General features: G+C 57.1%; 115 protein-coding genes and 1 tRNA gene (1 of these 116 running past the window's edge). 34 read left to right on the top strand and 82 right to left on the bottom strand.

The features are described 5' to 3' along the window. The 3 genes in view from ACL7TT_RS10995 to ACL7TT_RS10985 are tightly spaced (each overlapping or abutting the next) and all read right to left on the bottom strand, a layout consistent with a single transcriptional unit that may run on beyond the window. On the bottom strand, positions 1–450 hold the 5' end (the start) of the coding sequence (locus ACL7TT_RS10995; protein WP_413395401.1) for a PqiB family protein. Its footprint begins 1,935 nt before the window's first position; 450 of the gene's 2,385 nt are visible here — the first part of the coding sequence; the start codon lies at positions 448–450; the stop codon falls past the left edge of the window. Beyond that, complete coding sequence (locus tag ACL7TT_RS10990; RefSeq protein WP_413395399.1) at positions 443–1,120, bottom strand: paraquat-inducible protein A; 678 nt, start codon at positions 1,118–1,120, stop codon at positions 443–445. Before ACL7TT_RS10990 ends, ACL7TT_RS10995 begins: the two co-directional genes overlap by 8 nt. After that, positions 1,117–1,767 (bottom strand): paraquat-inducible protein A, encoded by a 651-nt coding sequence (locus tag ACL7TT_RS10985; protein ID WP_413395398.1) that lies wholly within the window; start codon positions 1,765–1,767, stop codon positions 1,117–1,119. The genes ACL7TT_RS10990 and ACL7TT_RS10985 overlap by 4 nt, the downstream gene beginning before the upstream one ends. Positions 1,768–2,119: 352 nt before the next feature. Between ACL7TT_RS10985 and ACL7TT_RS10980 the strand changes: the two genes are divergently transcribed. Next, entirely contained in the window at positions 2,120–3,634 is a 1,515-nt protein-coding gene (locus ACL7TT_RS10980; RefSeq protein WP_413395396.1) for a TolC family outer membrane protein, read from the top strand. A 30-nt stretch (positions 3,635–3,664) separates the two neighbouring features. On the opposite strand, the gene waaA is transcribed toward ACL7TT_RS10980, so the two are convergent. Continuing rightward, positions 3,665–4,963 carry a lipid IV(A) 3-deoxy-D-manno-octulosonic acid transferase gene (gene waaA / locus ACL7TT_RS10975; protein WP_413395394.1) on the bottom strand — a complete coding sequence of 433 codons (1,299 nt, stop codon included), beginning with the start codon at positions 4,961–4,963 and terminating at the stop codon, positions 3,665–3,667. A 101-nt stretch (positions 4,964–5,064) separates the two neighbouring features. Next, positions 5,065–5,985, bottom strand: a complete 921-nt coding sequence (locus ACL7TT_RS10970; RefSeq protein ID WP_413395393.1) for a glycosyltransferase family 2 protein — start codon at positions 5,983–5,985, stop codon at positions 5,065–5,067. Between the two features lie 183 nt (positions 5,986–6,168). Here ACL7TT_RS10970 and ACL7TT_RS10965 point away from each other — a divergent pair, with 183 nt between their 5' ends. Together ACL7TT_RS10965 and ACL7TT_RS10960 are read left to right on the top strand one after the other, a co-directional pair. Next, entirely contained in the window at positions 6,169–7,299 is a 1,131-nt protein-coding gene (locus ACL7TT_RS10965) for a glycosyltransferase family 4 protein (RefSeq protein WP_413395391.1), read from the top strand. Beyond that, positions 7,292–7,957: a YrbL family protein gene (locus ACL7TT_RS10960; RefSeq protein ID WP_413395389.1), complete on the top strand. Its 666-nt coding sequence runs from the start codon at positions 7,292–7,294 to the stop codon at positions 7,955–7,957. The genes ACL7TT_RS10965 and ACL7TT_RS10960 overlap by 8 nt, the downstream gene beginning before the upstream one ends. On the opposite strand, the gene ACL7TT_RS10955 is transcribed toward ACL7TT_RS10960, so the two are convergent. Continuing rightward, complete coding sequence (locus ACL7TT_RS10955) at positions 7,954–8,844, bottom strand: ELM1/GtrOC1 family putative glycosyltransferase (protein WP_413395387.1); 891 nt, start codon at positions 8,842–8,844, stop codon at positions 7,954–7,956. The genes ACL7TT_RS10960 and ACL7TT_RS10955 overlap by 4 nt on opposite strands. Before the next feature lie 329 nt (positions 8,845–9,173). Here ACL7TT_RS10955 and ACL7TT_RS10950 point away from each other — a divergent pair, with 329 nt between their 5' ends. Next, complete coding sequence (locus ACL7TT_RS10950) at positions 9,174–10,466, top strand: O-antigen ligase family protein (RefSeq protein ID WP_413395386.1); 1,293 nt, start codon at positions 9,174–9,176, stop codon at positions 10,464–10,466. 9 nt (positions 10,467–10,475) lie between these two features. Continuing rightward, the gene (locus ACL7TT_RS10945) at positions 10,476–11,819 is read left to right on the top strand and encodes a UDP-glucose dehydrogenase family protein (protein ID WP_413395384.1); all 1,344 of its coding nucleotides are present in this window, start codon (positions 10,476–10,478) and stop codon (positions 11,817–11,819) included. Between the two features lie 78 nt (positions 11,820–11,897). Here the strand turns inward: ACL7TT_RS10945 and ACL7TT_RS10940 are convergent, their stop codons facing one another. The 3 genes from ACL7TT_RS10940 to ACL7TT_RS10930 all read right to left on the bottom strand — a co-directional run bounded on the left by ACL7TT_RS10940 (position 11,898) and on the right by ACL7TT_RS10930 (position 17,680). Beyond that, positions 11,898–12,851, bottom strand: coding sequence for a branched-chain amino acid transaminase (locus ACL7TT_RS10940; RefSeq protein ID WP_413395382.1), 954 nt, complete (start codon positions 12,849–12,851; stop codon positions 11,898–11,900). 63 nt (positions 12,852–12,914) lie between these two features. Then, a complete protein-coding gene (gene glnE / locus ACL7TT_RS10935) occupies positions 12,915–15,758 on the bottom strand; it encodes a bifunctional [glutamate--ammonia ligase]-adenylyl-L-tyrosine phosphorylase/[glutamate--ammonia-ligase] adenylyltransferase (RefSeq protein ID WP_413395381.1) in 2,844 nt (947 codons plus the stop codon). Positions 15,759–15,904: 146 nt separating this feature from the next. Beyond that, positions 15,905–17,680, bottom strand: a complete 1,776-nt coding sequence (locus ACL7TT_RS10930; RefSeq protein ID WP_413395379.1) for a GspE/PulE family protein — start codon at positions 17,678–17,680, stop codon at positions 15,905–15,907. Positions 17,681–17,824: 144 nt separating this feature from the next. Between ACL7TT_RS10930 and ACL7TT_RS10925 the strand changes: the two genes are divergently transcribed. The 5 genes from ACL7TT_RS10925 (at position 17,825) to ilvD (ending at position 24,522) form a co-directional block, all read left to right on the top strand. Next, on the top strand, positions 17,825–18,502 hold the full coding sequence (locus ACL7TT_RS10925; protein WP_413395377.1) for a TIGR00153 family protein: 678 nt from the start codon (positions 17,825–17,827) through the stop codon (positions 18,500–18,502). Between the two features lie 10 nt (positions 18,503–18,512). Then, positions 18,513–19,787: an inorganic phosphate transporter gene (locus ACL7TT_RS10920; RefSeq protein ID WP_413395376.1), complete on the top strand. Its 1,275-nt coding sequence runs from the start codon at positions 18,513–18,515 to the stop codon at positions 19,785–19,787. A gap of 201 nt (positions 19,788–19,988) precedes the next feature. Then, on the top strand, positions 19,989–21,152 hold the full coding sequence (argE, locus tag ACL7TT_RS10915; RefSeq protein WP_413395374.1) for an acetylornithine deacetylase: 1,164 nt from the start codon (positions 19,989–19,991) through the stop codon (positions 21,150–21,152). Positions 21,153–21,239: 87 nt separating this feature from the next. Continuing rightward, positions 21,240–22,562 (top strand): amino-acid N-acetyltransferase, encoded by a 1,323-nt coding sequence (argA, locus tag ACL7TT_RS10910; protein ID WP_413395372.1) that lies wholly within the window; start codon positions 21,240–21,242, stop codon positions 22,560–22,562. Between the two features lie 124 nt (positions 22,563–22,686). Next, positions 22,687–24,522 (top strand): dihydroxy-acid dehydratase, encoded by a 1,836-nt coding sequence (ilvD, locus tag ACL7TT_RS10905; RefSeq protein WP_413395370.1) that lies wholly within the window; start codon positions 22,687–22,689, stop codon positions 24,520–24,522. A 51-nt stretch (positions 24,523–24,573) separates the two neighbouring features. Here ilvD and ACL7TT_RS10900 read toward each other — a convergent pair whose 3' ends face one another. Continuing rightward, entirely contained in the window at positions 24,574–25,218 is a 645-nt protein-coding gene (locus ACL7TT_RS10900; protein WP_413395368.1) for an energy transducer TonB, read from the bottom strand. A gap of 487 nt (positions 25,219–25,705) precedes the next feature. Here ACL7TT_RS10900 and ACL7TT_RS10895 point away from each other — a divergent pair, with 487 nt between their 5' ends. Continuing rightward, complete coding sequence (locus tag ACL7TT_RS10895) at positions 25,706–26,359, top strand: ABC transporter ATP-binding protein (protein ID WP_413395366.1); 654 nt, start codon at positions 25,706–25,708, stop codon at positions 26,357–26,359. After that, positions 26,359–28,839 (top strand): ABC transporter permease, encoded by a 2,481-nt coding sequence (locus tag ACL7TT_RS10890; RefSeq protein WP_413395364.1) that lies wholly within the window; start codon positions 26,359–26,361, stop codon positions 28,837–28,839. The genes ACL7TT_RS10895 and ACL7TT_RS10890 overlap by 1 nt, the downstream gene beginning before the upstream one ends. Before the next feature lie 530 nt (positions 28,840–29,369). Here ACL7TT_RS10890 and pepB read toward each other — a convergent pair. Continuing rightward, positions 29,370–30,659 carry an aminopeptidase PepB gene (pepB, locus tag ACL7TT_RS10885; RefSeq protein ID WP_413395362.1) on the bottom strand — a complete coding sequence of 430 codons (1,290 nt, stop codon included), beginning with the start codon at positions 30,657–30,659 and terminating at the stop codon, positions 29,370–29,372. A gap of 167 nt (positions 30,660–30,826) precedes the next feature. Between pepB and ACL7TT_RS10880 the strand changes: the two genes are divergently transcribed. After that, the gene (locus tag ACL7TT_RS10880) at positions 30,827–32,239 is read left to right on the top strand and encodes a hypothetical protein (protein ID WP_413395360.1); all 1,413 of its coding nucleotides are present in this window, start codon (positions 30,827–30,829) and stop codon (positions 32,237–32,239) included. Positions 32,240–32,279: 40 nt separating this feature from the next. On the opposite strand, the gene ACL7TT_RS10875 is transcribed toward ACL7TT_RS10880, so the two are convergent. The 3 genes from ACL7TT_RS10875 to ACL7TT_RS10865 form a co-directional block, all read right to left on the bottom strand. Next, positions 32,280–32,645, bottom strand: a complete 366-nt coding sequence (locus ACL7TT_RS10875; protein ID WP_413395358.1) for a thiol-disulfide oxidoreductase DCC family protein — start codon at positions 32,643–32,645, stop codon at positions 32,280–32,282. Positions 32,646–32,692: 47 nt separating this feature from the next. Further along, complete coding sequence (locus ACL7TT_RS10870; protein ID WP_413395356.1) at positions 32,693–33,160, bottom strand: cupin domain-containing protein; 468 nt, start codon at positions 33,158–33,160, stop codon at positions 32,693–32,695. Between the two features lie 96 nt (positions 33,161–33,256). Further along, positions 33,257–34,672, bottom strand: a complete 1,416-nt coding sequence (locus tag ACL7TT_RS10865) for a rhomboid family intramembrane serine protease (protein WP_413395354.1) — start codon at positions 34,670–34,672, stop codon at positions 33,257–33,259. On the opposite strand from ACL7TT_RS10865, the gene ACL7TT_RS10860 reads away from it, so the two are divergent. Continuing rightward, positions 34,656–35,102 carry a hypothetical protein gene (locus tag ACL7TT_RS10860; protein ID WP_413395352.1) on the top strand — a complete coding sequence of 149 codons (447 nt, stop codon included), beginning with the start codon at positions 34,656–34,658 and terminating at the stop codon, positions 35,100–35,102. The two genes, ACL7TT_RS10865 and ACL7TT_RS10860, sit on opposite strands and share 17 nt — an antisense overlap. Before the next feature lie 763 nt (positions 35,103–35,865). Here the strand turns inward: ACL7TT_RS10860 and ACL7TT_RS10855 are convergent. Genes ACL7TT_RS10855 through ACL7TT_RS10830 form a run of 6 tightly spaced genes read right to left on the bottom strand, consistent with a single transcriptional unit; the run spans position 35,866 to position 42,360 of the window. Beyond that, on the bottom strand, positions 35,866–36,306 hold the full coding sequence (locus ACL7TT_RS10855; protein ID WP_413395350.1) for a type IV pilin protein: 441 nt from the start codon (positions 36,304–36,306) through the stop codon (positions 35,866–35,868). Positions 36,307–36,318: 12 nt separating this feature from the next. Next, positions 36,319–39,672, bottom strand: a complete 3,354-nt coding sequence (locus ACL7TT_RS10850; RefSeq protein ID WP_413395348.1) for a pilus assembly protein — start codon at positions 39,670–39,672, stop codon at positions 36,319–36,321. A gap of 21 nt (positions 39,673–39,693) precedes the next feature. Continuing rightward, positions 39,694–40,236, bottom strand: a complete 543-nt coding sequence (locus ACL7TT_RS10845; protein WP_413395346.1) for a pilus assembly PilX family protein — start codon at positions 40,234–40,236, stop codon at positions 39,694–39,696. 16 nt (positions 40,237–40,252) lie between these two features. Continuing rightward, complete coding sequence (locus tag ACL7TT_RS10840) at positions 40,253–41,335, bottom strand: PilW family protein (RefSeq protein ID WP_413395344.1); 1,083 nt, start codon at positions 41,333–41,335, stop codon at positions 40,253–40,255. Between the two features lie 10 nt (positions 41,336–41,345). Further along, on the bottom strand, positions 41,346–41,783 hold the full coding sequence (gene pilV / locus ACL7TT_RS10835) for a type IV pilus modification protein PilV (protein ID WP_413395342.1): 438 nt from the start codon (positions 41,781–41,783) through the stop codon (positions 41,346–41,348). 10 nt (positions 41,784–41,793) lie between these two features. Beyond that, positions 41,794–42,360: a GspH/FimT family pseudopilin gene (locus ACL7TT_RS10830; RefSeq protein ID WP_413395340.1), complete on the bottom strand. Its 567-nt coding sequence runs from the start codon at positions 42,358–42,360 to the stop codon at positions 41,794–41,796. A gap of 196 nt (positions 42,361–42,556) precedes the next feature. Here ACL7TT_RS10830 and ACL7TT_RS10825 point away from each other — a divergent pair, with 196 nt between their 5' ends. Then, positions 42,557–43,069 (top strand): GspH/FimT family pseudopilin, encoded by a 513-nt coding sequence (locus ACL7TT_RS10825; RefSeq protein ID WP_413395338.1) that lies wholly within the window; start codon positions 42,557–42,559, stop codon positions 43,067–43,069. Between the two features lie 40 nt (positions 43,070–43,109). Here the strand turns inward: ACL7TT_RS10825 and ispH are convergent, their stop codons facing one another. From ispH to murJ, 6 genes are all read right to left on the bottom strand, one after another. After that, the gene (ispH, locus tag ACL7TT_RS10820) at positions 43,110–44,042 is read right to left on the bottom strand and encodes a 4-hydroxy-3-methylbut-2-enyl diphosphate reductase (protein WP_413395336.1); all 933 of its coding nucleotides are present in this window, start codon (positions 44,040–44,042) and stop codon (positions 43,110–43,112) included. Between the two features lie 44 nt (positions 44,043–44,086). Continuing rightward, positions 44,087–44,527, bottom strand: coding sequence for an FKBP-type peptidyl-prolyl cis-trans isomerase (locus ACL7TT_RS10815; RefSeq protein ID WP_299944329.1), 441 nt, complete (start codon positions 44,525–44,527; stop codon positions 44,087–44,089). Positions 44,528–44,533: 6 nt separating this feature from the next. Then, the gene (gene lspA / locus ACL7TT_RS10810; RefSeq protein ID WP_299944331.1) at positions 44,534–45,061 is read right to left on the bottom strand and encodes a signal peptidase II; all 528 of its coding nucleotides are present in this window, start codon (positions 45,059–45,061) and stop codon (positions 44,534–44,536) included. Beyond that, complete coding sequence (gene ileS / locus ACL7TT_RS10805; RefSeq protein WP_413395333.1) at positions 45,054–47,858, bottom strand: isoleucine--tRNA ligase; 2,805 nt, start codon at positions 47,856–47,858, stop codon at positions 45,054–45,056. The genes lspA and ileS overlap by 8 nt, the downstream gene beginning before the upstream one ends. Before the next feature lie 49 nt (positions 47,859–47,907). Further along, the gene (ribF, locus tag ACL7TT_RS10800) at positions 47,908–48,891 is read right to left on the bottom strand and encodes a bifunctional riboflavin kinase/FAD synthetase (protein ID WP_413395331.1); all 984 of its coding nucleotides are present in this window, start codon (positions 48,889–48,891) and stop codon (positions 47,908–47,910) included. Between the two features lie 111 nt (positions 48,892–49,002). Continuing rightward, positions 49,003–50,613, bottom strand: coding sequence for a murein biosynthesis integral membrane protein MurJ (gene murJ, locus ACL7TT_RS10795; protein WP_413395329.1), 1,611 nt, complete (start codon positions 50,611–50,613; stop codon positions 49,003–49,005). Between the two features lie 165 nt (positions 50,614–50,778). Here murJ and ACL7TT_RS10790 point away from each other — a divergent pair, with 165 nt between their 5' ends. The 5 genes from ACL7TT_RS10790 (at position 50,779) to rpsT (ending at position 55,140) form a co-directional block, all read left to right on the top strand. Then, positions 50,779–50,916 (top strand): hypothetical protein, encoded by a 138-nt coding sequence (locus ACL7TT_RS10790; RefSeq protein WP_299944339.1) that lies wholly within the window; start codon positions 50,779–50,781, stop codon positions 50,914–50,916. A 120-nt stretch (positions 50,917–51,036) separates the two neighbouring features. Further along, positions 51,037–51,759, top strand: a complete 723-nt coding sequence (locus tag ACL7TT_RS10785; protein WP_413395417.1) for an OmpA family protein — start codon at positions 51,037–51,039, stop codon at positions 51,757–51,759. A 194-nt stretch (positions 51,760–51,953) separates the two neighbouring features. Further along, the gene (gene pdsR / locus ACL7TT_RS10780; RefSeq protein ID WP_413395327.1) at positions 51,954–52,643 is read left to right on the top strand and encodes a proteobacterial dedicated sortase system response regulator; all 690 of its coding nucleotides are present in this window, start codon (positions 51,954–51,956) and stop codon (positions 52,641–52,643) included. Between the two features lie 59 nt (positions 52,644–52,702). After that, on the top strand, positions 52,703–54,733 hold the full coding sequence (locus tag ACL7TT_RS10775; protein WP_413395325.1) for an ATP-binding protein: 2,031 nt from the start codon (positions 52,703–52,705) through the stop codon (positions 54,731–54,733). Positions 54,734–54,873: 140 nt separating this feature from the next. Beyond that, positions 54,874–55,140 (top strand): 30S ribosomal protein S20, encoded by a 267-nt coding sequence (rpsT, locus tag ACL7TT_RS10770; RefSeq protein ID WP_020411431.1) that lies wholly within the window; start codon positions 54,874–54,876, stop codon positions 55,138–55,140. A 77-nt stretch (positions 55,141–55,217) separates the two neighbouring features. Here the strand turns inward: rpsT and proB are convergent, their stop codons facing one another. From proB to rplU, 5 genes are all read right to left on the bottom strand, one after another. Beyond that, positions 55,218–56,354, bottom strand: coding sequence for a glutamate 5-kinase (gene proB, locus ACL7TT_RS10765; RefSeq protein WP_413395323.1), 1,137 nt, complete (start codon positions 56,352–56,354; stop codon positions 55,218–55,220). A gap of 156 nt (positions 56,355–56,510) precedes the next feature. Beyond that, positions 56,511–56,675: a hypothetical protein gene (locus ACL7TT_RS10760; protein WP_413395321.1), complete on the bottom strand. Its 165-nt coding sequence runs from the start codon at positions 56,673–56,675 to the stop codon at positions 56,511–56,513. A 115-nt stretch (positions 56,676–56,790) separates the two neighbouring features. Further along, on the bottom strand, positions 56,791–57,996 hold the full coding sequence (cgtA, locus tag ACL7TT_RS10755) for an Obg family GTPase CgtA (protein WP_413395319.1): 1,206 nt from the start codon (positions 57,994–57,996) through the stop codon (positions 56,791–56,793). Between the two features lie 199 nt (positions 57,997–58,195). Then, the gene (rpmA, locus tag ACL7TT_RS10750; RefSeq protein ID WP_299946578.1) at positions 58,196–58,453 is read right to left on the bottom strand and encodes a 50S ribosomal protein L27; all 258 of its coding nucleotides are present in this window, start codon (positions 58,451–58,453) and stop codon (positions 58,196–58,198) included. A gap of 16 nt (positions 58,454–58,469) precedes the next feature. After that, positions 58,470–58,781, bottom strand: a complete 312-nt coding sequence (gene rplU, locus ACL7TT_RS10745; protein ID WP_299946576.1) for a 50S ribosomal protein L21 — start codon at positions 58,779–58,781, stop codon at positions 58,470–58,472. 247 nt (positions 58,782–59,028) lie between these two features. Between rplU and ispB the strand changes: the two genes are divergently transcribed. After that, positions 59,029–59,991, top strand: coding sequence for an octaprenyl diphosphate synthase (ispB, locus tag ACL7TT_RS10740; RefSeq protein ID WP_413395317.1), 963 nt, complete (start codon positions 59,029–59,031; stop codon positions 59,989–59,991). Between the two features lie 159 nt (positions 59,992–60,150). Here ispB and ACL7TT_RS10735 read toward each other — a convergent pair whose 3' ends face one another. Then, the gene (locus tag ACL7TT_RS10735) at positions 60,151–61,500 is read right to left on the bottom strand and encodes a phosphohexomutase domain-containing protein (protein WP_413395315.1); all 1,350 of its coding nucleotides are present in this window, start codon (positions 61,498–61,500) and stop codon (positions 60,151–60,153) included. Beyond that, the gene (gene galU, locus ACL7TT_RS10730) at positions 61,501–62,349 is read right to left on the bottom strand and encodes a UTP--glucose-1-phosphate uridylyltransferase GalU (RefSeq protein WP_299946569.1); all 849 of its coding nucleotides are present in this window, start codon (positions 62,347–62,349) and stop codon (positions 61,501–61,503) included. A gap of 268 nt (positions 62,350–62,617) precedes the next feature. On the opposite strand from galU, the gene fabA reads away from it, so the two are divergent. After that, the gene (gene fabA / locus ACL7TT_RS10725) at positions 62,618–63,142 is read left to right on the top strand and encodes a 3-hydroxyacyl-[acyl-carrier-protein] dehydratase FabA (RefSeq protein WP_413395313.1); all 525 of its coding nucleotides are present in this window, start codon (positions 62,618–62,620) and stop codon (positions 63,140–63,142) included. Between the two features lie 68 nt (positions 63,143–63,210). Continuing rightward, positions 63,211–64,434 carry a beta-ketoacyl-ACP synthase I gene (fabB, locus tag ACL7TT_RS10720; protein ID WP_413395311.1) on the top strand — a complete coding sequence of 408 codons (1,224 nt, stop codon included), beginning with the start codon at positions 63,211–63,213 and terminating at the stop codon, positions 64,432–64,434. Positions 64,435–64,505: 71 nt separating this feature from the next. Here the strand turns inward: fabB and ACL7TT_RS10715 are convergent, their stop codons facing one another. The 4 genes from ACL7TT_RS10715 to ACL7TT_RS10700 all read right to left on the bottom strand — a co-directional run bounded on the left by ACL7TT_RS10715 (position 64,506) and on the right by ACL7TT_RS10700 (position 68,728). Further along, entirely contained in the window at positions 64,506–65,360 is an 855-nt protein-coding gene (locus ACL7TT_RS10715) for a sugar nucleotide-binding protein (protein ID WP_413395309.1), read from the bottom strand. Positions 65,361–65,374: 14 nt separating this feature from the next. Continuing rightward, positions 65,375–65,917 (bottom strand): single-stranded DNA-binding protein, encoded by a 543-nt coding sequence (ssb, locus tag ACL7TT_RS10710; RefSeq protein ID WP_413395308.1) that lies wholly within the window; start codon positions 65,915–65,917, stop codon positions 65,375–65,377. A gap of 151 nt (positions 65,918–66,068) precedes the next feature. After that, the gene (locus ACL7TT_RS10705; RefSeq protein WP_413395306.1) at positions 66,069–67,232 is read right to left on the bottom strand and encodes an MFS transporter; all 1,164 of its coding nucleotides are present in this window, start codon (positions 67,230–67,232) and stop codon (positions 66,069–66,071) included. 89 nt (positions 67,233–67,321) lie between these two features. Then, a complete protein-coding gene (locus ACL7TT_RS10700; protein ID WP_413395304.1) occupies positions 67,322–68,728 on the bottom strand; it encodes a mannose-1-phosphate guanylyltransferase/mannose-6-phosphate isomerase in 1,407 nt (468 codons plus the stop codon). A gap of 158 nt (positions 68,729–68,886) precedes the next feature. Between ACL7TT_RS10700 and uvrA the strand changes: the two genes are divergently transcribed. The 6 genes from uvrA (at position 68,887) to ACL7TT_RS10670 (ending at position 76,826) form a co-directional block, all read left to right on the top strand. Further along, a complete protein-coding gene (gene uvrA, locus ACL7TT_RS10695) occupies positions 68,887–71,712 on the top strand; it encodes an excinuclease ABC subunit UvrA (protein WP_413395302.1) in 2,826 nt (941 codons plus the stop codon). A gap of 83 nt (positions 71,713–71,795) precedes the next feature. After that, positions 71,796–72,398, top strand: a complete 603-nt coding sequence (locus ACL7TT_RS10690; protein ID WP_413395300.1) for a hypothetical protein — start codon at positions 71,796–71,798, stop codon at positions 72,396–72,398. A gap of 46 nt (positions 72,399–72,444) precedes the next feature. Next, on the top strand, positions 72,445–73,194 hold the full coding sequence (gene pxpA, locus ACL7TT_RS10685) for a 5-oxoprolinase subunit PxpA (protein ID WP_413395298.1): 750 nt from the start codon (positions 72,445–72,447) through the stop codon (positions 73,192–73,194). A 47-nt stretch (positions 73,195–73,241) separates the two neighbouring features. Next, entirely contained in the window at positions 73,242–73,946 is a 705-nt protein-coding gene (gene pxpB, locus ACL7TT_RS10680) for a 5-oxoprolinase subunit PxpB (RefSeq protein ID WP_413395296.1), read from the top strand. Further along, on the top strand, positions 73,946–74,926 hold the full coding sequence (locus tag ACL7TT_RS10675) for a 5-oxoprolinase subunit C family protein (RefSeq protein ID WP_413395294.1): 981 nt from the start codon (positions 73,946–73,948) through the stop codon (positions 74,924–74,926). The genes pxpB and ACL7TT_RS10675 overlap by 1 nt, the downstream gene beginning before the upstream one ends. Positions 74,927–75,371: 445 nt before the next feature. Then, positions 75,372–76,826, top strand: a complete 1,455-nt coding sequence (locus tag ACL7TT_RS10670; RefSeq protein WP_413395292.1) for a pectin acetylesterase-family hydrolase — start codon at positions 75,372–75,374, stop codon at positions 76,824–76,826. A 95-nt stretch (positions 76,827–76,921) separates the two neighbouring features. Here the strand turns inward: ACL7TT_RS10670 and ACL7TT_RS10665 are convergent, their stop codons facing one another. The 30 genes from ACL7TT_RS10665 to rpsJ form a co-directional block, all read right to left on the bottom strand. After that, positions 76,922–77,572: a hypothetical protein gene (locus ACL7TT_RS10665; RefSeq protein ID WP_413395290.1), complete on the bottom strand. Its 651-nt coding sequence runs from the start codon at positions 77,570–77,572 to the stop codon at positions 76,922–76,924. A gap of 195 nt (positions 77,573–77,767) precedes the next feature. After that, on the bottom strand, positions 77,768–78,016 hold the full coding sequence (locus tag ACL7TT_RS10660; RefSeq protein WP_413395288.1) for a YeaC family protein: 249 nt from the start codon (positions 78,014–78,016) through the stop codon (positions 77,768–77,770). Between the two features lie 79 nt (positions 78,017–78,095). Then, positions 78,096–78,488 (bottom strand): 50S ribosomal protein L17, encoded by a 393-nt coding sequence (gene rplQ / locus ACL7TT_RS10655; protein ID WP_413395286.1) that lies wholly within the window; start codon positions 78,486–78,488, stop codon positions 78,096–78,098. 125 nt (positions 78,489–78,613) lie between these two features. Then, positions 78,614–79,618, bottom strand: a complete 1,005-nt coding sequence (locus ACL7TT_RS10650) for a DNA-directed RNA polymerase subunit alpha (protein WP_413395284.1) — start codon at positions 79,616–79,618, stop codon at positions 78,614–78,616. A 44-nt stretch (positions 79,619–79,662) separates the two neighbouring features. Beyond that, the gene (gene rpsD, locus ACL7TT_RS10645) at positions 79,663–80,283 is read right to left on the bottom strand and encodes a 30S ribosomal protein S4 (protein WP_413395283.1); all 621 of its coding nucleotides are present in this window, start codon (positions 80,281–80,283) and stop codon (positions 79,663–79,665) included. 15 nt (positions 80,284–80,298) lie between these two features. After that, positions 80,299–80,688, bottom strand: coding sequence for a 30S ribosomal protein S11 (gene rpsK, locus ACL7TT_RS10640; protein WP_020411406.1), 390 nt, complete (start codon positions 80,686–80,688; stop codon positions 80,299–80,301). 87 nt (positions 80,689–80,775) lie between these two features. Then, positions 80,776–81,132 (bottom strand): 30S ribosomal protein S13, encoded by a 357-nt coding sequence (rpsM, locus tag ACL7TT_RS10635; RefSeq protein ID WP_413395280.1) that lies wholly within the window; start codon positions 81,130–81,132, stop codon positions 80,776–80,778. 349 nt (positions 81,133–81,481) lie between these two features. Continuing rightward, a complete protein-coding gene (gene rpmJ / locus ACL7TT_RS10630) occupies positions 81,482–81,598 on the bottom strand; it encodes a 50S ribosomal protein L36 (protein WP_010133825.1) in 117 nt (38 codons plus the stop codon). Positions 81,599–81,639: 41 nt separating this feature from the next. Beyond that, a complete protein-coding gene (gene secY / locus ACL7TT_RS10625) occupies positions 81,640–82,986 on the bottom strand; it encodes a preprotein translocase subunit SecY (protein WP_413395278.1) in 1,347 nt (448 codons plus the stop codon). A gap of 11 nt (positions 82,987–82,997) precedes the next feature. After that, on the bottom strand, positions 82,998–83,432 hold the full coding sequence (gene rplO, locus ACL7TT_RS10620) for a 50S ribosomal protein L15 (protein ID WP_413395276.1): 435 nt from the start codon (positions 83,430–83,432) through the stop codon (positions 82,998–83,000). Between the two features lies 1 nt (position 83,433). Beyond that, positions 83,434–83,619: a 50S ribosomal protein L30 gene (gene rpmD / locus ACL7TT_RS10615; RefSeq protein ID WP_299946515.1), complete on the bottom strand. Its 186-nt coding sequence runs from the start codon at positions 83,617–83,619 to the stop codon at positions 83,434–83,436. Between the two features lie 38 nt (positions 83,620–83,657). Continuing rightward, positions 83,658–84,164 (bottom strand): 30S ribosomal protein S5, encoded by a 507-nt coding sequence (gene rpsE, locus ACL7TT_RS10610; protein ID WP_413395274.1) that lies wholly within the window; start codon positions 84,162–84,164, stop codon positions 83,658–83,660. Between the two features lie 10 nt (positions 84,165–84,174). Continuing rightward, complete coding sequence (gene rplR / locus ACL7TT_RS10605; protein ID WP_299946511.1) at positions 84,175–84,525, bottom strand: 50S ribosomal protein L18; 351 nt, start codon at positions 84,523–84,525, stop codon at positions 84,175–84,177. Positions 84,526–84,538: 13 nt separating this feature from the next. Next, complete coding sequence (gene rplF / locus ACL7TT_RS10600) at positions 84,539–85,072, bottom strand: 50S ribosomal protein L6 (RefSeq protein ID WP_306039503.1); 534 nt, start codon at positions 85,070–85,072, stop codon at positions 84,539–84,541. Positions 85,073–85,084: 12 nt separating this feature from the next. Beyond that, positions 85,085–85,477, bottom strand: coding sequence for a 30S ribosomal protein S8 (rpsH, locus tag ACL7TT_RS10595; RefSeq protein WP_413395272.1), 393 nt, complete (start codon positions 85,475–85,477; stop codon positions 85,085–85,087). A gap of 40 nt (positions 85,478–85,517) precedes the next feature. Then, complete coding sequence (gene rpsN, locus ACL7TT_RS10590; RefSeq protein ID WP_306039500.1) at positions 85,518–85,823, bottom strand: 30S ribosomal protein S14; 306 nt, start codon at positions 85,821–85,823, stop codon at positions 85,518–85,520. A gap of 9 nt (positions 85,824–85,832) precedes the next feature. Then, complete coding sequence (gene rplE / locus ACL7TT_RS10585) at positions 85,833–86,372, bottom strand: 50S ribosomal protein L5 (protein WP_299946499.1); 540 nt, start codon at positions 86,370–86,372, stop codon at positions 85,833–85,835. A 31-nt stretch (positions 86,373–86,403) separates the two neighbouring features. Next, the gene (gene rplX / locus ACL7TT_RS10580) at positions 86,404–86,715 is read right to left on the bottom strand and encodes a 50S ribosomal protein L24 (RefSeq protein WP_299946496.1); all 312 of its coding nucleotides are present in this window, start codon (positions 86,713–86,715) and stop codon (positions 86,404–86,406) included. Positions 86,716–86,735: 20 nt separating this feature from the next. Continuing rightward, a complete protein-coding gene (gene rplN, locus ACL7TT_RS10575) occupies positions 86,736–87,104 on the bottom strand; it encodes a 50S ribosomal protein L14 (protein ID WP_143729420.1) in 369 nt (122 codons plus the stop codon). Positions 87,105–87,150: 46 nt separating this feature from the next. Beyond that, positions 87,151–87,414: a 30S ribosomal protein S17 gene (rpsQ, locus tag ACL7TT_RS10570; protein WP_299946492.1), complete on the bottom strand. Its 264-nt coding sequence runs from the start codon at positions 87,412–87,414 to the stop codon at positions 87,151–87,153. Between the two features lie 2 nt (positions 87,415–87,416). Then, a complete protein-coding gene (gene rpmC / locus ACL7TT_RS10565; RefSeq protein WP_299946490.1) occupies positions 87,417–87,608 on the bottom strand; it encodes a 50S ribosomal protein L29 in 192 nt (63 codons plus the stop codon). Next, on the bottom strand, positions 87,608–88,021 hold the full coding sequence (gene rplP, locus ACL7TT_RS10560) for a 50S ribosomal protein L16 (protein WP_299946488.1): 414 nt from the start codon (positions 88,019–88,021) through the stop codon (positions 87,608–87,610). The genes rpmC and rplP overlap by 1 nt, the downstream gene beginning before the upstream one ends. Positions 88,022–88,032: 11 nt before the next feature. Further along, the gene (gene rpsC, locus ACL7TT_RS10555) at positions 88,033–88,713 is read right to left on the bottom strand and encodes a 30S ribosomal protein S3 (protein WP_413395268.1); all 681 of its coding nucleotides are present in this window, start codon (positions 88,711–88,713) and stop codon (positions 88,033–88,035) included. 19 nt (positions 88,714–88,732) lie between these two features. Continuing rightward, on the bottom strand, positions 88,733–89,065 hold the full coding sequence (gene rplV, locus ACL7TT_RS10550; protein ID WP_299946484.1) for a 50S ribosomal protein L22: 333 nt from the start codon (positions 89,063–89,065) through the stop codon (positions 88,733–88,735). Positions 89,066–89,080: 15 nt separating this feature from the next. Continuing rightward, entirely contained in the window at positions 89,081–89,359 is a 279-nt protein-coding gene (gene rpsS / locus ACL7TT_RS10545; protein WP_299946482.1) for a 30S ribosomal protein S19, read from the bottom strand. A 37-nt stretch (positions 89,360–89,396) separates the two neighbouring features. Next, entirely contained in the window at positions 89,397–90,221 is an 825-nt protein-coding gene (rplB, locus tag ACL7TT_RS10540) for a 50S ribosomal protein L2 (protein WP_299946480.1), read from the bottom strand. Positions 90,222–90,235: 14 nt separating this feature from the next. After that, the gene (gene rplW, locus ACL7TT_RS10535) at positions 90,236–90,532 is read right to left on the bottom strand and encodes a 50S ribosomal protein L23 (RefSeq protein ID WP_413395265.1); all 297 of its coding nucleotides are present in this window, start codon (positions 90,530–90,532) and stop codon (positions 90,236–90,238) included. Beyond that, complete coding sequence (gene rplD / locus ACL7TT_RS10530) at positions 90,529–91,143, bottom strand: 50S ribosomal protein L4 (RefSeq protein WP_299946478.1); 615 nt, start codon at positions 91,141–91,143, stop codon at positions 90,529–90,531. Before rplD ends, rplW begins: the two co-directional genes overlap by 4 nt. 17 nt (positions 91,144–91,160) lie before the next feature. After that, positions 91,161–91,796 (bottom strand): 50S ribosomal protein L3, encoded by a 636-nt coding sequence (gene rplC, locus ACL7TT_RS10525; RefSeq protein WP_299946476.1) that lies wholly within the window; start codon positions 91,794–91,796, stop codon positions 91,161–91,163. 114 nt (positions 91,797–91,910) lie between these two features. Then, complete coding sequence (rpsJ, locus tag ACL7TT_RS10520; protein WP_010133849.1) at positions 91,911–92,222, bottom strand: 30S ribosomal protein S10; 312 nt, start codon at positions 92,220–92,222, stop codon at positions 91,911–91,913. A gap of 175 nt (positions 92,223–92,397) precedes the next feature. Between rpsJ and ACL7TT_RS10515 the strand changes: the two genes are divergently transcribed. After that, on the top strand, positions 92,398–92,874 hold the full coding sequence (locus tag ACL7TT_RS10515; protein ID WP_299946470.1) for an aminoacyl-tRNA deacylase: 477 nt from the start codon (positions 92,398–92,400) through the stop codon (positions 92,872–92,874). Here ACL7TT_RS10515 and ACL7TT_RS10510 read toward each other — a convergent pair. After that, on the bottom strand, positions 92,871–93,233 hold the full coding sequence (locus tag ACL7TT_RS10510) for a hypothetical protein (RefSeq protein WP_413395262.1): 363 nt from the start codon (positions 93,231–93,233) through the stop codon (positions 92,871–92,873). The genes ACL7TT_RS10515 and ACL7TT_RS10510 overlap by 4 nt on opposite strands. A 108-nt stretch (positions 93,234–93,341) precedes the next feature. Between ACL7TT_RS10510 and ACL7TT_RS10505 the strand changes: the two genes are divergently transcribed. From ACL7TT_RS10505 to rrtA, 4 genes are all read left to right on the top strand, one after another. Continuing rightward, entirely contained in the window at positions 93,342–93,965 is a 624-nt protein-coding gene (locus ACL7TT_RS10505; RefSeq protein WP_413395261.1) for an RNA polymerase sigma factor, read from the top strand. A 181-nt stretch (positions 93,966–94,146) separates the two neighbouring features. Next, positions 94,147–94,542: a VOC family protein gene (locus ACL7TT_RS10500; RefSeq protein ID WP_413395259.1), complete on the top strand. Its 396-nt coding sequence runs from the start codon at positions 94,147–94,149 to the stop codon at positions 94,540–94,542. 647 nt (positions 94,543–95,189) lie between these two features. Further along, positions 95,190–95,957 (top strand): rhombotarget lipoprotein, encoded by a 768-nt coding sequence (rhlP, locus tag ACL7TT_RS10495; protein WP_413395257.1) that lies wholly within the window; start codon positions 95,190–95,192, stop codon positions 95,955–95,957. A 2-nt stretch (positions 95,958–95,959) separates the two neighbouring features. Beyond that, positions 95,960–96,589: a rhombosortase gene (rrtA, locus tag ACL7TT_RS10490; RefSeq protein WP_413395255.1), complete on the top strand. Its 630-nt coding sequence runs from the start codon at positions 95,960–95,962 to the stop codon at positions 96,587–96,589. 86 nt (positions 96,590–96,675) lie between these two features. Here rrtA and tuf read toward each other — a convergent pair whose 3' ends face one another. From tuf to ACL7TT_RS10420, 14 genes are all read right to left on the bottom strand, one after another. Then, positions 96,676–97,869, bottom strand: coding sequence for an elongation factor Tu (tuf, locus tag ACL7TT_RS10485; RefSeq protein WP_413395253.1), 1,194 nt, complete (start codon positions 97,867–97,869; stop codon positions 96,676–96,678). Positions 97,870–97,945: 76 nt separating this feature from the next. Next, positions 97,946–100,051, bottom strand: a complete 2,106-nt coding sequence (gene fusA, locus ACL7TT_RS10480; RefSeq protein WP_413395251.1) for an elongation factor G — start codon at positions 100,049–100,051, stop codon at positions 97,946–97,948. A 90-nt stretch (positions 100,052–100,141) separates the two neighbouring features. Continuing rightward, entirely contained in the window at positions 100,142–100,612 is a 471-nt protein-coding gene (gene rpsG, locus ACL7TT_RS10475) for a 30S ribosomal protein S7 (protein WP_299947937.1), read from the bottom strand. 110 nt (positions 100,613–100,722) lie between these two features. After that, on the bottom strand, positions 100,723–101,097 hold the full coding sequence (gene rpsL / locus ACL7TT_RS10470) for a 30S ribosomal protein S12 (RefSeq protein WP_067150990.1): 375 nt from the start codon (positions 101,095–101,097) through the stop codon (positions 100,723–100,725). Between the two features lie 193 nt (positions 101,098–101,290). Next, positions 101,291–105,520, bottom strand: coding sequence for a DNA-directed RNA polymerase subunit beta' (gene rpoC / locus ACL7TT_RS10465; RefSeq protein ID WP_299947932.1), 4,230 nt, complete (start codon positions 105,518–105,520; stop codon positions 101,291–101,293). A 124-nt stretch (positions 105,521–105,644) separates the two neighbouring features. Continuing rightward, complete coding sequence (gene rpoB / locus ACL7TT_RS10460; RefSeq protein ID WP_413395249.1) at positions 105,645–109,718, bottom strand: DNA-directed RNA polymerase subunit beta; 4,074 nt, start codon at positions 109,716–109,718, stop codon at positions 105,645–105,647. 298 nt (positions 109,719–110,016) lie between these two features. Next, a complete protein-coding gene (gene rplL / locus ACL7TT_RS10455) occupies positions 110,017–110,382 on the bottom strand; it encodes a 50S ribosomal protein L7/L12 (protein WP_299947928.1) in 366 nt (121 codons plus the stop codon). A gap of 77 nt (positions 110,383–110,459) precedes the next feature. Continuing rightward, positions 110,460–110,954, bottom strand: a complete 495-nt coding sequence (gene rplJ, locus ACL7TT_RS10450) for a 50S ribosomal protein L10 (RefSeq protein WP_299947926.1) — start codon at positions 110,952–110,954, stop codon at positions 110,460–110,462. Between the two features lie 281 nt (positions 110,955–111,235). Further along, positions 111,236–111,931: a 50S ribosomal protein L1 gene (gene rplA, locus ACL7TT_RS10445; protein ID WP_299947924.1), complete on the bottom strand. Its 696-nt coding sequence runs from the start codon at positions 111,929–111,931 to the stop codon at positions 111,236–111,238. Continuing rightward, complete coding sequence (gene rplK, locus ACL7TT_RS10440) at positions 111,932–112,363, bottom strand: 50S ribosomal protein L11 (RefSeq protein ID WP_299947922.1); 432 nt, start codon at positions 112,361–112,363, stop codon at positions 111,932–111,934. It abuts the gene before it with no gap. Between the two features lie 159 nt (positions 112,364–112,522). Then, positions 112,523–113,056, bottom strand: coding sequence for a transcription termination/antitermination protein NusG (nusG, locus tag ACL7TT_RS10435; RefSeq protein WP_299947920.1), 534 nt, complete (start codon positions 113,054–113,056; stop codon positions 112,523–112,525). A 10-nt stretch (positions 113,057–113,066) separates the two neighbouring features. Continuing rightward, the gene (secE, locus tag ACL7TT_RS10430; protein WP_413395245.1) at positions 113,067–113,435 is read right to left on the bottom strand and encodes a preprotein translocase subunit SecE; all 369 of its coding nucleotides are present in this window, start codon (positions 113,433–113,435) and stop codon (positions 113,067–113,069) included. Positions 113,436–113,550: 115 nt separating this feature from the next. After that, positions 113,551–113,626: transfer RNA gene (locus ACL7TT_RS10425), tRNA-Trp, on the bottom strand. Positions 113,627–113,720: 94 nt separating this feature from the next. Continuing rightward, on the bottom strand, positions 113,721–113,873 hold a 153-nt coding region (locus ACL7TT_RS10420), incomplete at its 5' end, for an EF-Tu C-terminal domain-related protein (RefSeq protein ID WP_459564492.1).

Below are 113,873 nucleotides of genomic sequence, written 5' to 3'. Positions count from 1 at the left end.
CGCAATGTAGTTACCCGAGAGCAGGGTCTCCAGGCCGCTGATGCCGGTAATAGACAGCTCCGGCTTGACCACCCAGAATTCCGTCCCTTCCACGAGCAGATATTCCGCACTGCGGTTGAGACTGACCTCCGCCATAACACCGTCGGCACCATTGAGCGCCTCGGCATTCGGCACCAGGCGTACCTCCTGCACAATACCAATATCCACGCCGGAGTATTTCACCACCGTTTTACCTTTCACCAGGCCATCGCCGGAGAGAAAAAGAATAGTGGCCCGCACATCCCCCTCGGCCACATCCTGGTAGAGCAGCCAGACCGCAATCAGCCCGGCTATCAGCGGTAAGATCCAGACCAGAGGCAACCCCCTGTCGCTGCGCACAAGCCCCTGCTGGGCGCCGCCATTTTGGCGTGCGTCTGCAGCATTATTGGGCGGGGGCAGCTTATCAGCCATTTTCAGCGCCGCTCCTGTGCGCCGTTTCGGGCACTACCGTCGTGTGACCCCGGTCCCCATCGCAGGCATCCCAGATCAGACGGGGGTCAAAAGTCCGCGCCGCGGTCATGGTGATAACCACCACTGCGGCAAACGCGGTGCTGCCAGGGCCGGCGTCTACCTGGGCAACAAACCCCATATCCACCAGGGCCACCAATATCGAGAGGATAAACAGGTCCAGCAGAGACCAGCGCCCTATGCCCGATACCACCCGGTAGATTTTCATGGCCTGCAGCGGGTCAAAGGGGATACGCAACTGTATTTGCACCAGGAGCAGGGTCAGACCCAGTAATTTCATCACCGGCACCGCGATACTGGCGGCAAATACAATCAGCGCAATACCCCACATGCCCGTGTTATACAGCTGCGTGACGCCGCTGATAATGGTGTTGGGCTCGCCGGCACCGAGATAGGTCACAGTCATAACCGGCAGTATATTTGCCGGCAGCAACAGCAGTGCCCCGGTGATCGTCAATGCCCAGGTGAGCATCAGGCTGCCGTCGATGCGCGCATAGACCCGCGCGCCGCAGCGGGGGCAGCGACAGCGGCCGGTGGTCGGTACAATAATCAGCTGGTGACAGCACAGGCAACTGGTCAGCCCCTGCTTGAACGCCTTGTACGGCACACTCATCTTCTTGCACTCCGGGCCGCGCGGCGCTGTGCCAGGCGCTGCCAGATGGCGTTCTGGTCAAAACTGAGGGAGGCCAGATTGGCCACCAGCATCATGGCACCAAAGCAATAGAGTCCCGGCTCCACCTCCAGTTTGCCCAGATCCTGCAGTTTCACCAGCGCCACCAACAGGCCCAGCATATAGACGTCGAGCATGCCCCAGTCTTTGATCAGCTGATACCAGCGCACCGTATGGGCAACCGGGCGGTCCAAAAGCTCCCAGGCACTGCCGCAACAAAGAAACAACAGCAGCAAAAACTTTCCCACTGGCGCCAGCACACTGCAAAACAGCACCAGTGCCGCGAGCCATATAAACCCGCCCTGGTACAGGGCCTGGACCCCGTTCAGCAATGTGTTTTCGGCCCCAAGGGAAAATAAAGAGAATGTCAGCAGCGGCAGACTGGCAGAGGGTACAAACAATAGCAGCCCGGTCAGGCTGAGCGCGATGGTGGGGTAAATCCCCCGAATGGTACCCCGTTGCAAGGTGCAGTGGCAGCGCGGGCAAATCAGCGCCCGGCCGGGCGGTGCCAGATGCCCGCTCAACAACAGATCACATTCGTGACAGGCACGCTGCCAGAATATCGGCTCTACGCTGCGCACCGGTTCCATGTGCGAGGACCTCTGCCTAATTCAGTACATCTTCGCCGCATCCAAAAACTTGGATGGCACGTCTATTGAAATATAGGCCCTCGGACCCGTTCCATACTGCCGCGCTATTGCCACGCCCTGACCGGTAAACGCACAGTCTTGTCGGTTTAACGAGGATATTGACAAAAGCCGAAAGCACCGCCTCGACGGTCGGGCTGGCCGCGGGTAAACTCTCGCGACAGTAGATCGGGGACTGGCAGCACCGCCGAGCCAAAGGGACCTACCGGGTACCCAAAACTCGGCTGCCGCCCAGAAGACCTGGAAGACCCTGTAGACGCTTGAAGACTGCACCCGCCACAGGAAGTTGAAACACATGAAAAGAAGTCACCGCCCAACGCCACAGGGGCGCCCATTGCGACCACTGAAGACACTGCTCGCCGCCGCCCTGCTGGGCCTCGGCACCCTCCAGGCCCAGGCCGACACCCTGTGGGATATCTATACCCAGGCCCTGGACAATGACCAGCAGCTCGCCGCGGACCGCGCCGGCTACCATGCGGGGATTGAGGCCAAGAATCAATTTCGTGCAGCATTGTTGCCGCAGCTCAATGCCTCTGTTCAGGCTGCAAGGGTTCACTCGGACAACACCACGAATAGCGCCACGCCTGAAGTAACAAATAATCAACAGGTTGGAATATTGAATTTCTTTCGGAGAACTACCGGAACCACTCAAAACAGAACCTACAATGCGACTTTGTCCCAAGCAATCTTTAACGCTCCCGCCTGGTTCGATTACCAGCAGGGCAAAAAGCAGACCGAGCAAGCCACCGCGGAGTTCAGCGCCAACCAGCAGGGCATGATGATCCGTGTGGCCACGGCCTATTTCGATGTGCTGCGCGCCTACGATGTGCTGGAAGCGGCCATCGCCGAGGAACAGGCCCTGGCCAAGCAGCTGGAGCAGACCCAGCAGCGCTTTGAGGTGGGCCTGACCGCGATTACGGATGTCTACGACTCCCAGGCCGCCTATGACAGCTCGGTCGCACGCCGCCTCACCGCCCAGGACGACCTGCTCAGTGATTTTGATGCCCTGTCGGTACTGACCGGCGGCTACCACGACGCGGTGGCGCCATTGAATGCCGGATTCCAGGTGGCGGCGCCGGTACCGGCAGCGCGCGCCGACTGGGTGGACTTTGCCCTGGCCAACAACTTCGATCTCAAGGCGGCACGGCTCAATGCGGAGGCGGCCCGTTACAGTGCCCGTTCCGCAGCCAGTGAACACCTGCCTACACTCACCGGATCGCTGTCCTATAACAAATTCACCTCAGATGGTGAGATACTCCAAAGATTCAGTGAGGAAGGTGGTCAAACTCAAGTCACAAGATTCCCTCAAGGGGTAGATAATCGAGACTCCACTGCAGCGATCACCCTGGATATCCCGATCTATACCGGCGGTCGTCTCAGCGCCAATCGCCGCCAGGCCCGCAACCTGTCCTTCCAGGCCCAGGACCTGCGCAACCTGACTGAGCGCAATACCATCCAGACCACCCGCACCCTGCACCGCGCGGTAGTCACCGACGTTTCCCGGGTCTCGGCCCGCGAGCAGGCGGTGGTGTCCGCCAAGAGCGCCCTGGACGCCACCCAGGCCGGCTACGAGGTGGGCACCCGCAATATTGTCGATGTCCTGCTGGCCCAACGCACCCTGTTCCAGTCCCAGACCGACTATGCCAATGCGCTTTACGACTATATTCTCAACACCCTGAACCTCAAGCAGGTTGCCGGGCTGCTGTCTCCCAAGGACCTGCAGGATCTGGACGCCATGCTGAACCCCGCGCGCACTGTGCCCCGGGTTGCCGAACCCAACCCCACCCGACCGCCGGCCTCCACCAGATAATCTCTCACCGGTGAGCGGACCCAAACCCGCTCACCGGCCTTCCAGACCGGCGGCCAAGCCCTCGATCTCATCCAACAGGCGCTGTAAAGCACCTTTGTTGGCCTCCGCCACCCCCCTGGCCCGTTGACCGGCCCCTTTGCGGCGGGTATCGCTTTCCAGCCAGGCGCGCAACTGTCGCGCCAGGGATTCGGCATTCCCGGCGATCGCCATGCCACCGGCATCCACCAGCAGTTGGGCGACCGTGGTAAAATTGTGCAAAAACGGGCCACAGACCACAGGCACACCCCAGGCCGCGGGTTCGATCATATTGTGCCCACCCACAGGCACCAGGCTGCCGCCGACAAAGGCCACATCACAGGCGCCATAAAAACGCAGCAACTCCCCCATCGTATCGCCCAGCAAAACCTGATCCCGCGCCACCGGTGCACTGCCTTCACTGCGCCTGACAACCCGCAAACCGCGCGCCCGGCACAGCTGTGCGACGCTACTAAAACGCTGGGGGTGGCGGGGCACCAGAACCAGCAGCAAATCCGCAAATGCCCGTTTCAGTATTGAAAAAGCATCCAGGATAATGCCATCTTCGCCGTCGTGGGTGCTGGCCGCGAGCCACACCTTGCGATTGGAAAAGCCGCGCCACTGGTGCGATAGCACCTGGGCCTCACTCATCAGGCCCAGGTCAATATCCAGGTCAAACTTAATATTTCCGCCGGCTACAATCCGCTCTGCAGGCAAACCCAATGAGAGAAAGCGCTCCGCATCCGCAGGGTACTGAGCCACTACCCGTTCAATATCACAAAGCATGGCGCGGGCAAATCCGGGAAGCCTCCCATAACCGCGTGCAGATTTTTCACTCAAGCGAGCATTGGCGAGCAGGGTGGGAATCTTCTGTTTCCGGCAAAGATGCAACAGGTTGGGCCACAGCTCGGTTTCAACAATCACCAACAGACTGGGGCGCAGGGCTTTTAGAAACCGGAAAAGGTATTCGGGCAGGTCGTAGGGGAGATAATAGTGCAGCAGGCGTCCGCCCAGAACAGGGCGCAGTGCCTCGCGCACCCGTTCAGAGCCCGTGGGTGTACTCGTCGTCACCAGCCACTGCCACTCGGGGTGGCGCGCGGCGAGCCTGTCTATCACTGGCATTGCCGCGAGGGTTTCCCCCACGGAAACGGCGTGCACCCATATCAGGGGTGCGTGGCTGAGGCGCCCGGGCACCTGCCCCAAACGCTCCCGCAACCGCTCGCGGTACGCCGGCTGACGGCGGCCCCGCCACCAGAGACGAAAAAGAACAAACGGTAGCGCGATGCGGAAAAACCAGGAGTAGAGCGTCAACATGAACAGGTGTTATCAAACAATCAGTATCCGCAGCCCGGTGCAGGCATCCAGGCCCCCATTTTACACGCAGCAATCACCGAGGATTCTTAGGTAATACGTGCTCAGCAATCGACGATACGGTAAAAATCCGAACGCGCCCCAAACACACCGCACGCCATACCGACAGAGCGGCACAAGCGCAACCAGGGCCGCGAGCCCAGGCGCCGCCCCCCCAGGACCAGTCCCAGTGCGCAGCTCACACCGGCCATCAGGAACTGAAAAACCGCCGACATCAAAATACTGAAGCGACTGCGACCGGAGGCGCGCTTCTGCTTGGCCAGGGTGATCCCCGCTGAATATTTGCGCCGGGACAGCCAGCGCATATTGGCGCGGCACTCAGGCACAGCCTCATACACCCTGGCCTCCACACAGTGGACAATCTCTCCCCCCCTGGCACTGTATTCGGTAAAGAACAACACATCCTCCCCACCCCCGAATGGATCCCGTTCATCAAAGCGCAGGCCAAGGGCACGGATCGCCTGCATAGGGACAAGGACATTGTTGGTGGCACAATAGTTAAGCCGATCGCCGGTTTCGCGTCGCTTGCGGGAAAAAAATCCGGAATAGAACTCGGGCACCGAGTCTGGCAACTGCCTCACCACGCTGCCGCTGACCACCGAGTGCCCGCCAATGGCCTGTGCGTAGCCAAACAATCGGATTAACCAGTCCCGCGCCACCCATTCGTCATCATCAATAAAGACCAGGTAATCCGCACCTTTGCGCTGTGCCTCGCGGATGCAGCGGTTGCGCGCATAGGGAATACCCCGGCGCTCTTCCAGAACACAGAGGATCGGCAGTGGAAACCTATCCGCAAGGGATTCGACCAGCTGCGCCCCTTCCCTGCCATCGGGATCATTATCCACTACCGTCACAGTAACTGCGGCATCTGGTGGCAGCTGGAGTACGGCGAGACTCTGCAACGCACCGCGCAGCTGGTTCGGTCGTTTGCAGGTGCAAATACAGATATCCAACAGTGATGGCAATGTAAACTCCATAAGACAGCGGAGAATTGGCTGTGGGTTCGGCAATAGGCGGGCAGCCTATACCCGTCTGGATTGCCTGTCTATAATACCGTGCTTGCAAGATTGCCAAGCACCCAGGCGGACTTGGTCAAGAGTGGCTCAAGTACTGGTAACCCCCGCTACTTATTCCCGGTCAATCCATCCATGAAAATTATGCAATTGTTGCCCGCGCTCAATTCTGGCGGCGTCGAGCGCGGTACCCTCGATCTAGCTCGCGCACTGGTTCGGGCCGGACACCAATCGACAGTCGTATCCAGTGGCGGCACCATGGTGACACAACTGGAGTCCGAAGGGTCACAGCACTTTACACGCCCTATCCATAAAAAATCCTTTAGCAGCTTATTACAGGTTCGTCCACTTAGACAACTCATCGCGAAAGAGCAGCCGGATATTCTTCATGTCCGCTCGCGGGTTCCCGCCTGGCTTACCTATTTAGCCTGGCGCAAACTCGATTCAAAAGGCCGTCCACGCCTGATCAGTACCGCCCACGGCCTGTACTCTATCAATCGCTACAGCGCCATTATGGCCAGAACAGAGCGGGTCATCGCCATCTCCGAATGTGTGAGCACCTATTTACTGAACAACTATGCGGAGTATCTGCAGCACCGTCCGGAAATTATCTACCGCGGGGTGGACACCGATGAGTTCAATCCCGGTGTACAGGCCCCCACCGATTGGCGCAACAACGTTGAAAAAGCGTTTCCGAACTTGCGCGGCAAGCGCTGGCTCTTATTACCTGGCCGGCTGAGCAGATGGAAAGGTCAGGAAGACTTTATCCAACTGATCCTGCGCTTAAGCCGCACCCGCAACGACATCCACGGCATTATTCTCGGTGGCGCCGAGCCCAATAAACAGCATTACGCAAAAGAGCTCAGGGAGGCGGTCAATAACCTGCACTTGGGCCAACATCTCACGTTCGTCGGCCACCGCAGCGATATCCGCTACTGGTACAGCGAATCCACTTTGGTGTATAACCTGTCCAAACAGCCGGAACCCTTCGGCCGTACTGTGATCGAGTCCGCCGCTATAGGAACGCCCATTATTGGCTACAATATCGGTGGCCCCGCTGAGTCACTTAGGGCTTGTTTCCCTCAGGGGTTGGTAGATCCGAATGATACAGAAGTTCTTTTTGCGCGCACTCAGGAGTTACTCGACGGTCCCCGACAAAGGGCCCGTCTTGCTGCCGAATTCACACTTGATAGACAGGCCGAGCGCACACTCGCGCTCTACCGAACCCTGCTCAAAGCATCCCCCGGAGACCACTCCGGTGATTGACCTGAGCCACAGCAAGCCTTTTGCCAGCGGCGGCAACCGCCTGTGCTACCGCCACCCCCAGGATCCGCGGTTATGTGTAAAAGTAATGCGCCCCGGACGCGCGGCCGAGCTGCTGGGCCGCGCACCCTGGTACAAACGCTGGCGTGATGAGGCCAGATTTGATGACAACCTGCGTGAACAGCAGGGATATGCGCAACGGGCGATACAGCGAAATCCAGAGGGCCTCTGGCAACATCTGCCACGCTGGTACGGTATACAGGAGACCAGTCTCGGCCCGGCCGCAGTGACCGATATGATTCTGGATACGAGCGGCGCCCCCGCACCCACCTTGCGTCAATACCTGAACAAACAGGGTTTTGACCGCGAGATACGCGAAGCGCTACAGCGCTTTGCCCACTGGCTGCTGGAATATGGTGTATTGACCAAAAACCTGATTGCGCACAATCTGGTACTTTGCCAGCATAGGGGGCAACTACAAGTCTATGTTATTGATGGCTTGGGCTGCGCCTCCTTATTGCCCCTTGCCAAAATCTCCGATTTCTTTGCCCGACGCTATATCCGGCGACGTATCCAGCGTATGTGGCTGAGAGCGGAGTGGGAGATCTCCGACAAGAAAGTGCCCTGGAGAAAATTTGAGTCGCACGGCTTAAAGCGCTAACGGATTGACAGCCCACAGCGGCGAAGCAGCGCCCGCGCACAGACGAGATACTGATCCAGAGGCGCTCGCCTCGATTGTGCGATCACGTCCTCCCAGCGTTCGCCCACCACCCCCTGGTCCACCAGCCTCTGCACCGCTGCCCGAACCTTATTGGCCCGCGGCCGACAGGGAACGCGGATGACCCCCACCTGCGCACGGCTCTGCAATGACTCGAACAGCATTGAAATGCTGTCTTCACTCACCCAGATCTGTTCCGCCGCCGCCATTTGCACCTGCACCCAATCCGGGGAACAGGACCGCCAGTCAACCACTTGCGCCCCTCCCGCGGCAATGCTTTCCAGCAACCCCGCAGACGTGCGCCGGCTGTTCGACAGGCGCCAATCGAGCGGCTGTGACAACAACCGCTCTACCTGGCGGCGCACAGACCCGTCCTCCCAACAAAAGTGCCTGCTCGGGCCACCGAGCAATATCAGACCACGCCCCGGCTGCACAGCGTCAGCGGGCAAGGGGCCTGTCAGGGCTCCCTGGCTGAGAATGATATTTTCCAGGGGTGGCGGACGATCGTGTTCCGGGACAATCGCAAAGTCAAACCAGTGGAAAGGGAGCTGGGGCCGGTTGATGACGACCGCACGACCGCCGTAGCGGTAGCGTGCCGCCAGCATCGGCAGTCGGGTTCGGCGGCCAGTGCCGATAAGAAAATCCGGTCTGGGCAGATTGGAGAGCCCTTTGGCAGGTCGCATTAAAATACCACGAGCTGTCACCGAAAGGGGAATATCCACACAGTTCAGCTGCCCGTCATAACTGCTGACGAGACCACGGACCAGCGCCGCACTCTGTTTTTCGTGCGCACGATTACCGTCGAGAAAACGCCAAACTGTCAACTGCAAGAGACTATCCCAGAGTACAAACCAGAGAAGAGGGCAGCCGAACACCAGCCGCGTTCTGAGAGACCGAAAAAAGCGCAATGCTACCGCAAGCCTCCCGGCTATTGAACCCCGGTGCTATTCCAGATAGTCTCGCGCCCCCTGTTGGCTCCCGCAAAGCGCCGCGCCCGATTCTAAATACCCGCGCGGGCCAGATATGATCAGATGTTAGACCTATTACCTGTACCATAAACCCCCGTCTGTCGTAAACTTTCCCGGAATCCAACCCAGCGGAGTGGCTGCAATAGCGAATGCCCTGCTCCTGACTGCTCAACGTATCGACCGCAATTACCATGATGCTTGACCTTGGAAGTACACCATCCTCCCCTTTCCCTACGCACTACCGACAGCAGGGGTCCAAGTGGATTGCCGGCTTACTGCAACTGACCCGCCTGGGACTGCTCCTGCTGCTATGTGGGTTTTATCTGGCGCCGAAAGTCTCGGGAGTGCAAACCAGTTTCTATTTGACCCTACTGCCGGCCGCCCTGCTCCTGATGCTCTGGCGAAAGGACTTTCGCTTTGTGTGCTCATGGCAATTCAGCGCCTTCCTAAGCCTGCCGGTGATCCTTGCCCTATCGACGCTCTGGGCCAGCGGGGACAGTGCCGATGTGCAGCGGGAAGCCCTCTACTACTGGAAGCTGGTGCTCTATCTGGCCCTTTTTTACGTCGCCATTTATTGTCTACTGGAGCGCTGTGGCGATGCGGTATTGCACCAGCTGTTGCTGGCTCTGATTGCAGTGGGGCTACTCTCCGGCCTCGCGTCATTGGCAGCCTATGGATTTGCCGATGGCTTCCAGCGTTTTCACCGTATCGGTGGGATTTCCCTGCAGGGCAATATCGATAAGACCGCGATGCTGTTTGGATTCCACTGTCTGTTTTGTTGTTACGGCATCACCCGGTCCTCGCGACTGTGGCGCATACTGTCGTGGAGCGGCCTGTTGGTTTCCTGCGTCTACATACTCTTGTCACAAACCAAAATCCCCATTGCAATGGCGGGGGTGGCCGTGCTACTCGCGGCACTGATTACCCCATCGCGTTTGTTAAAGGCATTGATATTATTGACACTGCTCGTGGTGTTTCCAGTGACCTATCTGGTTCTGTTTGGCGATCTCCCCCTGCTGCACAGGGGCAGGGCCTACACCGTTCGCCTGGAGCTTTGGGGCAAGGTCTACGATGAATTTATGCGCTCCCCCATCATGGGTTCCGGCCTGGTTCACAAGCAATTTATCAAGGTGGGTCAGTTACTGCCCCACCCCCACAACTACCTGCTGGATGTGGCGCGTTTTTCCGGGCTGCTGGGGCTCCTTGCCTGCGCCTGGCAGGGCCTTGGTGCCCTATCGACGGTATTGGGCAAGAAAAAGCTGCTGAGCTGGATTCCGGGTTTAGTTGCGGCCTGGTTTTTGTTCGGTGTCCTGGCCATGCTGGTTTATGCACAACAGCCCCTGGTTAAACCCAGCTATATCTGGTTCTTCTATTGGGCGCCACTTGCCATTCTCTTGGCGCGCAGCTACCGGGAACGCAATCAACCCGGACCGGCACAAACACCCAGCTTCCAAGCATTGCAACCGCCATTATTCAACCATTGAGTCACCATAATGAATGTCACTGTTTTTGGCACCGGCTATGTGGGCCTGGTGCAGGCAGCCGTTCTGGCAGAAGCCAGTAACCGCGTTGTTTGTATTGATATCGATACCGATAAAATCGCTGGCCTAAAACGGGGGGAGATCCCCATCTTTGAACCCGGCCTCGGGCCAATGGTAAAAAACGGTATCGCCACGGGTAATCTCGCGTTCTCAACAGATGCCGCCTACGGCATAGAACACGGGGAACTGATCTTTATTGCCGTTGGAACCCCGCCGGACGAGGACGGCTCTGCCGACCTGCGCCATGTACTGACCGTAGCCAGGACTATCGCCGCGCACATGCGTTGCAAGAAATACATTATCAACAAATCCACGGTGCCCGTGGGGACAGCGGACAAGGTGCGTGCGGCGATCGGGGAACAGCTGGCCGAGCGTGGCGAATCCGGCCTGCCATTCGATGTAATTTCCAACCCCGAGTTTCTCAAGGAGGGCTCTGCAGTTGCCGACTGCATGCGCCCGGACCGCATCGTGATCGGCACCTCGGAAGCCGACTCCGAGCAGAAACTCCGCCACCTGTATGCGCCTTTCAACCGCAACCATGAAAAAATTCTGGTGATGGATGTGAAAAGCGCTGAGCTGACCAAGTATGCCGCAAACTGCATGCTGGCAACAAAAATCAGCTTTATGAACGAGATCGCCAATATCGCCGATACCGTTGGCGCAGATATTGAGGCGGTGCGCAAGGGGATTGGTTCGGACCCCAGGGTGGGCTACCAGTTTATTTATGCCGGCATCGGCTACGGTGGCTCCTGTTTTCCAAAAGACGTGAAAGCCCTGATCTCCTCCGCCCGACAACAGGGGCTTAGCGCAGATATTCTCACTGCTGTGGAATCCCGCAACGAGCGACAAAAACACTACCTGGCCGACAAAATCCTGGCGCATTTCAATGGCGAGTTGAATGGCAGGGTCTTCGCGCTCTGGGGACTCTCATTTAAACCCAATACCGATGATATGCGCGAAGCCCCCAGCCGTGTACTCATGGATCGACTGTGGGCACAGGGCGCTACAGTGCGCGCCTTCGACCCGGAAGCCATGGGTGAGTGCCTGCGGATCTATGGCGCACGGGATAACCTCGTGCTGTGTGATTCAAAGAATGACGCCCTTCAGGGTGCGGATGCCCTGATCATCGCGACCGAATGGCAACAGTTTAAAGCCCTGAATACCGACGAACTCAAAGCGGCACTCAAGGCACCGGTGATTTTCGACGGGCGCAACCAGTATGAGCCCGATGAAATGCATGAAGCTGGCTTCGAGTATTATTGCGTGGGTCGGCCGGATATCACCACGGCCCAATAAGCCAGTCAGCGCGCGCACTTTGCCCCTATAAAAAAGCCGGTACCCACCGGTTTTTTTTACCTTTTCAGGAACATTCCCTCAGGCGATACGAAACTGTGTCTCGGCGCTATCGGTGACATCACTCAACCAGCCCCGGTGTGCCGCACTGCGCCCATGCACCACCTCAAAGTAGAGGTTCTGCAGCCGCCCCGTGATTGGCCCGCGCCTGCCGCGGCCGATCGAGCGCCCGTCGAGGGTGCTGATGGGCAATACTTCGGCGGCCGTACCGGTAAAGAATGCCTCGTCGGCAATATAGACCTCATCTCTGGTGATGCGCTTTTCCACCACGTGGTAGCCACATTCCCTGGCCAATTCAATCACCGTATCGCGGGTAATACCCTCCAGGCAGGAAGTGAGTTCCGGAGTGTAGAGGGTACCGTCTCTGACAATAAACACATTCTCTCCGCTGCCCTCGGCCACATAGCCCTCGGGATCGAGTAGCAGCGCCTCTTCGCAACCGTTACGCACCGCCTCCTGCAAAGCCAGCATCGAGTTGATGTAGTTGCCATTGGCCTTGGCTTTACACATGCTGATATTGACGTGATGGCGGGTATAGGAAGACGTATTGACCTTGATACCCCGCTCGAGTGCCTCCGGGCTCATATAGCTGGGCCACTCCCAGGAAGCGACAATCACATGGGTGCTCAGGCCCTCCGCACGCAACCCCATCCCCTCGCATCCGTAGAACACCATCGGGCGCAAATAGGCCTGTTGCAGATTGTTCTCCCTCACCACCAGGCACTGGGCCGCATTCAGCGCTTCGGCACTATAAGGCATGGGCATATTCATGATTTTGGCGGAGTGGAATAACCGCCGGGTGTGATCCTGCAGGCGAAAAATGCTGGCACCGGACTCTGTGTCGTAGGCGCGCACACCTTCAAATACCCCCATGCCGTAGTGGAGGGTATGGGTCAGCACATGCACGCGCGCATCGCGCCAGGGCACCAGCGCACCGTCAAACCAGATAACGCCGTCGCGATCGGCAAAAGACATGGGGAACAACTCCTACAAATCCTGAAAAACAGTGTAATCGGGCAACAGCGTGTCGCCAGGCAATTAACCGAGCAATTGCTGCCAGCTTGCTTGAACGGTCTTTCTTTCCGCCGTGAAGTGGTCATCGCGCACAAGTCCCGGCGATTGTTGTAGTGCCAGGCGATGACCTTCAGATCGGTAGGCTTTGTAGGCATCGATCAGATACCCGGCCTGTTTGGCCGGCATCAGGCCCGCGTCAACAAGACTGTCGAGAATGCGGATCGTATCCGTATAACGCACGATCGAAGGCGCAGTCGACGCCCAGGCCAGAGCGGCATATTGAACCAAAAATTCAATATCGACAATACCGCCAACACCGTGCTTGAGGTCGAAATCTTGATCATTGCTCTGATCCAGGTGGGCACGCATTTTATTGCGCATTGCAAGCACATCATTGCGTAATTTCTGCGCATTTCTCGCCTCGCAAAGCAATCTCAAGCGCAGCTTTTGAAAGTCGTCACTCAGCCGGGTACTGCCTGCCACCGGGCGGGCGCGCACCAGCGCCTGGTGCTCCCAGGTCCAGGCGCTCTCGCGCTGGTATTTTTCAAAAGCGGTCATGGTAGTGACCAACAATCCGGAGTTGCCCGAGGGGCGCAGGCGGGTATCCACTGCATAGAGCGGGCCACTCAAGGTGCGGGTTTGCAGGATATGGATCAATCGTTGCGCCAGCCGGGTATAGAAGCACAAGTTGTCGATGCGGGTGCTCCCGTCGGTGTCGCCCTGGGGGTCTGCATCCTGCACAAAGACAATGTCCAGGTCCGAGCCGTGGGACAGCTCCAGACCACCCAGCTTGCCGTAGGCGATAATCGCAAAGCGCATATCCGCCTCCGACGCCCCGGCGGGCAGCCCATACTTTTCCACCATTTGCGTCCAGGCCAGATACAGGGAATGCTGCAGTATCGCCTCAGCCAGCCAGGTGAGTGCATCACTGACTTTCATCAGCGGCAGGGTGCCACTCACCTCCTGGGCCGCAATACGCAAACTCTGGCTCTGCTTGAAGTAACGCAGGGCCTCCATCTGCCATTCCAGATCAGCGGAATCGGCGCGCAGCAGCTCCCTGCGCAACTCGTCAGAGATATCCGCCGCCGCAGACGGCGCCAGCAGTCGGCGGGCATCCAGCAACTCATCCAACAGGATCGGATGGCGCGTCAACTGCTCAGCGATTCTCGGGCTGGCACTGCACAGGCGCACCAACTGGCTGAGCACCGGTGGGTTTTCATTGACCAGGACAAGATAGGCGCTGCGGCGCAGCACAGAGCGCACCAGGGGAAGCACCCTGCTGAGTACCAGCAGGGGCTGTTCCTGCAAACCGGCAACCGCCAACAGCAATGGCATAAACCGATCCAGGCGCGCGCGCGCTGAGGCCGGCAGTGCAGCTACCATAGGAGCGGCGTTCAGGTCCCGCAGCAGGTTCAATGCCTCTCGCGCCGGGGTAAAGCCGGCGTTATCCAGAGCCTGCAGGTTGATCTCTTCACTGCCGTCCTCACTGACACTGCCCCACAGAATCTGCCACTCCTCCGCCACGCGGGGCTCGGCAATATCCGCCGGCGGTGCGATTACGGTATCGAATTCGCGCTCGACCACATTGCGCACCGCCGCCAGTTCTCCGAACAACTGCGCCGGGTTATCGCGCCCGAGGGCGTAGGCCAGTCGCGCACGTTCTCTGTCGTCCTGTGGCAGCGCTTGCGTCTGCTGGTCTCTCTGCGCCTGCAGTGCGTGTTCCACCCGCCGCAATAGCAGGTAGCAGTCCGCAAGCTCCCCGGCCACGCCCGCTTCCACGTGCCCTTCAGTTTCCAGCAGCGGTAACAGTTTCAGCAAGTTGCGCTCGCGCAGGGTGGGATCGCGGCCGCCGCGAATTAACTGGAAAGCTTGGGCAATAAATTCCACTTCGCGAATGCCCCCACGGCCCAACTTGATGTTGTCGCTGAGCCCCCGGGCGCGCACCTGGCGCTGGATCAACGCTTTCATTTCGCGCAGCGCCTCGATGGCACTGAAATCGATATAGCGGCGGTAGGTGAACGGGCGCAGCAGTGCCATCAGCTCCGTTGCAAAGCGCTCGTCACCGGCCACCGGACGTGCCTTGACCATGGCATAGCGCTCCCATTCGCGCCCCTGAGTCTGATAATAATCCTCCAGCGCACTGAAATGACTCACCAGGGGTCCGCTGTCCCCATAGGGACGCAAACGCATATCCACACGAAACACAAAGCCATCGGCATTGATGGTATGCAGGGATTTGATCAGGCGCTGGCCCAGGCGCTGGAAGAACGTCTGGTTTTCCACACACCGGTCGCCGTCGGTGTGGCCCGGCTCGGGGTAGGCAAAGATCAGGTCGATATCCGAAGACAGATTCAGCTCCCGCGCGCCCAGCTTCCCCATACCGAGCACCACCATGGACTGGGCCCGCCCGCGGCTGTCGCGGGGTGTGCCGTAGCGCTGTGCCAGTTGCCTGTGGTGCCACTGCAGCGCCGCAGCGATGCAGAGTTCTGCCAGCGCACTGAGACGCAGGCAGATCCGGGGGATATCCCATTGAGCGGCAAAATCCCGAAAGATCACCTCCGCTGTGACACGGTTGCGCAGCAGTCGCAGTGTGCGGTCAAGGGAAGCGTCGCTATCAAAATCGGGGAGGGTCAACCCCAGATCAGGGTTTTGCAACAATGCCGACAACAGCTGTGGCTGACGGCAGCATTGCCGGTAAAAGAATTCGGAACCTATCCAGCTCCGCGCCAAACCCTGTTGCAGAGCCTGATCCCCCAACAGGTCCTCGGCCTGGCTGGCACGCTCTTTACCCACCTGTGTGCACCAATCGCGCCAGTGCGCCTCCAACTGGGGTTTCAGGGCTTCGGGGCAGTTGGCGCAATCAAACATGGCGGCATTGATCCTTAGTGCGTGTAAAGGAGTAGAGGGCGCTTTCTCTCCCTTGCCAAGCGCCCCTGGATAAGGAAAACGGCGGCCGGATTGTCAGCCAGTACGCCATTTTCATTACCCCGGGGCAATCCAATGGCCACTCATCACTAAGAGACAATCTCCGGCGGCGGTGCCACACGGAGCACTTCCGCGACCGTGGTCAAACCAGCCGCCACCTTGATCGCGCCGGAAAGGCGCAGGCTGTTCATGCCCTCGCGCATGGCCCGGCGGCGCAACTGCTGCAGGTCGCAGTCGGGGGTGATCTGGGCCTGGAGCGATTCGCTAAACGGCAGTATCTCGTAGATGCCCTGTCGTCCCAGGTAACCGGTGTTGCGGCACTCCAGGCAGCCCTCGGGGCGATAGACACGCTCGGGCCTCGGCGCCTTCCAGGGCCGCACCAGGGCGTGCCAGTCGGCCTCTTCAATCCTGTCCTCGCGCTTGCACGAGGGACAGAGCGTGCGCACCAGGCGCTGTGCCATAACCCCAAGCACGGTGGACTTGAGCAGGTAGTGGGGCAGACCCAGGTCCAGCAGGCGCGTGACAGCGGTGGGCGCATCGTTGGTGTGCAGGGTGGAGATCACCAGATGGCCGGTGAGGGCGGCCTGTACTGCCATCTGCGCGGTTTCCAGGTCGCGGATCTCACCCACCATAATAATGTCCGGGTCCTGGCGCATAAGCGTGCGGATACCGGCGGCAAAATCGAAGCCGATGGCATGGTGTACCTGGGTCTGGTTAAAACTCTCCTCCACCATTTCGATCGGGTCCTCCACCGTGGAGACATTGACCGCAGCGGTGGCGAGCTGCTTGAGGCCGGTGTACAGGGTGGTGGTCTTGCCCGAGCCGGTGGGGCCGGTCACCAGGACAATGCCGCTGGAATTCGACAACATTGTCTGCCAGCGGGCGAGGTCCTCGCCGCCGAGGCCCAGATCACTGTAGGAGCGTGCCAGCACCTCGGGATCGAAAATCCGCATCACGAGTTTTTCCCCAAACGCGGTGGGCAGGGTGGAAAGACGCAACTCCACTTCACTGCCATCGGGGCGCTTGGTTTTGATGCGACCGTCCTGGGGCTTGCGCTTCTCCGCCACATTCATGCGACCGAGAATCTTCAGGCGGCTGGTAACCGCTGCATTCACCTGGTCCGGCAGCTCGTGAATCGGGTGCAGTACCCCATCGATGCGGAAACGAATGCGTCCAACCTGCCGCCGGGGCTCGATATGGATATCACTGGCACGCTGGTCGAAGGCGTGCTGCAACAGCCAATCGACAATATTGACGATATGCTGATCGTTGGCTTCGGGGTCCTTGAGGCTACCCAGTTCGAGCAACTGCTCGAAATTCTGCGCCGCCGAGGTACCCTGCAGGCCGCTGGCACCGGAAATGGAATTAGCCAGAGAGTAAAACTCGATACAACAGCGCTTGATATCCGCCGGATCTGCCACCACGCGCTGCACCCTGCGGCCACTGGTGTGCGCCAGCTGCTCCTCCCAGCCGTGAATGAAGGGCTGTGCCGTTGCGACCAACAGCTCATCAGCGCCTGCCTCCACGCACAGGATCTGGTGGCGCTTGGCAAACTGGAAGCTCATCACCTCGGTCACCGCACTCACGTTTACCTTGAGCGGATCGATATGGTAGAGGGGGTGGGTGGAACTCTCGGCCAGCCAGGCACTGAGTGTATCGCGATTCAACAGGGTACCCGGGGCCTTCCGGTTGGCCAGGTCACAGCTGGCGATATAGCTGAGGGGATGCATCTGGGCCTGCTCCGCCGTGCGCGGGGTGCCCGCGATACGGTTGGCATCCTGCCGGCTCACATAGCCCTGGGTCACAAGGTCTTCCAGCAGCCCGCGTAAATCCAGCAGCCTGTCCGCCGCTTTGCTCTCTGTCATTGTCAACCTCCTGTATTTTCCTATGACGACGCATTGTAGCCCCATCGCCACGCCGCAACAGTGCGCCATTAACGCACTGTTACCGAAAATGGCCCTATTGGGGTACCATGCCGCGGTTTCGCACCTTGCGCAATGGAGCTAACCATGGTCCTGTCGAATATAGCCAACCTGTTTGGCCGCTCTCCGATCAAGCCGATCGAGCAGCATATGGCTGCGGCCCACGAGGCTTCGGCCGACCTGATTCCCTTCTTCGAGGCCCTGATCCGTGGCGATCTGGCCGAGGCGGAACAGATCCAATTGCGCATCTCCGCCACCGAGAACCGCGCCGATGACATCAAGAGAGACCTGCGTCTGCACCTGCCGGACAGCCTGTTTATGCCGGTATCCCGATCCGACCTGCTGGAACTGCTGCACGCCCAGGACGAGGTGGCGAATACCGCCCAGGATATCGCCGGCCTCGCCGTGGGCAGAAAAATGCAGATCCCGGCGAGTCTGCAGCCCCTGATGACGACCTTCGTCGAGAGTGCCGTGGCCGCTTCCGCCCAGGCACTGCGCGCCATCAATGAGCTGGACGAACTATTGGAGAGCGGCTTTGCCGGGCGCGAGATCACGATTGCCAAACGCATGATCGAAGAGCTGGACGAACTGGAACGCCAATCCGACAAACTCGAAGTTGAAATTCGCGCAGCGCTGTTTGCCATAGAAAAAGACTTGCCGCCGGTGGATGTGATGTTTCTCTATCGGATCATTGAATGGACCGGCGACCTGGCCGATCGCGCCCACAGCGTTGGCAACCGTTTGCAGTTGTTGTTGGCACGTTAGGGGGTTATGCGTGGAAATTCTCAATCAATACGGTCATATTCTGCTGATTCTGGCCTGTGTGTCGGGCTTCTTTATGGCCTGGGGTGTGGGCGCGAACGATGTTGCCAACGCCATGGGTACCTCCGTGGGCTCGCGCGCACTGACGATCAAACAGGCGATCCTGATCGCCATGGTGTTCGAGTTTGCCGGGGCCTACCTGGCCGGCGGGGAGGTTACCGCCACCATCCGCAAAGGGATTATCGACTCGGAGGTCTTTGCCGCGCAGCCCCAGTTGCTGGTGTACGGTATGCTGGCCTCCCTGCTCTCCGCCGGTACCTGGCTGCTGATCGCCAGTGTCCTCGGCTGGCCGGTCTCCACCACCCACTCCATTGTCGGCGCCATTGTCGGCTTCTCCGCGGTGGGCATCTCTTCAGAGGCGGTTGCCTGGGGCAAGGTGGGCAGTATCGTGGCGAGCTGGGTGGTCTCCCCACTGCTGGCCGGCACCATCGCCTTCCTGCTGTTTCGCAGCGTGCAGCGCCTGATCCTGGATACCGAGGATCCCTTCGCCAATGCCAAGCGCTATATCCCCATCTACATGTTTGCCGTGGGCTGGATGATCGCCATGGTCACCCTGACCAAGGGCCTCAAACATGTGTTGAAAGACGCCAACATCCAGTTGAGTTTCATCCAGGATGCGGGTATCGCGGCCCTCGCGGGGCTGGTGGTGATGGGCATCGGCATCGCCATGCTCAAGCGCATCCACCGCGACCGCGCCAGTGAGGTGGGTAACCGCTTTGCCAGTGTGGAGCGGGTCTTCGCCATCCTGATGATATTCACCGCCTGCGCCATGGCCTTCGCCCACGGTTCCAACGATGTCGCCAACGCGGTGGGACCGCTGGCCGCGGTGATCAACACTATCCAGTCCGGCTCGGTCACCGCCAAAGCCACTATGCCTTCGTGGATTCTGTTACTGGGGGGCCTGGGTATCGTGGTGGGCCTCGCCACTTACGGTTTCAAGGTGATGGCCACCATCGGCAGAAAGATTACCGAGCTGACCCCCAGCCGCGGCTTTGCTGCCGAACTGGGTGCCGCCGCCACCGTGGTGCTCGCCTCCGGCACCGGCCTGCCCGTCTCCACCACCCACACCCTGGTGGGGGCGGTGCTCGGAGTGGGCCTGGCACGGGGAATTGGCGCACTCAACCTGCGGATGATCACCACCATCGCCGCCTCCTGGGTTGTGACCCTGCCGGCGGGTGCCGGGATCGCCATTCTGTTTTTCTATTTCTTCAAGGGCCTGTTCGGCTGATCCTGCCGCCTTTTGCCCTGGCGCACGGGGGGGGAGCACCCAGGCTCCCCTTTGTCGCCGCAAACCGCATCAGCACTTTCCCCTTCCCCTCCCCTTGATATTCACCCGATAATTCCGCCCTGGCGCAACCAAACGAGGTTGCCGGGTTTTCACGGACCCGTACCGGCCTGCGGCCGGTGCGATAAGATGAGGATGATCGTGATGGCGACTGTCAGGGTACCCGAGCTAAAAGAACAACTGCGCCAGCTGATTGCCTGCCCCAGCATCAGCTGCACAGATCCGGCGCTGGATATGAGCAACCGCCCCCTGGTAGAGCTGCTGGGCGCCTGGCTGGAAAGCCTGGGTTTCAACGTGGCGCTGATGCCCCTTAAGGGCAGCCCGCACAAAGTCAATATGATTGCCACCCTGGGTGGCTGCGCGGACAGCCACAGCGGCCTGGTATTGTCCGGGCACACCGACACAGTCCCTTTTGACCAGGGGCGCTGGCATTCGGACCCGTTCACATTGCAGGAGCGCGAGAACCGCTTCTATGGGCTCGGCAGCAGTGATATGAAAGGGTTTTTTCCCCTGGCCATTGAGGCGGCCAAATCCTTTCTGGATCAACCCCTGCGCCAGCCCTTGACCATACTCGCCACCGCCGACGAAGAGACCTCCATGGCCGGCGCCCGCGCGCTGGTTGCCGCAGGCCGCCCGCGCGCGGGCTATGCCGTAATCGGCGAACCCACCGGGTTGCGCCCGGTGCGCATGCACAAGGGGGTAATGATGGAGGCCGTGCGCATTACCGGCCGCTCCGGTCACTCGTCCGACCCGGGTCTGGGCGCCAATGCGCTGGAAGCCATGCATACAGTGATCGGCGCGTTACTGGCCCTGCGCAGGGAGTGGCAGCAAAAATACAATCATCCCGGCTTTGCCGTGCCGGTGCCCACCTTGAACCTGGGGTGTATCCACGGCGGCGACAACCCGAACCGTATTTGCGCGGCCACCGAGCTGCAATTTGATGTCCGTCCGCTACCGGGCATGCATCTGGCCGAATTGCGCGCAGAGCTGGGAAAGCGCATACAGGCCTGCGGCGTGCATAGCGGCATCCACATCGAGATGACGTCTCTGTTTCCCGGCACAGAGCCCTTTGAGCAGGATGCCCACTCGGACTTGGTGAAGGCCGCGGAAACACTCTGCGGCCACAGCGCCGACAGTGTTGCCTTTGGCACCGAAGCGCCGTATCTCAAGCGCCTGAATATCGACACCATCGTACTGGGCCCCGGGGATATCGATCAGGCACACCAGCCGGATGAATACCTCGGGCTGGAACGCATAGGGCCGATGACGGAGATACTGCGCGGCCTGATTGCCCGCTTCTGTCTCTGATCGCATACCATGAAGACAGCGGCGGCAGAACGCCAACAGATTTGCCTGCAAATCGCTTAACACGCCAACAGACAGTAGAGTAACCCGGTGAGTGACAATAACGGTTCCCTCAACTGGTTCCGCCACGCGGCGCCCTATATCAACGACCTGCGCGGGCGCACCCTGGTGATCGGGCTACCCGGCGATGCCCTTGAACACGCCAATTTTCGCAATCTGGTACACGACCTGGCACTGCTCGCCAGCCTCGGGGTACGTCTGGCCGTGGTCCACGGTGCCCGTGCGCAGATCAATCGCGCCCTCAGTGAACAGGGTATCGAGAGCCGCTTTCACAGCGGCAATCGCATCACCGACCGGGACAGCCTGGAGGTGATCAAAGCGGCGGTAGGCCGGCTGCGCTTCGATATTGAGGCGGCATTTTCCCAGGGATTACCCGACTCGCCCATGGCCCGTTCCGCCCTGAAAGTGGTCTCGGGCAATTTTGTCACCGCGCGCCCAAGGGGAGTGCTGGATGGCGTTGACCTGCGCTGGACCGGTACAGTGCGGCGCATGGAGGTCAACACTGTGGAGCAGGCCCTGCACCAGGGCGCCCTGGTCCTGCTTTCCCCCCTGGGTACTTCCCTGACCGGCGAAGTGTTTAATCTCAATTACCTGGACCTCGCCGCAGAGGCCGCACGGGTACTGCGCGCCGAGAAACTGGTTCTGTTTCGCGCCCCGACCCAGCTTGCGGTTGAGGGCGAAGTGGTGCACGAAATGAGTCTTGTGCAGGCGGAGCAGGTGGCCGCGCGGGTACACAGCGATACCCTGCGCTGCGCCATTCGCGCCTGTAATGCCGGCACTACCCGCACCCACCTGCTCAGCTACTGCCAGAACGGCGCCCTGATCCAGGAGCTGTTCCGCCGCGAGGGCGCCGGCACCATGATCTACCGGGACAGCTACGAAGTGGTTCGCCGCGCGCGTATCACCGATGTGGGTGGCATTCTCGGTCTGATCAGTCCCTTGGAAAAACAGGGCATTCTGGTGCGCCGCTCGCGGGAGAAACTCGAAGCCGAAATCGCGCACTTTACCCTGGTGGAGGTGGACGGCACCCCGGTGGCCTGCGCTGCGCTCTATCCCATCAGGGACAACGGTAAACACACGGGCGCGGCAGAAATCGCTTGTGTCGCCATACACCCGGCATTTCGCGGTGGTGGACGCGGCGCCAAGCTGATGCGCCATCTGGAGCGCCAGGCACGCGCGGTCAATATCCGTGAACTCTATGTGCTCACCACCCAGACCGAACACTGGTTTATCGAGCAGGGCTTTGCCCAGGCCGACGTTGGCGCGCTGCCCGCTGCGCGCAAATCCCTGTACAACCTCCAGCGCAACTCGCGCATTTTACGCAAGCGCCTGGCGGCGGGCGATCCCGGCTGAGCAACAGAATGCGAAATTTTTATCCTATAAAAAGTGGATAAACTCCAGATATTGCAAAAACATCCCGGCAAAGGCCGGTTTTTGCTAAACTGTCGCTCTGTTTTGCCCAGCTGGAATCTGCATCATGCCCGAGTACCGATCCCGCACTTCCACCGCCGGCCGCAATATGGCCGGCGCCCGTGCCCTGTGGCGCGCCACCGGGATGAAAGACGAAGACTTTCACAAGCCCATCATCGCCATTGCCAACTCCTTCACCCAGTTTGTGCCTGGCCATGTGCATCTGAAAGATATGGGGCAACTGGTGGCGGAGGAAATCGCGCGGGCCGGGGGCGTGGCCAAGGAGTTCAACACCATCGCCGTGGACGACGGCATCGCCATGGGCCACGACGGTATGCTGTACAGCCTGCCCAGCCGCGAGATCATCGCCGACTCGGTGGAATACATGGTCAATGCCCATTGTGCCGATGCCCTGGTGTGCATCTCCAACTGCGACAAGATTACACCGGGCATGCTGATGGCCGCCCTGCGCCTGAATATCCCGGCGATTTTTGTTTCCGGCGGCCCCATGGAAGCCGGCAAAACCAAACTGGCCGAGCACAAACTCGACCTGGTCGATGCCATGGTAATTGCCGCGACCGAGACGGCCACCGATGCCGAGGTTGAGGCCTATGAGCGCTCCGCCTGCCCCACCTGCGGCTCCTGTTCCGGCATGTTTACCGCCAACTCCATGAACTGCCTCACCGAAGCTTTGGGCCTGTCCCTGCCCGGCAACGGCACCCTGCTGGCCACCCACGCGGATCGCAGGGAGCTGTTTCTGCGTGCGGGGCGTGAAATTGTTACCCTGACCCAGCGCTACTATGAACAGGACGACGAGCGCGCCCTGCCCCGTGCGATTGCCAATCGCAGTGCGTTTGCCAATGCCATGGCACTGGACATCGCCATGGGAGGCTCCACCAATACCATCCTGCACCTGCTCGCCGCCGCCCAAGAAGGCGAGATTGACTTTACCCTGGCAGAGATCGACCGCCTTTCCCGCAAGGTGCCACAATTGTGCAAGGTGGCCCCCAACACGCCGAAGTACCATGTTGAGGATGTCCACCGCGCCGGCGGAGTAATGGCCATTCTCGGCCAGTTGGCATCGGCCGGACTCATTGATACCGCCCAACCCACCGTCTACGGCAGCTCTTTACAACAGGCCCTAGAGCAGTGGGACATCTCTCGCACCAACGACAGGGCCGTGCATGACTTCTACCGCGCAGGCCCCGCGGGTATCCCCACCCAAATCGCCTTCAGCCAGGACTGCCGCTGGCAGACTCTGGATAGCGACCGCGTCGGCGGCTGTATCCGCTCGGCAGAACACGCCTATTCTGCCGAGGGCGGCCTGGCGGTGCTATTCGGCAATCTGGCCCCCCACGGCTGTGTGGTGAAAACGTCCGGGGTGGATCCCTCCCTCTGGCGCTTTGAAGGACCCGCCCATGTGGTCGAAAGCCAGGAGGCGGCGGTATCGCGGATTCTGGGCGGGCGGGTGCACAAGGGCGAGGCCCTTATCCTGCGCTACGAGGGCCCCAAAGGCGGTCCGGGTATGCAGGAAATGCTCTACCCCACCAGCTACCTGAAATCCCGGGGGCTGGGGGAACACTGTGCCCTGATTACGGATGGGCGGTTTTCCGGCGGCACCTCCGGTCTCTCTATCGGGCACGTATCGCCGGAGGCCGCCGCCGGGGGCAATATCGCCCTGGTGCGCGACGGCGATCCAATTCGCATCGACATCCCCGCGCGCACTATTACAATCGGTATTGCGGATACGGAGCTGGCGAGGCGCCGGCAGGAAATGGCGCGCCTGGGCAAACAGGCCTGGCAGCCCGTGGAGGAGAGGCCGAGAAAAGTCAGCAAGGCCCTGCGTGCCTACGCCATGCTGGCGACCAGCGCCGACCGCGGCGCTGTGCGGGAAATTGAATAGTGAAAGGCAAAATACAGAAAAAGGCCCCGTCAGCGGGGCCGGTTTTTCCTGCTAATCTGCCATTTTGTAGGTGATACGGTTGCGCACGCCATAGCGCTCCACAGGCTTGCCATCCGCCATCTGGGGCTGGTATTTAAAACGCTCGGCCGCGGCCAGTGCCGAGCGGTTAAATACCCTGGTGGGATTGCCGGTACTGTCGTAGCCCCCCACCACCCGGGCATCGCGTACCGCGCCTGTTTTGGTCACGGTGAATTCCACCACAACGTAACCTTCAATGCCCCTGCGCGCTGCCGCATTGGGATAGCGCGGTAACGGTTTGTACACAGGCACGGGATCCCGCGTTACCGTCAGCGTCGTGTCACTGCTCGGGACAGGAGCCCTTATCGTAATCGCCGTACCCACCTCTGTAGGCGGTATTTCTACAGGGGTTGTGGTTGATTGCAGCGGTGGAGTTTGCGGTTTTACCGGCGGTTCCGTTTTTTCCGTGACGACTTTTTTGTCTTCAATATGTACCGGCTGGATTGACGGCAAATCATCCACCACCGGCGCTTCGAAATCACTGGCAATCAAGCGACTCATCAGAAAAATCAGCCCAAGGGTCATCAAGGCCGCAAAGGCAAACCCTTTCGCATAACCGGCGAGTAGCTGAGGGGGGAAAAATACAGTGCTGGCAATTGGCGGGTAAGCTCTATCCATAACACCTCTCCTATTATTGTTAGGGTGCGAAACCGGCATCCAGAGTGCCGAAAATGGAAAAAGCTGATCAGCTGGCTCTATTAATAGCCTATTGTGTGCATTCAGTAAAGCCCTGTTATCAACAATTTCCACGAAATCGCTGATTGTTCGGTAGCGTAGTTCCTTCAGCAATACGGCACTGCGATGGCTTCGGGTGACAAAGCCATGAATGCCCGGCACGGAAAAATTTCAGCGTTAAGGGCATTGGCGTGCCGGTTTTATTAGCGCCGGTAAATCAAGTTGTGCGAGTGCGCATGCCCCTTACTTAGCACCATAGCTCAAACTATAAGCGCCAAACTATTGAGCAGGCTTTTCAACAGCCTGCCACTGCAAGATCCTTAGGAAGCCCCGACAAGACCCCAAACTACGACCCTTAAATACCTCCATTTCACGCCATTTTCACCCCCTCCCTTTTATCGTTGGCTGACAATAAAACGGAGGGGCAATTATGCATGCTATTAATCTGAAGTCAGTTAGTCACTATTTCCAGTCATCAACAGAGCGAATCGTATTATTTAGGAACTTGTCACTCGATATTCAAGCGGGAAGAAGCTACTCGATAGAAGGGCCTTCTGGAGCCGGCAAGTCCAGCTTGCTGACTCTCATCGCCGGACTGGAGACGCCGAAAGAAGGACAGGTTGATTTTACCCTCGATAACCGAACGGTAACTCAAATCGCTTTACGCAAGCACTCCGGTTTTATTTTCCAACAATTCCACCTACTGCCCGAACTCGATGCATTGAGCAATCTGGCTTTGCCTCTGCGTTTAAAGGGTGACAGGGAGGCTTGTGACAAAGCCCATGTTTGGCTGAAGAAGATAGGAATGGAAAATAGGGCTGCGCATAAACCAACGCAACTGAGTGGAGGGGAACAACAGCGTATTGCCATCGCTCGCGCCTTTATCTCCGACCCGGTTTTCATATTCGCCGATGAACCCACGGGCAATCTGGATGAGAAAACTTCAGCATCCATTGCAGAGTTAATGTTCAATTTCGGCCAAATGGACAAAAAAGCCCTGGTTTTGGTCACTCACAGCAGAGCGCTAGCGGCAAAAGCGGACTATCGTTTTCGGATGGCTGCCGGTGGCTTGGAGCAACTGTAATGATCAGCTTCGAACTCGCCTGGAACTCCTTTTGGCGCGAAAACTCCAACAGTGATAGCCGTCTTATCCTAACCACCCAATTTTTGCTGATATTTTTCCTTCTGACTCTGACGCTGACCAGTGCTTCTGTGCAGCATTATCTTCACGACAATCTTCAGAATTTACTCGGGTCGGATATGGTAATCAGCCGCTATCAGCCTCTTTCGAAAACAGACAAACACTGGCTTGAACATCAGGCCCGAAAAGTCTCAGAAACGCAGTTGTTCGATATTACTCTCACCCATGGCCAGCGCTGGGAAAGGGTACAGTTGAAAGTAGTGGATAATCGCTACCCAGTGCAAGGGCAGTTAGAGATTGGCCTGACTCCGACAGCTCAGCACCACTCTGTCGAGCATGGACCAAAAGCCGGAGAACTTTGGGTAGGCCCCAGATTATTTACCAAGCTCGGGCTTGAGTTAGGGCAATCCGTAACAGTGGGGAAAAGGGAGTTTACTGTAAACCGGGTACTATTTCACGAACCGGATCGAATCCTCGAAGGACACTCCGCTGTTGCGTTGCGAGCCATGGTCAACCGGGAATCACTGCAAGGCATGCCTCTCAATGCCGGCAAAAAACGCTATCGCTATTTGGTTGATGCCCACCCTTCTCAACAACAACAAATCAGCTCGTGGTTTCTCGATAAAATTCCGCACGGGCAGATTATAACCAAAGCAAACAGTCGTCATCCGTTATCAAATCTTTGGAAGAGAGTTGAAAATTTTATCGGTCTTTCTTCAATAATACTTTTTTTTATGGCAGCGATTGCCATCGATTTGGCTGGACGCCGACAATTGAGTCGTCAACAGAGAAAACTTGCCTTGTACATGAGTATGGGGATGGAGATGAAACAGGGTGCCTCTATAGCAATAGGGCAGTGGTTTTTAGGGTTTCTCCTGTCACTTGCAGCAGGAATTGTGTTTGCCTACGCTGCTTCGTACTCAAGTTTACTGTTACTTCAAACTCAATTCCCGGATATAAGGCCAGACTGGTACTGGGTTGAGTTAACACGTGTCATACTGCTGGTTTTTATTCTGTTGTTTGGCTTTCAATTGCCGGGATTGATCAAACTGAAAAAAACCTCCATTGTGTCACTGCTGCAAGCCCACAACGAATCGGCGGATGTATTAGCGCGCACCAGTTGGAATTTTGCCTGTCTAGCGGTGTTGACGGTCTTTTACTCGGATAACGGCACACTGACAGCGATGACCCTGGGTGCCATGTTGTGCGCTTTGATAATAATGATGTTAACCACATGGTTGTTATTGATTTGCGGAGAAAAGCTGACCCGTTACTGGTCGGGATTACTCCCGTTCACCTTCTTCATCATGCGTAAAAGGTTGCTGAGCAAGTCTACTCAGGTGATAGGGTTCGGCTTCTGTTGCACCTTGCTGCTCTTCACACTGATGCTGATGAAGGATATTGGTGTAACACTTGAGGCCAACAGGCGCGTTAACGACGGCAACTTGGTCATTGCCAGGGCCGAGCCAGATCAACTGTCGGCTATCCACCACTGGAGCAAAGAGAGCGGCAGTCGAATTCGCCAAATTAGACCCTATACAAGTGCCCAATTGTTAAAGGTCAATGGTTATCCATTACTGAAATTTTCCCCCGGACCCAGTGAAAGCATGCTGAACTTGAGAAAACCTATTCGACTCAGTTGGTCTGACCAACTGCCAGACAACAACCGAGTTGTCAGCGGCCGCTGGTGGCCTCCGGAGAGTGAAAACTGGAAGCAGATCTCAGTGGAATCCGAAGTCGCCAGCGATTTGGGGTTAAAGCTGGGCGATAAGCTGTCTTTCATGGTGGGGGGTAAGATTTTCGACTTTAGCATGATAGCGACGCATGCATTTAAGCCGGGAAAAGGTTCGGTTACGTTTTGGTTCCAGGTTCCCCAAGTGGCGGTTGACCACCTCCAGCCTGAAGTTGCTTTTATGGGCAGCATGGAATTACCGGAAGACGCCTGGGGGAAACTATCTTCGTTGTGGCGGCATCACCCAACACTGATATTGGTACCGTTAAAGGCGCTTACCGACCGGTTTGATCAGACTCTGGCACTGTTCACAAAGCTGGTGTTGGGTTTCAACGTTATGATTGTAGCTTTGGCGCTCGTTGTCGTGGCGGCCTCGGTAAAAGGGTTTGAAGAAGAGGAGCGCAAAAAGAATGGACTGATATTGAGTATGGGATTAGATAAATTCGATTGCCTGAAACTTAATATATATGAATGGATTATCACTGCCTCAATCGCCGCCGCCGGCGCCATTGGCGGCAACTGGGCGGCAGGTGTGCTTATCTACCAGTCTCAATTTTCCTTAGTTTATCGACCAGATCCAATGTGGATAGCCTCTGTCACACTGGCGACGATCGTTGTGGTGTCTGGTGTGGGCTTATTTTATTATTACGCCCGCTTGCAGTCATCGATTAGTGATTTGTTGGCAGAGTGAACAGATAGTAAAATAATAGTTCTACCCACTGAGCTGCACGGACAACTACTGATCCTCCTCCACTCGTATACTACCGGGTCGGAAGGAAAGAATACCCCTCTCCCAGGACACGCTGTGAATACTTCCTTGTACGCTCGTAATCGGCATCCATGCCTCATACGATCCTGGGAGAGAGGTATTCTTCCCTCCTGCTTTACTAGTAAGTTGGAACCGGTACAGCCGATCTTTTAAAAAGCCGCCTCAGATTTTTGCGCCGTCTTTGCTGTCATCGAAAGAAAGAGATTGGATGGGATCTTCTGCTTGATAACCCTGTTCACTGGCGAAGGCAATTTAGCGGGTTGCCCATGGCAACCCGCTGCCTGTTTGCCGAATTTACCCAGGCAAGAAAAGAGCTTCCGCCTTAAAGCAACCCCTGGGACAGTTCCTGAAAAGCGGCAGCATGCCTGGAGCAAACAGGCAGGCAGACAGTGCCTGCGCGACTGTTAAGGGATTTTTGGAATGCCTGTTTATTCCCGGGTTACTCCCCGCTGTCAGCTCTCCAACAGGAATCGTGCAATGGTGCGCAGGCCGTGGCCCTTGGCACCGGTTGCCCAGAGGTCATTGGCGCTGGGCTGGTAGGAACCGGACAAATCCATATGCACCCAGTTGCGCCCCTCATCCCGCACAAAGCGCGCGAGGAAAGCGGCCGCGGTGGAAGCGCCGGGGCTGCCGTCTGCGCCGATATTGGCAATATCGGCAAAGCCGGAGGGTATCTGCTCCAGATGAGCGCGTTCCAGCGGCAGGCGCCAGGCTTTTTCGTTTTCCTGCGTGGCGGCATCCAGGACCCGCTGCGCCATGCCCGCTTCGAAACTGAATACCGCGTTAAAATCGCGCCCCACCGCCACCTTCGCAGCACCGGTCAGGGTGGCGGCATCCAGCAGCCAGCGCGGCTGTGCCTCGGAGGCCGCAATCAGGCCGTCGGCCAGCACCAAACGCCCTTCCGCATCGGTATTGAGCACCTCAACCGCAACCCCATTTTTATACTGGATAATATCGCCCAGTTTAAAGGCGTGGCCGGAAACCAGATTTTCGGCGCAGCACAGATACAGCTTCACCCGTTTATTCAGGCCGCGGGCAATGGCCAGGGCCAAACCACCGCTCACCATGGCCGCACCGCCCATATCGGATTTCATGGTGGTCATATTGGCCGAGGGCTTGAGACTGTAACCACCGGAGTCGAAGGTAATCCCCTTGCCCACCAGGCAGGTATCCACCGGCGCATCGGACTCGCCGCTGGGGTTGTAATCCAGCTGCAACATCACCGGCTCGCGCACACTGCCACGGCCCACATTGTGGATACCCACAAAACCTTCGCGGAGCAGATCCTCACCGGCGATCATGCGATAGCGCACAGCATTGGGCGCCAGCTTCTGCAGCATCTCCGCGGCGCTCTCCGCCAGAACCCTGGGGGAAACCCCATCCGGTGTGCCATTGGTGATTTCCCGCACCCAGCGCGCGGCGCTTTCACGGGCGGCCAGTTCTTTCCGCTCTCCAGCATCTTCGCTGCCCCAGTCAATCCTGTTGGCGGCCTTCGGGTTGAAATACCCCATCCAGAACGCCCAGCGCCGCTCGATATCCCAGCCCTCACCACTCAGAACAACCGCGCTCACCCCCAGGCCATCCAGGCGTCGCGCCGCGCGCTGCGCTGCAATTAACGCATCGCCTTTGGCCGCGCCGATATGGATTTGCGCCACACTGCCGTCAAAACTGAGCAGTGCAGAGGCCCCCCAGGGCGCCGCCGCCGTACCTTCGACCAACTGAACACGCATTACCTTTGACATACAACCCCTTTTTTTGAAACTCGTGTACCCATTTTTTTGGGGACCCAGTCCGTATTCTAACAGCACATCAAAAATACTCGACGATTGCGCCGTCACCGGGGCGACAGATAAACTGTTGTACGAAAAAACAGACACCGTCAGGAAAAGAAAATCCGCAGGAAAAATGTATGGCTGAAACCTGCCACTACCATACCCTTGTCGACGCATCCTGGCAGTGCCAGCCCTGTCAACGGCAATATTGCAGTGCGTGTATCCCAGGCTCCAGCGCCAATTATCATGGACAGGGTCCGGAGTGTCCGCTGTGTCACAAGCCCCTGACCTATATCGGGGCCAGCAACAGCGCCAGGCCATTCTGGCAGATGGGACTTTTTTACCTAACCTATGCGCTGAAAGCAGGCCCCTTGACCGTGCTGGCGCTGACGGCCGGCGCCAGCCTGTTGATCACCGGTCCGGGGCTGGTGGCGATTGTGGTACTGGTGGCCACGATCGCATTGGTAACCCGCTATAGCCTGCTGGTGATTGAGCGACTGGCCGGCGGACAACTGGCGGCGCCCCCGTTTGAGGACACCCTGGACGGCAACAGCGCTGCGCTGTTTTTAAAAGTGATCGGCATGATCCTGATCGCCGGCTTTGTCGGCTATAAACTGGTGGCCTTAGGCTCCGCAGCAGTGCAGATTTATGCGCTCGCACTCTCTCTTCTGACCCCGGCGGCGATGATTGTACTGGCCCTGGAACACAGCCTGCGCGCCGCCATCAACCCGCTCAAACTACTGCAGTTTACCCTGATTATCGGCTGGCCCTACTGGCTGCTGTGGCTCACTATCACCACCATTTCAGCAGCACCCGGCTTTCTCGTGGCAGCCACCGCAGCCAAATTACCCCTCTGGGCCATAGGGCCGGTAATCGCTGCCAGTACCACTTACTTCACCATCGTGACCAGTGCCATGATGGGGTACATCTGTCTGTCTCGGCAGCAACAGCTGGGTATCCACGCCGACCCCGATGAGGACAGCACCTATTTAGAGGAGGCGGCATTCAAGCGCGCGCGCATCCTGGCGGAAGCGCAGATACTGATGCGCGAATCCGATTTCAAATCCGCGCGCCAAGCCCTGGTGGAAGGGTTGCGCCGCTATCCCAATGACGAGGCCCTCAACGAACGCTACTATCGTTTGCTGTTGGCAGCCGGGGACAAAAAAGCCCTGCGGGAACTGGGCCCACACCTGCTGGACACCTTTGTGCACATCAACCGGGCCCATAAAGCTGCAGAGCTGTTTCTGGCCACCGAGCCCGCGCCCCCGATTCAAAAGCCGGCACTGCGCCATGCCCTGGCCCAGGAGCTTTACCAGCGGCACCAGTATCCGTTGGCAGCCCGCTTGCTGAATAATCTGCACAGGGAAAACTATGCGCATCTGGACGCCGCCTATCTGCTGCTGGCGCAGATATACATGGACGGCCTCAACCGCGAGGACCTGGCCAGAAAGCTGTTGCAGTTTGTGCGAGAGAAATTCCCCCACAGCCCGCTGCGCGCACAGGCAGAGACCTTGTGGCAGGTGTTGAACAGCGTCCAAGCCAGCGGCTGATCTGACCACTACACCGCACGCTTGCGATTTGGGTTCGCCATTACCAATGCTTCAGGGCCCGGTTGCAAAGATACAGGCAGCGGGCAAAACCGTTGTAGGCTTTGTTAAGGCACCAGCGCAGGCCGGGTGTCTTGGATACCCGCGCCTTCCACTGCTCATCGGGCGAATTTTCCCAGATGGCAATCAATGCCTCATAACCCACCCGCAGCTTGCCATCGGCATCCACCAGGTGCAGTCGCTCGCGCACAAATTCCAGATCCAGATTCATCACTTTTGCTCTGTCGTTATCCAGATGCACATCTTCCCAAACCACGGCGCACACTGTGGATTTCCTTTTTTGCGCAGTGATGCCCGCGTTGCACACCGGGCAGGCGGAGTTGTAGAGCACACGAATTTTGGCAGCCATAGCAGCTCACAGCAGGGGGTGGTTATTCACAGCAACAATACCGTCATTTACCGGGGATCGGCGATATCCCCCAGATTCACCAGTTCCCAGGGCAGACCCCGGTTACGGTAAAGCCGCTTCCCTTTATTGGGATAATCGCAAACATCATGGTCCAGGCGCTGACCGGCAACGATGCATCTCGGGACTCCGTCGCCGGTGTTTTTCATGGTGTGCGGCAGACCACCCGCCGGATAACCGATAAAATCCCCTTCCGCAACGGAATATTTTTCCTCGCCAATTTGAACCTCGGCTATCCCCTGCAAAATATACACACATTCGTCTTCAAATTTGTGGCGGTGAAATTCGGTGGATTCGCACCCCGGCTCTATTTCAATCCTATGAAAACCGAAACCGGTGATGCCGGTGCGGTCGCCAAGGGACTGATTGCGGCGCACCGCATTGGGGTTGAGGAAGTGCACCTTGCGCTCCGCAGCCATTTCCAGGATTTCCTGCTTCTTCAAAATCGGCTTGTGCATATTTCCCCCTTGTTTGCCCATGCCGGCAAAGCCACACGGCATTGAGACTGTGTCATCAATCCAACCTCTTGCGCACCGCAGAGGCACTAGTCCCAATCAGGCCGTTTCGGACACCTGCATATTGTCGGTTAATCTCTTTATCTCGCGGGCACGCCCCTCCTCCCCCATGCGCCGGTAGTAATTCACCAGGCGCATACCCAGCTTGGGTATCAGCGGGTGCTTTACATTCTGCGAGGCCAGGCGACACAGGAGCGCTTCCAGCCAGGGCCAGTCCCCGGCTTCAGCGGCGCGGCGCGCCAGCAGCAGGCAGGCTTTGGCGGTGAGTGCGCGGGGATTTGCGGTTGCCTGCAAGTAGCGGCGATAACCTGCGGCAAGCATAGATACTTCAATTTCCGGATTGGCCGCCAGGGCGAAAAGGGCGAGGTTGGCGCGGTGGAACGCCTCGCTGTCCGGGGTCATCGCGGTCAATTCAATAGTGCGCTCAACCAACGCCAGGTTGTGCGGGTACTGGCGCACGGCAGCCGCGGCTGCCGCGGCCGCCTCAACCAGCTTGCCCTCCTCCTGGAAGCGGTCAATCCGCGCCAGGGCGCTTCTCTGTGGCGAGGGCAGTGCATCCGCCCCCTCCTCTGGCAGGGCCTGTACCGGCGGACGCCGGTAAAGCAGCAGCAGGGCCAGGGCAAACCCCGCCAGCAGGCCTCCGGTATGGGCCCAGTAGGCAATACCGGCATCGCCGTAGAAGTAGCCGAACATTTCCTTGCCCAGCCACAGGGGCAGCACCAGCAGCGCCGGTGCACTGAACTCTCCGAACACAAAGCCGAGCGTGTAGAAAAAGCGCAGGCGTCGCACGCCATAGATGGCCACAAACATCCCCATAATCGCCGACACGGCCCCGGAGGCGCCCACCATCGGCACATGGCTGCCCGATTCCACCAGCATATGCAAACCCGCCGCGGCCAGACCGCCAAGCAGGTAGAGGGCAAAAAACCAGCCCCCTCCCAGTGCCAGCTCCACCGCCAGGCCGAACAACAGCAGGAATACCATATTGCCGATCAGGTGATCCCAACTGCCGTGCAGGAACATATGGCCAAATAGCCCGGCAGGGCTGGGCTCCGCCGGTGTCAGGCCCAGGGCCAGGCTGCTTATGCGGCCACGCAGCTCGGCAAAACGCTGGCGTTGCTGCAGCCACAGGGTCTGGTCCGCCGCCTCCAGCCTGGGCAACAACCACCGGTGGAATTCCGGGTTCCACAACAGTTCGCGATAGACGAACTCCTCGCCCTCCGCCCCCACCTGCAGGCGCCACTCGGGGTGCATCTCATCCACGTATACCAGGAAACGCTGCTCCTCCAGGCCGGGCAGGTCACTGCTGAAGTAGTATTCCTCGGCCTGACGCCAGCGGGCCTCATCACCGCTCTGATAGCCGATAAACATCAGCAGATTGAGAAGAATCAATGCGAAACACACCAGTGGGGGGCGGCGCCAGTCCGGTTTGTTTTGAATGGGGATAATCAGCACGGGCGTTTCCTTATTGTTATTGCACGCGCGCCCGGTAGCAAACCGCAGCAATAGGGATAACTTGAATGGGGCCATTATGCAGGCCGCCTGCCCGGAAAATACTACGTTTGTCCGCTGGAACTCAATAACTGTCGAGCGCCGCTGGCTGGCAAAACGCTGGTGCTGCCCACTTTCACCACCACAAACTCGTCCAGGTTATCCACTTGGCGATTGCGGTGTTGTCGCTGCTCCAGGCCACACTGGCAGTCATGTCGAGAGTGTTGCCATCACTGAACTTGGCCAGGGCCATATATTGCTGTGTATCACCCGGCGCCAGATACAAACTGCGCGCAGCGTTTTCTACGGGAACTATTTGGATGGATACCAGGCTGAGGGCCTGATTATTATTGAAGTCACAACCTGCCAGAATGGCGCCGAGCACAATAATTAAAAAAGCCTTAAAGGCATTTCCCTAAGTTCCGTTGCGCCAAATTAAAAAATAAGGTGCCAAACCACTCCCTGACTCGGGCTTTACAAACTTTTTTATCGAACAAATGCCCCAACAAGGGCGCAGATTTATGGCCTACCGATGCTGTGAATGGCAACACTCTGATTATCACTATTGTTTGATTAACAGTCTCAATGGAAATGAAGCAAAACACACGAATGGATTTCTTTTGAACGAGAGTATAAGGATTCAGGAATTACACAACAGTTTTTAAACCCGACAATATGGCACCAGCCAACCGCGCACTGCACTGACCGTGCTGTAAATTGCATTCCGTGATAGAGCAGCGATTACGGATTGAGCAACGTGGAGGTCCCTGGCGGGCAACGCTATTAACGTCGATGGACCCAGCCCAAACGGACCGGTGAATAACTGGCGTAATTAAGCACGAGGCCCAAGAACCCCAGCTCTGGTAGTTTCCGTCAAGATCGCATAGAGCCCTTGGCTATCTCCCATTATCTTTCAGGATCAGGCCTCCCTGGCTGCTGAAGAGATTACCCCAAGGAGGCCAGCGCAGGAAAAACACAAGCCCTGTAAATTTCAATAACATCGTGCATTGCACATGCAATAGATACTTGCAGGGCCTGTAGAGATTGCGGCGGTCCCTCGCCAGTGTTTGCAATCCAGCCAAACGTTCTATGACACAATCACAATAGACCCGACAACCCGTTAGATTGCCGGCTTGGTGGGCTTTGCAGGCCTTTTTTTACCAGCATTCAGGGCTACTTGAGTCACTTGAGTCGGTGGCTGTTCTAACTCCAGCCTGATCAAGGCTTAGGGTTTTACAACGCTTATCCCCTGCCTGGGGAGTACCCGACACCGCGGTTGCGGTGAGCGCAAATGTTGTCGGCGTCAGAACCCCGGCAATGGAATAATAGCCATGCTCAGATTCAATTGTCTTGTTGTTAGTTATCGCTCCAGCTACGGTGCAGGCATCATTATTGTAGGCACTGTAAGCCGTAAAGCAGCGCTGAAGCCGCTGTGCCACATCGTTCAGGACCACCTTGGCCTCTGCACGATTGCTTTTTCGCACCGACTCCATATAGGAGGGGTAGGCAATGGCAGCGATAATACCAATAATGGCGACGACCACCATGACTTCTATCAGGGTGAAGCCCAAATGCCCATGAACGGTTCGTTTTTTCATGTTATTCCTTTTTTACCGTATCCGCTTCCAGGACATACGGGTTGCACCGCCAAACAAAGTACCACCGGGGAGGTCAACACTACCGGAAGTGTCCACACTCGGTAAATAAACCTTCTTACCGTCAAGGATAATCTCTGAGAAACTGATTATTGCGCTCTCGTTTTTCTTACCCGACTCTCCAAGAATGGATTCATTGGCATAGCGCTGGTCGCCAAAGGCAATGAGTTCCATGGTCCAGCCCGAGGCACCAAAAGCACAGGGGTCCTCCGAGGTGATCAATGTCGGGAAAATCAGTCTGTCGTAAATCAGCAGGGGCTTACTGATCACCCGCTCTCCGGTAATATCCGATGACGTAAGGTTAAAGTCCAGGAACCAGCCTGATTTATTTCCCCACCAGCTTGTGTCAGCATCACGGGTGATGGTTCGGGAACTGCCATGCTCAACAATTGTTTTTTCCATCAGCGTGCTTCTGTCCGTCGTCGTAATCGGCTCATTTTTATCCACTATGCCGTAAAAACTGTTGACTACACTCCCCGCCGCATTGTCACTTTGGCTCAAATAACTCCCGGTACCAAAGTACACCATCAATGCTCCCTGCACTGCCGGATTTGGCCCCAGGGTCGCCGCCGCTGTAATCGGCTGGACACGTCCATTGGGGTCCCTGGCGGTAAATAGTGGGGAGTTGCCAAAAGCACTGCCCCAGTCTGTGACCGCACCACCGAGGTCGAATTTCCACATGTTCCCGAGGAGGTCACCGGCATAGGCCCCTTTCACAATACCCATACTATTAATCAGCAGAGACGGGGTTGTCATACCGTTTTGTACACTCCCATTGGTTGGCAACACGCGGATATCGCGGGGATTGGCCAAATCCACAATAACCAGCGCGGCCTTGTTATTACTGGAGTTATAGCCATTGCCGAATATCAACTTCCAACCATCCAACGTTGGCGCAATCAAAGGCTTACCGACAATATTGCCAATATCCGCATGGGTACCATCGAGCTCAAACAGCACTCTGGGGCTACCCGGATCCGTGACATCCAGGGCAAATAATCCCTTAGCGCCGGCACCGTAAGTCCCTACCAACACATTGACCCATTTGGAGTTAAAGTAAGCATCACTGATATAAAGGGGCCCATCAACCAGGTATTGGTGCTGATTGTCCGGTGTGCCATAGTCGCTCGCCGCCAGAGTGGAAAATTTCGGATAGGCGCCGTTGGGTACATAGGCAAAAATCTCTCTCCCCGTATCTGCGTTAAAACCATGCAGCATGCCGTCATTGGCACTGACGTAGAGTACCTGGGTACGCTCTTCCTTTTTATCAGCATGGTAAGTGGCATAGGTATCGCCCCCCAGTTGGGGAGGCAATGCGGCATAATAAAATTCCCGATCACCCGCCAGGGCCGGACTCGCATTGACCACATCCCCCAGTAGAGTGGACCGGGTACGCAGGCCGGCAACCGTTTCCCCCCGCACCCAGTCCAGTCGATCTTTACCGGTTTGTTCGTCATCGGGCCCAATCAGCGCGGTTTTCTGGGCGGTGGTCAGATTGCCCCAGTGAAACTCAACTGTACCCGAGTCCGTATAAGTCAGGATTTTACGGCCGGTGGCTGGGATTTTTCCCGAATCCGAGGTACTCCACAGAAAGGTATTTGCCAGTGTGCCATCTTCCTTGAGCCTGATTGCCCGCACTTCCCCACTCCAGTCATTGGAATCGAACAAAGCCTGGAAAATTGCCGTATCCGTGCCCAGGCGGGTGGAGTTGGCGGCAACCGAAGAGGCGGATCCCTGCCTGCCGCTGATTTCACTCAATACGTTTGAGAGTTGTTGAGAAAAAGTGGTTGCATCACTGGCGCTGTAGAATCCCCCGTGGCTGTTGACGGAGGCGTGCAGCAGGTCATCCAGTTTTGCCGAGTTGCTTCCATCCCTTGGATTGGGCCAGGCTATGGGGGTTTTGTCCTCGATTGCCTTGAATGCACCCTCGGGATCCACACTGCCGGTCACCCCCAGACCGACACCGAAGGTCACCATATGCTGCCAAGTCGCTGGATCTTTCAGGGTTGCTACTTTGTTGTCCAGATCCGTGTGTAAATCGTTTTCCCAATACTCCATGGCAATATCTGCCAGTGTATTGGAACGGGCATCATTAAAGGGTGCACCATTGTCACCGTCAACATTGCCAAAGCCGGAAACGCTCGAATAATCGCTGCCATACCCATCGGTCATCAGGATTGTATAACTTGCCCGGCAGGCCACCTGCGCCCCGGCAGCATTCGTGCCGGGCCTGGTTGCCCAGGGGCCCCGGCTGTCTTTACGGCTATAGTAGTTACCGGCGCTGCGCAATGCTCCCAAAAGGGGGGTGCCCTTATTCGGTATATCGCTTTCGTACAAATTGTCGAAAAAGTCCTCGCGATCCTGGCCGGAAAAAGTCCGAACGCCACTGATTATTGTACTTGTGCGTTTACCATCGACATCTCTACTACCTGCATTCAAGGTACCAAACCCCACACGCAACTCACCGCCCTGGGAGGCAAAGGCCCGGCCGACACCGGCACGGGCAAGCAGTCCACGGGAGCGGTAATAGCTGTACCAGTTGGCAAAATTCTGTATTTCCTCCTGATAGGTGCAGGCTGCGGGCTTTGCGCAATCGGACCGCTTGGTACCGCCGGGATAGGTGCGCCCGGGTTTTATTTCAATACGGGTATACCTGGCGGGATCGAATACACTGCCACTGCCATTGTATTGAAAATAGGTGGCCGGAAAAAATGTCACATCGCCATTTCTACATGCATGCCATTCTTCTGAATCCTTAACTGCCCGATTCCTTAACCAGCAGCGCGCAGATTGGGTATTGTAGCTTTTCAGATTTCTCCAACCCTTAGTAGGATTGACCGGATTGTGATAGGCCCTTTGGGGAAGAGCTGCGGGCCAGGAGGTGCCATCCTCCCTGGCCCAGGGATCATAACGCTGGGCCGGGTTGTAATAGGTTTTATTATTCTGTGACGAACGATAATAAGCAGCCCATTTATTGCCCTGCTCAAACCGAGGCATCGCTTGATCCCCACCCTGCCAGTAATCACAGCTACGGGTTTGGTTTTTTGCGTAGGGACAATCCCCGTTGGGGTACACATAGGCCACTCTGTCGAGGTTATTAAAGTAATTGACCCCTGCCGAGGGGGTCACCTCGAACTGCATCGATCCGGAGTCGTCCAGGATAAACATAATATTGGGGTCGGCACCGGTTCTCAGGAACAGGGGCTGTTGCGATAGCGGCACAGACAGCGCGCTGTGAACAGTGGCCAGACCAAGCAGACCACCAAGCAGCGCAACACCGTTTTTTCTTAGCGTTTTTCTATTCAACATAATAAGTCCAGCCATCAATACTCAGGGTCTATAAGTGGATTGCAATATGACGACAGCATTTTCTGTACCGCCCACCCCCCGGCTGGTTATCCGGTATGTGGGCGTTGGTTGCAGTTTGCCCAGACTTTCCATATCAATACCACTGCCATCTGCGCTGCTGTTGGGCAGTTGTGGAGTCACCCGCTCAATCACATAGACCGGCTGTTTGGCCACCTCTTGAAGCCCCAGGTTTGTTGAGATGGAAGCCCCCTCCCAGGTATACCCCAGCCAGAAGCCGCTGTTGGTTGCCCCCGCCATATCCTCCACCTGCCCTGCGGTATTGCCGTCAAAAGTCATGGTTTTGAATGTGGTGGATACACTGCTTTCCCCCGCTCGCAGAGCCGCTTCCGCGGCTTGGAAGGCCAGTTGTCGGTCGCGCATATTGCCCGCCATCAACTCCTGCATACCACTGCCGCGCATCGCTGCCAGGCCGATAAATGTCATCAACAGCAGGATGATCAGGCCCACCAGCAAGGTGGCCCCGCGCTGCGGGTGCAGCGTTGAAAAAGTGGATGATCGCTGCATAGTAAGAAGCCTCCATTCAGGGTAAAAGACCGCGAATTGCCACGGTCGTGCTAAACACCTGCCGCAGGCGCCGGTCACCGGGATCATCTACCGGAACACCATTGAACGTGTATCCCTGCGGCTCCTGCAAGACATTGTCCTCTGTACTGGCCACTAGCAGCTCCAACCGTACGCTGGACACGCCTCCCCACTGGTCCGCCGCTACCTGGTGCGCCGGGCGATAGGTATCCGGCGCTCCGTTACTGTCCGTATCCAGGCCATAAGTCAGTTGCATATCTTCAACCCCTTGCAATAACTCCTGAGCATCATCGTTGACTTGCCTGAACAGGCTCGGGTTATTAGAGGTACCATTGGCGATATAGTAAAAAATATTTTGGACCGTCAGTATCTGTGCATCCTCACCAAAATTCTGCCCCTCATCGATATCTTCCCCACCCCAGGTTGCAATCCGGTTTCCCGGATCAAACAAGTTGTCGTCCGTGTGTTGGACTCCGATCTCGGCACTGGCGGCGGAGCCGGTAAACCCGGTGGCCTGAAAAACCCGCACACTGTCGCAACTCGCCACTGCCAGAATGTCCCCTGCACAGAGGCCGCTGTACTTATCTGTCTTATTTGTGCCGTTGCTACAGCCATCCGTCTCAATACCGGTATTTTCTATAAACAGCTGGGTTGGGTCATTGAGGCGGGCGATGCCCACATTGCGGCCGCTGGCACTGCGGATTAAAAGTGCATCGGTCCCTGCCAGCATTTTGTCTGGATATCCGGCTTTCACTTCCGAGGCATCCTTGCCGTCCAATGCCACTTTGTAGTTATATTCCCGTACGGCCGCAGTTTGCTGCTTGAGGTAGTTGTTAAAAATAGTTTTTTTCAAACTGAATGAAGTTACATTCAAACATCCCATATGGCCGGCCATACGAATGTCTTCACTCATAAAATCCATTGCCAGACGGCCGGTTTCCTGAACCCGGGACATGGCCTGCTGGGTGGTAAAAGTCAATTTGCTGGATAAAAAAAGCTGTACCACCCCCGCCATCAGTACCAGGCCAACGGTGATGGAAACCATCAGTTCTACCAGGGAAATGCCCCGTTGCTTAAACATACCCGCCCCTCTAGATCCGCGTCATATACTGAAACCTGCTCACCTCGCCATCGCCATCCGCACCGGTGGCATCCTGCTCCCCCCACTGAATTGTTACCGTGCAAACACCCGCTGCATCGCATTCAATGCCACCGGTTCCCGCCGGCAACCGCTCTGCAAGCAGCCCCCGCCACTGCGCCAAATCCCTGTTGACCAGATTGCCGGATGTGGTGGGCGCCTTGGCATCCACCGCTAAATCGTAAGCGGCCCTCTGATTGCGATTTGCCCGGATGCGGTCGAATAAATCATAAGCCAGCACATTGGCCTGGGAACGCATATAAGCACTGTGGTTATACTGCAAGGCGCGGTTTTGCAGGGCGGCCAAACCCAGCAGGGAAGTCGACAGGATCAATACCGTGACCATCACCTCAATTAAGCCAGCGCCCCGTTGGCCAGTGAGCAGTTTCATATTTTCCTCTCTAGCAGTCCGATTTCGCGACTGAAATTACCCCTGCACCACCAATCGTGATGTCGCGCGCGCTCCTCCCGGTACAGTCGGATATTTTTGACTCGAACCCCACTGGGACAAAGCGCCCCAAAGCACCCAATCCGGTAAAGCGGATAAACCGCACCGCCCCTCCCTGCTCGTCGTCGACGGTAATTGCGGCTTTGTCATGCTCTATCTCCTTGACCCTAAGCACCTGCCCTACAATAGGCGCTGCACCATCCGAGGCCGCGGCATCCACAAATACAATCCAGCCACTGGACCAGGTATTCGCCGCTGTACAGCCTGTACCGTTATCACTTGCACAGATAGATACCCGGGCGCCGCGCTTCACCGCTTCGCTGCGGGTAAAGTTCAAGGCATTGGTCAATGCTTCCGACAAAGCCACAGAGCGGTTATTGTTGATCATGTCTGTAAAGCTGGGCACCGCAACGGTAATCAAAATGGCCAGGACGGCCAGGGTTACCATTAGTTCAATCAGGGTAAACCCCGCCTGCGGGCTGCGCGCCTTGGGTCTGTTACCGCCTTTCTGATACTGCATTTTTTCTTCCGCCCAGTGAACAAAACCAGGGTTTAGTTTGCTGCCAGTTGCCTGGATACACGGCCATCGCAACGATATAGTGGGAAAATTAGCACGCCGCGCCGCACCCGCTCCATTGCGGGCCGACCAGCGGTGCGTTCAACGGATTCAATGGTTTTTAAGTTGAGACCTGTGTCAAAAAACCCGGAGAAGGGGCATGACTCGACAGGGCTTTACACTACTCGAACTATTAACCACCCTTACCGTCCTATCCATGCTCTTATTGATAGGGCTGCCAGGTTTTACCCAATGGATCCACAGCACCCGGCTGGAGGCTGCGACCGAAGCGCTCCTTGCTGGTGTACAACTGACACGCTCCAGTGCCGTTATGCGTAACCAGCGGGTAACCATGCGCAATCCGGGCAACTGGGCGTCAGGGTGGGAGGTCTTTGTCGACTTGGACAATAACGGCGCGCGCGGCGGTGGAGAACCACTCATCGTGAGCCGTGGCGCACAGGCGGGCATTCGCGTAATCGCAAACAGACCGGTCAGGGATTACATTTCCTTTGTGGGCACCGGTGAGAGCCGTCTCGCAGGCGCGCCACTGGGCGGCTTTCAGGCCGGCACCCTGCATGTTTGCGCCCTTGACGGCGACAGCGGTTACGCGCTGATTTTAGCGCCTGGCGGGCGTATGAGAATGGAAAAGGCCGGTGCGGAGCCTTGCGCCTGATTCTGTCACCAAAATCGGCCGCGTGAATGGAATTGCCGCCTCAGCGCAACGCCTTCGGCAGGGAAAAACGGATATTCTCCTCGCGCCCATGCATCTCTTGCGGCGCGTTGGCACCCAGCTGCTGCAGTCTGGTGATTACTGCCTGCACCAGCACCTCGGGGGCGGAGGCGCCGGCGGTGATTCCGATGGATTGCTTTCCCGCCAGCCAGCCGGCAACGATATCCCCGGCACCGTCGATCAGCTTGGCATCGGCACCGCAGCGCTGGGCCAGTTCCCGCAGGCGGTTGGAGTTGGAGCTGTTGGGGCTGCCCACCACCAGTACCAGGTCGCATTCCAGCGCCAGCTGTTTGACCGCATCCTGGCGGTTCTGGGTGGCATAGCAGATATCGTCTTTGCGCGGCCCGCGAATATTGGGAAAACGCGCCCGCAGCGCATCGATCACCCGCAGGGTATCATCCATGGACAGCGTGGTCTGGGTGACATAAGCGAGATTATCTTCGTCCTTGACCTGCAACCTGGCCACGTCCCCCGCATCCTCCACCAGATAGATGGCACCGCCGCCGGCGCTGTTGTACTGCCCCATGGTGCCCTCCACCTCCGGGTGCCCGGCATGGCCAATCAGTACACACTCCGTGTCGTCGCCGCTGAATTTGCTGACCTCAATATGTACCTTGGTAACCAGGGGGCAGGTGGCGTCGAAGACGCGCAGGCCGCGCCGGTCCGCCTCGCGCTGCACGGCCTTGGACACACCGTGGGCACTGAAGATAACAATCACACCCTCGGGCACTTCCGACAGCTCGTCCACAAACACGGCGCCGCGCTTGCGCAGACTTTCCACCACGAACTTGTTGTGCACCACTTCATGTCGCACATAGATAGGCGCACCAAACACATCCAGGGCACGATTCACGATATCGATCGCGCGATCGACGCCGGCACAGAAACCGCGGGGATTGGCCAGTCGGATTTGCATCTTTATTGCTGTACTCCGGTTGCGCGTTATGGATGGATTCAATCCTATTGAATCGAATCCACTGCAATGATCTTTACGTGAAAGTTCAATGTCTGCCCGGCCAGGGGGTGGTTGAAATCGACGGTAACCTCGTCTTCACCAACCGCGCGGATCACGCCGGGCAATTCGCCGCTGCCATTGTCGAAGGACACCACCAAGCCCTCTTCCAGCACAATATCCGGAGAGAAACTGTCGCGGCGCACGGTTTGCACATTGGCGGGATTGCGCTGGCCAAAGCCCAGCTCCGGGGGAATTTCAATTTCAGCCTCATCGCCGCTTGCAAGGCCGAACAGGGCCTTTTCAAACCCCGGCAGCAGGCTGCCATCGCCGACACTAAAGGCGGCGGGATCCCCTTTAAAGGTGGTATCCACCTCTGTGCCATCTTCCAGCTTCAGGCTGAAGTGCAGGGTGACACGGCTGTGCTCGCCGATAACGCCATTACTCATAACTGGTTAAACTTCCGCGTTATTTTTGGCTTTTCCACGGTCTTTTTCCGCAAAAAAGACCAGTTCAATGACCAGCATGGCCGCGCCGATACTGATACCCATATCCGCCACATTAAACACCGGAAAATGCCAGTTGCCGTAGTACACGGAAATAAAATCCCGCACATACCCCAGCAGGATACGATCCCAGAGGTTGCCGAGAGCGCCGCCCAGTATCAGTGCCAGGGCACAGGATTCCCAGCGCTTTACGGCGGGCAGGCGCCATAACCAGATACAGACGACAATACTGAAACCGAGCGCTATAGCGCCAAAAAACCAACGCTGCCAGCCACCGGCATCGGCGAGGAAACTGAAGGCGGCGCCGTAGTTTTCCGCATAGGTAAACTGCAACAGCCCCGGCACAATGTGTAGCACCGGACCCTGCATAAACCTGTCCACAGCCCACACCTTGGTGGCTACGTCGAGGACCACTAGCGCCAGCGCCAGCCAGTACCAGCGCCAGGGATGGCCCAGAAGAAAATTGGCATTAGGCATAGTGCCTCACCTCACCTTCGCCCACCAGGTTCTCTACACAACGCGCACAGATATCCGCGTATGTGCTGTTTTCCCCCACATCCGCGCGGTAGTGCCAGCAGCGCGCGCACTTGGGATGATCCACTTTACGCACGCTCACCTTGAGGCCCGCCATCTCGGTGGCCTCAGCGCCGGCGGCATCGCTGAGCAGCTGTACGGAAGTGGAGGAGCAGATCAATACAAAGCGCAGCTCCTCTTCCAGCGCCAGCAGTTGTTCGCGCAGTTTATCGCTGGCAAACAGGGTCACGGCAGCCTGCAGTGAACCGCCAATCACGCCCGCCGTGCGCTGCGCCTCCAATACCTTGTTGACCGCAGTTTTCACTGCGGCAATGGCTGTCCAGTAGTCCGGACCCATATCGTTCCCCGCCGGTAGCCTGGGCAGTGGATACCATTCTTCGAGGAATACACTGTCCGATTTGGCCCCGGGAATAAACTGCCACAGTTCTTCTGCTGTAAAACTCAGAATAGGCGCAATCCAGCGTACAAAGGCCTGCACAATATGATACAGGGCCGTCTGCGCCGAGCGGCGTGCCGCGCTGTCCGCTCGGGTGGTGTACTGACGATCCTTGATGATATCCAGGTAAAACCCCCCCATTTCCACCACACAGAAGTTGTGCAATTTCTGGTAGATCTGATGGAACTGGTAGTTGTCATAGGCGGCCAGAACCTCATCCTGCAGGCGCGCGGCCTTGTCCAGTGCCCAGCGATCCAGCGCCAACAGCGCGTCTTCAGGCAGCAGGTCCCTATCCGGGTCAAAACCCGTCAGGTTGGACAGAAAAAAGCGCGCCGTGTTGCGCAGGCGGCGGTAGGAGTCCGCTGTGCGCTTGATAATCTCCTCACTGACCGCCATCTCACCGTTGAAATCGGTCGCCGACACCCACAGGCGCAATACATCCGCACCGAGTTTGTTAATCACATCCAAAGGGGCGACGGTGTTGCCGATCGATTTCGACATTTTGCGGCCCTCGGCATCCACGGTAAAGCCGTGGGTCAGCACCTGTCGGTAGGGGGCACAATGATTGATGGCAATGGACGTCTTCAGGGAGGACTGGAACCAGCCCCGGTGCTGGTCGGACCCCTCCAGGTACAGATCCGCGGGGAAGCGCAGGTCTTCGCGGCGCTCGAGCACCGCGTAGTGGGTCACACCGGCGTCAAACCAAACATCCAGGGTATCGGTCACCTTTTCGTACTGGTCCGCCTCATCACCGAGAAATTCGCGCGGGTCCAGTTCGAACCACACGCCCATGCCCTGGGCGTCGACCCGCTCGGCCACTTGATCCATCAGCGCCGGAGTGTCCGGGTGGATTTCGCGGGTTTCCTTGTGCATAAATAGGGCGATGGGTACGCCCCAGGTACGCTGGCGCGAAATGCACCAATCCGGACTGTCGTCCAGCATAGCGTCAATACGGGCTTTCCCCCAGCCGGGAACCCACTGCACCTGATCGGCCGCTTTCTCGGCCTGCTCAAGCAGATCGCTCTGCTGCATGCTGATAAACCACTGGGGGGTCGCGCGGTAAATCAGCGGCGTCTTGGTGCGCCAACAATGCGGATAACTGTGCTCCAGCTTGCCCCGGTGCAACAGTCGTCCGCGCGCTTGCAGCAGGTCGACAATCCTGTCGTCCACCTTGTACACATGCTCGCCGGCAAACAGTGGCACCCCATCCCGGTATACCCCGTGGTCGTCGATGTAGTTGAGGGTGTCGATACCGTAGCGCCTGCCCACCTGGAAGTCGTCCGGGCCGTGATCCGGAGCCGTGTGTACACAACCGGTACCCGCCTCTGTGGTGACGTGATCACCAAGGGCGATCGGCAGCAGCTTGTCGTAAAAGGGGTGGTGCACTTTCAGGTGCTCCAGCGCAGCACCGCGGATTTGCCCGACCACTTCACCGGCAAGACCCACACGGGCCAAAACGGCCTCTTTCAGTGCTTCGGCCACCAGCAGACGGCCCTCGCCGGTCTGCACGACCACATACTCCAGTTCGGCATTGACGGAAACCGCCTGGCTCGCAGGCAGGGTCCAGGGGGTTGTGGTCCAGATCACGACCGACAGGGGGCCGTCCCCCGCATGGCCGCCGGCGGCATCGGCAATGGCCAATGCGGTCTCTTCGGTGACCGGATAGCAGACATCGATGGAGTAGGAGACTTTATCCAGATACTCGACTTCCGCTTCCGCCAGGGCAGAAGCGCCCACCACACTCCAGTACACCGGTTTGAACCCGCGCGCCAGGTGGCCATTTTTTACCACGCGCCCGAGCGCGCGGATAATGTCCCCCTCAAACTGGTAATCCATGGTGCGGTAGGGGTGCTCCCAATCACCGAGCACCCCCAGGCGCTTAAAATCCTTCTTCTGTCCCTCTACCTGCTTGGCGGCATAATCGCGGCATTTCTGCCGGAAGGTTTTGGTGTCCACCTTGGTGCCAGCCTTGCCGATCTTCTTCTCCACCCGGTGCTCGATGGGCAGGCCGTGGCAGTCCCAACCAGGCACGTAAGGCGCATCAAAGCCACTCAGGGTTTTCGACTTGACGATGATATCCTTGAGGATCTTGTTGAGAGCATGGCCAATGTGAATATCGCCATTGGCGTAGGGCGGGCCATCGTGCAGGATAAACTGCTCGCGCCCGGCACGGGCTGTGCGGATTTTTTCGTAGAGCTTTGTTTCCTGCCATTGCTTCAGAATCGCCGGCTCGCGCTGCGGCAGATTGCCGCGCATGGGGAAATCGGTCTCGGGCAGGTTAAGCGTTGCTTTATAGTCAGTCATTGGCGGTCTACTTCGGCTCTAATAGCAATAGAATGCGTGTCTTTTCAACTTATCGGCGGCGATGCGCGTTCAGCGCAAGCCAGTGTTTGGCCTCTTCAATATCCCGGGCGATACGGGCTTTGAGGATATCCAGTGAGGCAAATTTTTCCTCGTCGCGCAGTTTGTGACAAAACGCCACTGCCAACTCACGCCCGTACAGATCGCCACTGAAATCAAATAGATTGACTTCCAGTAATGGCCGCGCATCCGCCCCTTCAACGGTCGGGCGAAATCCCATATTGGCCACCCCGTCTATCTCATTGCACCCGGCGACAAGCGCTCTGCCATCGGTCGCGGTAGTGCGCACGATGTACACTCCCACCAGCGGAGAGCGGTAGCGGTGCAGGCGCACATTGGCCGTGGGTGCGCCCAATTGACGACCCAGAGCGCGGCCGGGCACGACCCTGCCGGTAATCCGGTAGGGGTGCCCGAGCAAAGCCTGCGCCAATTCGAAATCCCCCCGCTGCAGCGCCTCGCGAATACGGGTACTGCTGACCCGCGCGCCGCGAACTTGCAGTGTGGCCGTGTCCTCTACCGTAAAACCGCTCTGCGCCCCCATCGTTTGCAGCAGGCGGTAATCGCCACTGCGATCACAGCCAAAACGGAAATCATCGCCCACCACCAGGTGGCGAATACCCAGCCCCTGCAACAATACGCGGCGAACAAACGCTTCGGCGCTGAGGCTGCGCAGAGTTTCGTTGAACTGCAGGCACAACACCCGCTCGACACCGGCATCGAACAGCGCCTGCACTTTTTCTTTGAAACGCATCAGGCGCGCGGGGGCTTTCTCCACGGAAAGGAACTCGTGGGGCTGGGGCTCAAAAATAATCGCCACTGAAGGCAGACCCAGCGCCTGCGCGCGCTGATTCAGTTGCGCAATCATCGCCCGATGGCCCAGGTGCACACCATCGAACGAGCCGATCGTCGCCACGCTTCCCCAATGGCGGGGGCGCAGGTTGTGCAACCCGCGAATTAGTTCGCGCTCCCGGGCCAAAGCGACCTTCCCATGCTGATTAAATCGAGCCGCACAGTATAGCGGATTCCAACGGGGCGGCCAGTGGCCGCTGACTCCGCGTGATCATGCCCCTGCACACCACCCGCAACACTAACTGGTCGCACGGAAATGCCCGGGGCGCAGACCCGACGCGAACAGGACCGCAACATAAGTCAGCCCGCCAGCGGCAACTACCAGACTCATACGCCAGGCCCGACCAGACCAGGACCAATCGCCCCACGCTGACCAGAAGTACAATGCGCCGAGCAATACCCCCACCATCGTGAGGTTCGCCAGCAACAAGCGCAGCAGATAAACCCTCCAGCCCGCCTCTGGCTTGTAGACATCATCCCTGCGCAAGCCCCGGTACAACAACCAGGCGTTGATCCCGGCCTGGCAGGCGGTGGCCAGGGCCAGGCCCATATGGCCGAGCTTGAAAAAGTGGTTCAGGGGGATAACGAAGAGCAGGCTCAACACCATCTTGGCGGAAATCGCGATCAGCCCAAAACGCACCGGCGTATAGGTATCCTGCCGGGAGAAATAACCCGGTGCCAGCACTTTAATCAGCATAAAGGCCAGCAGGCCCAGGGCGTAGGCACGCAGGGACCAGGCGGCCATCTGCATATCCCTCGGTTCCATGCGCCCGTACTGAAACAGGGTGGTGAGCAGGGGTTCGGCCAGCACGATCAGGGCCACAGCTGCGGGCAGCGAGATCAGGGTGACACTGCGCAGGGCCCAGTCGAGTGTATGGCGGAAGCGGCGCGGGTCGCCGTCGTTGTGCTGGCGAGAGAGGCTCGGCAGTATCACCGTGGCCACCGCAACCCCGAATACCCCCAGGGGCAGCTCGGTCAGGCGGTCCGAGAAATACAGCCAGGATACGCTGCCACTGGGCAGAAAGGAGGCCAGCAGTGTATCCAGCACCAGACTGATCTGGGTGACGGAAACCCCGAAGAGTGCCGGCCCCATCAACCGCAGTATCTTGCGCACACCGGGATCACTCCAGTCCCACCTGGGCCGCGGTAGTAACCCTTCCCGGGCGAGGAAGGGCAACTGGAACAGCAGTTGCGCCACACCGGCTGCCAGGACCCCCCAGGCCAGCGCCATGATGGGTGGATCAAACCAGGTGCTGGCCACTGTCGCGGCCGCTATCAGCATCAGGTTGAGCAGAACCGGCGTCAGTGCGGGAATGGCAAAACGGTCGAAACTGTTGAGCGTGGCACCGGTAAAGCCCGCAAGGGAAATCAACATCAGGTAGGGAAAAGTAATTCGCAGCATATCTGCGGCAAGATCGAACTTCTCCCGCTCACCGCCGTCCCACCACCAGCCGAAAGCAAAAATACCCGCCACAACCGGAGCGCATATCACACCCAGCAGGGTAATCAGCAGCAGTACACCGCCGAGGGCACCGGCGACGCAGTCATTCAACGCCCGGGCTGCGGCCACGCCGCCCTTCTGGCGGTATTCCGACAGCACCGGCACAAACGCCTGGGCAAAGGCGCCCTCGGCAAACAGCCGGCGAAAAAAATTGGGAATTTTAAACGCGACAAAAAAGGCATCGGCGGCATCTCCGGCCCCGGCAAAACGGGCCAGGGCTATATCCCGCGCCAATCCGGCAACCCGTGACAACAGGGTCGCAGCGCCCACGACAGAGCTGCTGCGCAGCAACCTGGATGCACCGGATCTCTCAAGGGGTTGTTCCCGAACTGAGGATGGCTGAGGCAAAACATCGGCTCCTGGGGATAGGTGAAGTTTGTTGGCCGGCCAGTCTACCGTAATTTATCTGATTACAGGACGGCACAGAGGCGCTGCGACGGAAGACTCGCGAGCCTATAATAGTTACGAGCTGGTCACGCGTCCCATGGAAGCGGCGGCGCTGGGAGATAAAGGATGACCATCAACGCTTTGATTATTGCTCTGGCACTGGCGATCGTGCTCTACATTGCGGTGATGCGCGGGCCCCGTCCCCGGCGCATCCGTGTCAACGTAGAGGCACCGCGCGACCAGCGCTACCGCCGCCTCCAATAAGTGGGCGGCCGCGCCCGGTTGCCACATTTCGTCACAATTGCGCTGTAGTTTGCCACTACGGCGCCACGCCAGTGCCTCCTTGCGGCTTTTTAATACCACTCAAGCGGGCCGGTTACACAGCTGGTCCAAAAGAGCCAAAGAAAGCCTCCAAGGAGCAGAACAATGAAAAATGCATTGATGGTCGCCACCCTGAGTTCCCTGATTGCCGCCAGCGCCCAGGCACAGGAACACCGTGCATCAAAACTGACACCGGCCAAACAGGCCACAGTCTTTACCAGCGCCGCCGTCGCCGGTGCAGCGGTGGGCGGGCCGGTCGGGTTTATCGCCGGAGCGCTCGGTGGCGCTTGGCTCGGCGAACAGATCAAGCAAGCGGAAGAGACAGATATGCTGGCAACACAATTAACCGAGAGCCGTGCGGAGCTCAACAACCTGGCTCAACAACTGGATGCAGCCCGACTGTCCGCAAACAATGCCGGCCAACTGGATTCCCTGCAATTCCAGCTGCTGTTTACCACCGGAGAAGATGAAATTCAGGAAGGGCAACGGCAACAACTGAGTGCCATGGCCGATTTTCTCAAGCGCCACCCACACCTGCAAATCCATCTGGAGGGACACGCCGATCCGCGCGGTAGCGATGGGTACAACAATGTGCTGTCGGACCAACGCGCCCTGAGTGTTGAGCAGGCGCTGGTATCCCTGGGTATCGACCCCATGCGTATCAGCCGCCGCGCGATGGGCGCCACCTACTCCCAGGCGCCCCGCGGTGATGTGGATGCCTACGCGATGGAGCGCCGGGTGGAGATTCGCTTTTCTCTGCCGGAATCCACCGCCGGACGTTTCTAACCGGCTGTTGAACGGCAGGTTGTCAACAACCTGCAATACAAGCCCGGTGGCAATGGCGGATCGCAAATCCGCTTGGCCCCGCCCCCGCGAAAATACCCTGCTGTACCTGCGGGCGCTTTGCGCCCGCCTTTTTGCTATTTATTAACGCTTTCGTGCATGATTCCCCGCATATAAGGAAAAAGCCGGAATCTGTCATGAGTGCAACTATTGCCATTGTCGAAGACGAGCACGCGATCGCCGCAAACTATCGCGATGCCCTGCGCCGCAACGGTTATCGCGTCGACCTGTACAGCGCGAGAATCGAGGCCATGGCGGCCTTCCGGCAGCGCCTGCCGGACCTGGCGGTTATCGATGTGGGCCTGGGCAGCGAAGTGGAAGGCGGCTTTGAGCTTTGTCGGGAGTTGCGCGCCATAGCACCCAGCCTGCCCATTCTGTTTCTCACCGCCCGGGATTCCGAACTGGATATTATCTCCGGTTTGCGCCTCGGTGCCGACGACTACCTGACCAAGGATATTTCCCTGCCCCATATGCAGGCGCGTATCAATGCCCTGTTGCGTCGGGTGGATGTTCTGCGCAACCAGGGCGGGGATGGCGAAACCCTGACCCAGGACAAACTCGAACTGGATATATCAAAACTGCACTGCCACTGGGGCGGGCAGCCAGTGGATCTCACTGTCACCGAATTCTGGATAGTCCACGCGCTGGCCAAGCGACCGGGCCATGTCAAATCCCGCAGCCAGTTGATGGAGGCCGCCCAGGTTGTTCTGGATGACAATACCATCACCTCACATGTAAAACGCATCCGCCGCAAATTCCAGGCGCTGGATGGCCAATTCAATGCGATAGGGACAGCCTACGGCATGGGCTATCGCTGGCAGCTGTAACGCTTTTTCCCCTTTGCGGCGGCGCCCACCCGGCGCCAGAACCGCCACGAGCACACCCGATGAAGCTACGTCGCCAACTTCTGCTTGTCAGCCTCGTTGCCCTGGCCCTGCCCTGGGCCGGCTGCCAGTACCTGCGTCAGGTGGATGCAGCCCTCGCCCAGGGGCAGTTGCAGGCACTGGAGGCCACTGCGGCAGCCGTCGCCGCACGCCTCGCCAGTGCGCCGCAGCTCATCGCCCCGGACCCACTGCGCCACGCCCGCCCCCCGGGTGCCCAACTCTACCTCAACCCCTTGCCCCAAGCGCCCACCGTAGATGGCTACGGAGACGAGTGGCGCTCTCTGGCACTGAAACCCAGGGCATTGCTCGACGCACAGCGCTCACCACTGGCGCAGGTCACCCTGGGGCAATTTGGCCAGCGTGTGTTTCTTCTGCTAACCGTCAGCGACCGCACACCGGCCTATAACGATCCCCGCACCGGCCTGCTCTCCGCAGGGGATACCGTCGAGCTGTATACCGGCAACCGGCATTACACGCTACCTGTGGCGAGCCAGGGCGCGGCCAGCGCCCTCTGGCACGATCCCAGGGCCGGCCGCTACGAGCGCGAGCTGCGCCTGCACGGACGCTGGACCAGATCCCCCACTGGTTACCAGTTGGAGCTGGCCCTGCCCTATGCACTGACGGGTGGCGCCCTGTCGATTCAGGTCCGGGATCGCGCCCGCAGCGATGGCGGCGCACCGGTTCACACAGCCAGCACACTGCCCGCAGATGGGCTGCCAGGCCACCTGGTAGGCCCTCTGCCGGATTTGCACTCAGAGCTGGGGCACTTCGTCCGCCCCGGCCTGCGTTTGGCGGTGGTGGACAGCGAGGGCTTCCTGCTCGCCAGCCATGGGCAGTTGCAAACCAACGACAGCGGCGGGCAGCCAACGCCCTGGTTGCGCAACTGGATTTACCGCAAACTACTGGCACAGGGAGATCTGCCCCCTTTAGCAGACAGCGGTCTGCCACCGGGTGCCGGTGTGGATCGCAGTCCCTGGCGGCAGTGGTTTGGTGGCCCCCTGCAGTCTCGCATCGGCGCCGTCAGCGTGCCGGTGATCACCCGTGCCGACGACGTGGTCGAACGCCCACTGCTGGGGCAGGTATTGGCACTCCAGTCCGGCGCTGCCATGCAGTCTGTGACAGAAGGGGCGGCCCACCGCCTGTGGCTGATCAGTTGTGCCGCCGCTGCCACAGCCCTGCTGTTTTTACTGGCCTATGCCAGTTGGCTGTCCTGGCGTATTCGCAAACTGCATCGCGCAGCCCGCACCGCTGTGGATGCTAGCGGCAAACTGCGTGACGATTTCCCTGTGTCCCGCGCCGGTGATGAGTTGGGTGCCCTGAACCGCACCTTTGCCAGCCTGTTGAGAGAACTGGATCAATACCACCAGTACCTGCGCACCCTGGCCGGCAAGCTGTCTCACGAGCTGCGCACGCCCCTGGCCATTGTGCGCTCTTCCCTGGATAACTTGTCTGAGGGAAACCTGGACGAAAACAGCCGCCGCTATGCCAAGCGCGCAATGGACGGCAGTGCGCGCCTGTCGGGGATTCTCAACAGCCTCTCCGCAGCCAGCAACCTGGAAGCCAGTATCCACCAGGCCGAGCGGGAACGTTTCGATTTGGCGGATTTCCTTAAGGTGATGGTGCAGTGCTACAGCGACGCCCACCCCAGCTTTCATTTTCGCCTGGACATCTCCCCCGGCGAACTGATCTGTCACGGCGCACCGGAACTGCTGGCACAGTTACTCGATAAACTGGTGGACAACGCCTGCAGTTTTGCCCCCGAAGGCAGTGAAATACAGCTCTCTGCGCACACCGGGCGGGAGGGCTACACCCTGGCTGTCAGTAATAACGGCCCATTGCTGCCCGGTGGCTCTGTGCGCAAACTGTTCGACTCCCTCATTTCGGTGCGCAAAAGCGGCGACAACACCAGTCACCTGGGCCTGGGGCTGCATATCGCCAAGCTGATCGCAGACTTTCACCGCGGCAGGTTGAGCGCCTGTAACCGCGCCGATGGCAGCGGCGTGGTGTTCCGCCTGGAACTGCCGGCCCGGTGACCAGTGGCGGGGCCCTTCCCACCCACCGGGATGCACCCAACTATGGTTGACAAACAACCAACTGTGGGGATAATGTCGCGTCCCGATCGGGCCCCAGGGCCTGTTAGTTACAGATTCAGGATTCCAGACAGGAGCAACCGGTGGCCAACTCACCTCAAGCGAAGAAACGCGCGCGCCAGAACGACAAGCGCCGCATGCACAACGCCAGTCTGCGCTCCATGGTGCGCACCTACATCAAGAAGGTAGTTGCAGCCATCGATGCGGGCGATGCCGAAAAAGCAAAAACTGCCTACGCTGAAGCGGTTCCCGTGATCGACCGCATGGCGGATAAAGGCATTATTCACAAGAATAAAGCCGCGCGTCACAAGAGTCGCCTGAACGCCCAGGTGAAAGCGCTGGCTGCCTGATCTCACCGGCAGCAGACCCCAAAAGCCCCGCAGTGCGGGGCTTTTTTATGTCCATTGCCGCAAAACCGGCACTGGCATCAGAGCAGAATCAGGTTGTCGCGATGGATCAGTTCGTCATCGTCGCGGTAACCAAGCAAGTCGATAAATTTTTCCGAGGGCTGCCCCACAATCCTGAGGCTCTCACTGCTGTCATAATTCACCAAGCCCCGGGCGACCTCCCGACCCGCAGCATTACAGCAGGAAACCAGATCTCCGCGCCGAAAGCGGCCCTCGATGCCGGTGACCCCCACTGCCAGCAGGCTCCTGCCCCCCTCCAGCAGGGCCCTTTCTGCCCCCTTGTCCAGCACCACGCCACCGCGCACCTGCAACTGGCCGGCAAGCCAGCGTTTGCGCGCCGTGAGCGGGTCCGCCTCGGGCAGCAGCAGGGTACCGAGTCTCTCCCCTGCGCAAACACGCGTTATTACTGCCTCCCTGGCACCGCCGGCAATCACCGTACAGGCGCCGGAGCGCGCGGCCAGTTGCGCGGCCCGCACCTTGGTGGCCATACCGCCGCGCCCCAGGCCGCTACGGGATTCACCCGCCACCTGCAATAATCGGGGGTCCAGCGCGGAAGCTTCACCAATCAACTCCGCACGAGGATTTTCGCGGGGATCTTCGCTAAAGAGACCGTCCGCATCCGTCATAATCAGCAGGGCATCCGCCTCTACCAGATTGGCAACCAGCGCCGCCAGGGTGTCGTTATCGCCAAAGCGGATTTCATCAGTCACCACGGTGTCATTTTCATTGACGATGGGCACGGCCCCCAAAGACAGGAGGGTTCGCAGGGTACTGCGCGCATTGAGATAACGGGTGCGATTGGAGAGATCGTCGTGATCCAACAGGATCTGTGCGCTGGGAATATCGAAACCACCGAACGCCTGCTCATAAACCTGTACCAGGTGGCTCTGCCCCACAGCGGCGGCAGCCTGCAACTGATGCACGGATTCCGGCCTGCGGCGCCAGCCCAGCCGATCCATACCGGCAGCAACGGCGCCGGAGGAAACCAGCACCACCTCTATTCCACGCTCGCGCAGAGCCGCCAACTGCGCAACCCAGGCCGAGATCGCCGAGCGATGCACGCCGCGCCCGCCATCGGTTAACAGGGTGCTGCCGATCTTTATTACCCAGCGCTGCCCCCTGCAGAGTCTCTGCCGTGATTCTGATATGGCGTCCATACTTCCCCTGGGCCTCTAACATTCCAAGGCCCTCTGACACTATTGTAAGAAGCGTACCTGGCTTGTGCACCCAACCCGACTTGACGGGCAAACTGCACAAACTTTTATAGGGCTATTTTTTACCGGACTGTTGTGCTTGCACGAGGTTCATTACGGCTAAATATATCCAACCTCCGATCCAGGTAAGCCCCAAAAAAAGGTAACCGCCCCACTGGTCAGCATTGAGCGGTTTTGTTTTTTCGCCAATCGAATGGCAAATAATGCTGGTATCACTGCCGTAACAAGCAGTATATAAGGCATCAAAGTTATATTGATATTCATAGCGCTTTTCTTTTAAGTGCAGACTGCCTGGCACTGATCATAAAAACAATATCCTTATTGTCAAACCGGGCCCAATGCCAAGCGGGTTTGGGCCAGTGTGGTACCGCACCGCCATTCAGGGGCGATACTCGATATCCACATCGTGATCGTCATCCTCCCTACCCTCATCATCTTCCAGCGATCCCCTGGCGGCCCTGCGCCTGGCGCGATAACTATCTCGCAGTGCCTCAATGCGCTCGCGCGCCTCGCGCTGCATTTGCCTCTGCACCTCCAGCTCCGCCTGGGCCAGCTGCGGGGCCCTGCCCTCCGCCTCCCGGCGCGCTTCCAGATAGCCCATCAGACGGCCAACCAGCACAGCGGTACCCTCCGCGCGGATCGCAGCCACCCGAAACACCGGCCCGGTCCAGTTCAGCGCTTCAACAATCGCTTCACAGCGCGCCTCCAACTCGGTCGCGGGCACCAGATCTGTTTTGTTGAATACCAGCCAGCGTTCGCGCCCGGCCAGCGTGGCGCTGAAGCTGGCCAGCTCGCGCTCAATGGCCCAAGCATTCTCAATGGGATCTGAGCCGTCAAACGGTGCCAGATCCACCAGGTGCAAGAGCACCCGACAGCGGGTCAGGTGCTTGAGAAAGCGGATGCCCAGGCCGGCGCCCTCGGCGGCACCCTGGATCAGGCCGGGGATATCGGCGATCACAAAGCTGCGGTGCTGCTGTACCTGCACCACCCCCAGATTGGGCACCAGGGTCGTAAAGGGATAGTTGGCCACCTTGGGCTTGGCTGCGGAAACGGCGCGTATAAATGTGGACTTGCCGGCATTGGGTAACCCGAGCATGCCCACATCGGCCAGGACTTTCAGCTCCAGCTTGAGGTTGCGCGCCTCGCCCTCAGTCCCATTGGTGGTCTGGCGGGGAGCCCGGTTGGTGCTGGACTTGAAGCGGGTATTGCCGAGGCCATGGAAACCGCCCCGAGCAACCAGAAGGCGCTCGCCAGCATCGGTCATATCCCCCAGGGTTTCACCGGTTTCCGCATCAATCACCGTGGTCCCCACCGGTACCTTCAATACCAGATCCTCCCCTTTGGCGCCGGTGCAGTTGCGCCCGCGCCCCTGCTGGCCGGTCTCGGCGATATAGCGGGGCTGGTAGCGGTAATCCACCAGGGTATTCAGGGAGTCGTCGGCTTCCAGGTAGACGGAGCCACCATCGCCGCCATCGCCGCCATCCGGCCCGCCCCGCTCGACAAACTTTTCCCGGCGAAAGCTCAGGCAGCCATTGCCCCCCTTACCCGCCTGCACGTAGATGGGCGCTTCATCGACAAACTTCATAAATTACTCCACCGCTTCAGCGATTATCTATCCCTCGCCGTGTGCAAACGTGAGATGCCCATCACCAAGCCAGACAACAGGTTCTCCAAACTACGAGTGCCCACCTCCCAAGGTTGCGTATTCCGCAACCGCTCACTGTCTTACAACAAAAAAGCCCCGCAGCAAGCGGGGCTTTTTTGAAGCTTGAGCCAGATTCCGTTCAGGCTGTTTCAATAGAAACAAACCTGCGGTTGTTGGGGCCCTTCACTTCAAACTTCACAACGCCGTCCGCAGTGGCGAACAGAGTATGGTCTTTACCCATACCAATATTTACCCCGGCGTGGAACTTGGTGCCACGCTGGCGAACGATGATATTGCCTGCAGCAACAGACTGGCCGCCAAAGCGCTTAACACCAAGGCGTTTACTCTCGGAATCGCGGCCATTTCGCGTACTGCCGCCAGCTTTCTTATGTGCCATGAATCGTTACTCCTCTTTATGCTTTGATACCAGTGATTTTCACTTCGGTATACCACTGGCGGTGCCCCTGGCGCTTCATGGAATGCTTGCGACGGCGGAACTTGATGATTTTCACCTTCTCACCGCGGCCGTGGTTGACCACTTCAGCAGTCACTGTTGCGCCGTTGACAATGGGGGCACCGATATCAATCTTGTCGCCATCAACCACCATCAGCACCTTATCGAAATCGATGGATTCTCCAGTCGCGACTTCCAATTTCTCAAGGCGAAGTACCTCGCCCTCTTCCACGCGGTGTTGCTTGCCACCACTCTCAAAAACAGCATACATATTTTTCTCTGCTCCGGTATGGACGACACGAAGCAGCGGGCGGACTGATGAGTCACCACCCGCATTTCGGGAGCTTGCGCCGTGTTGTCTAAACATCTGTTGCCGAGGGGTCCCAGATCCGAGCTGATCGGTACCCGCAAACGGCGGGGCGCAGATTCTAATCAATTCACCGGGTTGATACAATAGCGCCCCTTTACCGCCCGGCCCCTCCGGGTGGTCTCCGTCCAGTCGTATAAGGAACTCATGCATGCTGCCTTTCCACAGGGTCGCCGCCGAAGACTTTGCCGCGGTCAACCAGCGTATTCTCGACCAACTGAACTCGGACGTTCCCCTGGTGGAAAACATCGGCCACTATCTGGTGGAAGCCGGCGGCAAGCGCCTGCGGCCCCTACTGGTACTGCTCTGCGCCAGGGCCTGCGGTTATCGCGGTAATCGCCATATCGACCTCGCCACCATTATTGAGTTTATTCACACGGCCACACTGCTGCACGACGATGTAGTGGACACTTCTGAACTGCGACGCGGCCGCCTCACTGCCAACGCCAAATGGGGCAATGCCCCCAGCGTCCTGGTGGGTGACTTCCTCTACTCCCGCGCCTTCCAGATGATGGTTGCCCTACAGGATATGGGCATCATGGCAATCCTCTCCGATACGACCAATACCATCGCCGAGGGCGAGGTGCAGCAGCTGGTCAATGCCGGTGATCCAGGCGTGGGAGAAGACAGCTACTTAACCGTTATCCACAAGAAAACCGGTGCCCTTTTTGAGGCCGCCTGTGAAACTGCCGCGGTCCTGTCCGGGTGCACCGGCGAGGTACAAACCGCTCTGAAACTGTACGGCCGCCACCTGGGACTCGCCTTCCAACTGGTCGATGATGCGCTCGACTACCGCGGCAACCCGGAGGCGTTGGGTAAGAATGTGGGCGATGATCTGGCCGAGGGCAAACCGACCCTGCCACTCATCTACACCATGACCAATGGTACCGAGGCCCAGGTACAACTGGTCAGGGAAGCCATCGAACAGCACAGCGCGAAGCAATTATCCAGCATCGTCGAAGCCATCGAGACGTGCGGGGCACTGGATTACACCATGGAACACGCCCGCGCCGCTGTCGATAACGCAAAAGCACAACTGGCTTTTCTGCCTGACTGCGCACAAAAGACCGCCCTGCAGCAATTGGCCAGCTTTGCAGTGGAAAGAGAGGCCTAACGCCCCAAGGGGTGGTGCCAGCCCGACAGCCAAACGGGTTGACAGCGTATGATACAGGGGCAGGTGCCGCCGCGGACCGGTGAAATACGGGTCACTGCGCGCACCTGCGCCGCTATTACAAGGAAAGCAATCAGCTCAACAGCATTGAACCACCGGAATTCAGGCCCGGATCAGTTTCAGTAACTCTTCAGTCTTTGCGCACATCAGGGCCTTATCCCCGCGGGATTCCACATTCAGGCGGACGACCGGTTCGGTATTGGACATCCGAAGATTAAAGCGCCAATCAGCATAGTCCACGCTCAAACCATCCACATGCGCAATGTGCTCGGCATCCGGACCATAGCGCGCCTCGACAGTTTCCAGCAGTGCTGCAGCATTCTGCACTCTGGTATTGATCTCGCCGGAGCAGGGAAATGCCATCATACCCGCCCCAACCAGTTCGGACAGGGGCTTGCCACTGCGGCTGATCAACTCGGCCACCAATAGCCAGGGGATCATACCGCTGTCGCAGTAGGCGAAGTCACGGAAGTAGTGGTGGGCACTCATCTCGCCGCCGTAAACCGCGTCCTCCCGGCGCATACGCTCCTTGATAAACGCGTGGCCGGTTTTGCTCTGCACCGGTACGCCACCCGCTCTGTGGACGATATCCCTGGTATTCCACAGCAGGCGGGGATCGTGAACCACTGTGGCGCCTTCATGCTTGCGCAAAAAAGCCTCTGCAAGCAAACCGACCACATAGTAACCTTCGACAAACGCACCCTTTTCATCGAAGAAAAAACAGCGGTCAAAATCGCCATCCCAGGCGATACCAAGATCAGCCCCGCTCTCACGCACCGCCACCGCAGTGGGTGCGCGATTCTCCGGCAGTATCGGGTTGGGAATGCCATTGGGAAAACTGCCATCCGGCTGGTGGTGTACCCGCACAAACTCAAACGGCAGGTGTGGTGCCAACGCATCAACCACGGCACCCGCGCCGCCATTGCCAGCATTGACCACCAGCTTGAGCGGCTTGAGTGCGGAGCGGTCAATATATCCCAATAAATGCTGAATAAAGTCTGCGCGATGCTCGAAACGTTGCGATTCACCGCGCTTTGTCACAGAGGTAAAGTTGCCCTCCTCCGCCAGGCGCTTGATGTCCAGCAAACCGGTATCACCGCTGATCGGGCTACTGCCGGCACGGACAAACTTCATTCCGTTGTAATCCATGGGATTATGGCTGGCGGTTACACAGATACCGCCATCAAAGTCCCCATGAAACGTGGAGAAATAAATCTCTTCGGTCCCACACTCCCCAATATGAAACACATCTGCCCCGGCATCGCACAGGCCATTGGCCAGCGCTGCAGTCAGTTCGCCACTGGTGAGGCGTATATCGTGCCCGACCACCACCCGGCGCGCACCCAGGAACTGGGCAAAGGCACGCCCCACCCGGTAAGCAATATCGGCATTCAGTTCTTCCGGTACCCGACCGCGCACATCATAGGCTTTAAAACAGGTGAGATCGTGCACTTACTGCTTCTCCTGAGCGGAATGCCTGGGTAGGTATACATTTTCATACACATGATTTGTGGCCTCGATAAACCCCTCCACCGAACCACAGTCAAAACGGCGCCCCCTGAACGCATAGGCCAGCACGCAGCCCTGGCGCGCCTGGGCCAGCAGGGCATCGGTAATCTGAACTTCCCCATTTTTGCCCGGGGGCGTATCCCGGATCAGATCAAAAATATCCGGGGTCAAAATGTAGCGTCCAATAATCGCCTTATTGCTCGGCGCCTCCTCCGCAGCCGGCTTCTCGATCATATCGGTCACCTGATAGAGGCCCGGTTTGATCTCGTTGCCCGCGATCACACCGAATTTATGGATCTCCGCCATAGGAACTTCCTCTACGGCAACGATGCTGCAGCGAAACTGTTTGTAGAGCCGCACCATCTGCGCGAGGACACCCAGGTCATCATTCAGGCACAGGTCGTCGGCCAATACTACAGCGAAGGCTTCATCCCCCACCAAGCGGCGCCCCTGCAGGATCGCATCGCCCAATCCACGCATTTCCCCCTGGCGCGTATAGGAGAAACTGGCACAATCGATGACCTTGCGCACAGAGTCCAGGTAGCGTTCTTTACCGGTTCCGGCGATCTGGTGTTCCAGTTCAAAGTTGGTATCAAAGTGGTCCTCGATGGCACGCTTGCCCCGCCCGGTGACAAAGCCGATTTCCGTCAACCCCGCCTCAATAGCTTCCTCGACGCCGTACTGTACCAGTGGTTTGTTCACCAAAGGCAGCATCTCTTTGGGCATGGCTTTGGTAGCTGGCAGGAAACGGGTACCGTAACCGGCAACCGGAAATAGACATTTTTTGAGCATTTTACCCCCTTTGAACAAAAGCGTGTCTCCCCCATCGGGCCGGCAATCTATCACAGTTGGCAAGCGGTATCATTTACACAAGATGACGCAGGGCTTCCCGATAAGGTCAAAAATCCCCGATTAAATGCTCTAAGATTGTGAAGACAACTATAGCGCCAGTCACAAAAAAATTTTGCCTGACTGGACAAGCAAGACACAGCCCTTAGAATGCCCGCTCTTGCAAAAACGCCCAGCCTCAATTGCACAACCACCCAATAATAGGGATAAGATGAGTAACTTTGTTCAAAAAAGCAACTATAGCAGAGAGGAACTCCTGACCTGCTCCCAGGGTGAAATGTTCGGCCCCGGCAATGCCCAACTGCCCGCCCCCAATATGCTGATGCTGGACCGAATCACCCACATCTCCAAAGAGGGCGGTGCCTTCGGCAAGGGAGAGTTGATTGCAGAGCTGGACATCCATCCTGATTTGTGGTTTTTCAATTGCCACTTTCCCGGCGATCCGGTTATGCCCGGCTGCCTCGGTCTGGACGCCATGTGGCAACTGCTCGGTTATTTCCTCGCCTGGAAGGGCAATCCCGGGCGCGGTCGCGCGCTCGGCTGCGGTGAAGTCAAGTTTACCGGACAAATTCTGCCCACCAACAAGAAAGTGACTTACCATATCCAGATGAGCCGTATCGTCGAACGTAGACTCGTCATGGGCATCGGCAACGGCACTGTCTCTGTCGATGATCGCGAAATTTACACAGCGAAGGATCTTCGCGTAGGCTTGTTTACCCGCACGGATAATTTTTAAACTGGCCGAAGACCAAACCCGCTGGACATCATCAAGTCCTCTGCCGACACGCTATGCTGGAGATCACTATGCGCCGGGTAGTCATTACCGGAATGGGAATCACATCCTGTATCGGTACCAACACAAAAGAAGTCATCGCCTCCCTGAGAGCCGGCCGCAGCGGCATTCGCTTTCAGGACGAATATCGGGAACTCGGACTGCGCAGCCAGATAGCCGGCTCGGTGGATATTGATTTCAAGGAACATATCGACCGCAAACCACTGCGCTTTATGGGTGATTCCGCCGCTTATGCCTATATTGCCATGCGCGAGGCCATCGATCTGTCCGGCCTGGAGGAGAGCGATATTTCCAATCCCCGCACCGGTATCATTATGGGCTCCGGGGGCACCTCCACCCAGCAGATTATTGATGCCGCCCACACCCTCAAAGAAAAAGGTGTGCGCCGTGTCGGTGCCTACCGGGTGCCCCAGGTGATGGGCAGCACCGTCTCCGCCTGTCTGGCCACCCCGTTCAAAATCAAGGGAGTCAACTACAGCATCTCTTCCGCCTGCGCAACCAGCGCCCACTGCATTGGCCATGGGGCCGAGCTGATCCAGATGGGCAAGCAGGATATTGTCTTTGCCGGTGGCGGCGAGGAGCTGGCCTGGAGCCTGACCCATCTGTTTGATGCCATGGGCGCCCTCTCGAGCAAGTACAACGAAACCCCCACCAGAGCCTCGCGCCCCTACGATACGGGTCGTGATGGGTTTGTGATCGCCGGCGGCGGTGGCTGCCTGATACTAGAGGAGATGGACCATGCACTGGCACGCGGTGCCACCATTTACGCTGAGTTAACCGGCTACGGCGCTACCTCGGATGGTTACGACATGGTCGCCCCCAGCGGCGAGGGTGCGGTGCGCTGTATGCAACAGGCCATGGCGGGTATGGATGGCCGGGGCCTGCGGGGCAGCGTGGACTATATCAATACCCACGGTACCTCGACCCCTGTGGGCGATGTGGCCGAACTCAAGGCCATGCGCGAAGTTTTTGGGGACAAGGGGCCGGCTTTCGCTTCCACAAAATCGCTCACCGGCCACTCCCTTGGGGCTGCCGGTGTACAGGAGGCTATTTACAGCCTGCTGATGATGCAAAACAGTTTTATCGCTGCCTCGGCCAATGTAGATAACCGGGACCCCGCAGTCGAAGGCATGGACCTGGTGACCGAATTGCGCGAATGCGAAATAAAGCGCGCCATGTCGAACAGCTTCGGCTTTGGTGGCACCAATGCCTGCCTGGTTTTCGACAAGGTATAGGCCACAAACCAAAAAGGGGCCTGCCTGACGGGCGCCCTTCTCTTTTGCAAATCCCTCCTCGGCACTCTTTTTTAGTGTGTCGACCTCTCTGCTTCCAGGCGCTCAAGCCAAAGCTCCACCTGCCGGGTGAGACCCTGGCGCCAGCTGTGCTGCTGGATGCCAAACACATCGCGCAGCTTGCCACAGGCCAGAACAACACTGCGGTCTCGCCGCTCGCCGCTATCCTCCAGTGGGTTCAGCTGCACCAGGCGCTCTTCGTCATAGAAGGATCGGGCCCGCTCCACAACCTCCAAAGCAAACTCCATCGCAGTACAGCTGTCGGAGCTACCGTAGTGGTAAATCCCGCTGGCACAGGCCCCACTGGCCAATTGTTGTGATACTGCCACCACCACACGCGCCAAATCCAAAGCGGTGACCGGATTGCCGCTGTTGCAGCCATCCAGGGCAATAGGCTCGCCCGCCACAAAACTGCGCAATATCCGCCCCAACAGTGCATCCCGGCTGCTGTCTACCACCCAGCCGAATCTCAGAATAGTCAGGTTGTCCAAGGCGCCCAGAGCCCGCTCACAGGACAGCCACTGTTGCCCGCAACGGGCGCGGGGGTCCGCCGCATCGTCTTCATCGTAGCGGCGGGGTTCGCCACCGCCAAAGACCTGATAGGAAGAGAGATGGATCACATGCGCACAGAGGGTTTGCGCGAGCAGCCTGGCCACCTGCAGCGCCTCCGGCATGCCCTGCGCATCGGCGCAGGCCGAGGCATTGATCACGATAGAGCCCGGGCGCAATTGTTCGAGCTCAGACGGGGCCAACAGCTGGATGCGCAAGCCAGCACGCTGCAGGCGTTTCTGCAAAGCACCGTCAATTTCGTTGCCAGCAGTGATAACCGCGACGGTGCTCGGTCTGTAGCCGGAGTTCAGTTCAGACACTGGACAGGCCAGTCTCAGAAGGGAATATCATCGTCAAAGCTGTTATCGAAGCCTCCGGCGGGCCCCTGGCCAGGCTGCTGCTTGTTGGATGGCGCCGCCGGCGAAGGGGCGGTATTTGCCGGTGCAAAGGCGCCCTGACCACCCGTGGGGTGTGCACCGGTATCGGAGGCGCCCATTCCGGCACCACTCATACCCTGACCAAAACCGCCCGCTTCACCGCGGCCGTCGAGCATCTGCATCTCACTGGCGACAATCTCGGTGCTGTAGCGGTCCTGGCCAGTGTTCTTGTCCTGCCACTTGCGTGTGCGCAGTGCCCCTTCAATATACACCTTGGAACCCTTGCGCAAGTACTCCCCGGCAATCTCGGCCAGGCGGTTGAAAAACACCACCCGGTGCCATTCGGTGCGCTCCTGCTGCTGGCCGGTCTGCTTGTCTTTCCAGCTCTCGCTGGTGGCCAGGCTCACGTTGGTTACGGCACCCCCACTCGGCATATAGCGGGTTTCCGGATCATTGCCCAGATTGCCAATCAAAATAACTTTATTAATTCCCCTGGCCATGGCCCTCTCCTGTCTTCAGCCCGGGTCCCGCCCGGGGCAATTATGATTCAGACGTTACCTGTGCACGCCTGCTTAAGCACTGCTGTTGCGCGACCGTCCCGGCAGGCAATCAGTGTATGTTTATCCAGCAGCATACAACAGTCGCCATCAGTTAGTAAGCACTGGCCCGCTCGCGCAGCCACCACCAGAACAGGCCCCAGATCGATAACACCGCAAAACCGAACCAGGCCACAGCATTCGCACCGCCCACACCGAACAGGTAGCCTCCCAGACTGCCGCCGACAAAGGTGCCAAAAAACTGCAGGGTTGCATAGAGACCCGAAGCGGCCCCGCGGGCATCCACCGGCGCCTTGCGGGTCAACTGGGCCGGCAACAGTGCCTCCAGCAAATTGAAACCGGTAAAGAAAATACCCAGCAGTACCACTGCAGCCACGGGGCCGGTTGCCAGCAACAGTGTCGCACTGCCACCAGCCAGAGCCAGGGCGCCCAGGTTCAAGGCGAGCGGCGCTTTTTCACCGCGCTCTGCCAACCGCATCAGCGGCAGCATCAGAATAAAGGTACCCAGCATCAGCGGGCCATACAGTTTCCAGTGCTCCCCTGCCGGCCACCCCAGCCTGTCCACCAAAACCGGCGGCAGGGCGACAAATAACGCCGTCAGTAACAGGTGGGAAAAAAAAGCCCCGGAAACCAACCGCCAGGTGAGACCGCTGCCCAGCACAGTGCGGAAACCGCTGCTGGATACCGCCGGGCGTCGCGCCACGGGTGGCGTTGGCACGACACACCAGACCAGCAGAATGCCCACCAAAGCCAATACCGCGGTGACCCAGAAGATGGCCGCCAGGCCACCGGCGCCCGCCAGGGCCGGCCCCAGTATCACTGCCAGCATAAAGGCCACACCGATTGACGCGCCTATTACCGCCATGGCAATACCGCGCTTCTCGTCCCGGGTGAGATCCGCAACCAGCGCCATTACCGCCGCCGAAATAGCACCACAGCCCTGCAGCACCCTGCCGACAATCAATCCGTAAACCGAGTCCGTGTGGGCGGCGATCACACTGCCGAGGGCAAACAGGGCCAGGCCTGTATAGATCACCGGCTTGCGCCCCCAGCGATCGGACAACAGTCCCAAAGGAATCTGCAGCACCGCTTGGCTCAGGCCATAGGCACCCATGGCCAGCCCCAGCAGCAGGGGCGTGCTAGCGCGGTAATCCCCACCGTAAACGGTGAGCACCGGCAGCACCATAAACAGGCCGAGCATGCGAAAAACATACAGGGGAGCCAGTCCACCCAGGGCGCGACGCTCAATGGCATTCATGCAAATTCCGCAACAGCATTAATTGGGCGCGCATTGTACAGTGAGCCGCCGCCGGGCTGTAGTGGCAGCTGCAGAGATACTCACCAGGGCTAATTGCGGCCGTAGTCATCGTCAAAGCGGACGATATCATCCTCGCCCAGGTAACTGCCGGATTGCACTTCGATCAACTCCAGGGGAATGGTGCCCGGATTTTCCAGGCGGTGGACCACTCCCAGGGAAATGTAAGTGGACTGGTTCTCCGTGATCAGCAATTTCTCTTCGCCACGGGTTACCCTCGCTGTGCCGCGCACAACGACCCAGTGCTCGGCGCGATGGTGGTGCATTTGTCGGGACAGCTGTTGCCCGGGCTTGACCACGATACGTTTGACCTGAAAACGCGGGCCCGCATCTATGCAGTCATAATAACCCCAGGGCCTGTAGACCTTGCGGTGACGCCGGGCCTCGCTGCGCCCCGAGTGTTTGAGACTGTGCACCAGCTTTTTCACTTCCTGCACCCGCTGTTTGCTGGCGATCAACAGGGCATCATCGGTGTCCACCACCACCAGATCCTTGACGCCCAGCAGGCTCACCAGGCGATTTTCAGCGCGCACCAGACAGCCCTCGCTGTCCTCCAGCAGCACGTCGCCCCGCAGCAGGTTGTCATCGGTATCTCGCTCGGCCAGTTCCCAAAGTCCGAGCCAGGAGCCCACATCGCTCCAGCCGGCGTCCATAGAAACCACGGCGGCGGATTCGGTGCACTCCATCACCGCATAATCCACCGACTCGTCGGCGCAGGCGGCAAAGGCCGCTTTATCCACACGGGTGAAATCCAGATCCCGCGTGGCGCGCACACAGGCGCTCCGACAGGCTGCGAGAATATCTCCGCGGTGCTGGTCCAGCTCTTCCAGATAACGGGAGGCGCGAAACAGGAATATGCCACTGTTCCAGGCGTGTTCGCCGCCGGCCAGGTAAGACTTCGCAGTATCGGCATCCGGCTTCTCGACAAACGCCATCACCTTCCAGGCATGGTCCCCCAGAGCCTCTCCGCGACGAATATAGCCATAGCCCGTCTCGGCGCGCGTCGGCACTATACCGAAGGTCACCAGATGCCCCTGTTCTGCCAGCGCCTCCGCCGCCTGCACCGCATTTTGGAAAGCCGGCACATCCGCCACTGCATGATCCGCCGGCAACACCAACAGCAAGGGGTCCTCACCACGCTCCAGTGCCACCAATGCGGCCAGCGCGATGGCCGGTGCTGTATTGCGCGCGCAGGGCTCCAGCAGGATTGACTGGGCGCCGTGGCCGATCTCCTGCAATTGCTCCGCCGCAGCAAAGCGGTGCTCCTCATTGCACACCAGAATGGGGGCCTGCAACCGCTGTAAACCCTCCAGCCGCCGCACCGTAGCCTGCAACATGGTCTCAGCGCCGATGAGCGGCAGAAACTGTTTCGGGTAGGCTTCGCGGGAGAGGGGCCACAGGCGCGAGCCCGTACCTCCGCAGAGAATTACAGGAACCATCACTTCAATCTGTCTAGCTGTTGGGTTTTTGCGGCAGACGATTTTGGCACATTGGATAGCGAGTTTATACTGGGCTGTTTTTCGGCACCGCAGTTGTGATCGCCCTGCGCGGAGCAAGCCCGAGGCCCGACCCAGTATGACCAACAAATAGGTAGAGCGTGGACACGATTTATGTAAGGGGTGCGCGCACCCACAACCTGAAAAATATCGACCTCGACATCCCCCGCGACAAACTGATCGTGATTACCGGATTGTCCGGTTCCGGCAAGTCCTCCCTGGCATTTGACACCCTCTACGCCGAGGGCCAGCGCCGCTATGTGGAATCCCTCTCCACCTATGCGCGCCAGTTTCTGTCGATGATGGAAAAGCCGGATGTGGACACCGTCGACGGACTGTCTCCGGCCATATCCATCGAGCAAAAGTCCACCTCCCACAACCCCCGCTCCACCGTGGGCACCATCACCGAGATCTACGACTATCTGCGCCTGCTGTTTGCCCGCGTGGGCGAACCCCGCTGCCCCGAGCACGCGGAACCGCTGCAGGCGCAGACGGTCAGCCAGATGGTGGATCAGGTACTGGCCCTGCCGGAGGGCAGCAAGATCATGCTGTTGGCACCCGTGGTGCGGGATCGCAAGGGCGAGCACCAACATGTGTTCGAACAGCTGCGCCGCGATGGTTTCGTACGCGCGCGCATCGACGGGGTGACCTGCGATCTCGATGACACCCCCAAACTGGACAAGCGCCGCAAGCACACCGTCGAGGTCATCGTGGACCGCTTCAAGGTGCGCAAAGATCTGCAACTGCGGCTGGCGGAATCTTTTGAAACAGCCCTGAACCTCACCCAGGGCATCGCCTCCATTGGTTTTATGGACGGCAATCTGGAAGATCGGCTCTTCTCCGCCCGCCACGCCTGCCCGGTGTGCGACTACTCCCTGGATGAGCTGGAGCCGCGCCTGTTCTCTTTCAACAATCCCGCCGGCGCCTGCCCCAGTTGTGACGGCCTGGGGGTCAAACAGTTCTTTGACGAGGACAAGGTGATTCTCGATCCGCAGAGCAGTATTTCCGAGGGCGCCATCCGCGGCTGGGACCGGCGCAATATCTACTATTACCATATGCTCGACGCCCTCGCCGAACACTACGGCTTCGATCTGGACAAGCCCTGGAAAAAGCTGCGCAAAGCGCACCGCAAGGTTGTCTTGCACGGCAGCGGCGATGAAGTCATCGACTTCAGCTACGTCAACGACCGCGGCGACGTCACCGTGCGCCGTCACACCTTCGAAGGTATTATCCCCAACTTCCAGCGTCGCTACCGGGATACCGAATCCCAATCCGTGCGCGAGGAACTGGCCAAATACCTGAGCACACAGCAGTGCCCGGAATGCGACGGGACCCGCCTGCGCCGCGAGGCCCGCCACGTCTTTGTCGACAACTGCACTCTGGCTCAGATCACCGCCCTGCCGGTGGGTGATGCCTTTGATTATTTTGATCATCAGCTGAATTTTGAAGGCGCCCAGAAAGAGATTGCCGACAAGATCCTTAAAGAATTGCGCGACCGCTTTCGCTTCCTGGTGGACGTTGGCCTCAATTACCTGACCCTGAATCGCAGCGCTGAAACCCTGTCCGGCGGCGAAGCCCAGCGTATTCGCCTGGCCAGCCAGATTGGCGCCGGCCTGGTGGGCGTGATGTACATCCTCGATGAACCCTCCATCGGCCTTCACCAGCGCGACAATGCGCGCCTGCTCAGCACACTCACCCACCTGCGCGATATCGGCAATACAGTGATCGTGGTGGAGCACGATGAAGAGGCCATCCGCAGCGCAGACTATATCGTCGATATCGGCCCCGGCGCCGGGGTGCATGGCGGTGAAATCGTTGCCGCCGGTAGCGCCGACAGCATTGCCAAGTGCAAAAAATCCCTCACCGGCCAATATCTCTCCGGCAAGAAAAAAATTGCCGTGCCTGAGGAGCGGTATATCCCGGACCCGGACTATATACTCCGTCTCAAAGGTGCCAGTGGCAACAACCTGAAAAACGTGGACCTGGAAATCCCCGTGGGACTGTTCACCTGCGTCACCGGTGTCTCCGGCTCCGGTAAATCCACCCTGATCAACACCACCCTGTATCCGCTTGCGGCAACCGCCCTGAACAAGGCCACCACCCTGAAGGCTGCACCCTACCAAGCAGTGCATGGGCTGGAGCACTTCGACAAGTGCGTGGATATTGACCAGAGCCCGATCGGGCGCACACCCAGGTCCAATCCGGCCACCTACACCGGTATTTTCACCCCAATCCGCGACCTGTTCGCCGGCACCCAGGAGGCGCGCTCCCGCGGCTACAAGCCCGGTCGCTTCAGCTTCAACGTCAAGGGCGGTCGCTGCGAGGCCTGCCAGGGCGATGGCGTCATCAAGGTGGAAATGCACTTCCTCCCGGATATCTACGTGCCCTGCGACACCTGCCACGGTAAGCGCTACAATCGCGAAACCCTGGAAGTACACTACAAGGGCAAAAATATCCACGAGGTACTGGAAATGACCGTGGAAGACGCACGGGGGTTCTTCGACCCGGTGCCTGCCATTGCCAAAAAACTGCAGACACTGATGGATGTGGGCCTCGCCTATATCAAGCTCGGCCAGGCAGCCACCACCCTCTCCGGCGGCGAAGCGCAGCGGGTGAAACTCTCGCGCGAACTGTCCAAGCGCGACACCGGCCAAACCCTGTATATTCTCGACGAACCCACCACCGGCCTGCACTTTGCCGATATCCAGTTACTGCTGGATGTATTGCACCGACTGCGTGATCACGGCAATACCATTGTTGTGATCGAACACAATCTGGACGTCATCAAAACCGCTGATTGGATCGTTGATTTGGGCCCAGAGGGCGGTTCCGGTGGCGGTCAAATTATTGCAGCGGGTTCACCGGAAGAGGTCGCGGAAATGGAATTGTCCCATACCGGGCAATTTCTCAAACCAATGCTCGAATAGCTTCATTCACAAAGGGTGCTGGATGACTCAGGCGCCCTGTTTACAAAGCATCTCCTTTATTAGTCCATTCTGAGATCAGTAAAATGAAGTTCTTAAATAAAGAGAGACTGAATTTACTTATCGCACTCTGTGCCATTCTGATTTCCACAGCCTCTTTCTATGCCACCTACCAACAGGCGACGGCAGCCAACCTCCAGGTCAAAGTAATGACCATGCCGATTGTGGAGTTCTCCCATGGCAATTTTGACATTAAAGAAAAAAAGCCGCTCATCTCCTTTACACTCAAAAATTCCGGATCAGGGCCAGCGATACTAAAATCCATTCAATTCAATTATAAAAACACTCCCAATTCCAATCATACCGATTTCTTAAAAGGCTGTTGTAAAAAAGAGTACAACGAGCTGATGAAAAATATTGCAAGTGCAAAAAGAGAAGAGAGAGATATCAGCTTTGATTCTGGGGGAATTGTCAGCAGCCCAACAAAAAATACTATTATTCCGACAAAGTCGGACTTCGAATTTCTAAGAGTCTACAGAGGGGATTTATCTATTGATCTTTGGGAAAAAATTGACCAAGAGAGATTCAACCTTTCCCTGATCGCCTGCTTCTGTTCGCCTCTTGGAGATTGCTATCAATCCAATTCAGAACATATTTCGGTAGAGGTTAATTCCTGCCCGACAGGTTAACTCTCCATCCATATAAGCCTTTAAGTGCACTTCCGCAAGGACAGCTATGCATATTGATATCAACTGTGATCTGGGAGAAGGCGACGATATCTCCAGTTGTGACCGCGATGCGAGTATCATGCCCTATATCTCCCGTTGCAATATCGCCTGCGGTGGCCATGCCGGAAGCCCCGAAATCATGCGCCTCTCTATTGCCAACGCCCTTGGGCAGCAGTTGCGGATCGGTGCTCACCCCGGATATCCCGACAGGGTAAATTTCGGACGCAAGTCCATAAAACTTTCCAGGAGTGAGCTGCTAGACTCTCTACAAGATCAAATCGGGCTGCTGCGCACATTCATTGCCGAAGCTGGAGCCGAGCTTGACCATATCAAGCTACACGGCGCGCTCTATAACGATGCGGAGTCGAATGAGGAACTGGCCGAACAAATTCTTATTTTCTTTGCGCAGGAATATCCCAATATGAAGATTGTCGGCCTCGCCAATGGCGCGATGGAAGTCGTTGGCAAAAAGTTCAACACTGCATTTATCCGCGAGGGCTTTATGGACCGGCGGTATCTGAGCAAGAAAAAACTGGCGCCGCGCGCACTGCCGGGATCTGTGATTACCGATCCGAAAAGCTGCCTTGATCAAGCACTTGCCCTGGCTCGGGGAGAAATATTTAGCGGCTACCGGGGCGAGCCCATTCAGCTTTCTGTGGATACCATCTGCCTGCACGGAGACACGCCTACTGCTCCGATTATCGCAAAACAGTTAATGCGGCATTTGCGCAAAAATGGCCTGACTATACACTCGTGAATTCTTTTTATAACAATACGGACCCCGACAGTTTCAGTTTCAAAATTATGGCAAACGGAGACTGCGCGCTGGATATCTGCTTTGCATCCCCACCGAGTGAAGACCTGAGCCGCTGTATTATCGGGATCAGGCAGTCGATCCAGAAGCGGGACTTCCCCGGCCTGGTTGATCTGATTCCCGCCTACCAGTGCCTGACGATTACTTTCGATCCACTCACCTGTAATCGCAGGCTTCTCACACAACAGCTAATAGAACTGGCTCAGGAGGTCATACAATCCCCCCCAGCGTTAAGAAGGAAGCCGCGTACCATCTCCATACCAGTTTGCTACGAAGAAGCATTTGCCCCGGACATGCACACAGTCAGTGAATACACAAAGTTATCCCGGGAGGAAATTATTGCCCTGCACACCCATCCACCCTATCTGGTGCATATGCTGGGCTTCTCACCGGGGTTTCTGTACCTAGGCGAGCTGGACCCACAGCTGCATTGCCCTCGCAAGCACACACCGCGCCTGCGGATTTCAGCGGGTGCTGTAGGCATCGGCGGCAGCCAGACCGGGGTTTACCCCCAGGCAACGCCCGGTGGTTGGCAGATCATCGGACAAACCCCCATCGGCCTGTTCCACCCTGCCAGCGATAGCCCCTGTATCGCTGAGCCCCTGGATATTGTCAAATTCCACCCGGTGGATATCACCCAGTTTGAGGCGATTAGGCAAAGTTACCCCCGCGCAAAATACAGGGAAAAACGCTGATGAGCATCTGCTTTACCCGTGCGGGCCTGCAAACCAGCGTTCAGGACTGTGGCCGCCCCGGCCTGATGCACTACGGCATTCCCCAGGGAGGTGCCGCCGATCCCCTGGCGATGACACTGGCAAACCTGATACTGGGCAATGTGACAAACAATCCAGTGATCGAAATCACCCTGACAGGACCCCGGATCGAATTTGGTTGCGACATCTCCATTGCCATTACCGGCGCCCAGTTTAAGGTCACCCACAATGGTAACGCCGTCAATAATTTTGAGACCATACAGATACAACGGGGCGACACTCTGGATTTCGCCCAGTTAATCAGCGGAGCCCGCGCCTATATTGGATTTTCCGGGAAAATGGTCGTACCGGAAATATTAGGTAGCTCGGCAACACACCTGATCAGCCATTTTGGCGGGCATCGGTGTGGCGCCATTACAGCTGGTGATAGTATTGATTTTTGCGATGTTCGAATAGCAAAAACCGTGCGCCTGGCCCGAAAGTTTCACCTTCACTACGCACCGCACCCACAATTTCGGGTGGTTTCTGGCCCGGATAAACACCTCTTTGACGACCATGTCATTGAGCAGTTTTACCACACCACTTACGCAGTATCGGCACAGAGTAACCGCATGGGTATTCGCTTGTGCCGCTCTTCCACCTCTCCCACCACGACAAGAAATGAAAGCGCGTTTGAACATATGATCTCATCCGGGCTCTACCCTGGAAGTATTCAGATTCCACCTAGCACCGAGCCCATTATTTCCTTTGTGGAGGGCCAGACTATTGGTGGCTATCCTCGCATTGCCCATGTTATCAAGGCGGATTTACACCGCCTCGGCCAGTTAAAACCCCATGATAAAGTTGACTTCCATCCTGTCGGGTTGGCGCAGGCAGCGCAGATTCTAAGGGAAAAATACCAGCGTCTTTTTGAACTCCAACAAAGCCTTGCCATTGGCAGCAAAGTCAGCTTGACTCTGTAGTATTTTAATTTTTTTTGTTATTTTTCTAAAAGTTTCGGATGAAAAATAACCAAAATTAACCTCCCTGTCTCATTCCGCACTGTCGTAAATACGCAACTTGAATATTCTCCAAACTAGTGCCGGTCCCGCACAAAAAGGGTTTCCACCAGGCAGCATCTTCTTTCTCTTTTCAGCGTTACCCGCTTGCAGAGAAAATGTTAGTTGAGGAAAAGACCAAATAGTCTTACATGACCAAATAGTTTTCATCAAAACTTCGCCTAGACCACCACAGAATTATTAACTACCCTCTGTAAGCTTTACCAAATCAGCAATTTGGACAAGTGTCTATTTTGGCCTGCCGGGAGAGGAAGGAATTACAGCAACGGCATCTTGCCTTGTACAGCTCAGCGCTATCCAAATAGCCTCGTCCAGAGAGAAAATACCAACTACCGGAAGGGGATTAATAATGATAAGAATTCTCCGTGGTTTTATGTCAGCCTTTATTGCCATCTCACTACTCACTGCCGCCTATGCGCAGGCCGAGCCGGGAGATTACAGTTTCTGGACCACCCTGAAACACCTGTTTGACCCTCCCGAGGCCAACGCACAGGTGACTCCTGAGCAGGCACAGGGCATGTACCCTCTCGCCCTGGATGACCCCAATTTTAACGATGGGTTCAGCCCCGGAAAATATGACCACTGGCAAAAAGTAGATGTTCCCGCCGATACCGGTGCCATGTGCGGTAATGGTTCGCCTTACAAGTTTTTTGTGTACCGGGTGCCGGATACCAGCAACACCATGTTCTATTTTGAAGGCGGTGGCGCCTGTTGGGATTATGAGAGCTGTTCCGGGGCTACAGGTATTCGCGGTGCACGCAATCCCAACGGTATTCCCGACAACTATGTACAGAACATCAACCTGCTGGACTTCCAAAATGCCGCCAACCTGGCCACCGCTGCAGTATCACCGCTGATTTACACCCACCATCCCTACAACCAATTTAAAACTGGTGAATGGAACCTGGTGTATGTGCCCTATTGCACAGGCGATATTTATGTGGGGGACAAAACGGAGGTCTATGAGGACGCCACGGGAGAGAATCCCGATCTGATATGGCACCACAATGGCGTGCGCAATGTGCAGGCGGTAACCTCTTGGGTCAAAAACAATTTACAAAAACCCAAGCAGATGGTGGCGGCGGGCTGCAGTGCCGGCAGTATCGGGGCGCTGCTGAACTATTCCAAGCTGCGCGCGGATATGGACGTGGACTACGGCTATCTGATTGATGATTCCGGCCCGCTCTACCGGGCCCCGCTGAACAGCGGAGACAACAACAGCTTTCCATCCCTACCCCTACACCAGAAAGTGCTGAGCTCCTGGACCACTTACTCCGCCGGTGGTGATCCCGATGATGTCAACCCGGTCAATATGCTCGCCAGCATTACTCCGGGATTCGACAAGAATGAACTGGCTTCGCTCTACTCCGCCCTGTCCGGTAAGTTTCCCAGTGACCGCCTCGGCATCACCCACTTCCTCGCTGACGGTAACTTCTCATCCTATTCCTACGAACGTTTCTATGAAGATATCTACAACGACCCGGATCCACAGTCCCGCCTGAACAAACTGCGCAACAAGTGGCAGCAGGACACTTTCGACAACCTGATTCCACAACTTGAGCAGACCAGCAACTGGGGCTACTATTTCCCGATGTACCGGGACTTCAATGAAAGTCACTGCACCACTATCCTGGATCTGGAATATGGCGAGATCGCCGAGCATGGGCTGGTATTGCGCGATTTCCTCAACAATATCGTCAACTACCAAGGCGGCGCCATGCTCCGAGCCTATGAATCAGATCAGGTTTCCGATTTCCAGAATAACCACAACTGGTTCTACGATTTGGTGGGCGGGCTGCTCTGACCGAGTGTTTGGATTTACCCGGCAACCCATTTGGTCGCCGGGTTCATAGTAGGATCCGTGATCCATGGTATGCGGCTGCTTGCATGGATCATCGGTCACTGGTTATTTTGACCTGAATACGCTTTTTCCCTCGCTTCCTGCAGACGCCTGCGAAGGTATTCCTGTTTGCTTATGCCACCGGGAAAATGTGTCATTCCCTGTACTTCAAGCACTATCTGCGCTTCTCTCTGTTTGTACTCGGCAAATCCCGGCACCGCTTCGTAGGGGTCATAGGCCGCTGTATTCTGCTGGGATTTCCTCTGGTAGCGCTCTACCAAATCACTGGCTGCCTGCTCGAACGCCTGCGCACTGACACTGTTACGCTCCAGCCAGGCCAGCTTCAGGGCCAGCGCCTCATAGGCCATGACACGCCCTTCAGACTCTATGGATTCGATCAGCTGCCAGACCTCCTCATCACTCAGCGACGAATCTCCATGGTTAAAATAGGCATCCAACGCCTGTTTATTCCGCTCCCTGCTCAGATAGGTTTTCACGCGCGGATCTGACAACAATCTGGCAGCCTCTTTACCACGCATTTTTTCAGGAGCCTGGCTCTGCAATGCGTGTAAATCCATCGAACGCGTTTCTACCTTCGCACCACGACTATTTCCGACATCATCAGGTGTTGGAATGAAATACCACCAGGTAGTGGCACCAGTGGCCAGAAGCAGGGTGATACCAACAGACAGCAGAATCTTATTATTCATTGTTGCCATTTCCGCGCTATATCGGGATAATGGGAGCAGTGTAATAGGCTTGGGGGAATGTGCAAGGCGCGCTGGACTATCTACACGCGAAGGCATGAACAAATCATGCTATGAAAGGAAGGAAATGAGTTAAAAAATCAACTCCCGCAATAACTGCTAAGCCCTGCGGCAGCAAAAAGGCAAAGCTGGTAAAAATTACACCCAGTTGATCTTCCGCTCGTCAGCAGACGGATTCCCACACGGGGTTTCTTTGCGGGGCACAAAGCCTGCCCGGGATGCTGGTGGCAGGTTGTGCTGCTCCCAACGGGCCACTGCCTCTCCACACCTGCGGCGTTGCGCATCGGTGAGTGTTTTCCCATCGGGCCATTTACCCAACTCAATAGCGCGTTTCAGGCTCCCTACAATGTGCGGATTGAGCGTGTTGAGCAATTCTTCGAAAGGCATGAAGCGGTAATCTCAGTTGGTGTCTGTACAAAAAAGCCGGTCGATGACCGGCTTTTTTTTGCTCCAGATGGGCCGCGATCTAGGCCTCGGCTGCTTCGGGCTCATCTTCCGCCTGGGGACGATCCACCAGTTCGACATAGGCCATCGGCGCCTTGTCGCCCGTCCGGAAGCCGCATTTCAAAATACGGATGTATCCACCTGGGCGAGCTTCATAGCGGGGACCCAGTTCATCGAACAGCTTGCGCACGGTGTCCTTGTCACGGGTACGGGCGAAAGCCAGGCGGCGATTGGCAACACTGTCCTTCTTGGCCAGGGTAATTAGCGGCTCGGCAACGCGGCGTAATTCCTTGGCCTTGGGCAGGGTGGTTTTGATCAGTTCGTGCTCCACCAGAGAGGCGGTCATGTTCTTGAACATGGCCTTGCGGTGGGCGCTGGTTCGGCTGAATTTACGGCCACTATAGCGATGACGCATGACTCAATTCCTTACGACCACAATTGTGCTGTCACAGCAGGTCGTTCTGGAGCGGCGTCACATCTAACTGTGGCACCACTCGGGTTTTCTCTACTTGTCACGACACTGCCGCGACTACCAAATACTTACAGTGGGCTTAATTTGCTGTCACCTTTAAGGCTGACCGGAGGCCAGTTTTCCAGGCGCATACCCAGAGACAGACCCCGGGAAGCCAATACGTCCTTGATTTCGGTCAGGGACTTTTTGCCAAGGTTCGGGGTCTTCAGCAGTTCCACTTCGGTGCGTTGAATCAGGTCACCGATATAATAGATATTTTCCGCTTTCAGACAGTTGGCCGAACGTACCGTCAGTTCCAGGTCGTCGACCGGACGCAACAGTACCGGATCGACCTCCGGCTCCTCCGCCTTGGGCTGTGCATCCTTTTCACCTTCCAGGTCCACAAATACCGCCAACTGTTGTTGCAGGATGGTGGCTGCGCGGCGGATCGCCTCTTCCGGGTCCAGAGTACCGTTGGTCTCCAGATCCAGAACCAGCTTGTCCAGGTCAGTGCGCTGCTCTACACGTGCGCTCTCCACACTGTAGGCCACACGGCGCACCGGACTGTAGGAGGCGTCCAGCTGCAAACGACCGATTGTGCGACCTTCCTCTTCCTCGCCACGGCGGGCGTCGGCGGGCTGGTAGCCACGACCGCGCGCCAGGGTAAGGCGAAGACTGAGCTCCACATCACCGGTGATGTTGGCAATCACGTGCTCGGGATTCACAATCTCGATATCGTGATCCGCCTGGATATCCCCAGCTGTCACTGCACCGGGCCCCCGCTTGCTCAGGCTCAATACCGCCTGATCCTTGCCGTGCATCACAACCGCGATTTCTTTCAGGTTGAGCAGGATCTCAATAACGTCTTCCTGCACACCTTCGATCGCGCTGTATTCGTGCTCGACACCGTCGATTTCAACTTCGGTGACAGCGCAGCCCGGCATGGAGGACAGCAAGATGCGACGCAGTGCGTTGCCAAGAGTGTGGCCAAAGCCACGTTCCAGGGGCTCCAGAACCACTTTGGCATGATTCGGATTGTACTCGGTGACGTCAATACGACGCGGTGTCAAAAACTCGTTGACAGCAGTCTGCATAGCCATACCTGTTTACAGTTGCACTCCATAAAGTGGACGAATTGTTACTTGGAGTACAGTTCCACGATAAGGTTTTCGTTGATCTCTGCAGGCAGATCGACACGATCCGGAATGCGCTTGAAAGTGCCTTCCAGTTTGCTCGCGTTCACATCCACCCACTCGACATCGCCACGCTGGGTAGCGAGTGATACAGAATTCTGGATACGCAGCTGCTTCTTGGCTTTCTCGCGCACAGCAACGACATCACCTTCTTGTACTTGGTAAGAAGGAATGTTTACAGTGGTGCCATTGACCAGAATTGCCTTGTGTGAAATCAGCTGGCGCGCTTCAGCGCGGGTAGAGCCAAAGCCCATACGGTAAACCACGTTGTCCAGGCGCTTTTCCAGAAGTTGCAACAAGTTTTCACCCGTTGCACCCTTAATGCGTGCCGCTTCCTTATAGTAGTTGCGGAACTGCTTTTCCAGTACACCATAAATGCGGCGAACCTTTTGCTTCTCGCGCAACTGAACGCCGTAGTCAGAAAGACGACCGCGGCCAGCACCGTGCTGGCCGGGCTTGGATTCTGCGCGACACTTGGAGTCGTGCGGACGCACGCCACTTTTCAGCTGCAGATCAGTGCCTTCACGGCGGGACAGTTTACATTTTGGTCCAATATAACGTGCCATTTTATCAGCCCCCTCTTACACGCGACGTTTTTTCGGCGGACGACAACCGTTATGCGGGATCGGCGTCACGTCGGTGATATTGGTGATTTTGTAGCCGCAGTTGTTCAGTGCGCGAACAGCAGATTCGCGACCGGGGCCCGGGCCCTTCACTTCTACGTCGAGGTTTTTCAGGCCATACTCCTGCGCTGCAGTACCTGCGCGCTCAGCGGCAACCTGGGCTGCAAACGGGGTGCTCTTACGCGAGCCACGGAAGCCAGATCCACCTGCGGTGGCCCAGCTGAGGGTATTACCCTGGCGATCAGTGATCGTCACGATCGTGTTGTTGAACGATGCGTGGATGTGGGCAATACCGTCGACAACGGTCTTTTTGACCTTTTTGCGAACAGTAGTTTTTGGCTTAGCCATACCAGTATCCTAAATCCTGTATCAAATCCCCTTGGTTTCTCACCGAAAAGGGGCTTGTTAAACCGCGATATCGCGCCTTAATCAGGCTTACTTGCGAATCGGCTTGCGCGGACCCTTGCGGGTGCGGGCATTGGTCTTGGTGCGCTGACCACGCAGCGGTAAGCTGCGACGGTGACGCAGACCACGGTAGCAACCCAGGTCCATCAAGCGTTTGATGTTCATGGAGACTTCGCGGCGCAGGTCGCCCTCTACAGTGAGTTTTGCAACTTCACCGCGGATAGTTTCGATCTGCTCTTCAGACAGGTCGCGGATTTTGGTGGATTCAGCGATACCAATCGCTGCCAAAATAGTTTTTGCCGCAGTCCGACCAACCCCGTAGATGTGGGTCAGGGAAATCACGGCGTGCTTGTGATCTGGTACATTGACACCAGCAATACGTGCCATAGAGGCGTACTCCACGTATTGGGAGCCACAGCTATTTAAGTATGTGACTCTACTTTGATTTCGGCGCTGACAGCGACTAAAAAACCGACGGCACCACTAAAAAGGCGCGCAAGAATAGCTTTTCAGACACCAATTTGCAATAGCCCGCATCCACTTCGGTTTCCCCAAGCGGATACGGACGACAGTCAGCGCCCCCAGTTGGGAGCCTGCATTAGTGGCCGGACTCCCACCCAAGCGAACGTAACGCCAGGGTACTGCCACTCCACAATACGCTGTAGTGGGTGGCAAATTCTTTCAGATTTATACAGAGAAACCCGAATCGGCAACTCCGCACAGGGCTGACCCAAGATTAGCCTTGACGCTGCTTGTGACGCGGCTCAGCGCTGCAGATTACCCGCAGAACACCCTTGCGGCGCACGATTTTGCAGTTACGGCAGATCTTTTTTACAGAAGCGCGTACTTTCATGACCTTACCTCAATTCAATCAAACTGCGAGCAGGTGGCGCACTAACGGCGACCGTAACTCTGCAGGTTCGCTTTTTTCATCATACCTTCGTACTGGTGCGACAGCAGATGCGATTGTACCTGTGCCATAAAGTCCATCACTACCACCACAACGATCAGCAGTGAGGTACCCCCCAGATAGAAGGGAACGTTAAATCCAACCACCAGGAACTGTGGCAGCAGGGATACCAGCGCGATATACACAGCACCGACCAGAGTGAGACGGGTCAGCACACTGTCGATATAGCGGGCAGTCTGCTCACCCGGGCGGATGCCCGGCACATAGGCACCGGACTTTTTCAGGTTGTCTGCCACTTCACTCGGATTGAACATCAAAGCCGTATAGAAGAAGCAGAAGAAACCAATCAGCAGTGCGAACAGAATAATATTCAGCGGCTGTCCCGGTCCCAGCTGCAACGCCATCCACTGTAGGATCTCGGCACCCATACCTTCGCCGCCCTGGCCAAACCACTGCGCCAGCGTAGCCGGGAACAGCAGGATACTGCTGGCGAAGATCACCGGGATAACACCGGCCATATTCACTTTCAGCGGCAGGTGGCTCGCCTGCGCAGCCGGTGCGGCGGAGTAGCGCCCCGCCTGGCGCCGGGCGTGGTTGATAGTGATACGACGCTGACCGCGCTCCATCACCACCACAAAGAATACCACGGCAATGCCGATGATACCGATGATCAGCAGCATCAGGACATGCAGCTCACCCTGCCGCGCCTGTTCAAACGCCTGGCCGATGGCACCGGGCAGGCCGGCCACGATACCGGCAAAAATCAGCATGGAAATGCCGTTGCCAACTCCGCGCTCAGTGATCTGCTCACCGAGCCACATCATAAAGACCGCGCCGGTCACCAGCGAGGTGACTGCCACAAAGTAAAAACCAAACGCAGGCTCGGCCGAGTAAGCCAGGTTCTGCCCGGCCAACCCGAAGGTCATGCCGATCCCCTGTATCAGAGCCAGAAGTACCGTCAAGTAACGGGTGTACTGGTTGATTTTGCGTCTACCGGCCTCCCCTTCCTTCTTCAATGCCTCCAAGGAGGGGGTGACCGCACTCATCAGCTGCATGATGATGGAGGCAGAGATATAGGGCATGATCCCCAATGCCAGAATACTCATCCTCTCCAGGGCGCCGCCGGAGAACATGTTAAACAGACCAAGGATGGTTCCCTGGTTCTGGTTAAACAGGTTTGCCAGTTTTTCCGGATCAATACCGGGCACCGGAATATGTGTTCCCAAACGGTAAACAAGAATCGCTAGGAACAGAAAACGAAGGCGAGCCCAAAGCTCGCCCAATCCCTTCCTGTTGCCCAGGGGATTTCCACCGGATCCTGGTCGTGCCATTGGCGCCTCGATTAGTCTTCTATTTTACCGCCAGCAGCTTCGATAGCCGCTTTTGCGCCCTTGCTTACTCCCAGCCCTTTTACGGTAACAGCTTTAGTCAGCTCACCTGAGAGAAACACCTTGGCGCGTTTAATATGGCTGCCGATAATATCGGCATTCTTAAGCGCTGCCAAATCGATTACATCATTTTCTACCTTGGCCAGCTCTGCCAGACGGATTTCCGCGGTGAAACGAGAAACACGCGCGGTGAAACCGTACTTCGGCAAGCGCTTTTGCAAAGGCATCTGACCGCCTTCGAAACCGGGTCGAACGCTGCCGCCGGAACGTGCTTTTTGACCTTTGTGGCCGCGGCCAGCGGTCTTGCCCAAACCACTACCGATACCACGACCCACACGCTTGGCAACTTGCTTGTGGCCCTGTACGGGAGATAAGTCGTTCAAACGCATGCTACTCTCCCTCAACCTGAACCAGGTAGTTTACTCTGTTGATCATGCCGCGCACGGAAGGCGTGTCTTCCACTTCCACTGTGTGGCCGATGCGGCGCAGGCCCAGACCCACAACGCACGCCTGATGACTTTTCAGGCGTCCATTGATACTTTTGATCTGGGTGACTTTAATGGTCTTCTTAGCCATGGTCTTAACCCACCAATAACCTTAAACCGAGGCTGCGATCAGCCCAGGATCTCTTCGACTGATTTACTGCGCTTGGCTGCCACATCCTCAGGGCTTTGCATCTGCTCCAGCGCCTTGAAGGTTGCGCGCACGACATTCACCGGATTGGTGGAACCGTAGCACTTGGCCAATACGTTGTGCACACCGGCCATTTCCAGAACAGAGCGCATGGCGCCGCCGGCAATAACACCGGTACCCTGGGAGGCGGGTTGCATGTAAATCTTGGAACCGCCGTGGCGGCCGTTGGTAGCGTACTGGATAGTGTCACCATTCAGCTCTACCTGGACCATGTTGCGGCGCGCGGCTTCCATCGCCTTCTGGATCGCAACCGGCACTTCTCGCGCCTTGCCTCGACCGAAACCAATGCGACCGTTGCCGTCGCCAACGACAGTCAGTGCGGTAAAGGCGAAAATACGACCACCTTTCACCGTCTTGGCAACGCGATTGACCTGGACCAGCTTCTCCTGCAGGCCTTCGTCGTTGCTTTTGTCTTTCTCTCTAGCCATAACTCAACCCTTAGAATTTCAGACCGGCTTCGCGGGCAGCGTCAGCCAGAGCCTTAACACGGCCGTGGTACTTAAAGCCGCTGCGATCAAAGGCAACCTCTTCAACGCCGGCGGCCTTGGCGCGTTCGGCAATCAGCTTGCCAACTGCAGTGGCGGCGTCAACGTTACCGGTTGTGCCTGTGCGCAGATCCTTGTCCAGGGTAGAGGCACAAGCCAGTACCGTACTGCCTTCAGCGGACAGAACCTGTGCATAAATGTGACGCGGTGTGCGGTTCACGGTGAGGCGAACAGCGCGTAGCTCACGGATCTTGGCGCGGGCACGACGTGCACGACGCAAGCGGGATGCTTTCTTAACGTTCATATCTATGCCCTACTTACTTCTTCTTGGCCTCTTTGCGATACACGCGCTCGTCCGCGTAGCGAACACCCTTACCTTTGTAGGGCTCCGGCGGACGGAAGGCGCGGATTTCGGCGGCCACCTGGCCCAACAGCTGCTTATCGCTGCTCTTCAGTACGATTTCAGTCTGGCTCGGCGTTTCCGCAGTCACACCCTCCGGCAACTGATAATCGATCGGGTGGGAGAAACCCAGGGTCAGGTTAACCTTTTTCCCGGCGGCTTTCGCACGATAACCAACACCCAGCAACTGCAGTTTCTTCTCAAAGCCAGCGCTTACGCCAACAACCATGTTGTTGACCAGCGCACGGGTAGTGCCTGATAGCGCCTTGGCCTGCTTGGAATTATTACGCGCGGCGAACGTCAGCTGGCTGTCTGCCTGGCTCACTGTTACATCACCGTGAATAACCATACTCAAGTTACCGTTACTACCTTTTACCGCGATATCCTGACCTTTCAGGTCGATGCTAACACCTGCGGGGACAACTATCGGACTATTTGCTATTCGAGACATGTTAACCCCCGTTTAGAATACGGTGCAGAGCACTTCGCCACCGACACCCGCCTGGCGCGCAGCGCGATCAGTCATCACACCCTTGGAGGTGGAAACAATCGCGATGCCCAGACCACCGCGCATGGTTGGCAGCGCTTTCTTACCGGAGTAAGCGCGCAGGCCCGGACGGGAAACGCGATCCAGTTCGGCGATAACCGGCTTGCCCTGAAAATATTTCAGGACAATAGTCAGTTCAGGCTTAGCGCTTTCACTTATATTCAAGTCAGTGACGTAACCTTCGTCTTTCAGGACTTTAGCTACCGCCACTTTCAGTTTGGATGATGGCAGGGTGACCTCCGCCTTTCCGCGCGCCAGGGCATTGCGGATGCGGGTCAGCATATCTGCCAGCGGATCTTGCATACTCATTTATTGAGGCTCCTCAAATCTGCCTAAAACCGGTTCGCCATTACCAGCTGGATTTCACCAGACCGGGCACATCACCGCGCATTGCCGCTTCGCGCAGTTTGTTACGACACAGGCCGAACTTGCGGTATACAGCGTGGGGGCGACCAGTGATACGGCAGCGGCGTTGCTGGCGTACCGGGCTTGCATCGCGCGGCAGTTTCTGCAGCTTGAGCTGAGCCTCCCACTGCTCCTCATCAGAAGCAGTGGCACTGGCGATGATCGCCTTCAGCTCTTGACGCTTGACGGCGTACTTAGCTGCGGTTCGAGCGCGCTTGTGCTCGCGCGCAATCATGGATTTCTTCGCCATGGAATCCTCTTAACCCTTGAGTGGGAAGTTGAACGCTTTCAGCAGTGCACGACCTTGATCGTCGTTTGCCGCTGTGGTGGTAATACAAATATCCAGGCCGCGGAGCTTGTCTACTTTGTCATAGTCAATTTCCGGGAAGATAATTTGCTCGGTCACACCCATTGAGAAATTGCCGCGGCCATCAAACTGCTTCGGGCTGATGCCTCGGAAGTCGCGGACACGCGGGATTGCGATGTCGATCAAACGCTCCAGGAATTCGTACATGCGCTCACCGCGCAGCGTTACCTTGCAGCCGATCGGCCAACCATCGCGGATCTTAAAGCCCGCAATAGATTTACGCGCTTTAGTCACAATAGGCTTCTGACCAGTAATTGCTGTCATATCGTTGACAGCGTGATCCAGCACCTTCTTATCACCAATCGCTTCACCAACACCCATGTTGACGGTGATCTTGGTGATGCGCGGCACTGCCATCACATTCTCAAGGCCCAGCACTTCTTTGAGCTTGGGCGCGAGTTCTTTCGTGTAGAGCTCTTTAAGCTTTGCCATGATCTACCAACCTGCTTCTGCGCCTAATGCCCTAGATGGCTTCGCCGCTGGATTTGAAGACGCGAATCTTACTGCCGTCTTCCAGTACTTTAAAGCCCACCCGATCAGCCTTCTGGGTGTTGGGGTTAAAGATGGCCACATTGGAGGCCTGCAGGGCAGACTCTTTCTCAACAATGCCACCGGCAACGCCCAACTGGGGATTCGGCTTTTGGTGTTTTTTGATCATCTGTACACCGGCAACAATCAGGCGGCCGTCGTTCAGTACCTTACGCACCGATCCACGCTTGCCCTTGTCGCGACCGGCGATGACGATCACTTCGTCGTCACGCTTGATCTTGCGCATAACTCTTCTCCGCTTGAGGCCTAGATAACTTCGGGAGCGAGCGAGATGATCTTCATGAACTTCTCACCGCGCAGTTCGCGCGTTACCGGACCAAAAATACGGGTGCCAACCGGCGCCAATTGCTGGTTGAGCAGTACCGCTGCGTTATCGTCAAATTTAATCAGGGAGCCATCTGCGCGGCGCACACCTTTTCTGGTGCGAACCACAACAGCGTTCATTACCTGACCCTTCTTTACTTTACCGCGGGGGATGGCTTCCTTAACGGTCACCTTAATAATGTCACCCACGCCAGCATAACGACGATGGGAGCCGCCCAGCACCTTGATGCACATGACGCGGCGAGCCCCACTGTTGTCAGCTACTTCTAAGTAGGATTCCGCTTGAATCATTGTCTCTCTCCGAAACCTTTCAATTCGGCAGTCAATGCGCTAGGGGTTAAACCTTCGCCGCACGCTCTACAATTTTCTGTAAAGCCCAGGATTTGCTCTTGGACAGCGGACGAGACTCCTCAATGGTGACAACATCGCCGATATTGCATTCATTGCTCTCGTCATGCGCCTTGAGCTTGGTGGACTTGTTTACAATTTTGCCGTAGATCGGGTGCTTAACACGGCGCTCGATCAAAACGGTGATGGTTTTTTCCATCTTGTCACTCACGACTTTGCCGGTAAGTGTGCGCTTCAGTTTTGCTTCAGCCATGATTAATTACCTGCCTTCTCGGTCAACACAGTCTTAATGCGAGCAATGTCGCGACGAGCCTGCTTCAGCAGATGGGTCTGAGCCAGCTGACCGGTGGACTTTTGCATGCGAAGTTTGAACTGAGCCTCAAGTTGATTCAAAAGCTCCTGGTTCAACTCTTCAACTGACTTTTCGCGTAGATCTGCAGTCTTCATTACATCACCGAACGCTTAACGAAAGTTGTTTTTACAGGCAGCTTGGCCGCGCCCAAGGCGAAAGCCTCGCGAGCCAGCTCCTCGGACACCCCCTCCATTTCATAGAGGACCTTGCCCGGCTGGATCTGCGCCACCCAATATTCAACGCCCCCTTTACCTTTACCCATACGGACTTCGAGGGGCTTGTTGGTAATGGGCTTGTCCGGAAACACGCGAATCCAGATTTTACCACCACGTTTTACATGGCGGGTCATTGCACGGCGAGCCGCTTCTATCTGGCGTGCGGTAATGCGACCGCGACCGATAGACTTCAGGCCGAACTCGCCAAAGCTCACTTTTGAGCCGCGCTGGGAAAGCCCGCGATTGCGGCCTTTCTGTACCTTGCGGAATTTTGTACGCTTTGGTTGCAGCATCTGCGTACCCCTTATTTAGCAGCTTTCTTGCGGCTCTTCACCGGCTTCTCATCGGGTATTTCGTCACCGATGACTTCGCCTTTAAAGATCCACACCTTGATACCGATGATGCCGTAAGTGGTCATCGCTTCGGCGGTGGCATAGTCGATGTTGGCGCGCAGGGTGTGCAGGGGCACACGGCCCTCCCGGTACCATTCGGTGCGGGCGATTTCCGCTCCACCGAGACGACCGCTGACCTGTATCCTGATACCCTGAGCGCCCTGTCGCATCGCATTTTGTACCGCACGCTTCATCGCGCGACGGAACATAACGCGGCGTTCCAGTTGCTGAGCGACGTTCTGGGCCACCAGGGTGGCATCCACGTCAGGCTTGCGAACCTCTGCGATGTCGATGTGCACAGGCACGCCCATTCGCGCGCTAACCTCTTTGCGCAGACGCTCAACGTCTTCGCCTTTTTTACCGATCACAATACCCGGTCGCGCGGTGTGAATAGTCACTCGTGCGGTGTTCGCCGGGCGTTGGATCTCGATACGGCTCACAGAGGCGTGGGCCAGTTTTTTGCGAATGTACTCGCGAACTTTCAGATCCGTGTACAGCTTGTCTGCGTACTCGTCACTGCCGGCATACCAAACAGAAGTATGCTTTTTAACGATACCCAGACGAATGCCGGTAGGATGTACTTTTTGTCCCATGGTTTTCTCGCCTGCTCTGTTATTTCTCGGCCACTTTCACAGTGATGTGACAAGTACGCTTAAGAATACGATCGGCACGGCCTTTCGCGCGCGGTTTAATGCGCTTCATGGTCATACCTTCATCCACAAAAATTGTGGAGACTTTCAGCTCGTCAACATCCGCACCTTCGTTGTGCTCGGCATTGGCAATGGCCGACTCCAGAATCTTCTTGACAATCGCCGCACCCTTTTTATTGCTGAATGCGAGGATGTCCAGAGCTTCTTCAGCGCCTTTGCCGCGCACCTGATCCGCTACCAGTCGCGCCTTTTGCGCCGATAGTTGTGCGCCGCGTAATTTTGCTGCTACTTCCATCTTTATAACCTCGGCTTAGCGCTTCTTCGCTTTCTTGTCCGCAGTGTGACCGCGGTAGGTACGGGTAGCAGCGAACTCGCCCAACTTGTGGCCAACCATTTCCTCATTAACCAAAACGGGGACGTGCTGACGACCGTTGTGTACGGCAATTGTCAACCCAACCATTTCCGGCATAATCATAGAACGGCGGGACCAGGTTTTAATCGGTCGACGATCATTGGCTGCAATCGCCGCCTCCACCTTTTTGATCAGATGCAGATCAATAAAGGGACCTTTCTTTAAGGAGCGTGGCACTGTCGATTCCTCTCTAGCTGCTCAGACGTCGCGTGGCTTACTTGCCGCGGCGACGTACAATCATCTTATCGGTGCGCTTGTTCTTGCGCGTTTTCTTACCTTTGGTCGGCACACCCCACGGCGTCACCGGATGGCGCCCACCAGAGGTACGGCCTTCACCACCACCGTGCGGATGGTCGACCGGGTTCATCGCCACACCGCGAACAGTCGGGCGAACACCGCGCCAGCGCGCGGCACCAGCTTTACCTAACTTGCGCAGGCCGTGTTCAGAATTGCCCACTTCCCCCAGGGTTGCACGGCACTCAGCGAGCACCTTGCGCGTTTCTCCAGAGCGCAGACGAATGGTTGCGTACTGGCCCTCCCTCGCCACCAGTTGCACGGCAGCACCGGCAGAGCGTGCCAGTTGGGCACCTTTGCCCGGCTTCAGCTCGATCGCATGGATCACAGAACCCACCGGAACATTGCGCAGAGGCAGGGTATTGCCCACCGCAATCGGTGCGGCATCGCCAGACTGAATGGTGGCACCCGCCTTGAGCCCCTTCGGCGCGATAATGTAACGGCGCTCACCATCGGCATAACACACCAGAGCGATGTGTGCGCTGCGGTTCGGATCGTACTCCAGACGCTCAACTTTAGCCGGAATACCGTCTTTGTTGCGCTTGAAATCGATGGCGCGGTAGTGCTGCTTATGGCCACCACCGATGTGACGGGTAGTGATACGACCATTGTTGTTACGGCCACCACTTTTGCTTTTACTCTCCAGCAGAGGCGCGTATGGAGCCCCCTTGTGCAGGTCGGGGTTTACAACCTTTACCAGGTGACGGCGGCCCGCGGAGGTCGGTTTTGTTTTGACAATTGCCATGCTAACAGTCCCCTTTACTCAGCAGCTTCAAAGTTGATGTCGCTGCCTTCAGCCAGGCGGACATAGGCTTTTTTCCAGTCGCTGCGACGGCCCATGCCGTTGCGAGTGCGCTTGGTTTTACCTTTTACGTTCACGGTGCGAACCTGCTCAACGGAGACGTTAAACAGTTTCTCGACCGCAACCTTGATCTCCGCTTTCTCGGCATCGGTGGAAACCTTGAAAACCACCTGGTTGGCACTATCGGCCAACCCTGCAGCTTTTTCGGAAATTACCGGGCCCAGCAGTACTTTGTAGAGTCGCTCTTGGTTCATCCCAGCACCTCCTCAATCTTCTTGAGCGCGGCCACGGTTACCACGACCTTGTCAAAACGAATCAGGCTGACGGGATCAATTGCCTGTACATCGCGGACGTCGATCTTGTGCAGATTGCGCGCGGCCAGGTAGAGATTTTCGCTCACCTCTTCGGTCACGATCAGCGCCTCGGACAAGTCAAACTGGGCCAGCTTACTGACCAGCTGTTTGGTTTTAGGCGCATCCACGTCAAAGGACTCCACCACCACCAGCCGCTCCTGCCGAGCCAGCTCAGACAGAATGCTGCGCAGCGCAGCGCGGTACATTTTCTTATTCAGCTTTACGCCGTGATCGCGTGGCTCAGCGGCAAAGGTTACCCCACCGGAACGCCACAACGGGCTGCGAATAGTACCGGCGCGCGCACGGCCGGTGCCTTTCTGACGCCAGGGCTTTTTGCCACCACCGGAAACCGCGGAGCGATTTTTTTGCGCCTTGGTGCCCTGACGTGCGCCAGCCATATAGGCGACAACGGTCTGATGCACCAGATCCTGATTAAATTCACGCCCGAAAGTCACTTCAGAGACAGCTATTGTGCCTTTGGCGCCTTCGGGAGTAGCGATATTCAGTTCCATATCCATTTCCCCCAGACTTAGGCTTTCACTGCCGGACGAACGATTACATTGCCACCGGGAGCGCCGGGTACGGCACCTTTAACCAGCAATAAACTACGCTCAGCATCGACACGAACAACTTCCAGGTTTTGCACGGTTACGCGCTCAGCACCCATATGCCCGGCCATCTTCTTACCTTTCCATACCCGGCCAGGAGTCTGGCACTGACCGATAGAGCCGGGTGCCCGATGGGAAAGAGAGTTACCGTGAGTGGCGTCCTGGGTGCGAAAATTCCAGCGCTTAACACCGCCCTGGAAACCTTTACCTTTGGAGGTACCGGTGACATCGATCTTCTGGCCAGCTTCGAAGCTGGAAGCAGTGATTTCAGAACCGATTTCGAAAGTCTCTTCAGAATCGTCAGTGCGCAGTTCGAAAAGACGGGTGCCAGCCTCTACGCTGGCTTTGGCGAAGTGGCCCGCTTCGGGCTTGGAGACGCGGGAAGCCTTGCGCTTACCCACTGCCACTTGGACAGCGGCATAGCCGTCAGCTTCCACAGTTTTCACTTGGGTGACGCGATTCGGAGCAACCTCGATTACGGTTACCGGAATAGATACGCCATCTTCTGTGAAGATGCGAGTCATGCCGCTCTTGCGGCCGACAATACCTGTTGTCATCTTTTTCAACCTCTCAGTGCACGGGGCTTTAACCCACTGCGGCCGCCCAGTTTCAGAGCGTTACACTACCCAGACCTTTTTCGCCCGGGGTTCGGATTTGGTAGTTAGTAAAAGTTAGCCGAGACTAATCTGGACCTCAACACCGGCGGCCAGATCGAGCTTCATCAGCGCATCGACGGTTTTCTCGGTCGGCTCAACAATGTCCAGCAAACGCTTGTGCGTACGAATTTCGTACTGGTCGCGCGCGTCTTTGTTAACGTGCGGAGAAATCAGCACAGTGTACTTTTCTTTGCGCGTCGGCAGCGGGATTGGGCCGCGTACCTGAGCACCGGTGCGCTTGGCCGTCTCTACAATCTCCTGTGTAGACGCATCGATCAGCTTGTGATCAAAGGCCTTCAGGCGAATTCGGATACGTTGACCCTGCATGGAATCAAACTCCAACTAAGAAATAAAGAACGTCCTTCTACGCAGCCCCGAGGGCGGGCGAAAAGGAGCGCGAATTCTACGGTCCGTGCGGGAGGCTGTCAACCGCGCACGCGCACAAATTTCACCCGGCGAAACTACAATGGAGTATCCGCAGTGAAATGAGGAGGGTTCCAATATGACCATTGCCGCAAGATTGAGCCAATATCTTAATGACCAATCGGTCGATTACCATTTGATTCAACACCCCCACAGCCGCACCAGCCGCGAGAGTGCCCATGCCGCCCACGTGCGGGAAGACCAAGTTGCCAAGGCGATTCTGCTCCGGGACGAAGAGGGCCCTGTGCTGGTGGTTATCCCTGCAAGCAGCAGCCTGGATATGCGTGCAGTACACGATGAAACCGGGCGAAACGGTCTGGAGATGGTAGCGGAAAATGAGCTTGGCTCAATTTTCCCCGACTGTGAGCTGGGCGCCCTGCCGCCTGTGGGACAAGCCTATGGCATTACAACCATGCTCGACAGCAGCCTGAGTCACTGTGAAACCATTTATTTCGAGGCCGGTGACCACGAGGAGCTGGTGGAGATGGATGGCCCCCTCTTCCTTAAATTGTTCGAGGGCTGCCCGCGCTGCGACCTGAGCAAGGACTGGCCCTAGGAAAAGCGGGAGAGCAATGACCCCGCCTCCCCGGAGACCAGAAATTCTCGCAGGGGGACTTCGCTGCGAAATTGTCCCACTCTGGGCGACTGAGCGGTCGATTGTCCGCCTGCCGCTGCCCCGGGATACACCTCAGCCACCATAAAACTGACCTCTTTACATCCCGATAGCAGGGCGACAGGGAAAACCACCCACTGATCTGACTGATCAGCGCCGCGGGTTTTCCCGAATGCACCCGCTGATATCGCCGACCAGACAAAGCGTACACACGACACCGGAAGGGGCTGGTGTGCTCCCTGAGATGCAAGCGGGACAGACAGTTGCACCGGTTTTTCAAGCGCCCCAATCTCACAGACCATAAAAAATCCGTATCATACGGGCAAACAACAAAAATGGCGTAACCGCAGACAACTTACCCTGCCAAACGCATCGCGCCCCCTTTACGTCCCCACTTATGGAGGTTACTAATGGCTGTCGATCAATACCGACAATGGCTGCGCACCGCCGCCCGACTTTCCCAGCGGGACCACGAGGCAGAAGACCTGCTACAGGAAGGCCTGCTCGCCGCTGTCAAGGCACAGCGAAAACCCATTCAAGATGCCGGGGATGCGGCCTGGTTTTACGGGGTACTGCGCAATCTCGCCGCCATGAATACCCGCCAAGCCAAGCGTCGCCAGGTGCGTGAAGCAAGCTATGCTTCAGGCGAAGGTGAATCCAACGCCGACTTGGTCACATTCGACGAAGATACTATTCCGACCCTGCCCACCGGGCAGCGCTTGATTCTACTCCTGACTTTAAATGGGCTCAGCAAAGGTGAGATCTGCCGGGTACTCAGCATTTCCGATGCCGCCCTGCGGCAACGTCTCAGCGCCCTGCGAAAGAAGCTGGCTTCACAACAATCAAACAGCAGGACCGATCCCGCGGGCCTGGCCGCAGCCTATGCCGCACGCCTGGATAAAACAAATCCTTCCGGGGCCGGCCTCCGGCGAGCGGCCCTGGCACGCGGCCCCTCGCGCCTGTCCAGCTTTCGTTTCGGTATCACCGACCCGGACAGCAACCTTTTTACGATCAGCCATTCGAGCAAAAAATAGCACAGGTCACCCATTGCCAGATACCCAGGCGCTGAATGCCCAGCCGCTGCAGTGGCGAGCCGCGATTGAACAGCGAACCGCGAAAATCTGACAAGCCGCTCACAAAATACCGGACAGCGGCAACTAACAGGTATCCGACAGGCGGATATAGACTTAAACCAATCGCAAGCTGGAGAGCATTATGTTGCAAAATTCGCGTATCGAGGCCGTTGTCTTTTTTGTCAAAAATCTGCACAACACCCAGCAGTTCTACGAGAGTACTCTTGGGCTCAAAACTTCCTGGGCAGCGGGCACAGAAGAAGGAGAACGGGGAGAAGGTGGCGGCCACCTGATGGCCCATATCGGTGATTCCGTGCTGATCTTTTTTGAAGGGGATGAGAAACCTGCACGTACGCCTATTCTCGTTTTTTCGGTTGGCGACAGTGAGATTCACCGCATGGTGGAACACCTGACTACCCACCATGTGGAAATCCTGGCCCCGGTACAGCACGCCCCGGACGGCGGATTGACAGCGGACTTCGCAGACCCGGATGGACATGTACTGAGTATTTACCAATCCCCTGATGAAAAATGTTAGTAGGCTAAAGACCATTTCTGACTTTCTGTTCAGCATCCATAAAGCGGGTCTCATCTGAGGCTCGCCTTTTATACTTCCCCGGCTCGGATTTCACACCTGCCTTAAGGCTCCCCCCTAATTTAAGCTTTTCTGTAAAATACACTGACATAGAACAAGCACACTGAGCAGGCAATGATTTCCGTTGGCTTCGGGTCTACCATGACAGGGATAGCGGCCCTTTGAGCCAATATCCATTGCTAACTGGGAAACCACTTCCCGGCCCGAGTATTCTCAAACAACACGCTTAACGAAATAGGGGTATCAGGTATAAGAAGGAACAGAAGCAGGGCTCGAGATTGCGGAGAACATACCCTGACAGCACCAGTTTTTGAGACTGAATGGAAGGTTCTGCCTTTTCAGAACAGAGAGCAAAAAAATGCCGTTCTTGTATACCCTAAATTATCTCTGCTCGACATGCTGGCAATTGGCGAATACCCGCCCACCTTCAGTTTATCCGGGCAAAACACGAACAACTGACTTACAAATCACACTTTCCCCGGCAACGCTAAAAACGTTACAAGATACACTCATCATGAAGCCACTCAAAAAAAACTCTATTTTACACACTCCTAATTACTGCCAGTGTAACCTTGATCAGTTGTGGTGTCATGAGACCCTCGCACTATAGCAGCAGCGCTGTACAATATTTATATCCAGACCAGGATGATTACATTGAAACCCCAGATATCCCCAGGCTTTCCTTACCATTAAAAGTTGGCATTGCTTTTGTTCCTGAAGGAAATAAAAAAAGTCAAACGCTTACAGAAAGAGACAAACTGGAATTGGTGAACAAGGTCAGCAAGAACTTCAAAAACCATGACTTTGTAAAATCAATAGAAATCATCCCCTCTGCCTATCTCAGAGAAAAAGGGAGCTTTGCAAACCTGGATCAACTTAGAACAGTGTACGGCATTGATGTTATAGCGCTACTATCATACGACCAAACACAATTTACCGATGAGGGTTTAGCATCAATCACTTACTGGACACTTGTTGGAGCTTACATGATACCCGGAGAAAAAAATGCCACCAACACAATGCTAGATGCATCGGTTTATGATATTCAAAGCCGTAAAATGTTATTCCGAGCTCCCGGCATTAGTCACATCAAAAGTAAAGCTACCCCAATCAATCTTTCTGAGCAGCTGCGCATTGACAGCTTAGAAAGCTTTAAAGAAGCAAGCGGGCAACTTGTCACAAATCTTGAAGTACAACTTGACCTGTTCAAAGATAAAGTAAAAGAGTTACCCACAGATTATCAAATAACCCACAAACCTGGTTATACAGGCGGAGGCAGCCTTGATCCTATGCTGGTAATCTTTTTGCTATCTTTAATTGCTTATTGGTTGTGGGCGCAAAGTAACAAGAAAGCGTAATCATGTACCGACCTGCATTTTATTTAGCCATCATTTTAGCAAGCCTGCTGCCAAGCATGATCCCTGAGTGGGCTTCTGCCTTTATTTTCGACAGGCGTGCCGTATTTAGTGGTGAAATCTGGCGCATTTTTACAGGCCATTTTGTGCACTTTTCTTACACGCACCTAGCTTATAATCTAATTGCTTTCTGTGTCGTAAGCTATGTGATTGAGAGAAAAAAATATCCCAACTTATATTTACTCTATTTTTTTCTGTCTCTGCTCATCAGCACATCACTGATCATCTTGAAACCTGGCATGACCTACTATGGAGGGTTATCTGGAATCGTGTACGGCTTTTTATATTATTGCGCCCTAATGGGCATCAAGGATCCCCGACCATGGCAAACCATATGCATCCTCACACTCCTTTTCCTCCCAATTAAAATTGCAGCAGAGATCTACAATAGCACCCCCGCTCTACTTCATTTTGAGAATCAGTTATTTATTCCAATGCAGACAAGTCACATTACAGGCTGTTTGGCAGCAGTATTTTTCTATTTCATGACAAAAACAAAACAAGCCCTGATAAATCACCCAACAAATACAAAAAGACTTGACAGCCTGCCTTCTCCGCCAGCCTTAGCCAGGTAAATAACAGAAATAGGCAGCCATAAGAAAAACAATAAAAAAGCCGCAGCGTCTCCGCAGCGGCTTTTTAGTAAGATCAGGCGTAAAAATTATTCGATGATCTTAGCAACCACGCCGGCACCGACGGTGCGCCCGCCTTCGCGAATCGCAAAGCGCAGACCATCCTCCATGGCGATCGGGGCAATCAGGGTGACAACCATTTGAATGTTGTCTCCCGGCATGACCATCTCGGTGCCTTCCGGCAGCTCTACCGCACCGGTTACGTCGGTGGTGCGGAAGTAAAATTGCGGACGGTAGCCTTTGAAGAACGGGGTGTGACGACCACCTTCGTCCTTGGACAGTACGTACACTTCCGCTTCGAACTTGGTGTGCGGCGTAATAGAACCCGGCTTGGCCAGCACCTGACCACGCTCCACTTCTTCACGCTTGGTGCCGCGCAGCAGGGCGCCGATATTCTCACCAGCACGGCCTTCGTCCAACAGCTTGCGAAACATTTCCACACCGGTACAAGTGGTCGTGGTGGTTTCCTTGATACCGACGATTTCGATCTCGTCGCCGGTTTTGACGATACCACGCTCTACGCGTCCGGTGACTACAGTACCGCGACCGGAGATGGAGAAGACGTCTTCGATCGGCATCAGGAACGGCTGATCTACCGCGCGCTCCGGCTCAGGGATGTATTCGTCCAGGGTTTCAACCAGCTTCTTGACCGCGGTGGTACCCATTTCGTTATCGTCTTCGCCATTCAGGGCCATCAGAGCGGAACCGACAATGATCGGGGTGTCGTCACCCGGGAACTCGTACTGGTCGAGAAGTTCGCGCACTTCCATTTCCACCAGCTCAAGCAGCTCTTCGTCGTCGACCATATCCGCTTTGTTCAGGAACACAACGATGTAAGGGACACCCACCTGGCGGGACAGCAGGATGTGTTCGCGAGTCTGCGGCATGGGGCCGTCAGCAGCGGAACACACCAGAATGGCGCCGTCCATCTGCGCGGCACCGGTGATCATGTTCTTGACGTAGTCGGCGTGTCCTGGGCAGTCTACGTGGGCGTAGTGGCGCGTGGGGGACTCGTACTCAACGTGGGAGGTGGCAATAGTGATACCGCGCTCACGCTCTTCCGGTGCATTGTCGATACCGTCGAAAGCAACTGCGTCACCGCCCCAAACTTCCGCACAGACGCGGGTCAGCGCTGCGGTCAGGGTGGTTTTACCGTGGTCTACGTGACCGATGGTGCCCACGTTCACGTGGGGCTTGGAACGTTCAAACTTTTCTTTTGCCATCTTAGATGTCCTCGAGCTAAGTGTTTGCCAAAGAAACCCCGACTTATGCGCCGGGACTCATTTGAGCAGAAGTGAATCAGGCCTTGTTCTTTGCGATGATTTCATCGGCCACGTTTTTCGGCGCTTCCGCGTACTTCAGAAACTCCATGGTATAGGTAGCACGGCCCTGGGTGGCCGAGCGCAGGTCGGTTGCGTAACCAAACATTTCCGCCAGCGGCACTTCGGCATTCACCACCTTGCCAGCCGGGTTATCGTCCATACCTTGAATGAGGCCACGGCGACGGTTGAGGTCACCGACCACGTCCCCCATGTTTTCTTCCGGAGTGACCACTTCCACTTTCATCACAGGCTCAAGCAGCACCGCACCGCCCACGGAGGACAGCTTCTTGGTCGCCATGGAGCCGGCAATTTTAAACGCCATTTCGCTGGAGTCCACATCGTGGTAGGAACCGTCATACAGGGTCGCCTTCAGGCCCAGCAGTGGGTAGCCTGCCAGAACACCGTTTTGCATCTGCTCTTCGATCCCTTTCTGTACCGCCGGGATGTATTCCTTGGGTACCACTCCGCCCGCGATTTCATTGACGAATTCCAGACCTTCCTGGGACGTATCCTCGGCGGGCTCGAACTTCACCCATATGTGACCGAACTGACCGCGACCACCGGACTGGCGAACAAACTTGCCTTCAATCTCAGAGGTATTGCGAATCGCTTCGCGGTAGGCCACTTGTGGCTTGCCGATATTGGCCTCCACGCTGAATTCCCGTCTCATACGGTCCACGATGATATCCAGGTGCAGCTCGCCCATGCCGCCAATGATGGTCTGGCCGGTTTCCTCATCGGTTCTCACGCGGAAAGACGGGTCCTCCTGGGCCAGCTTGCCCAGCGCAACCCCCATCTTTTCCTGGTCCGCTTTGGACTTGGGCTCAACCGCAACGTGAATGACCGGTTCGGGAAATTCCATACGCTCAAGGACAATTTTATTCTTCTCGGCACACAGGGTGTCACCGGTGGTCACATCTTTCAGGCCAATTGCCGCGGCGATGTCGCCAGCCAGTACTTCCTTGATTTCCTTGCGGTCATTGGAGTGCATCTGCACCATTCGGCCGACGCGCTCCTTCTTCATTTTGACGGAATTGTATACCGCGGTACCGCTCTCCAGGCGACCGGAATAGACGCGGAAAAAGGTCAGCGTGCCCACAAAGGGATCTGTGGCAATTTTGAACGCCAGCGCGGCAAAGGGTGCGTCGTCATCGGCTTCGCGGGTTTCCATGGTTTCACCATCATCCAGCGTCCCCTCAATCGCTTTCACCTCGGTCGGCGCCGGCAGGTACTCGATCACCGCGTCCAGGACTGCCTGCACGCCTTTGTTCTTGAAGGCAGAGCCGCCCAGAACCGGTACGATTTCATTGGCCAGGGTGCGCTGACGGATGGCTGCCTTGATTTCCTCTTCGCTCAGCGACTCCCCTTCCAGGTATTTCTCCATCAGCTCTTCACTGGCTTCCGCTGCCGCTTCCACCAGGAACTCGCGCATTTCTTCACACTCGTCCACCATCTCTGTGGGGATGTTTTCGTAGGTGAAGGTTGTGCCCTGGTCAGTTTCATTCCAGATAATGGCCTTCATCTTGACCAGATCGACCACGCCTTTGAAGTCCTCTTCAGCGCCGATGGTCATCTGCAGCGGAACCGCATTGGCATTCAGCCGGTCTTTCAGCTGCTTTACGACGTTGCGGAAGTTGGCTCCGGCGCGGTCCATTTTGTTGACAAAGACCATGCGCGGCACTTCGTACTTGTTCGCCTGGCGCCAAACAGTTTCTGTCTGAGGCTGAACGCCAGAGGAGCCACACAGCACAACAATAGCGCCGTCGAGTACGCGCAGGGAGCGCTCTACTTCGATGGTGAAGTCAACGTGTCCCGGCGTGTCGATGATATTGACACGGTGCTGGTCGAACTGCTGCTGCATGCCAGCCCAAAAGCAGGTGGTCGCAGCGGAGGTGATGGTAATACCGCGCTCCTGCTCCTGCTCCATCCAGTCCATAGTGGCGGCACCTTCGTGCACCTCACCAATTTTGTGGGACAGGCCAGTATAGAAAAGTACGCGTTCTGTCGTAGTGGTTTTGCCGGCGTCTACGTGGGCGCAGATACCGATATTGCGATAGCGTGCGATAGGCGTTTTACGTGCCACAGTTGTATCCTCGATATAACGGCAAAAGGCAGCCAGGAAACTTCCCTGCTGCCTTTCGGTATTAATTTCCGATGTCGATCATCATCAGACTTAGAAACGGTAGTGAGAGAACGCCTTGTTGGCTTCCGCCATACGGTGTACATCTTCACGCTTCTTGACCGCACCGCCCTTGTTCTGGGCTGCGTCGATCATTTCGTTGGCCAGGCGCTGGGCCATGGACTTCTCGCCGCGCTTGCGCGAGAACTCCACCAGCCAGCGCATTGCCAGCGCCATACGGCGCGAGGGGCGCACTTCTACAGGCACCTGATAGGTCGCGCCACCCACACGGCGGGATTTCACTTCCACCATCGGCGAGATGTTTTCCAGAGACTCTTCGAATATTTCGATCGGGTCTTTGTTGAGTTTTTCAGAAATCGTATCCAGAGCACCGTATACGATACGCTCTGCGACTGACTTCTTGCCACTGATCATGACATGGTTCATGAACTTGGCCAGGGTGACGTTTCCGAACTTGGGGTCGGGCAGCACTTCGCGCTTGGCGACTACTCGTCTTCTCGGCATGGGAATTGCCTCTCTTCAGGGTTATTCTGAGACGCCGCCGTAAAACCTTACAATTCGGCGAGCTCAGCCTTACTCCGGTTGTAAACCGAAACGCAAATCGTTAAAGGGGATTAACCTTTTGGACGCTTGGCACCGTACTTGGAACGGCCCTGCTTGCGATCATTGACGCCAGCACAGTCCAGTGCCCCGCGTACTGTATGGTAGCGCACGCCCGGCAGGTCTTTGACACGACCACCGCGAATCAGTACCACACTGTGCTCCTGCAGGTTGTGGCCTTCACCGCCGATGTACGAAGTGACTTCGTAACCATTGGTGAGACGCACACGACAAACCTTGCGCAGTGCGGAGTTCGGCTTCTTCGGTGTTGTGGTGTATACGCGGGTGCAAACTCCCCGGCGCTGCGGGCTGGCCTGCAGCGCGGGTACGTCGCTTTTTTCAACTTTGCGTTTTCTCGGCTTACGAACCAACTGGTTGATCGTTGCCATTAAAAATCACTCCAAAAATAAAATGCCCCCACCTCTTACGGTGAGGGCCTGTCGTCTGTGTGTAATGCCGACCCATAAGCCGGACGATACACCCCACATCAGCGGGGGCCGCATTTTATAGGCGACATCCCCCTGAGTCAATCGGCAACGGGCAGCTGTGCTGACCGCTCAGGCTGTCGGGGCAAAATCATGCCTACCCGCCAGAGGATTTCAGGGCCTCGGTCAGGGCTGCTTCCACCTCTGCTGCGGAGGGGCCTTCGCCGAAGCTCTCTTCCAACTGCAGGCTGCGTCTGCGTTTGCGCTCGCTGTGGTAAGCCAGACCGGTCCCCGCCGGAATCAGGCGACCCACAACTACATTTTCCTTCAGGCCGCGCAGGCTGTCCCCTTTGCCGGTCACTGCCGCTTCGGTCAGGACGCGGGTGGTCTCCTGGAAGGAGGCCGCGGACAGGAAGGACTCTGTGGCCAGGGAGGCCTTGGTAATCCCCAACAGCAGGCGCTCAAACTGCGCAGGCTGCTTGTTCTCGGCACGCAGCTGCTCGTTCTCTTCGATCACGCGCTGGTACTCTACCTGGTCGCCCTTGATAAAGTCGGAATCACCCATCTCGGTGATTTCCACCTTGCGCAGCATTTGACGCACAATCGTTTCGATGTGCTTATCGTTGATGCCTACGCCCTGGAGGCGGTACACCTCCTGGATCTCGTTGGTAATGTAACGCGCCAGCTCTTCAACGCCCTTCAGGCGCAGGATATCGTGCGAGTTGGACGGACCATCGGAGATCACCTCGCCCTTCTCTACCGTCTCACCCTCGAATACCGTCAGCTGGCGATGCTTCGGTATCAAAACCTCGTAGTGGTCCTTGCCATTGGCCAGTGGTTTGCCATCGCGGGGAGTGATTTGCAGGCGCACCTTGCCCTTGGTTTCTTTACCGAAGGAAACGGTACCGGAGATCTCCGCCAAAATGGAGGGCTCTTTCGGCTTGCGTGCCTCGAACAGGTCGGCAACCCGCGGCAAACCGCCGGTAATGTCCTTGGTACCACCGGATTCCTGCGGAATACGGGCGATCACATCTCCCACATTGGCCTTGTTGCCATCGGCGAGACTGAGAATCGCGCGCGCCGGCAGCGCATAGTGCGCAGGCGCATTGCTGTTAGCCAGGGTCAGCTCTTCGCCGTTCTCGTTCACCAGGGTCACCGCAGGGCGCAGGTCTTTACCCGCGGCCGGGCGCTCGGCCGGATCAATCACTTCGATAGAGGACAGACCGGTGATTTCATCGGTCTGCTTGCGGATTGAGAGCCCGTCCTCCATACCGGAGAGCTTCACCCAACCGGCCACCTCGGTGATGATCGGGTGAGTGTGCGGGTCCCACTTGGCCACGATCTGACCCCCGCTTACCTCGGTACCTTCATCCACACTGATCACCGCACCGTAGGGCAGCTTGTAGCGCTCGCGCTCGCGGCCGGCACGGTCAGCAATCGCCAACTCACCGGAGCGGGATACCGCTACCAGGGTACCGGCTTCGGTTTTCACTGTCTTCACATTGTGCAGACGCACGGTACCGCCCTGTTTCACCTGGATGCTGTCCGCTGCGGAGGCGCGGCTCGCAGCACCACCGATATGGAAGGTGCGCATGGTCAACTGGGTGCCCGGCTCACCGATGGACTGTGCGGCGACAACACCCACAGACTCACCCGAGTTGGCGCGGTGACCACGAGCCAGGTCGCGGCCGTAGCACTGGGCACAGATACCGTGGGCAGTTTCACAGGTGATTGGCGAGCGCACCAGAACCTCATCGATGCCCATAGCCTCGATGCGTTCCACCCACTTTTCATCGATCATGGTGCCGGCGGAAACGGCGATCTCGTCGCTACCGGGCTTCAGCACATCCCGTGCCACAACACGGCCGAGGATGCGGTCACCGAGAGACTCGATGACATCGCCGCCCTCAATTACCGGCGCCATGGTCAGGCCGTCATCGGTACCACAGTCGGGTTCGGTGATTACCACGTCCTGAGCAACATCCACCAGGCGGCGGGTCAGATAACCGGAGTTGGCGGTTTTCAGTGCGGTATCCGCCAGCCCCTTACGGGCACCGTGAGTGGAGATAAAGTATTGCTGTACGGTCAGACCTTCACGGAAGTTTGCGGTAATGGCGTTTTCGATAATGGAGCCATCCGGGCGGGCCATCAGGCCACGCATGCCGGCGAGCTGGCGAATTTGTGCCTCGGAGCCCCGCGCGCCGGAGTCCGCATACATATAGACAGAGTTGAAGGAATCCTGCTCGGTCTTCTTGCCCTCGCGGTCGACCACCGGCTCCTTTTTGATGCCGGCCATCATGGCCTTGGTCACCTTGTCGTTGGTGCGGGACCAGACGTCGATAACCTTGTTGTATTTCTCGCCCTGGGTTACCAGGCCGGAGGCAAACTGGCTTTCGATCTCCTTCACTTCCTCTTCAGCCACCGTGATCAAATCAGCCTTGGCAGCGGGGATCTCGAAGTCGTTCACACCAATGGAGGAGCCGGACTTGGTAGAGAAATCGAAACCGGTGTACATCAACTGGTCGGCGAAAATAACCGTCGCTTTCAAACCCACCTTGCGGTAGCACTCGTTCAGAACCCGGGAAATGGATTTCTTCTTCATGGGCTGGTTGACCAGCGCAAACGGTAGTCCTTCCGGCACGATATTCCACAGCAGCGCACGGCCTACCGTGGTGTCCTGTACAGAGATGGTTTCGTGTTTCTCGCCGTCTTCCCCCAGGATCCTCTCGCAGATACGCACCTTGACCTTCGCCTGCAGACCAACCTGCTTGGCGTAGAAAGCGCGGCTGACTTCCTTGACGTCAGAGAAGAACATCCCCTCGCCCTTGTCGTTGACGCGTTCCCGGGTCATCCAGTACAGCCCCAGAACCACATCCTGGGACGGTACAATGATTGGCTCGCCGTTGGCAGGCGACAGAATATTGTTGGTGGACATCATCAGCGCGCGGGATTCCATCTGCGCTTCGATGGTCAGCGGCACATGCACCGCCATCTGGTCACCGTCGAAGTCGGCGTTGTAGGCGGCGCACACCAGCGGATGCAGTTGGATCGCCTTGCCTTCAATCAGTACCGGCTCGAACGCCTGAATACCCAGGCGGTGCAGGGTCGGTGCACGGTTCAGCAGTACCGGGTGCTCGCGGATCACCTCATCGAGGATATCCCAAACGACAGCCTCTTCACGCTCCACCATTTTCTTGGCGGCTTTGATCGTGGTAGCCAGTCCACGGGACTCGAGCTTGCCGAAAATAAACGGCTTGAACAGTTCCAGGGCCATTTTCTTAGGCAGACCACACTGGTGCAGGCGCAGGGTCGGCCCCACCACGATTACGGAGCGGCCGGAGTAATCCACGCGCTTACCCAGAAGGTTCTGGCGGAAGCGGCCCTGCTTGCCTTTGATCATGTCCGCCAGAGATTTCAGCGGGCGCTTGTTGGAGCCGGTAATGGCGCGGCCGCGGCGGCCATTATCCAGCAGCGCGTCCACGGATTCCTGCAACATACGCTTTTCGTTGCGCACAATGATATCCGGCGCATTCAGCTCCAGCAGGCGCTTGAGGCGGTTGTTGCGGTTGATCACGCGGCGGTACAGGTCGTTCAGATCCGAGGTCGCAAAGCGACCGCCATCCAGCGGTACCAGCGGGCGCAGATCCGGCGGCAGTACCGGCAGGGCCTGCATAATCATCCACTCGGGATTGTTGCCGGACTTGTAGAAGGCCTCCAATAACTTCAGGCGCTTGGACAGCTTCTTGATCTTGGTCTCGGAGTTGGTGGCCGGAATCTCCTCGCGCAGGCGTTGGATTTCTGCCGGCAACTCGATATCGTGCATCAGTTCCTGAATCGCCTCGGCGCCCATCTTCGCCTCGAACTCGTCAGCGAACTCCTCCATCGCCTCGAAGTACTGCTCATCGTTGAGCAGTTGGCCGCGCTCCAGAGTGGTCATGCCCGGCTCGGTCACCACGTAGGATTCGAAGTAGAGCACACGCTCGATATCCCGCAGGGTCATATCCAGCAACAGGCCGATACGGGACGGTAGGGATTTCAGGAACCAGATATGCGCGACCGGGCTGGCCAGCTCGATGTGGCCCATACGCTCCCGGCGCACCTTGGCCTTGGTCACCTCAACGCCACATTTCTCACAAATAATGCCGCGGTGCTTCATGCGCTTGTATTTGCCGCACAGGCACTCGTAATCCTTTACCGGACCAAAAATCTTGGCACAGAATAAGCCTTCGCGCTCTGGTTTGAAGGTGCGGTAGTTGATGGTCTCCGGCTTTTTCACTTCGCCGTAGGACCAGGAGCGGATCATGTCCGGCGAGGCCAGACCGATGCGGATCGCATCAAACTCTTCCAACTGCTCCTGGGACTTCACCAGATTTAATAAATCTTTCAAGGCCTTTCCTCCACTGGGGGATATTCAACCGGCTATATGCTGTGCCGGGTGGGCCGGCGCCCCCGAAACTAGGGGGGTACCGGCGCTTGTCTCAATTCACCTGCTTGTTCTGCGCAAATCCGTCCTACTCGTGCTCGAGCTCGAAGTTCATGCCGAGAGAGCGGATTTCCTTGACCAGAACATTAAAGGACTCCGGCATACCGGGCTCCATACGGTGGTCCGAGTCCACGATGTTCTTGTACATCTTGGTACGTCCTTCCACGTCGTCGGACTTGACCGTAAGCATTTCCTGCAGGGTGTAGGCGGCGCCATAAGCTTCCAAAGCCCAGACCTCCATCTCCCCGAAACGCTGGCCGCCAAACTGCGCCTTACCCCCCAGGGGCTGCTGGGTAACCAGGCTGTAGGAGCCGGTGGAACGCGCATGCATCTTGTCATCTACCAGGTGGTTCAGCTTCAGCATGTACATGTAGCCCACGGTTACCGGACGCTCGAAGGCATCGCCGGTGCGGCCGTCATGCAGGGTGATCTGACCGGAATCCGGGATATCGGCCAGACGCAACAGCTGTTTGATCTCGCTTTCATCGGCTCCGTCAAAGACCGGCGTGGCCATGGGCACACCGCGGCGGAGGTTCTGCGCCATCGCCATGACCTCCTCATCGGACAGAGCCTCCAGCTCTTCGCGACGACCACCGGTGGAGTTGTAAACCGCATCCAGGAAACCACGTACCTTGGCGACTTCCTGCTGCTCCTTGATCATGCGGTCGATTTTCACACCGAGCCCCTTGGCGGCCATGCCCAGGTGCATTTCCAGAACCTGGCCGACGTTCATCCGCGAGGGAACGCCCAGCGGGTTCAGGACGATATCCACCGGCTCGCCGTTTTCATCGTAAGGCATATCCTCGACGGGCTTGATCACGGAGATCACACCCTTGTTCCCGTGGCGACCGGCCATCTTGTCGCCCGGCTGGATACGGCGTTTGATCGCCAGATACACCTTGACGATTTTCAGCACACCCGGCGCCAGATCATCGCCGGACTCCAGTTTTTTCTTCTTGTCTTCGAAGGCTTCATCAAGCAGTTTACGGCGCTCTTTTAACTGGGCTTCCGCTTTTCCCAACTGCTCATTCAGGCTCTCGTCTTCCATGCGCAGCTTGAACCAGTCTTCACGGGGCAGCGCGCCCAGTACTTCGGTTGTCAGCTCCTCGCCCTTGCTGATACCTTTGCCACCCGCGGCTTTCTGACCCTGCAGTGCAGTCTGTAGGCGTTCGAAGGTTGCACCTTCCACGATGCGGTATTCTTCGTTCAGATCCTTGCGCACCTCGTCCAGCTGCGCCTTTTCGATATCAATGGAGCGCTGGTCTTTCTGCAGGCCATCGCGGGTAAATACCTGTACGTCGATCACGGTACCGCGGGTGCCACTGGGCGCGCGCAGGGAAGTGTCCTTCACGTCGGAGGCCTTCTCGCCAAAAATTGCGCGCAGCAGCTTTTCTTCCGGGGTCAGCTGGGCCTCCCCTTTCGGAGTCACTTTGCCCACCAGGATGTCACCGGCGCCCACTTCCGCACCGATATAAACGATGCCGGATTCGTCCAGTTTGTTCAGCGCAGATTCGCCCACATTGGGGATATCCGCGGTGATTTCCTCACTGCCCAGCTTGGTGTCGCGGGCAATACAGGTCAGCTCCTGGATATGGATGGTGGTGAAGCGGTCTTCCTGTACAACCCGCTCGCTGATAAGGATGGAGTCCTCAAAGTTGTAGCCATTCCAGGGCATAAATGCGATGCGCATATTCTGGCCCAGTGCCAGCTCGCCCAGGTCGATTGAGGGGCCGTCGGCGAGGATATCGCCACGGGCCACGCGATCACCGGTATTCACAATCGGGCGCTGATTGATACAGGTATTCTGGTTGGAGCGGATGTACTTGGTCAGGTTGTAAATATCCACACCCGCATCACCGGTTTCCACCTCGGCATCCGCCACGCGCACCACCACACGGCTGGAGTCCACACGCTCGATCACACCGCCGCGGTTGGCCACCACACACACGCCGGAGTCACGCGCTACGGTGCGCTCCATACCAGTACCAACCAGCGGTTTTTCAGCGCGCAGGGTCGGAACCGCTTGGCGCTGCATGTTCGAGCCCATCAATGCACGGTTGGCGTCATCGTGCTCCAGAAACGGGATCATGGCCGCAGCCACGGACACCACCTGCTTGGCGGAGACATCCATATACTGGATTTCACCCGGTGCCTTTAGGGCGAATTCGTTTTGGTGCCGCACGCTTACCAGGTCATCGGTAAAGCGACCATCCCCATCAACCGCTGCGGACGCCTGGGCAATCACATAATTGGCCTCATTGATGGCGGACAGATATTCGATTTCATCAGTTACGCAGCCGTCGATCACTCTCCGGTAGGCGCTCTCGAGAAAGCCAAAGTGGTTGGCACGGGCGTAAGTGGCAAGCGAGTTGATCAGCCCGATGTTCGGCCCTTCCGGGGTTTCAATCGGACATACGCGGCCGTAGTGGGTCGAATGGACGTCACGCACCTCAAAACCGGCGCGCTCGCGGGTCAGGCCGCCCGGACCCAGCGCGGAAACGCGGCGCTTGTGGGTCACTTCCGACAGCGGGTTGTTCTGGTCCATAAACTGGGACAACTGCGAGGAGCCGAAGAATTCCTTGACTGCCGCCGCCACCGGTTTGGCGTTGATCAGGTCCTGTGGCATCAGGCCCTCGGACTCGGCCATGGACAGGCGTTCCTTGACCGCGCGCTCCACGCGCACCAGTCCCACGCGGAACTGGTTTTCGGCCATCTCGCCCACGGAACGTACCCGGCGGTTACCCAGGTGGTCGATATCATCCACCATCCCCTGGCCGTTGCGGATATCGATCAGGGTTTTGAGTACTTCGACAATGTCCTCTTTACTCAGGGTACCGGAACCGGTCTCGTCTTCGCGGCCGAGACGGCGGTTGAACTTCATGCGGCCAACGGCAGACAGGTCGTAGCGCTCGTCTGTAAAGAACAGGTTCTCAAATAAGGATTCCGCCGACTCCTTGGTGGGCGGTTCGCCCGGGCGCATCATACGATAGATTTCTACCAGCGCTTCCAACTGGGTGCGGGAGGGATCTGCGCGCAGGGTATCCGAGATAAACGAGCCGCGATCAAGATCATTGGTGTACAGGGTTTCGCAGTGTTTGACGTTGAGCTCCTGCAGCTTGGCGATGACCTCATCGTTAATCTCCGTGTTGCACTCGACCGCGATCTCGCCAGTAGACTCGTCGATCACATCGTGCGCCAGGATACGCCCAAACAAATATTCCAGTGGCGCTTCCAGACTCTTGACCCCGGATTTTTCCAACTGGCGGATATGGCGCGGCGTAATGCGACGCCCCTCTTCCACTACCACCTTGCCATTGCTGTCCTTAATGTCGAAGGAAGCGACGTCACCGCGCAGACGGGAGGGAATCAGCTCCAGACTGACGCGGTCCTCCAGTAGGTCGAACCTGCTGGTTTCGAAGAACATCTCCAACATTTCCTGAGAACTGTAACCCAGGGCGCGCAAGAGGATGGTCGCCGGCAATTTACGCCGGCGGTCGATACGCACAAATACCAGATCTTTTGGATCGAACTCGAAATCGAGCCAGGAACCGCGGTAAGGGATAACGCGCGCGGCGTACAGCAGCTTGCCGGAGGAATGGGTCTTGCCTTTGTCGTGATCGAAGAATACACCCGGGGAGCGGTGCAATTGGGATACGATGACCCGCTCGGTACCGTTGATGACAAAGGTACCGTTGTCTGTCATGAGCGGGATTTCGCCCATGTACACTTCCTGTTCTTTGATGTCCTTGATGGACTTATTCGCAGATTCTCTATCGTAAATAATCAGGCGCACACGCACGCGCAGCGGACAGGCGTAAGTTGCCCCGCGCAGGGTACATTCCTTGACGTCGAAAGCGGGCTTACCGAGGGTATAACTCACATACTCCAAGGCGGCGTTGCCGGAATAGCTGACAATTGGAAATACGGATTTAAACGCCGCCTGCAGACCAATGTCCCGACGCACATCGGGGCGCTTGTCGGCCTGTGTAAAATTGCGATATGAATCCAGCTGTATCGCAAGCAGGAAGGGCACATCCATGACCTTGGGCAGTTTGCCAAAATCCTTGCGGATACGTTTTTTCTCAGTATATGAGTAAGCCATTCAAATTCCCCAGCTTGATCGGTGGCAAGACTTCGTGGAACTCCACTCGGGAGCTTTTACGGGCGAGAAGCCTCTGAACAACACAGCTTCACTGTTCTGGTCAGAATCCTCTCTCCATGTGTTCCAGGCAGCGCAGCCGCTGCACTGCGGTTCATTGCAATTTACCGCACCTTTATCCTCGCCGTTACCGGCAAAACCCCAGCATCGCAAACGGCAAAAAGGCCGGCAGACAAAAGTCCACCAGCCTTACCGCCACCGCCGTATCAAACAACTGGTAGCGGGAATCACAACTACTGAATTACTTCAGTTCTACCGTTGCGCCAGCTTCTTCCAGCTCTTTCTTAGCGGCTTCCGCTTCGTCCTTGCTTACGCCTTCCTTCAGCGGGCTTGGAGCGCCGTCAACCAGCGCCTTGGCCTCCTTCAGGCCCAGACCGGTGATGCCGCGAACAGTCTTGATCACGTTTACCTTCTTGTCGCCTACAGCAGTCAGGATTACGTCGAAAGCGTCCTTCTCCTCAGCCGCTTCAGCCGCAGCCGGGCCGGCTACAACTGCTGCAGCAGCAGTTACACCGAACTTCTCTTCCATCGCTTCGATCAGTTCGACGACATCCTTAACGGACATTTCGGCAACAGCGTTGATGATATCTTCTTTAGTCAGAGACATGAGTCATTACCTGAATTGGTTTGAGCAGTAGCTGCTCGTATTTCATTTTGAAACTGCGATTCGCCTGCGCGAACACCTTACGCAGCTTCCTGCTCTTTTTGGTCGCGAACGGCCGCAATCGTGCGAACCAGCTTGCCAGCAGATGCTTCTTTCAACACGCTCATCAGTCTGGCGATCGCCTCGTCGTATGTTGGCAGACTCGCCAACAGGGCAACGTCGGTGATCGCACCCTCGAAGGCAGCTCCTTTCAGGTCCAGCTTGTCATTGCCCTTGGCGAACTGACTCAGGATGCGCGCACCGGCACCCGGATGTTCGTTGGAAAATGCAATAATGCTGGGACCTACGAATTTGTCGGTCAGACATTCGTAATCGGTACCTGCCAGAGCGCGGCGCGCCAGAGTGTTGCGAACGACTTTCAACCAAACGCCGTTCTCGCGAGCCTCTTTGCGCAGGGCGGTCATGTCATTGACGGTAACGCCGCGGGAATCCGCAACAACCGCAGACAGAGCGCCGGAAGCAGCTTGCTGGACTTCTGCGACAATCGCTTTCTTGTCTTCGAGTCCAATAGCCATAGTGTCACTCCTGGATTTGAAAAAAACCGGACGCAATCGCCCGGCCCGTTCCGGTGCATAAAGCGCAAATCCAGTAAAAATACTGGCTTGGGCGACACCGTCTGCGTAGGTTCGAACCTCTTTTTGGCCTACCTGGCCAAAATCCGGATTAAGCCTGATGCGTTAAACCTCAACGCACCGGGCACCTACGGTCTTTGACAGCCCACCCTTTTGCCAAGCATAGGGGTGGACCCCAAAGTTCACTGTACTGCCCAGCGGCATTTGCCTCTGCACAGTTTCAATTAGATGTTCAGGGAAGACTGGTCGATAACCAGACCCGGACCCATAGTGCTGCTCAGGGTGATCTTCTTCAAAAATACGCCCTTGGCAGAAGCTGGTTTGGCCTTCTTCAGATCCGCAACCAGAGCCTCCAGGTTTTCTTTCAGTGCATTCGTGTCGAAGGTTACCTTGCCGATGCCGCCGTGGATAATACCGCCCTTATCGGCGCGAAAACGCACCTGACCCGCCTTGGCATTTTTAACCGCAGTAGCAACGTCCGGGGTTACGGTACCGGTCTTCGGGTTCGGCATCAGGCCGCGCGGGCCGAGGATCTGGCCCAACTGGCCAACAACACGCATCGCATCCGGGGAAGCGATGACGACGTCAAAGTCCATCTTGCCCGCTTTTACGTCAGCCGCCAGCTCGTCCATACCGATCAGGTCAGCGCCCGCTTCTTTGGCCGCATCGGCGTTGGCGCCCTGGGTGAAGACAGCAACGCGCACCGCTTTACCCGTACCGTGCGGGAGCGTGGTTGCACCGCGAACAGACTGGTCGGATTTGCGCGGGTCGATGCCCAGGTTTACCGAAGCATCTACCGTCTCTGCAAACTTGACGTTGGAGAGCGTTTTCAGCAGGGCAACTGCTTCTTCGATACCGTAAGCCTTGCCAGCTTCCACTTTTTCAGCGATAGCGCGCTGGCGCTTGCTCAATTTAGCCACTTAGAGACCCTCCACTTCGATACCGGCACTGCGTGCGGAACCGGCAATAGTGCGCACGGCCGCGTCCATATCGGATGCGGTCAGATCGGGCATCTTGGCGGTGGCAATCTCTTCCAGCTGAGCGCGGGTCACCTTGCCCACCTTTTCCGTATTGGGACGGCCAGAACCGCTTTTGATCTTGGCAGCCTTGCGCAGCAATACTGCGGCAGGCGGGGTCTTCATGATGAAGGTGAAGGAGCGATCACCATATACAGAGATCACAACCGGCACCGGCAAACCCGGCTCCATACCCTGGGTCTGGGCATTGAATGCCTTGCAGAACTCCATGATGTTTACACCGTGCTGACCCAGTGCAGGGCCGACGGGCGGGCTGGGGTTCGCTTGACCCGCAGCAACTTGCAGCTTGATATAAGCTTCAACTTTCTTAGCCATTACAGCTCTCCTATAGATGGGTGATAACGCTTTCCCAAGCAGCCGTTACAGCTACAGGGATCAGCTCCCCGAATGCCGGAAAAACAAAATGCTGTTTTCCGGAGACGCGAAAATCCCCTTTCACCTCGCGGCGAAAGAGGACAAAAAACCCTACTGGAATCAGGACTTCTCTACTTGGCTAAACTCCAGCTCAACCGGGGTGGATCGCCCGAAGATCAACACCGCCACACGCAGGCGGCTCTTCTCATAGTTAACTTCTTCGACCACGCCGTTGAAATCATTAAATGGGCCATCGATAACCCGAACCATCTCGCCGGGCTCGAACAGGGTTTTGGGCTTGGGCTTGTCTACAGAGTCATCTATGCGATTCAGGATAGCCTGCGCCTCGCGATCAGTGATAGGCGCCGGTCTGTCCGCCTTGCCACCGATAAAACCGAGCACACGAGGGGTTTCTTTCACCAGATGCCAGGTGTCGTCATTCAGCTCCATTTCCACCAGGACGTAACCCGGGAAAAATTTGCGCTCACTTTTGCGTTTCTGTCCCGCCCGCATCTCTACCACTTCTTCGGTAGGGACCAGCACCTCACCAAACAGGTGATCCATTTCGTGCAGCTCGATGCGTTCTTTCAGGGAGCTGGCGACACGTTTCTCATATCCCGAGTAAGCCTGGACGACATACCAATGCTTTGACATGTATCAACCTTTAGCCGATAAGTTTGGAAACTGCCCAACCCAAAGCGGAGTCCAGTCCCCAGAGAATTAGCGCCATAATCAATACAAAAACCACCACGACCACCGTGGTCTGGGTTGCCTCCTGGCGGGTCGGCCAAACCACCCGCCGGACCTCTGTTTGCGCTTCGCGCAACAATTGCCAGAGGGCATTGCCCTTGGTGGTGTTTACTGCCACAACCACGGCAACCAGACAGATAACCGTCATCGCCAGCACACGGTAAATCAAGGGGAATTCGGCGTAATAAGAATTGCCCGCAACAGCACTGCCAATCAGCAGCACTACCAGAAACCACTTCAGGCCGTCGAGACGAAAGGTTTTCGCTTCAGCTTTAGCATTCATAAAAGAGGCCCTTGGCGCATTATCAATAAGCGCTTAGCGCTCAAAACACAAAACCCCCACTGACAGGCAGGACTTTGTGACACCCCCAGGCTTATCCCAAGCGGAGTGATTTAAATGGCAGGCCAGGAGGGACTCGAACCCCCAACCCCCGGTTTTGGAGACCGGTGTTCTACCAATTGAACTACTGGCCTGTACAACATGAGTGCTCGGAGATAGAAAGGGCATCGAAACCCCTCCCTTCCATCTAACTCACCATCAGAGAACCTGGCGATATGCCATCAAAGATTACTCAATGATCTTAGCAACCACGCCGGCACCGACGGTGCGCCCGCCTTCGCGAATCGCAAAGCGCAGACCATCCTCCATGGCGATCGGGGCAATCAGGGTGACAACCATTTGAATGTTGTCTCCCGGCATGACCATCTCGGTGCCTTCCGG

The sequence above is a fragment of the Microbulbifer jejuensis genome, assembly GCF_047289955.1.
Classification (GTDB): Bacteria; Pseudomonadota; Gammaproteobacteria; order Pseudomonadales; family Cellvibrionaceae; genus Microbulbifer.
The sequence above is the reverse complement of the archived record's forward strand: the minus strand, read 5'-3'. Positions and strand labels throughout refer to the sequence as shown.

Bases quoted from the DNA above. Each gene is read 5' to 3' on its own strand.
- ACL7TT_RS10990 (WP_413395399.1), bottom strand. From the start codon at position 1,120: ATGAGTGTGCCGTACAAGGCGTTCAAGCAGGGGCTGACCAGTTGCCTG.
- ACL7TT_RS10985 (WP_413395398.1), bottom strand. From the start codon at position 1,767: ATGGAACCGGTGCGCAGCGTAGAGCCGATATTCTGGCAGCGTGCCTGT.
- ACL7TT_RS10980 (WP_413395396.1), top strand. From the start codon at position 2,120: ATGAAAAGAAGTCACCGCCCAACGCCACAGGGGCGCCCATTGCGACCA.
- waaA (WP_413395394.1), bottom strand. From the start codon at position 4,963: ATGTTGACGCTCTACTCCTGGTTTTTCCGCATCGCGCTACCGTTTGTT.
- ACL7TT_RS10965 (WP_413395391.1), top strand. From the start codon at position 6,169: ATGAAAATTATGCAATTGTTGCCCGCGCTCAATTCTGGCGGCGTCGAG.
- ACL7TT_RS10950 (WP_413395386.1), top strand. From the start codon at position 9,174: ATGATGCTTGACCTTGGAAGTACACCATCCTCCCCTTTCCCTACGCAC.
- ACL7TT_RS10945 (WP_413395384.1), top strand. From the start codon at position 10,476: ATGAATGTCACTGTTTTTGGCACCGGCTATGTGGGCCTGGTGCAGGCA.
- ACL7TT_RS10940 (WP_413395382.1), bottom strand. From the start codon at position 12,851: ATGTCTTTTGCCGATCGCGACGGCGTTATCTGGTTTGACGGTGCGCTG.
- glnE (WP_413395381.1), bottom strand. From the start codon at position 15,758: ATGTTTGATTGCGCCAACTGCCCCGAAGCCCTGAAACCCCAGTTGGAG.
- ACL7TT_RS10930 (WP_413395379.1), bottom strand. From the start codon at position 17,680: ATGACAGAGAGCAAAGCGGCGGACAGGCTGCTGGATTTACGCGGGCTG.
- ACL7TT_RS10925 (WP_413395377.1), top strand. From the start codon at position 17,825: ATGGTCCTGTCGAATATAGCCAACCTGTTTGGCCGCTCTCCGATCAAG.
- argE (WP_413395374.1), top strand. From the start codon at position 19,989: ATGGCGACTGTCAGGGTACCCGAGCTAAAAGAACAACTGCGCCAGCTG.
- ilvD (WP_413395370.1), top strand. From the start codon at position 22,687: ATGCCCGAGTACCGATCCCGCACTTCCACCGCCGGCCGCAATATGGCC.
- ACL7TT_RS10900 (WP_413395368.1), bottom strand. From the start codon at position 25,218: ATGGATAGAGCTTACCCGCCAATTGCCAGCACTGTATTTTTCCCCCCT.
- ACL7TT_RS10895 (WP_413395366.1), top strand. From the start codon at position 25,706: ATGCATGCTATTAATCTGAAGTCAGTTAGTCACTATTTCCAGTCATCA.
- ACL7TT_RS10890 (WP_413395364.1), top strand. From the start codon at position 26,359: ATGATCAGCTTCGAACTCGCCTGGAACTCCTTTTGGCGCGAAAACTCC.
- pepB (WP_413395362.1), bottom strand. From the start codon at position 30,659: ATGTCAAAGGTAATGCGTGTTCAGTTGGTCGAAGGTACGGCGGCGGCG.
- ACL7TT_RS10880 (WP_413395360.1), top strand. From the start codon at position 30,827: ATGGCTGAAACCTGCCACTACCATACCCTTGTCGACGCATCCTGGCAG.
- ACL7TT_RS10875 (WP_413395358.1), bottom strand. From the start codon at position 32,645: ATGGCTGCCAAAATTCGTGTGCTCTACAACTCCGCCTGCCCGGTGTGC.
- ACL7TT_RS10870 (WP_413395356.1), bottom strand. From the start codon at position 33,160: ATGCACAAGCCGATTTTGAAGAAGCAGGAAATCCTGGAAATGGCTGCG.
- ACL7TT_RS10860 (WP_413395352.1), top strand. From the start codon at position 34,656: ATGGGGATAATCAGCACGGGCGTTTCCTTATTGTTATTGCACGCGCGC.
- ACL7TT_RS10855 (WP_413395350.1), bottom strand. From the start codon at position 36,306: ATGAAAAAACGAACCGTTCATGGGCATTTGGGCTTCACCCTGATAGAA.
- ACL7TT_RS10850 (WP_413395348.1), bottom strand. From the start codon at position 39,672: ATGTTGAATAGAAAAACGCTAAGAAAAAACGGTGTTGCGCTGCTTGGT.
- ACL7TT_RS10845 (WP_413395346.1), bottom strand. From the start codon at position 40,236: ATGCAGCGATCATCCACTTTTTCAACGCTGCACCCGCAGCGCGGGGCC.
- ACL7TT_RS10840 (WP_413395344.1), bottom strand. From the start codon at position 41,335: ATGTTTAAGCAACGGGGCATTTCCCTGGTAGAACTGATGGTTTCCATC.
- pilV (WP_413395342.1), bottom strand. From the start codon at position 41,783: ATGAAACTGCTCACTGGCCAACGGGGCGCTGGCTTAATTGAGGTGATG.
- ACL7TT_RS10830 (WP_413395340.1), bottom strand. From the start codon at position 42,360: ATGCAGTATCAGAAAGGCGGTAACAGACCCAAGGCGCGCAGCCCGCAG.
- ACL7TT_RS10825 (WP_413395338.1), top strand. From the start codon at position 42,557: ATGACTCGACAGGGCTTTACACTACTCGAACTATTAACCACCCTTACC.
- ispH (WP_413395336.1), bottom strand. From the start codon at position 44,042: ATGCAAATCCGACTGGCCAATCCCCGCGGTTTCTGTGCCGGCGTCGAT.
- ACL7TT_RS10815 (WP_299944329.1), bottom strand. From the start codon at position 44,527: ATGAGTAATGGCGTTATCGGCGAGCACAGCCGTGTCACCCTGCACTTC.
- lspA (WP_299944331.1), bottom strand. From the start codon at position 45,061: ATGCCTAATGCCAATTTTCTTCTGGGCCATCCCTGGCGCTGGTACTGG.
- ileS (WP_413395333.1), bottom strand. From the start codon at position 47,858: ATGACTGACTATAAAGCAACGCTTAACCTGCCCGAGACCGATTTCCCC.
- ACL7TT_RS10790 (WP_299944339.1), top strand. From the start codon at position 50,779: ATGACCATCAACGCTTTGATTATTGCTCTGGCACTGGCGATCGTGCTC.
- pdsR (WP_413395327.1), top strand. From the start codon at position 51,954: ATGAGTGCAACTATTGCCATTGTCGAAGACGAGCACGCGATCGCCGCA.
- ACL7TT_RS10775 (WP_413395325.1), top strand. From the start codon at position 52,703: ATGAAGCTACGTCGCCAACTTCTGCTTGTCAGCCTCGTTGCCCTGGCC.
- proB (WP_413395323.1), bottom strand. From the start codon at position 56,354: ATGGACGCCATATCAGAATCACGGCAGAGACTCTGCAGGGGGCAGCGC.
- ACL7TT_RS10760 (WP_413395321.1), bottom strand. From the start codon at position 56,675: ATGAATATCAATATAACTTTGATGCCTTATATACTGCTTGTTACGGCA.
- cgtA (WP_413395319.1), bottom strand. From the start codon at position 57,996: ATGAAGTTTGTCGATGAAGCGCCCATCTACGTGCAGGCGGGTAAGGGG.
- rpmA (WP_299946578.1), bottom strand. From the start codon at position 58,453: ATGGCACATAAGAAAGCTGGCGGCAGTACGCGAAATGGCCGCGATTCC.
- rplU (WP_299946576.1), bottom strand. From the start codon at position 58,781: ATGTATGCTGTTTTTGAGAGTGGTGGCAAGCAACACCGCGTGGAAGAG.
- ispB (WP_413395317.1), top strand. From the start codon at position 59,029: ATGCTGCCTTTCCACAGGGTCGCCGCCGAAGACTTTGCCGCGGTCAAC.
- galU (WP_299946569.1), bottom strand. From the start codon at position 62,349: ATGCTCAAAAAATGTCTATTTCCGGTTGCCGGTTACGGTACCCGTTTC.
- fabA (WP_413395313.1), top strand. From the start codon at position 62,618: ATGAGTAACTTTGTTCAAAAAAGCAACTATAGCAGAGAGGAACTCCTG.
- fabB (WP_413395311.1), top strand. From the start codon at position 63,211: ATGCGCCGGGTAGTCATTACCGGAATGGGAATCACATCCTGTATCGGT.
- ssb (WP_413395308.1), bottom strand. From the start codon at position 65,917: ATGGCCAGGGGAATTAATAAAGTTATTTTGATTGGCAATCTGGGCAAT.
- ACL7TT_RS10705 (WP_413395306.1), bottom strand. From the start codon at position 67,232: ATGAATGCCATTGAGCGTCGCGCCCTGGGTGGACTGGCTCCCCTGTAT.
- ACL7TT_RS10700 (WP_413395304.1), bottom strand. From the start codon at position 68,728: ATGGTTCCTGTAATTCTCTGCGGAGGTACGGGCTCGCGCCTGTGGCCC.
- ACL7TT_RS10690 (WP_413395300.1), top strand. From the start codon at position 71,796: ATGAAGTTCTTAAATAAAGAGAGACTGAATTTACTTATCGCACTCTGT.
- pxpA (WP_413395298.1), top strand. From the start codon at position 72,445: ATGCATATTGATATCAACTGTGATCTGGGAGAAGGCGACGATATCTCC.
- pxpB (WP_413395296.1), top strand. From the start codon at position 73,242: ATGGCAAACGGAGACTGCGCGCTGGATATCTGCTTTGCATCCCCACCG.
- ACL7TT_RS10675 (WP_413395294.1), top strand. From the start codon at position 73,946: ATGAGCATCTGCTTTACCCGTGCGGGCCTGCAAACCAGCGTTCAGGAC.
- ACL7TT_RS10670 (WP_413395292.1), top strand. From the start codon at position 75,372: ATGATAAGAATTCTCCGTGGTTTTATGTCAGCCTTTATTGCCATCTCA.
- ACL7TT_RS10665 (WP_413395290.1), bottom strand. From the start codon at position 77,572: ATGAATAATAAGATTCTGCTGTCTGTTGGTATCACCCTGCTTCTGGCC.
- ACL7TT_RS10660 (WP_413395288.1), bottom strand. From the start codon at position 78,016: ATGCCTTTCGAAGAATTGCTCAACACGCTCAATCCGCACATTGTAGGG.
- rplQ (WP_413395286.1), bottom strand. From the start codon at position 78,488: ATGCGTCATCGCTATAGTGGCCGTAAATTCAGCCGAACCAGCGCCCAC.
- ACL7TT_RS10650 (WP_413395284.1), bottom strand. From the start codon at position 79,618: ATGCAGACTGCTGTCAACGAGTTTTTGACACCGCGTCGTATTGACGTC.
- rpsD (WP_413395283.1), bottom strand. From the start codon at position 80,283: ATGGCACGTTATATTGGACCAAAATGTAAACTGTCCCGCCGTGAAGGC.
- rpsK (WP_020411406.1), bottom strand. From the start codon at position 80,688: ATGGCTAAGCCAAAAACTACTGTTCGCAAAAAGGTCAAAAAGACCGTT.
- rpsM (WP_413395280.1), bottom strand. From the start codon at position 81,132: ATGGCACGTATTGCTGGTGTCAATGTACCAGATCACAAGCACGCCGTG.
- rpmJ (WP_010133825.1), bottom strand. From the start codon at position 81,598: ATGAAAGTACGCGCTTCTGTAAAAAAGATCTGCCGTAACTGCAAAATC.
- secY (WP_413395278.1), bottom strand. From the start codon at position 82,986: ATGGCACGACCAGGATCCGGTGGAAATCCCCTGGGCAACAGGAAGGGA.
- rplO (WP_413395276.1), bottom strand. From the start codon at position 83,432: ATGCGTTTGAACGACTTATCTCCCGTACAGGGCCACAAGCAAGTTGCC.
- rpmD (WP_299946515.1), bottom strand. From the start codon at position 83,619: ATGGCTAAGAAGACCATTAAAGTCACCCAGATCAAAAGTATCAATGGA.
- rpsE (WP_413395274.1), bottom strand. From the start codon at position 84,164: ATGGCTAGAGAGAAAGACAAAAGCAACGACGAAGGCCTGCAGGAGAAG.
- rplR (WP_299946511.1), bottom strand. From the start codon at position 84,525: ATGAACGTTAAGAAAGCATCCCGCTTGCGTCGTGCACGTCGTGCCCGC.
- rplF (WP_306039503.1), bottom strand. From the start codon at position 85,072: ATGTCTCGAATAGCAAATAGTCCGATAGTTGTCCCCGCAGGTGTTAGC.
- rpsH (WP_413395272.1), bottom strand. From the start codon at position 85,477: ATGAGTATGCAAGATCCGCTGGCAGATATGCTGACCCGCATCCGCAAT.
- rpsN (WP_306039500.1), bottom strand. From the start codon at position 85,823: ATGGCGAAGAAATCCATGATTGCGCGCGAGCACAAGCGCGCTCGAACC.
- rplE (WP_299946499.1), bottom strand. From the start codon at position 86,372: ATGGCAAAGCTTAAAGAGCTCTACACGAAAGAACTCGCGCCCAAGCTC.
- rplX (WP_299946496.1), bottom strand. From the start codon at position 86,715: ATGCGCAAGATCAAGCGTGACGACGAAGTGATCGTCATCGCCGGTCGC.
- rplN (WP_143729420.1), bottom strand. From the start codon at position 87,104: ATGATTCAAGCGGAATCCTACTTAGAAGTAGCTGACAACAGTGGGGCT.
- rpsQ (WP_299946492.1), bottom strand. From the start codon at position 87,414: ATGGCTGAAGCAAAACTGAAGCGCACACTTACCGGCAAAGTCGTGAGT.
- rpmC (WP_299946490.1), bottom strand. From the start codon at position 87,608: ATGAAGACTGCAGATCTACGCGAAAAGTCAGTTGAAGAGTTGAACCAG.
- rplP (WP_299946488.1), bottom strand. From the start codon at position 88,021: ATGCTGCAACCAAAGCGTACAAAATTCCGCAAGGTACAGAAAGGCCGC.
- rpsC (WP_413395268.1), bottom strand. From the start codon at position 88,713: ATGGGACAAAAAGTACATCCTACCGGCATTCGTCTGGGTATCGTTAAA.
- rplV (WP_299946484.1), bottom strand. From the start codon at position 89,065: ATGGAAGTAGCAGCAAAATTACGCGGCGCACAACTATCGGCGCAAAAG.
- rplB (WP_299946480.1), bottom strand. From the start codon at position 90,221: ATGGCAATTGTCAAAACAAAACCGACCTCCGCGGGCCGCCGTCACCTG.
- rplW (WP_413395265.1), bottom strand. From the start codon at position 90,532: ATGAACCAAGAGCGACTCTACAAAGTACTGCTGGGCCCGGTAATTTCC.
- rplD (WP_299946478.1), bottom strand. From the start codon at position 91,143: ATGGAACTGAATATCGCTACTCCCGAAGGCGCCAAAGGCACAATAGCT.
- rplC (WP_299946476.1), bottom strand. From the start codon at position 91,796: ATGACAACAGGTATTGTCGGCCGCAAGAGCGGCATGACTCGCATCTTC.
- rpsJ (WP_010133849.1), bottom strand. From the start codon at position 92,222: ATGCAGGGTCAACGTATCCGAATTCGCCTGAAGGCCTTTGATCACAAG.
- ACL7TT_RS10515 (WP_299946470.1), top strand. From the start codon at position 92,398: ATGACCATTGCCGCAAGATTGAGCCAATATCTTAATGACCAATCGGTC.
- ACL7TT_RS10510 (WP_413395262.1), bottom strand. From the start codon at position 93,233: ATGGTCTGTGAGATTGGGGCGCTTGAAAAACCGGTGCAACTGTCTGTC.
- ACL7TT_RS10505 (WP_413395261.1), top strand. From the start codon at position 93,342: ATGGCTGTCGATCAATACCGACAATGGCTGCGCACCGCCGCCCGACTT.
- ACL7TT_RS10500 (WP_413395259.1), top strand. From the start codon at position 94,147: ATGTTGCAAAATTCGCGTATCGAGGCCGTTGTCTTTTTTGTCAAAAAT.
- rhlP (WP_413395257.1), top strand. From the start codon at position 95,190: ATGAGACCCTCGCACTATAGCAGCAGCGCTGTACAATATTTATATCCA.
- rrtA (WP_413395255.1), top strand. From the start codon at position 95,960: ATGTACCGACCTGCATTTTATTTAGCCATCATTTTAGCAAGCCTGCTG.
- tuf (WP_413395253.1), bottom strand. From the start codon at position 97,869: ATGGCAAAAGAAAAGTTTGAACGTTCCAAGCCCCACGTGAACGTGGGC.
- rpsG (WP_299947937.1), bottom strand. From the start codon at position 100,612: ATGCCGAGAAGACGAGTAGTCGCCAAGCGCGAAGTGCTGCCCGACCCC.
- rpsL (WP_067150990.1), bottom strand. From the start codon at position 101,097: ATGGCAACGATCAACCAGTTGGTTCGTAAGCCGAGAAAACGCAAAGTT.
- rpoB (WP_413395249.1), bottom strand. From the start codon at position 109,718: ATGGCTTACTCATATACTGAGAAAAAACGTATCCGCAAGGATTTTGGC.
- rplL (WP_299947928.1), bottom strand. From the start codon at position 110,382: ATGTCTCTGACTAAAGAAGATATCATCAACGCTGTTGCCGAAATGTCC.
- rplJ (WP_299947926.1), bottom strand. From the start codon at position 110,954: ATGGCTATTGGACTCGAAGACAAGAAAGCGATTGTCGCAGAAGTCCAG.
- rplK (WP_299947922.1), bottom strand. From the start codon at position 112,363: ATGGCTAAGAAAGTTGAAGCTTATATCAAGCTGCAAGTTGCTGCGGGT.
- nusG (WP_299947920.1), bottom strand. From the start codon at position 113,056: ATGTCAAAGCATTGGTATGTCGTCCAGGCTTACTCGGGATATGAGAAA.
- secE (WP_413395245.1), bottom strand. From the start codon at position 113,435: ATGAATGCTAAAGCTGAAGCGAAAACCTTTCGTCTCGACGGCCTGAAG.